This window comes from Tabrizicola sp., assembly GCF_041913445.1.
Classification (GTDB): Bacteria; Pseudomonadota; Alphaproteobacteria; order Rhodobacterales; family Rhodobacteraceae; genus Tabrizicola.
The window spans coordinates 112,093-223,651 of the sequence record NZ_JAYSFG010000005.1 but is presented as its reverse complement, the minus strand read 5'-3'; the positions used below and the strand labels follow the sequence as shown (position 1 = coordinate 223,651).

The 111,559-nt window shown below is 66.9% G+C and carries 106 protein-coding genes, 1 tRNA gene and 1 riboswitch (1 of these 108 cut by a window edge); of the genes, 44 read left to right on the top strand and 63 right to left on the bottom strand.

Going from position 1 to position 111,559, the window contains the following annotated elements:
* The 3 genes from ACE3Q6_RS08755 to ACE3Q6_RS08745 all read left to right on the top strand — a co-directional run.
* Positions 1–401: the 3' portion of a DUF4037 domain-containing protein gene (locus ACE3Q6_RS08755; RefSeq protein ID WP_374431054.1), read on the top strand. Its footprint begins 655 nt before the window's first position; only the last 401 of its 1,056 coding nucleotides appear in the window; its start codon lies beyond the left edge, outside the window; the stop codon is at positions 399–401.
* Complete coding sequence (locus ACE3Q6_RS08750) at positions 398–1,384, top strand: uroporphyrinogen decarboxylase family protein (protein WP_374431052.1); 987 nt, start codon at positions 398–400, stop codon at positions 1,382–1,384. Before ACE3Q6_RS08755 ends, ACE3Q6_RS08750 begins: the two co-directional genes overlap by 4 nt.
* A gap of 245 nt (positions 1,385–1,629) precedes the next feature.
* Complete coding sequence (locus ACE3Q6_RS08745) at positions 1,630–3,408, top strand: hypothetical protein (protein ID WP_374431048.1); 1,779 nt, start codon at positions 1,630–1,632, stop codon at positions 3,406–3,408.
* Here the strand turns inward: ACE3Q6_RS08745 and gyrB are convergent.
* The 21 genes from gyrB to ACE3Q6_RS08640 form a co-directional block, all read right to left on the bottom strand.
* On the bottom strand, positions 3,405–5,855 hold the full coding sequence (gyrB, locus tag ACE3Q6_RS08740; RefSeq protein WP_374431046.1) for a DNA topoisomerase (ATP-hydrolyzing) subunit B: 2,451 nt from the start codon (positions 5,853–5,855) through the stop codon (positions 3,405–3,407). The genes ACE3Q6_RS08745 and gyrB overlap by 4 nt on opposite strands.
* Before the next feature lie 81 nt (positions 5,856–5,936).
* Entirely contained in the window at positions 5,937–6,557 is a 621-nt protein-coding gene (locus ACE3Q6_RS08735; protein WP_374431044.1) for a LysE family translocator, read from the bottom strand.
* 9 nt (positions 6,558–6,566) lie between these two features.
* A complete protein-coding gene (locus ACE3Q6_RS08730; RefSeq protein WP_374431041.1) occupies positions 6,567–7,097 on the bottom strand; it encodes a GNAT family N-acetyltransferase in 531 nt (176 codons plus the stop codon).
* On the bottom strand, positions 7,094–8,185 hold the full coding sequence (gene recF / locus ACE3Q6_RS08725; protein ID WP_374431038.1) for a DNA replication/repair protein RecF: 1,092 nt from the start codon (positions 8,183–8,185) through the stop codon (positions 7,094–7,096). Before recF ends, ACE3Q6_RS08730 begins: the two co-directional genes overlap by 4 nt.
* A gap of 28 nt (positions 8,186–8,213) precedes the next feature.
* A complete protein-coding gene (dnaN, locus tag ACE3Q6_RS08720; RefSeq protein WP_374431035.1) occupies positions 8,214–9,332 on the bottom strand; it encodes a DNA polymerase III subunit beta in 1,119 nt (372 codons plus the stop codon).
* A gap of 120 nt (positions 9,333–9,452) precedes the next feature.
* Positions 9,453–10,820 carry a chromosomal replication initiator protein DnaA gene (gene dnaA / locus ACE3Q6_RS08715; RefSeq protein ID WP_374431032.1) on the bottom strand — a complete coding sequence of 456 codons (1,368 nt, stop codon included), beginning with the start codon at positions 10,818–10,820 and terminating at the stop codon, positions 9,453–9,455.
* 517 nt (positions 10,821–11,337) lie between these two features.
* Positions 11,338–11,613: a 30S ribosomal protein S20 gene (gene rpsT, locus ACE3Q6_RS08710; protein ID WP_374431029.1), complete on the bottom strand. Its 276-nt coding sequence runs from the start codon at positions 11,611–11,613 to the stop codon at positions 11,338–11,340.
* A gap of 151 nt (positions 11,614–11,764) precedes the next feature.
* Positions 11,765–12,820 carry an alginate lyase family protein gene (locus tag ACE3Q6_RS08705; RefSeq protein ID WP_374431026.1) on the bottom strand — a complete coding sequence of 352 codons (1,056 nt, stop codon included), beginning with the start codon at positions 12,818–12,820 and terminating at the stop codon, positions 11,765–11,767.
* A complete protein-coding gene (locus tag ACE3Q6_RS08700) occupies positions 12,817–15,552 on the bottom strand; it encodes a tetratricopeptide repeat protein (RefSeq protein WP_374431024.1) in 2,736 nt (911 codons plus the stop codon). Before ACE3Q6_RS08700 ends, ACE3Q6_RS08705 begins: the two co-directional genes overlap by 4 nt.
* Positions 15,553–15,563: 11 nt before the next feature.
* Positions 15,564–16,193 carry a hypothetical protein gene (locus ACE3Q6_RS08695; RefSeq protein ID WP_374431021.1) on the bottom strand — a complete coding sequence of 210 codons (630 nt, stop codon included), beginning with the start codon at positions 16,191–16,193 and terminating at the stop codon, positions 15,564–15,566.
* The gene (locus ACE3Q6_RS08690; RefSeq protein WP_374431019.1) at positions 16,190–17,566 is read right to left on the bottom strand and encodes a hypothetical protein; all 1,377 of its coding nucleotides are present in this window, start codon (positions 17,564–17,566) and stop codon (positions 16,190–16,192) included. The genes ACE3Q6_RS08695 and ACE3Q6_RS08690 overlap by 4 nt, the downstream gene beginning before the upstream one ends.
* Positions 17,563–18,330: a hypothetical protein gene (locus tag ACE3Q6_RS08685; RefSeq protein ID WP_374431017.1), complete on the bottom strand. Its 768-nt coding sequence runs from the start codon at positions 18,328–18,330 to the stop codon at positions 17,563–17,565. Before ACE3Q6_RS08685 ends, ACE3Q6_RS08690 begins: the two co-directional genes overlap by 4 nt.
* The gene (locus ACE3Q6_RS08680) at positions 18,323–19,402 is read right to left on the bottom strand and encodes a hypothetical protein (protein ID WP_374431015.1); all 1,080 of its coding nucleotides are present in this window, start codon (positions 19,400–19,402) and stop codon (positions 18,323–18,325) included. The genes ACE3Q6_RS08685 and ACE3Q6_RS08680 overlap by 8 nt, the downstream gene beginning before the upstream one ends.
* Before the next feature lie 9 nt (positions 19,403–19,411).
* Positions 19,412–20,839, bottom strand: a complete 1,428-nt coding sequence (locus tag ACE3Q6_RS08675; protein ID WP_374431012.1) for an MBOAT family protein — start codon at positions 20,837–20,839, stop codon at positions 19,412–19,414.
* 4 nt (positions 20,840–20,843) lie between these two features.
* Positions 20,844–22,271, bottom strand: a complete 1,428-nt coding sequence (locus ACE3Q6_RS08670) for a right-handed parallel beta-helix repeat-containing protein (protein WP_374431010.1) — start codon at positions 22,269–22,271, stop codon at positions 20,844–20,846.
* On the bottom strand, positions 22,271–23,707 hold the full coding sequence (locus ACE3Q6_RS08665) for a mannose-1-phosphate guanylyltransferase/mannose-6-phosphate isomerase (RefSeq protein ID WP_374431008.1): 1,437 nt from the start codon (positions 23,705–23,707) through the stop codon (positions 22,271–22,273). The genes ACE3Q6_RS08670 and ACE3Q6_RS08665 overlap by 1 nt, the downstream gene beginning before the upstream one ends.
* The gene (locus ACE3Q6_RS08660; protein WP_374431006.1) at positions 23,704–24,792 is read right to left on the bottom strand and encodes a hypothetical protein; all 1,089 of its coding nucleotides are present in this window, start codon (positions 24,790–24,792) and stop codon (positions 23,704–23,706) included. Before ACE3Q6_RS08660 ends, ACE3Q6_RS08665 begins: the two co-directional genes overlap by 4 nt.
* A 24-nt stretch (positions 24,793–24,816) precedes the next feature.
* A complete protein-coding gene (locus tag ACE3Q6_RS08655) occupies positions 24,817–26,292 on the bottom strand; it encodes a glycosyltransferase (protein ID WP_374431082.1) in 1,476 nt (491 codons plus the stop codon).
* On the bottom strand, positions 26,292–27,611 hold the full coding sequence (locus ACE3Q6_RS08650) for a nucleotide sugar dehydrogenase (protein ID WP_374431004.1): 1,320 nt from the start codon (positions 27,609–27,611) through the stop codon (positions 26,292–26,294). The genes ACE3Q6_RS08655 and ACE3Q6_RS08650 overlap by 1 nt, the downstream gene beginning before the upstream one ends.
* A gap of 285 nt (positions 27,612–27,896) precedes the next feature.
* Positions 27,897–28,565, bottom strand: a complete 669-nt coding sequence (locus ACE3Q6_RS08645) for a response regulator transcription factor (protein WP_374431001.1) — start codon at positions 28,563–28,565, stop codon at positions 27,897–27,899.
* Positions 28,566–28,776: 211 nt separating this feature from the next.
* Positions 28,777–29,400, bottom strand: coding sequence for a glutathione S-transferase family protein (locus ACE3Q6_RS08640; RefSeq protein WP_374430999.1), 624 nt, complete (start codon positions 29,398–29,400; stop codon positions 28,777–28,779).
* 70 nt (positions 29,401–29,470) lie between these two features.
* Here ACE3Q6_RS08640 and ACE3Q6_RS08635 point away from each other — a divergent pair, with 70 nt between their 5' ends.
* The 10 genes from ACE3Q6_RS08635 (at position 29,471) to ACE3Q6_RS08590 (ending at position 39,052) form a co-directional block, all read left to right on the top strand.
* Entirely contained in the window at positions 29,471–30,175 is a 705-nt protein-coding gene (locus ACE3Q6_RS08635; protein ID WP_374430997.1) for a helix-turn-helix transcriptional regulator, read from the top strand.
* Positions 30,176–30,209: 34 nt separating this feature from the next.
* Entirely contained in the window at positions 30,210–31,139 is a 930-nt protein-coding gene (locus tag ACE3Q6_RS08630) for a glycosyltransferase family 2 protein (RefSeq protein ID WP_374430995.1), read from the top strand.
* An 18-nt stretch (positions 31,140–31,157) separates the two neighbouring features.
* On the top strand, positions 31,158–31,970 hold the full coding sequence (locus ACE3Q6_RS08625; protein WP_374430993.1) for a hypothetical protein: 813 nt from the start codon (positions 31,158–31,160) through the stop codon (positions 31,968–31,970).
* Positions 31,967–33,757, top strand: coding sequence for a glycosyltransferase family 2 protein (locus tag ACE3Q6_RS08620; protein WP_374430991.1), 1,791 nt, complete (start codon positions 31,967–31,969; stop codon positions 33,755–33,757). Before ACE3Q6_RS08625 ends, ACE3Q6_RS08620 begins: the two co-directional genes overlap by 4 nt.
* An 81-nt stretch (positions 33,758–33,838) precedes the next feature.
* A complete protein-coding gene (locus tag ACE3Q6_RS08615) occupies positions 33,839–34,177 on the top strand; it encodes a hypothetical protein (RefSeq protein WP_374430989.1) in 339 nt (112 codons plus the stop codon).
* Positions 34,178–34,227: 50 nt separating this feature from the next.
* Positions 34,228–34,944 carry a HupE/UreJ family protein gene (locus tag ACE3Q6_RS08610; protein WP_374430987.1) on the top strand — a complete coding sequence of 239 codons (717 nt, stop codon included), beginning with the start codon at positions 34,228–34,230 and terminating at the stop codon, positions 34,942–34,944.
* A gap of 15 nt (positions 34,945–34,959) precedes the next feature.
* Positions 34,960–35,670, top strand: coding sequence for a hypothetical protein (locus ACE3Q6_RS08605; protein WP_374430985.1), 711 nt, complete (start codon positions 34,960–34,962; stop codon positions 35,668–35,670).
* 57 nt (positions 35,671–35,727) lie between these two features.
* Positions 35,728–35,828: riboswitch (TPP riboswitch) on the top strand.
* Positions 35,829–35,863: 35 nt separating this feature from the next.
* Positions 35,864–36,847, top strand: coding sequence for a thiamine ABC transporter substrate binding subunit (gene thiB / locus ACE3Q6_RS08600; protein ID WP_374430984.1), 984 nt, complete (start codon positions 35,864–35,866; stop codon positions 36,845–36,847).
* On the top strand, positions 36,823–38,367 hold the full coding sequence (locus ACE3Q6_RS08595; protein WP_374430982.1) for a thiamine/thiamine pyrophosphate ABC transporter permease ThiP: 1,545 nt from the start codon (positions 36,823–36,825) through the stop codon (positions 38,365–38,367). The genes thiB and ACE3Q6_RS08595 overlap by 25 nt, the downstream gene beginning before the upstream one ends.
* Positions 38,354–39,052 carry an ATP-binding cassette domain-containing protein gene (locus tag ACE3Q6_RS08590; RefSeq protein WP_374430980.1) on the top strand — a complete coding sequence of 233 codons (699 nt, stop codon included), beginning with the start codon at positions 38,354–38,356 and terminating at the stop codon, positions 39,050–39,052. Before ACE3Q6_RS08595 ends, ACE3Q6_RS08590 begins: the two co-directional genes overlap by 14 nt.
* A gap of 48 nt (positions 39,053–39,100) precedes the next feature.
* Here ACE3Q6_RS08590 and ACE3Q6_RS08585 read toward each other — a convergent pair whose 3' ends face one another.
* The 11 genes from ACE3Q6_RS08585 to ACE3Q6_RS08535 all read right to left on the bottom strand — a co-directional run bounded on the left by ACE3Q6_RS08585 (position 39,101) and on the right by ACE3Q6_RS08535 (position 45,878).
* Entirely contained in the window at positions 39,101–39,892 is a 792-nt protein-coding gene (locus tag ACE3Q6_RS08585) for a cytochrome c1 (RefSeq protein WP_374430977.1), read from the bottom strand.
* 11 nt (positions 39,893–39,903) lie between these two features.
* Positions 39,904–41,241: a cytochrome b gene (petB, locus tag ACE3Q6_RS08580; RefSeq protein WP_374430974.1), complete on the bottom strand. Its 1,338-nt coding sequence runs from the start codon at positions 41,239–41,241 to the stop codon at positions 39,904–39,906.
* Between the two features lie 11 nt (positions 41,242–41,252).
* Entirely contained in the window at positions 41,253–41,825 is a 573-nt protein-coding gene (gene petA / locus ACE3Q6_RS08575; protein ID WP_374430971.1) for a ubiquinol-cytochrome c reductase iron-sulfur subunit, read from the bottom strand.
* Between the two features lie 181 nt (positions 41,826–42,006).
* Positions 42,007–42,615: a glutathione S-transferase gene (locus ACE3Q6_RS08570; RefSeq protein ID WP_374430969.1), complete on the bottom strand. Its 609-nt coding sequence runs from the start codon at positions 42,613–42,615 to the stop codon at positions 42,007–42,009.
* On the bottom strand, positions 42,612–42,917 hold the full coding sequence (locus tag ACE3Q6_RS08565) for a hypothetical protein (RefSeq protein WP_374430967.1): 306 nt from the start codon (positions 42,915–42,917) through the stop codon (positions 42,612–42,614). Before ACE3Q6_RS08565 ends, ACE3Q6_RS08570 begins: the two co-directional genes overlap by 4 nt.
* 222 nt (positions 42,918–43,139) lie before the next feature.
* Positions 43,140–43,616 carry a hypothetical protein gene (locus ACE3Q6_RS08560; RefSeq protein ID WP_374430965.1) on the bottom strand — a complete coding sequence of 159 codons (477 nt, stop codon included), beginning with the start codon at positions 43,614–43,616 and terminating at the stop codon, positions 43,140–43,142.
* Between the two features lie 90 nt (positions 43,617–43,706).
* On the bottom strand, positions 43,707–44,375 hold the full coding sequence (locus ACE3Q6_RS08555) for a hypothetical protein (protein WP_374430963.1): 669 nt from the start codon (positions 44,373–44,375) through the stop codon (positions 43,707–43,709).
* Complete coding sequence (locus ACE3Q6_RS08550; RefSeq protein ID WP_374430962.1) at positions 44,368–44,991, bottom strand: FMN-binding negative transcriptional regulator; 624 nt, start codon at positions 44,989–44,991, stop codon at positions 44,368–44,370. The genes ACE3Q6_RS08555 and ACE3Q6_RS08550 overlap by 8 nt, the downstream gene beginning before the upstream one ends.
* A gap of 90 nt (positions 44,992–45,081) precedes the next feature.
* The gene (locus tag ACE3Q6_RS08545) at positions 45,082–45,504 is read right to left on the bottom strand and encodes a GNAT family N-acetyltransferase (RefSeq protein WP_374430960.1); all 423 of its coding nucleotides are present in this window, start codon (positions 45,502–45,504) and stop codon (positions 45,082–45,084) included.
* A 108-nt stretch (positions 45,505–45,612) separates the two neighbouring features.
* Positions 45,613–45,738 (bottom strand): type B 50S ribosomal protein L36, encoded by a 126-nt coding sequence (ykgO, locus tag ACE3Q6_RS08540; protein ID WP_054302743.1) that lies wholly within the window; start codon positions 45,736–45,738, stop codon positions 45,613–45,615.
* Between the two features lie 65 nt (positions 45,739–45,803).
* Positions 45,804–45,878, bottom strand: a tRNA-Val gene (locus ACE3Q6_RS08535).
* A gap of 223 nt (positions 45,879–46,101) precedes the next feature.
* On the opposite strand from ACE3Q6_RS08535, the gene ACE3Q6_RS08530 reads away from it, so the two are divergent.
* Positions 46,102–46,911, top strand: coding sequence for an N-formylglutamate amidohydrolase (locus ACE3Q6_RS08530; protein WP_374431080.1), 810 nt, complete (start codon positions 46,102–46,104; stop codon positions 46,909–46,911).
* A 256-nt stretch (positions 46,912–47,167) separates the two neighbouring features.
* Here the strand turns inward: ACE3Q6_RS08530 and ACE3Q6_RS08525 are convergent, their stop codons facing one another.
* Positions 47,168–48,424 carry a DNA polymerase IV gene (locus tag ACE3Q6_RS08525; protein WP_374430957.1) on the bottom strand — a complete coding sequence of 419 codons (1,257 nt, stop codon included), beginning with the start codon at positions 48,422–48,424 and terminating at the stop codon, positions 47,168–47,170.
* 130 nt (positions 48,425–48,554) lie between these two features.
* On the opposite strand from ACE3Q6_RS08525, the gene ACE3Q6_RS08520 reads away from it, so the two are divergent.
* The 5 genes from ACE3Q6_RS08520 (at position 48,555) to ACE3Q6_RS08500 (ending at position 54,934) form a co-directional block, all read left to right on the top strand.
* Positions 48,555–49,304 carry a hypothetical protein gene (locus tag ACE3Q6_RS08520; protein WP_374430955.1) on the top strand — a complete coding sequence of 250 codons (750 nt, stop codon included), beginning with the start codon at positions 48,555–48,557 and terminating at the stop codon, positions 49,302–49,304.
* Positions 49,305–50,240: a hypothetical protein gene (locus ACE3Q6_RS08515; RefSeq protein ID WP_374430953.1), complete on the top strand. Its 936-nt coding sequence runs from the start codon at positions 49,305–49,307 to the stop codon at positions 50,238–50,240.
* A 74-nt stretch (positions 50,241–50,314) separates the two neighbouring features.
* The gene (locus ACE3Q6_RS08510) at positions 50,315–51,208 is read left to right on the top strand and encodes a glycosyltransferase family 2 protein (RefSeq protein ID WP_374430951.1); all 894 of its coding nucleotides are present in this window, start codon (positions 50,315–50,317) and stop codon (positions 51,206–51,208) included.
* Positions 51,208–52,620 carry a hypothetical protein gene (locus tag ACE3Q6_RS08505; RefSeq protein WP_374430949.1) on the top strand — a complete coding sequence of 471 codons (1,413 nt, stop codon included), beginning with the start codon at positions 51,208–51,210 and terminating at the stop codon, positions 52,618–52,620. Before ACE3Q6_RS08510 ends, ACE3Q6_RS08505 begins: the two co-directional genes overlap by 1 nt.
* Before the next feature lies 1 nt (position 52,621).
* The gene (locus tag ACE3Q6_RS08500) at positions 52,622–54,934 is read left to right on the top strand and encodes a sulfatase-like hydrolase/transferase (RefSeq protein ID WP_374430947.1); all 2,313 of its coding nucleotides are present in this window, start codon (positions 52,622–52,624) and stop codon (positions 54,932–54,934) included.
* A gap of 63 nt (positions 54,935–54,997) precedes the next feature.
* Here ACE3Q6_RS08500 and ACE3Q6_RS08495 read toward each other — a convergent pair whose 3' ends face one another.
* Positions 54,998–56,020 (bottom strand): TerC family protein, encoded by a 1,023-nt coding sequence (locus ACE3Q6_RS08495; RefSeq protein WP_374430945.1) that lies wholly within the window; start codon positions 56,018–56,020, stop codon positions 54,998–55,000.
* A gap of 298 nt (positions 56,021–56,318) precedes the next feature.
* On the opposite strand from ACE3Q6_RS08495, the gene aroC reads away from it, so the two are divergent.
* Positions 56,319–57,419: a chorismate synthase gene (gene aroC / locus ACE3Q6_RS08490; protein ID WP_374430943.1), complete on the top strand. Its 1,101-nt coding sequence runs from the start codon at positions 56,319–56,321 to the stop codon at positions 57,417–57,419.
* 54 nt (positions 57,420–57,473) lie between these two features.
* Positions 57,474–57,869, top strand: a complete 396-nt coding sequence (locus ACE3Q6_RS08485; RefSeq protein WP_374430941.1) for a DUF1761 domain-containing protein — start codon at positions 57,474–57,476, stop codon at positions 57,867–57,869.
* A gap of 282 nt (positions 57,870–58,151) precedes the next feature.
* Here the strand turns inward: ACE3Q6_RS08485 and ACE3Q6_RS08480 are convergent, their stop codons facing one another.
* The 3 genes from ACE3Q6_RS08480 to ACE3Q6_RS08470 form a co-directional block, all read right to left on the bottom strand.
* On the bottom strand, positions 58,152–58,493 hold the full coding sequence (locus ACE3Q6_RS08480) for a DUF2853 family protein (RefSeq protein ID WP_374430939.1): 342 nt from the start codon (positions 58,491–58,493) through the stop codon (positions 58,152–58,154).
* A 135-nt stretch (positions 58,494–58,628) separates the two neighbouring features.
* Positions 58,629–59,009, bottom strand: coding sequence for a GtrA family protein (locus ACE3Q6_RS08475; protein WP_374430937.1), 381 nt, complete (start codon positions 59,007–59,009; stop codon positions 58,629–58,631).
* Positions 59,006–60,766, bottom strand: coding sequence for a hypothetical protein (locus ACE3Q6_RS08470; protein ID WP_374430935.1), 1,761 nt, complete (start codon positions 60,764–60,766; stop codon positions 59,006–59,008). The genes ACE3Q6_RS08475 and ACE3Q6_RS08470 overlap by 4 nt, the downstream gene beginning before the upstream one ends.
* A 267-nt stretch (positions 60,767–61,033) precedes the next feature.
* Between ACE3Q6_RS08470 and ACE3Q6_RS08465 the strand changes: the two genes are divergently transcribed.
* Positions 61,034–62,227 carry a glycosyltransferase family 2 protein gene (locus tag ACE3Q6_RS08465; protein WP_374430933.1) on the top strand — a complete coding sequence of 398 codons (1,194 nt, stop codon included), beginning with the start codon at positions 61,034–61,036 and terminating at the stop codon, positions 62,225–62,227.
* A gap of 35 nt (positions 62,228–62,262) precedes the next feature.
* Here ACE3Q6_RS08465 and ahcY read toward each other — a convergent pair whose 3' ends face one another.
* Positions 62,263–63,705: an adenosylhomocysteinase gene (ahcY, locus tag ACE3Q6_RS08460; protein ID WP_374430931.1), complete on the bottom strand. Its 1,443-nt coding sequence runs from the start codon at positions 63,703–63,705 to the stop codon at positions 62,263–62,265.
* Positions 63,706–63,737: 32 nt separating this feature from the next.
* Between ahcY and ACE3Q6_RS08455 the strand changes: the two genes are divergently transcribed.
* Complete coding sequence (locus tag ACE3Q6_RS08455) at positions 63,738–64,328, top strand: HD domain-containing protein (protein ID WP_374430929.1); 591 nt, start codon at positions 63,738–63,740, stop codon at positions 64,326–64,328.
* 13 nt (positions 64,329–64,341) lie between these two features.
* Here ACE3Q6_RS08455 and ACE3Q6_RS08450 read toward each other — a convergent pair whose 3' ends face one another.
* Positions 64,342–64,488, bottom strand: coding sequence for a hypothetical protein (locus ACE3Q6_RS08450; protein ID WP_374430926.1), 147 nt, complete (start codon positions 64,486–64,488; stop codon positions 64,342–64,344).
* A gap of 97 nt (positions 64,489–64,585) precedes the next feature.
* Between ACE3Q6_RS08450 and ACE3Q6_RS08445 the strand changes: the two genes are divergently transcribed.
* Positions 64,586–65,455, top strand: coding sequence for a LysR family transcriptional regulator (locus tag ACE3Q6_RS08445; protein WP_374430924.1), 870 nt, complete (start codon positions 64,586–64,588; stop codon positions 65,453–65,455).
* Positions 65,456–65,458: 3 nt separating this feature from the next.
* Here ACE3Q6_RS08445 and ACE3Q6_RS08440 read toward each other — a convergent pair whose 3' ends face one another.
* From ACE3Q6_RS08440 to ACE3Q6_RS08430, 3 genes are all read right to left on the bottom strand, one after another.
* Positions 65,459–65,773 carry an H-NS family nucleoid-associated regulatory protein gene (locus ACE3Q6_RS08440; RefSeq protein ID WP_374430922.1) on the bottom strand — a complete coding sequence of 105 codons (315 nt, stop codon included), beginning with the start codon at positions 65,771–65,773 and terminating at the stop codon, positions 65,459–65,461.
* A 68-nt stretch (positions 65,774–65,841) separates the two neighbouring features.
* A complete protein-coding gene (locus ACE3Q6_RS08435) occupies positions 65,842–66,393 on the bottom strand; it encodes an ActR/PrrA/RegA family redox response regulator transcription factor (RefSeq protein ID WP_374430920.1) in 552 nt (183 codons plus the stop codon).
* 19 nt (positions 66,394–66,412) lie between these two features.
* Complete coding sequence (locus tag ACE3Q6_RS08430) at positions 66,413–67,036, bottom strand: SCO family protein (protein ID WP_374430918.1); 624 nt, start codon at positions 67,034–67,036, stop codon at positions 66,413–66,415.
* A gap of 91 nt (positions 67,037–67,127) precedes the next feature.
* Here ACE3Q6_RS08430 and regB point away from each other — a divergent pair, with 91 nt between their 5' ends.
* From regB to trxA, 8 genes are all read left to right on the top strand, one after another.
* Positions 67,128–68,519: a sensor histidine kinase RegB gene (gene regB, locus ACE3Q6_RS08425; RefSeq protein ID WP_374430915.1), complete on the top strand. Its 1,392-nt coding sequence runs from the start codon at positions 67,128–67,130 to the stop codon at positions 68,517–68,519.
* 70 nt (positions 68,520–68,589) lie between these two features.
* Entirely contained in the window at positions 68,590–70,155 is a 1,566-nt protein-coding gene (locus ACE3Q6_RS08420; protein ID WP_374430913.1) for a diguanylate cyclase, read from the top strand.
* 37 nt (positions 70,156–70,192) lie between these two features.
* Positions 70,193–70,651 (top strand): tRNA (adenosine(37)-N6)-threonylcarbamoyltransferase complex ATPase subunit type 1 TsaE, encoded by a 459-nt coding sequence (gene tsaE, locus ACE3Q6_RS08415; protein ID WP_374430911.1) that lies wholly within the window; start codon positions 70,193–70,195, stop codon positions 70,649–70,651.
* Positions 70,644–71,660, top strand: coding sequence for an aminoglycoside phosphotransferase family protein (locus ACE3Q6_RS08410; protein ID WP_374430908.1), 1,017 nt, complete (start codon positions 70,644–70,646; stop codon positions 71,658–71,660). Before tsaE ends, ACE3Q6_RS08410 begins: the two co-directional genes overlap by 8 nt.
* Positions 71,636–72,340, top strand: a complete 705-nt coding sequence (locus tag ACE3Q6_RS08405) for a nucleotidyltransferase family protein (protein WP_374430906.1) — start codon at positions 71,636–71,638, stop codon at positions 72,338–72,340. The genes ACE3Q6_RS08410 and ACE3Q6_RS08405 overlap by 25 nt, the downstream gene beginning before the upstream one ends.
* Positions 72,333–75,230, top strand: coding sequence for a double-strand break repair protein AddB (gene addB, locus ACE3Q6_RS08400; RefSeq protein WP_374430903.1), 2,898 nt, complete (start codon positions 72,333–72,335; stop codon positions 75,228–75,230). The genes ACE3Q6_RS08405 and addB overlap by 8 nt, the downstream gene beginning before the upstream one ends.
* Positions 75,227–78,529 carry a double-strand break repair helicase AddA gene (gene addA, locus ACE3Q6_RS08395; protein ID WP_374430900.1) on the top strand — a complete coding sequence of 1,101 codons (3,303 nt, stop codon included), beginning with the start codon at positions 75,227–75,229 and terminating at the stop codon, positions 78,527–78,529. The genes addB and addA overlap by 4 nt, the downstream gene beginning before the upstream one ends.
* A 57-nt stretch (positions 78,530–78,586) precedes the next feature.
* Complete coding sequence (gene trxA / locus ACE3Q6_RS08390; protein ID WP_374430898.1) at positions 78,587–78,913, top strand: thioredoxin; 327 nt, start codon at positions 78,587–78,589, stop codon at positions 78,911–78,913.
* Positions 78,914–78,967: 54 nt separating this feature from the next.
* On the opposite strand, the gene ACE3Q6_RS08385 is transcribed toward trxA, so the two are convergent.
* Positions 78,968–79,216: a DUF1127 domain-containing protein gene (locus ACE3Q6_RS08385; RefSeq protein WP_374430896.1), complete on the bottom strand. Its 249-nt coding sequence runs from the start codon at positions 79,214–79,216 to the stop codon at positions 78,968–78,970.
* A 151-nt stretch (positions 79,217–79,367) separates the two neighbouring features.
* Here ACE3Q6_RS08385 and ACE3Q6_RS08380 point away from each other — a divergent pair, with 151 nt between their 5' ends.
* The 3 genes from ACE3Q6_RS08380 to ACE3Q6_RS08370 all read left to right on the top strand — a co-directional run bounded on the left by ACE3Q6_RS08380 (position 79,368) and on the right by ACE3Q6_RS08370 (position 82,035).
* On the top strand, positions 79,368–80,078 hold the full coding sequence (locus ACE3Q6_RS08380; RefSeq protein WP_374430890.1) for a winged helix-turn-helix transcriptional regulator: 711 nt from the start codon (positions 79,368–79,370) through the stop codon (positions 80,076–80,078).
* 78 nt (positions 80,079–80,156) lie between these two features.
* On the top strand, positions 80,157–81,056 hold the full coding sequence (locus tag ACE3Q6_RS08375) for a DMT family transporter (protein ID WP_374430888.1): 900 nt from the start codon (positions 80,157–80,159) through the stop codon (positions 81,054–81,056).
* 34 nt (positions 81,057–81,090) lie between these two features.
* Positions 81,091–82,035: an NAD(P)H-binding protein gene (locus tag ACE3Q6_RS08370; protein ID WP_374430885.1), complete on the top strand. Its 945-nt coding sequence runs from the start codon at positions 81,091–81,093 to the stop codon at positions 82,033–82,035.
* A gap of 17 nt (positions 82,036–82,052) precedes the next feature.
* Here ACE3Q6_RS08370 and ACE3Q6_RS08365 read toward each other — a convergent pair whose 3' ends face one another.
* From ACE3Q6_RS08365 to paaN, 7 genes are all read right to left on the bottom strand, one after another.
* Positions 82,053–83,984, bottom strand: coding sequence for a 3-hydroxyacyl-CoA dehydrogenase NAD-binding domain-containing protein (locus ACE3Q6_RS08365; RefSeq protein WP_374430883.1), 1,932 nt, complete (start codon positions 83,982–83,984; stop codon positions 82,053–82,055).
* Between the two features lies 1 nt (position 83,985).
* Entirely contained in the window at positions 83,986–84,687 is a 702-nt protein-coding gene (locus tag ACE3Q6_RS08360; protein WP_197642488.1) for an ABC transporter ATP-binding protein, read from the bottom strand.
* Positions 84,674–85,444 carry an ABC transporter ATP-binding protein gene (locus ACE3Q6_RS08355; protein WP_374430880.1) on the bottom strand — a complete coding sequence of 257 codons (771 nt, stop codon included), beginning with the start codon at positions 85,442–85,444 and terminating at the stop codon, positions 84,674–84,676. Before ACE3Q6_RS08355 ends, ACE3Q6_RS08360 begins: the two co-directional genes overlap by 14 nt.
* The gene (locus ACE3Q6_RS08350) at positions 85,441–86,397 is read right to left on the bottom strand and encodes a branched-chain amino acid ABC transporter permease (protein ID WP_374430878.1); all 957 of its coding nucleotides are present in this window, start codon (positions 86,395–86,397) and stop codon (positions 85,441–85,443) included. The genes ACE3Q6_RS08355 and ACE3Q6_RS08350 overlap by 4 nt, the downstream gene beginning before the upstream one ends.
* A 2-nt stretch (positions 86,398–86,399) precedes the next feature.
* Positions 86,400–87,272, bottom strand: a complete 873-nt coding sequence (locus ACE3Q6_RS08345; protein WP_374430876.1) for a branched-chain amino acid ABC transporter permease — start codon at positions 87,270–87,272, stop codon at positions 86,400–86,402.
* 66 nt (positions 87,273–87,338) lie between these two features.
* The gene (locus ACE3Q6_RS08340; RefSeq protein ID WP_374430874.1) at positions 87,339–88,469 is read right to left on the bottom strand and encodes an ABC transporter substrate-binding protein; all 1,131 of its coding nucleotides are present in this window, start codon (positions 88,467–88,469) and stop codon (positions 87,339–87,341) included.
* A 32-nt stretch (positions 88,470–88,501) separates the two neighbouring features.
* A complete protein-coding gene (gene paaN / locus ACE3Q6_RS08335; protein ID WP_374430872.1) occupies positions 88,502–90,139 on the bottom strand; it encodes a phenylacetic acid degradation protein PaaN in 1,638 nt (545 codons plus the stop codon).
* 117 nt (positions 90,140–90,256) lie between these two features.
* On the opposite strand from paaN, the gene paaG reads away from it, so the two are divergent.
* From paaG to ACE3Q6_RS08315, 4 genes are all read left to right on the top strand, one after another.
* Positions 90,257–91,051, top strand: a complete 795-nt coding sequence (gene paaG, locus ACE3Q6_RS08330) for a 2-(1,2-epoxy-1,2-dihydrophenyl)acetyl-CoA isomerase PaaG (RefSeq protein ID WP_374430868.1) — start codon at positions 90,257–90,259, stop codon at positions 91,049–91,051.
* Between the two features lie 14 nt (positions 91,052–91,065).
* Positions 91,066–91,497 carry a hydroxyphenylacetyl-CoA thioesterase PaaI gene (gene paaI, locus ACE3Q6_RS08325; RefSeq protein ID WP_374431078.1) on the top strand — a complete coding sequence of 144 codons (432 nt, stop codon included), beginning with the start codon at positions 91,066–91,068 and terminating at the stop codon, positions 91,495–91,497.
* 30 nt (positions 91,498–91,527) lie between these two features.
* The gene (paaK, locus tag ACE3Q6_RS08320) at positions 91,528–92,838 is read left to right on the top strand and encodes a phenylacetate--CoA ligase PaaK (RefSeq protein WP_374430866.1); all 1,311 of its coding nucleotides are present in this window, start codon (positions 91,528–91,530) and stop codon (positions 92,836–92,838) included.
* Between the two features lie 85 nt (positions 92,839–92,923).
* The gene (locus ACE3Q6_RS08315) at positions 92,924–93,523 is read left to right on the top strand and encodes a TetR/AcrR family transcriptional regulator (protein ID WP_374430863.1); all 600 of its coding nucleotides are present in this window, start codon (positions 92,924–92,926) and stop codon (positions 93,521–93,523) included.
* On the opposite strand, the gene ACE3Q6_RS08310 is transcribed toward ACE3Q6_RS08315, so the two are convergent.
* From ACE3Q6_RS08310 to ACE3Q6_RS08265, 10 genes are all read right to left on the bottom strand, one after another.
* A complete protein-coding gene (locus ACE3Q6_RS08310; RefSeq protein WP_374430861.1) occupies positions 93,507–94,124 on the bottom strand; it encodes a transferase hexapeptide repeat family protein in 618 nt (205 codons plus the stop codon). The two genes, ACE3Q6_RS08315 and ACE3Q6_RS08310, sit on opposite strands and share 17 nt — an antisense overlap.
* On the bottom strand, positions 94,121–96,196 hold the full coding sequence (paaZ, locus tag ACE3Q6_RS08305; protein ID WP_374430859.1) for a phenylacetic acid degradation bifunctional protein PaaZ: 2,076 nt from the start codon (positions 96,194–96,196) through the stop codon (positions 94,121–94,123). Before paaZ ends, ACE3Q6_RS08310 begins: the two co-directional genes overlap by 4 nt.
* 42 nt (positions 96,197–96,238) lie before the next feature.
* Positions 96,239–96,994 (bottom strand): Phenylacetic acid catabolic protein, encoded by a 756-nt coding sequence (locus tag ACE3Q6_RS08300; protein WP_374430856.1) that lies wholly within the window; start codon positions 96,992–96,994, stop codon positions 96,239–96,241.
* 7 nt (positions 96,995–97,001) lie between these two features.
* Positions 97,002–98,078, bottom strand: coding sequence for a 1,2-phenylacetyl-CoA epoxidase subunit PaaE (gene paaE / locus ACE3Q6_RS08295; RefSeq protein ID WP_374430854.1), 1,077 nt, complete (start codon positions 98,076–98,078; stop codon positions 97,002–97,004).
* A 25-nt stretch (positions 98,079–98,103) separates the two neighbouring features.
* Entirely contained in the window at positions 98,104–98,628 is a 525-nt protein-coding gene (gene paaD, locus ACE3Q6_RS08290; RefSeq protein ID WP_374430851.1) for a 1,2-phenylacetyl-CoA epoxidase subunit PaaD, read from the bottom strand.
* 4 nt (positions 98,629–98,632) lie between these two features.
* On the bottom strand, positions 98,633–99,472 hold the full coding sequence (paaC, locus tag ACE3Q6_RS08285; protein WP_374430849.1) for a 1,2-phenylacetyl-CoA epoxidase subunit PaaC: 840 nt from the start codon (positions 99,470–99,472) through the stop codon (positions 98,633–98,635).
* Entirely contained in the window at positions 99,472–99,756 is a 285-nt protein-coding gene (gene paaB, locus ACE3Q6_RS08280; protein WP_101922879.1) for a 1,2-phenylacetyl-CoA epoxidase subunit PaaB, read from the bottom strand. Before paaB ends, paaC begins: the two co-directional genes overlap by 1 nt.
* Positions 99,757–99,816: 60 nt before the next feature.
* The gene (gene paaA / locus ACE3Q6_RS08275; protein ID WP_374430845.1) at positions 99,817–100,818 is read right to left on the bottom strand and encodes a 1,2-phenylacetyl-CoA epoxidase subunit PaaA; all 1,002 of its coding nucleotides are present in this window, start codon (positions 100,816–100,818) and stop codon (positions 99,817–99,819) included.
* 15 nt (positions 100,819–100,833) lie between these two features.
* Complete coding sequence (gene pcaF / locus ACE3Q6_RS08270; RefSeq protein ID WP_374430843.1) at positions 100,834–102,039, bottom strand: 3-oxoadipyl-CoA thiolase; 1,206 nt, start codon at positions 102,037–102,039, stop codon at positions 100,834–100,836.
* A 159-nt stretch (positions 102,040–102,198) separates the two neighbouring features.
* Positions 102,199–103,092 (bottom strand): PaaX family transcriptional regulator C-terminal domain-containing protein, encoded by an 894-nt coding sequence (locus ACE3Q6_RS08265; protein ID WP_374430841.1) that lies wholly within the window; start codon positions 103,090–103,092, stop codon positions 102,199–102,201.
* Positions 103,093–103,366: 274 nt separating this feature from the next.
* On the opposite strand from ACE3Q6_RS08265, the gene pnp reads away from it, so the two are divergent.
* The 4 genes from pnp to ACE3Q6_RS08245 all read left to right on the top strand — a co-directional run bounded on the left by pnp (position 103,367) and on the right by ACE3Q6_RS08245 (position 107,765).
* Complete coding sequence (pnp, locus tag ACE3Q6_RS08260) at positions 103,367–105,508, top strand: polyribonucleotide nucleotidyltransferase (RefSeq protein ID WP_374430839.1); 2,142 nt, start codon at positions 103,367–103,369, stop codon at positions 105,506–105,508.
* Positions 105,509–105,635: 127 nt separating this feature from the next.
* Positions 105,636–106,223, top strand: a complete 588-nt coding sequence (locus ACE3Q6_RS08255) for a L,D-transpeptidase (RefSeq protein WP_374430837.1) — start codon at positions 105,636–105,638, stop codon at positions 106,221–106,223.
* A gap of 55 nt (positions 106,224–106,278) precedes the next feature.
* On the top strand, positions 106,279–107,481 hold the full coding sequence (locus tag ACE3Q6_RS08250; RefSeq protein ID WP_374430835.1) for a GTP-binding protein: 1,203 nt from the start codon (positions 106,279–106,281) through the stop codon (positions 107,479–107,481).
* Entirely contained in the window at positions 107,478–107,765 is a 288-nt protein-coding gene (locus ACE3Q6_RS08245) for a DUF6525 family protein (RefSeq protein WP_374430833.1), read from the top strand. Before ACE3Q6_RS08250 ends, ACE3Q6_RS08245 begins: the two co-directional genes overlap by 4 nt.
* On the opposite strand, the gene ACE3Q6_RS08240 is transcribed toward ACE3Q6_RS08245, so the two are convergent.
* The 3 genes from ACE3Q6_RS08240 to greA all read right to left on the bottom strand — a co-directional run bounded on the left by ACE3Q6_RS08240 (position 107,741) and on the right by greA (position 110,059).
* Positions 107,741–108,391, bottom strand: a complete 651-nt coding sequence (locus ACE3Q6_RS08240) for a peroxiredoxin (RefSeq protein ID WP_374430831.1) — start codon at positions 108,389–108,391, stop codon at positions 107,741–107,743. The genes ACE3Q6_RS08245 and ACE3Q6_RS08240 overlap by 25 nt on opposite strands.
* Positions 108,392–108,540: 149 nt before the next feature.
* Complete coding sequence (locus ACE3Q6_RS08235) at positions 108,541–109,575, bottom strand: hypothetical protein (protein ID WP_374430828.1); 1,035 nt, start codon at positions 109,573–109,575, stop codon at positions 108,541–108,543.
* 13 nt (positions 109,576–109,588) lie between these two features.
* Positions 109,589–110,059 (bottom strand): transcription elongation factor GreA, encoded by a 471-nt coding sequence (gene greA, locus ACE3Q6_RS08230; RefSeq protein WP_374431076.1) that lies wholly within the window; start codon positions 110,057–110,059, stop codon positions 109,589–109,591.
* A gap of 274 nt (positions 110,060–110,333) precedes the next feature.
* Here greA and ACE3Q6_RS08225 point away from each other — a divergent pair.
* Positions 110,334–111,559 (top strand): FAD-binding protein (locus ACE3Q6_RS08225; RefSeq protein WP_374431074.1); only part of this gene is annotated, 1,226 nt, incomplete at its 3' end.

The window sequence follows — 111,559 nt, the reverse complement described above, 5'->3', positions numbered from 1 at the left end:
ACCGGCAATACTATCCCTATGACAAATGGCTGACGGTCATGTTCCACCGCCTGCCCCGGATGGGGGCTCGGCTGGCGGCAATCGTCGAGGAAGCGCCCAAGCTTTCGACGCCTTGGGAGCGGAAGCTGGAGCTTCTGCACCAGATGTCCGATCTGCTGGACCAGGCGATGGTCGAGGACGGGCTGATCGCGCCGCATCCGCGTTACAAGGTTTCGGCAACCTCGGGCTACCGGTTGCTTGAATCGGCCTATGCCGAGCTGATCCGCAAGTGCCCGGCCGAGATCCGGGGCATCGTCCCGCAGTGGGAGCAGGTGCATTGGGAGGGGTTCCACTCTGAATTCGTCGCGGGCGTGGGGCTGGAGGACTGGCGGCGGATGCTGCTTCTGGAGGAATGCGAATGAACGGTTATGAACGTGTCATGGCGACGATCAACCACAAGCCGGTGGACCGCACGCCCATCGACTGCTGGCTCTACCAGAAGCAGTTCCTGGAGCGACTGGAGGCCGATTACGGCCCGCGCGAGAAGTTCATCGAGGAGTTCGGGATCGACGTCTTCGTGGGCCTGATGCCCTTTCCGAACCAGCACGGCCGCAAGTTCGATATCCACGAACTGGCCGATGTCCCGCTGGAGGACCCGAAGCACCCCAAGTGGCTGAACTTCACCGACTGGAACTATGATTTCGGCGGCACGAACATCGCCACCGCGATCCGCGACCACAAGGGCAAGCGCTGCGTCCTGGCGCATTGCTGGGGGATGGTGGAGGGGACGTCGTCGTTCCTGGGGATCGAAAATTGCTGGATGAACCTGGGCGGCAACCCGCAACTGATGGCCAATTTCTTCGACCGCTATGCCGACTGGATGTGCGTCCAGGTCGACCAGATGATCGAGGCCGGGGTGGACATGATGACCCTCTCGGACGACTGGGGGTCGAACGGCACGATGCTGTTTTCCCCGAAGTCCTGGCGGCAGCTGATCAAGCCCTATGCGATGCGGGTGGTTCAGCACGCAAGATCCAGGGGGATGCCGGTCAACCTGCACTCGGACGGCTACATCCTGCAGGTCGTCGATGACATCATCGAGATGGGTTACACCTCGTGGCACCCGGTACAGGAAAGCGCGGGGATCGACCCGCGTGAGGTCAAGGCGAAGTGGGGCGACAAGATCGTCATCTACGGCTCGCTGGACGTGATCGACGGGTTGCTGAAGTACGACGGGGATGAGCTGGACGAATATATCACCGAACGCTTCGGCATCTATGCGCCGGGCGGCGGGTTCATCTTCAACGGCGGGCACTTCATCCAGCCGGACATCCCGCCGATGCGTCTGGTCCGGGCGTACCGGCTGGTGAACAAGCTCGCGGCGCAGTACGGGACGCTGCAGTGAAGGCACCGGAGGGCACGCTCTGGATCGGCCCGGCGCATCCGTTCGACTTGCGCGACGCGTATGTGAACTTTCGCTCGGATTTCTCGCTTCCGGCTGTGCCGGGCGAGGCTGTCTTCCGGCTGAGCGCGGACTCCCGCTATCGGCTTTGGGTCAATGGTGTATTCGTCGGGCGGGGACCAGAGCGGTCATGGCCTTCCTTGATGGCCGTAGATGAACGTTCGGTCACGAATCTTCTCCGGGTGGGGATGAACCGGGTTGCCGTGCAAGTCTATTCCCCCGGTCATTCCCATTTCGCCTACGTCCATCGCGGGGCCTGCGGGCTGATCGGGTGGCTGGAGGTGGACGGGAAGGTGGCCTTGATGACCGGCCCGCAGTGGAAGACGCGGCGGGACCGGTCGTGGTCGGATCGGGTGGAGCGGGTCTCGATCTACGGCACGGGGGTCGAGGACCGGGACCTGCGGCTGGAGGAGGATTGGCTGGAGGCAGATGCCTCTGCCTGGGACGCGGCGCGGGTGGTGCAGGGGGCACAGGGGCCGATCTGGCAGAGCCTCCGACCCAGGGCGACAGTTTTGCCGCTGGAGGAAGTGCGCGTCCTGGAAGAGCCTTGGCAGGTGCGGGTCGGAGGGTCGGTCGCGGCTACGGGTGATCCGCACACGGATCTGCGAAAAGCTTTTTCAGTGTCGAAGGCAGGTGCGGCCCCTGCCCTTCTACCAAAGGGCACCTCGTCCATCTGGGTCTTCGACCTTGGCGAAAGCCGGGCCTGTCTGGGCGGGGTCGAACTGACGGCGGCTGGGGGAGAGCGGCTGTTGGTTTCCTATGCCGAGAAGCTGCGGGAGGGGGAGCTTCTGCTGCCCGACCCGGAGACCTATTGCCGGATGCGGCCCACCGACCGCTTCACGCTGCGGCCCGGGCGGCAGGTGGTGGAGGGCTTCACGCCGCGGGGCGCGCGGTATCTGGTGTTTGCGCTGGAGGGGGGCGGGGTGTCTCCGGCTCCGAAGTTCCACACGCGGCTGCCGGTGACGCCGGTGGTGGAGCGGCCTCTGCCTCCGCTGGACCCGGTGCTGCAGCGTGTGGCGGAGATGTGTCGCCGGACGACGCTGGCCTGTCTGCAGGACGGCTTCGTCGATGGCGTCTGGCGCGAGAGCAGTCTGTGGCTGGGCGATGCCGTGGCGCAGGACTGGGCGCTGCGGGGGATTTCGGATGATGCGCGGCCGCTTCTATTCGCCATCGACATGGCGGCGGAGGGGGCGGATGCGGAAGGGTTGTTGCCGAGCGTCTTGCCGGGGGAGGTCCCGGCCTATGCAGTGACGGACTACAACTTCTCTTGGGTTGAGTTGTTGGCGGGCTGCGCGACGCATCCCGGCGTGGCCGAGCCGGAGGTGGTGTGGCAGCGGCATTGGGGTATTCTGGTCCGGATGCTGGAGAGGATGGCGTCGTTCCGGGCGGCGGACGGGCTATTACGCAATCCGCCGGGGCGGCGGCTGTTCCTGGACTGGTCCCCGATGAGCCGGGTGGAGCCGAATCTTACGCTGAACCTTCGCTATCTGCATGCGCTGCGGCTGGCGGCAGGAATGGCGGAGAAGGTCGGGCGGACGGCGGATTGGGCGGAGCAGGCGGGGGAGTTGGCGCGCGCCTTGCAGGGGCACCGGGGGCCGGACGGGTGGACGGAAAGCCCGGGGGGAGAGGCGGCCAGTCAGCTTGGGCTGGCGCTGCTGGTCCTCACTGGGGTGGTCGACGGGGCGGAGACCGAAGGCCTGGCGGACCGGATCGTGGCGCGGTCACTCGACCTGCGCGACGGGCCGGTGGAGGGCCAACCGGCGCTGGCCAGCCCCTTCATGCATCACTACCTTTTCCTTGCCCTGCAACGGCTTGGCCGCCGGACGGACATCCACGCGATCATCGCCGCCCGTTGGGGCCGGTGGGTGAGCGAAGGCCGCGTGACCACGCCGGAGAACTGGTCGATCGACTTCCCGGACGGGTCCGCCTGCCACGGCTTCTCGGCCCACCCGCTGGGGTGGCTCTAGAAGTCCAGGTTCTCGACCGAGAGCGCGTTCTGCTGGATGAAGTCGCGTCGGGGTTCCACGACGTCGCCCATCAGCTTGGAGAAGATGTCGTCCGCTTCGGCCAGGTCGTCGACCTTGACCTGCAACAGTGTCCGCGCCTCGGGGTCGAGGGTCGTCTCCCACAGCTGGTCGGGGTTCATCTCGCCCAGGCCCTTGTAGCGCTGGAGGGTCAGGCCCTTTTCGCCCTCGGCCAGGATGGATTTGAGGAGGTCGATGGGGCCATGGATCGCCTGCTCGCGGTCCTTGCGGACAAGGCGGGCGGGGTCGCGGTAGATGTCGCGGTACTGGCCGGCGATCTGGGAGAGCTTGCGCGCCTCGCCAGAGCGGAGGACGGCGCCGTCCAGGGTGCGGAGTTCCTCGACGCCGCGCAGGATGCGGGACAGGCGGATGCCGTGGTCCTGGGTGATGCGGCCGGACCAGCCGCGCTCGAACTCCGGCGCGATCAGGTTCAGGCGCTTGGCGACGGTGTCGGCGACGAGTTGCAGATCGGCGTCGGCGCGGCCCGGGTCGAAGGCCCCGGCGAGGGCGGCCTGTTCCAGGATCGGGCGGGGGTAGTGGGTCGGGAAGGCGTCGAGCACGCGGCGGAACTGGCGCGCGCCTTCGATGACGCGGGCGAGGTCGTTGCCGGCGATTTCCTGGCCGTCTTGCAGGCGGAGGACGGCGCCCTCCGTGCCCATCTCGATCAGGTAGTCCTCCAGCGCGGCCTGGTCCTTGAGGTAGACCTCGGACTTGCCGCGGGCGACTTTGTAGAGGGGGGGCTGGGCGATGTAGAGATAGCCGCCTTCGATGAGCTGGGGCATCTGGCGGAAGAAGAAGGTGAGGAGCAGCGTGCGGATGTGGGCGCCATCCACGTCGGCGTCAGTCATGATGACGACCTTGTGGTAGCGCAGCTTGCCGATGTCGAATTCGTCGCGGCCGATGCCGGTGCCGAGGGCGGTGATCAGGGTCCCGATCTCCTGGCTGGAGAGCATGCGGTCGAAGCGGGCGCGTTCTACGTTCAGGATCTTGCCGCGCAGGGGCAGGACGGCCTGGTTGGAGCGGCTACGCCCCTGCTTTGCGGAGCCACCGGCGGAGTCACCCTCGACCAGGAACAGTTCCGACTTGGCGGGATCGCGTTCCTGGCAGTCGGCCAGCTTTCCAGGCAGAGAGGCCACGTCCAGCGCGGTCTTGCGGCGGGTCAGTTCGCGGGCCTTGCGTGCAGCCTCACGGGCCAAGGCGGCCTCGATGATCTTGCCGACGATGACCTTTGCGGGGCCGGGGTTTTCTTCAAACCACTCGGCGAGCTTTTCGTTCACCAGGTTCTCCACCGCCGGGCGGACTTCGGAGGAGACGAGCTTGTCCTTGGTCTGGGAGGAGAACTTGGGATCCGGCACCTTGACTGACAGCACACAGGTCAGCCCCTCGCGCGCGTCGTCGCCGGTGAAATCCACCTTCTCGCGCTTGGCAATGCCGGAGGACTGGGCGTAGGCCGTGATCGTGCGGGTCAGCGCGCCGCGGAAACCGGCGAGGTGGGTGCCGCCGTCGCGCTGGGGAATGTTGTTTGTGAACGGCAGTACGGTTTCGTGGTAGCTGTCGTTCCACCACATCGCCACTTCGACGCCGATGCCGTTCTTTTCGCCCACCATGTAGATGGGCTCGGCCATCACGCTGGACTTGGAGCGATCGATGTACTTGACGAATTCCCGCACGCCGCCTTCGTAGAAAAGCTCGATCCGCTGGGGTTCGGCGTGGCGTTCGTCTTCCAGGATGATGCGGACGCCGGAGTTCAGGAAGGCCAGTTCGCGCAGGCGGGTTTCCAGCGTCTTGAAGCTGTAGTCGAGATTGCTGAAGGTCCCATCCGGCCGGTTGGTCTTGGCCGAGGCGAGGAAGCGTACCTCGGTCCCCTTGCGGCCGGGGGCCGGGCCGACCTCATGCACGTGGATGGTGCAATCGCCATCCTCGAACCGGGCGCGGTATTCGGTGTCGTTACGCCAGACCGTCAGCTCCAGCCATTCCGACAGGGCGTTGACGACGGAGACGCCGACGCCGTGGAGGCCGCCCGAGACCTTGTAGGCGTTCCCGCCCTCATCCGTGTTGTTGAATTTCCCGCCGGCGTGGAGCTGGGTCATGATGACCTCGGCCGCCGAGACGCCCTCCTCGGGGTGGATGTCGACCGGGATGCCACGGCCGTTGTCGCGGACGGAAACGCTGTCGTCGGCGTGGATTTTCACCACGACTTCGGTCGCGTGACCGGCCAGCGCCTCGTCGATACCGTTGTCCACGACCTCATAGACCATGTGGTGGAGGCCCGAGCCGTCGTCGGTGTCGCCGATATACATGCCGGGGCGCTTGCGAACCGCCTCCAACCCTTTGAGAACCTTGATGGAATCGGCACCGTATGAGGCGGTGTTCTTGGGCTGGTCAGCCATGCGCGGGAAACCCTTTACGTTGTGCGCGACTTATAGCGGTTTGACGGGGGAATGTCACCCCTGGGCCACAAGATTTGGGGGTCAGAGGAAGGGGATCGCCAGCCCGACGGCGATGAGGAGAATGCCTGAGCCGACGTTGAGCCGACGCACGCTTTCGGGGCTGGAGAGGAGCTGCCGCGCACGGTCGAGGAAGAGGGCGAGGCCCAGGTTTCCGGCCATCGGGATCAGGGCGGAAATCGCGATGATCAGGGCGATGTCGGGGGCGGTCAGGCGCTCCAGCGTGAAGAAGCCAGGCAGCGCGCCCATGTAGAAGAGGATCGCCTTGGGGTTGCCGATCACCGCAGCGACGCCGACGGTAAAGCCCGCCCACATCCCAGGGCGGGTGAGGCGGCTGTCGGCGTTCAGCGTGGCGGCAGGTTTGCGGATGAGAAGGACACCCATGACCAGGAAGATCGCTGCGGCGGCCCAGCGGAGGAGTTGCAGGAAGTCGCCGTAGGCGCTTTCGATCCAGCTGAGACCCAGGATGGCGGCGAGGGGCCAGATCAGGTCTCCAAGCGCCACGCCCACTGCAAGCGGCCAGGCGGCGGCGAAGCCTCCGGACAAGGCGCGGGCGGTGAGGGCGACCCAGACCGGGCCGGGCACGGCCCAGAGGCCCGCCATGCCAAGCGCGTAGAGGAGGAGTTCGTGGAGAGAGACGCTCATGGCAGGGGTTTAGAACAGGCCGCCGAGGAGGTCGAGGGGTTTGGTCTCGTCCCAGGTGGTGTCTGAAAGATCAAGCACTTGCAGGTGGTCCTCGGGCCGGTCGCGGTGGAGTTGGCCGCTGCGGGCGTCGGTCAGGTCGATGTAGGTGAGCGGGTTCTGGATCGGCCGGAAGCCCGTGGCGGGGTAGAGCTTGGCCGTGCCGAAGAGGAGGACGTGGCTGGCCGGAGACTGGCGCGCGGTAGAGATTGCGGCCTGGAGAAGGGTCGCGGCGTGGCCCTTTCCTCGGTGGCCGGGGTCGGTGGCGACGTCGGCGATTCCGGCGATGGTGGCAAGGTCCTCGCCCAGGCGGACGGCACGCAGCTGGACGGCGAGGTGGGCGATGACCCGGCCCTCGTGGCGCAGGATGTGGCGCCAGCTGTGACGGGTCTGGAAGAAGCTGCGGCCGCCGAAATCGGTGGTGAAGCAGCGGGCGAGAAGGTCTGCGATCTGCGTTTCGTCGGTGTTCGTGAGCAGATGTTCGGGAATGGTTTCCGGGGTCATGGCTCTACCTGCGAAATGCTGTTCTGGTCGGTGATCTTCAGCGTGCGGCCCCGGTCGCCGAGGGCGGTGAAGAGGTCGGGCTCGGTCCCCGTCATCAGGGCCTGGGCGTCGAGCGCGCAGATCTCGTCATACAGCGCGGCGCGGCGGTGTTCGTCGAGATGGGCGGCGACCTCGTCGAGGAGGAGGATCGGCGCGCGGCCGAGGTCTTGGGCCAGGGCGCGGGCGTTGGCGAGGATGAGGCTGATGAGAAGGGCCTTCTGTTCCCCGGTGGAGCACTGGTCGGCGGGGATGTCTTTGGCGGTGTAGCGGGCCAGCAGGTCGGCGCGGTGGGGGCCGACGAGGGTACGGCCGGCAGCGATGTCGCGGCGGCGGCCTTCGGCGAGGGCTTGGGCGAGGTTGGCAGGTTCCTCGCTGCCCTCGGGGCCGGTGAGGGTGAGGTCTGCCGAAGGGAAAGCGCTGGCGGGATCGGCGGCGGTGGCGATGCGGGCGATGGCGGCGCGGCGGTGGGCGGTGATGGCCTCTCCAGCCTCGGCCATCTGGGTTTCGAGGGCGGTGTACCAGTGGGCATCGGTCACGCCGTCCTTGATCAGACGGTTCCGGTCGCGCATCGCCTTTTCGTATGTGAGCGTTTGTTCGGCATGTTCCGGAAAGAAGCTGAGCGTCATCCGGTCGAGGAAACGTCGGCGGCCCTCGGCAGCTTCGATCCAGAGGCGGTCCATCGCGGGGACAAGCCAGAGGACGCGAAGGATGCGACCAAGGCTGGCTTGTGTGGCGGCCTTGCCGTCGATGCGGACCTGCCGCGTCTCGCCGGGTTCGGCCCAGGTTTCCAGATCATGCGCGGCGGAAAGGCCCTGGACGGTGGCGGTGATCTTCCAGCCGAGCCCCTCGGGCTTGCGGGCGAGGTCCTCGGCGGCGGCGCGTCTTAGGCCCCGGCCTGGCGACAGAAGCGACACGGCTTCCAGGATGTTGGTCTTGCCCGCACCGTTCGGGCCGGTGATGGCGACGGGGCGGCCGTCGAAGGCCAGCCGCGTGGCCCGGTGGCTGCGGAAATGCGACAGGGCGAGGGTTTCGATCGCCAGACCGCCCACCGGATTTCCCTTTCAGTGCAGAGGGTTGTCAGACCCGCATCGGCATGACGACGTAGACCGCCGAGGTGTCGTTGCCTTCGCGCATCAAGGTCGGGTCGGCGGCGGAGTTGAACAGGAAGACGGCATTCTCGCGATCGACCTGGCTCGCGATTTCCAGCAGGTACTTGGCGTTGAAGCCGATCTCCAGCCGGTCGTCGCCATAGGCCACGGCCAGTTCTTCCTCGGCGGCGCCGGAGTCAGGCGAGTTCACGGACAGGACCAGCCGGTCTTCCTCCAGCGACAACTTCACCGCGCGAGAGCGTTCGGAGGAGACGGTGGCCACGCGGTCCACGGCCTTGGCGAATTCGGAGGCGTCGACTTCCAGCTTGCGGGTGTTCCCGGTCGGGATCACGCGGGTGTAGTCCGGGAAGGTCCCGTCGATGACTTTCGACGTCAGAGTGATGGCTGGGGTGGCGAAGCGGACCTTCGTCTCAGAGACCGAGACGGCGATGGTGGCGTCGTCGTCATCCAGCAGTTTCCGCAGCTCACCCACTGTCTTGCGAGGGACGATGACGCCGGGCATCCCGTCGGCCCCTTCGGGCAGGGGCGCGTCGATTCGGGCCAGGCGGTGGCCGTCGGTCGCGACGCAGCGGAGGACCTTGCCGCCCTCACCCTGCGAGACGTGCATGTAGACGCCGTTCAGGTAATAGCGGGTTTCCTCGGTGGAAATCGCGAACTTCGCCTTGTCGAAGAGCCGCCGCAGTTCTGGCGCCTTGGCGGAGAAGTTCGAGGAATATTCGGACGTTGCCATGACCGGGAAGTCTTCCTTCGGCAGCGTCGCGAGGCTGAAGGTCGACCGGCCGGCAGCGATGGTCAGGCGGCCCGAGGCGGCGTCTTCGGTCAGGTTCACCAGCGACCCGTCGGGCAGCTTGCGGGTGATTTCGTGCAGCATCACGGCAGAGACGGTGGTGGCGCCGGCGCGTTCGACCATCGCGGGGGCGCGGTCCACGACCTCGATATCCAGGTCGGTGGCGCGGAAGGAGACCTGGTTGCCCTCGGCCTCGATCAGGACGTTGGCGAGGATCGGGATCGTGTTGCGGCGTTCAACGACCGACTGCGCCTGGGCAAGCGCCTTCAAGAGCGTGGCGCGTTCGATGCTGAGCTTCATCTGGCTTCCCCCTGCCGAACCCCTTAAGGGACGACGAATTTATCCGGTTTCCACCGGCTTACAAGCGTTGGAATGGACTGTGAAAGGCTTTGCGGGGGCCGTCAAGTGCGGCCCCTGCCCTTAGCCTTGCAGAAGCCGCCGCAGAAGCTGCAGATCGTCGGCAAGCTGGCTGTCGGTGGTCATCAGTTCCTCGATCTTGCGGACGCCGTGCATGATCGTGGTGTGGTCGCGGCCTCCGAAGCGGCGACCGATTTCCGGCAAGGACCGCGGGGTCAGCTGCTTGGCGAGGTACATCGCCACCTGGCGCGGGCGTGCGATGGTGCGCAGGCGCTTGGGGCCGATCAGGTCCGACAGGCGGACGTTGTAGTGCTCGGCCACCTTGCGCTGGATTTCCTCGATCGACAGCTTGCGGTCGGAAGAGCGCAGGATGTCGGCCAGGCAGTCCTGGGCGAGGTCCAGCGTGATCTCGCGGCCGACGAGGCTGGCGAAGGCGAAGAGGCGGGTCAGCGCGCCTTCCAGAACGCGGACGTTGGTGGTGATGCGGTGCGCCAGGAACTCCAGCACGCCGTCGGCAATGGCCAGGCCCTTGTACTGGTTGCGGTAGAAGTCGACCTTCTGCTGCAGGATGCCAAGGCGCAGCTCGTAGTCCGTCGGGTGCAGGTCCACCACCAACCCGCATTGCAGGCGCGACTTGATGCGTTCCTCGAGATCCTTGATCTCGCCCGGCGCGCGGTCGGCAGAGATGACGATCTGCTTGTTGGCATCCACGAGCGCGTTGAAGGTGTGGAAGAATTCCTCTTGCGTGGAGTCCTTCCCGGCGATGAACTGGACATCGTCCACCATGAGGACGTCGACGGACCGGAACAGTTCCTTGAAGTCCATGACCTGCCGGTCGCGCAGGGCCTGCACGAAGCGGTACATGAACTGCTCGGCCGAAAGGTAGAGCACGCGCAGCTCGGGGCGGCGGGCCTGAAGTTCATGCGCGATGGCGTGCATCAGGTGGGTCTTGCCGAGGCCGACGCCACCATAGAGGAAAAGCGGGTTGAAGGTGACCGGCCCGCCCTCGGCCACCCGGCGGGCGGCGGCGTGGGCGAGTTCATTGGGCTTGCCGACGACGAAGCTGTCGAAGGTGAAGCGCGCATCGAGGGGCGCGCCGGGCAATTCCTCATCCGAGGCGCGGGCCCGGGCGGGTTTGGCGGCGGTCTTCGGCGCGGCGGCGGGCTTTGCGGGCCGGGCCTCGCCCGAGACGGAGCCCACGGCAAACTCCACCCGGTCGACCAGAGCACCGGCCGAGGCCAGTTGGGTGCGGATGTGGTCGGCATAGTTTCGCTGGACCCAGTCACCGAAAAAGATGGTCGGCACTTCGAAACGCGCGACACCGTTGTTCAGGTGGGAGAGCTTGAGAGGTTCGATCCAGGTTACGTAGTTGTTCTTGCCGACCCGCTTGATCAACTCTTCCCGAACCTGCCCCCAGGTTTCATTTGTCATTCTTAACCTGCCCATATCCCCGGACCGGCACAGGCTGCCGATCCTTTCCTGTCACGTCTTCAGCGGGCCGCTTCGTCCAAGTCCTGCGCTGGCCAGAAAGGCCTGCCAGGCGGAACCTGTCAGTGGGACGGAACAAAACACAACCAGAGACGCCGGCGGGCCGGTGGCTCTGGTCACATAGATGGAGTAGCTTGGCTGCTACTTCCAACCCTATGATCGCAAAAGAAAAACTCAGGTCCCGGAGCCTATTGGCGCCTTCCCAGTGCAGCAGCTTTTCCGTTGCGACCCGTTCATGTCCCCCAAGACGAAGTGAATCGCAGGGTCACGCTAGCAACCCCGCCGCAGGCTCTGCAACCGAACAACGCGCTTGACAGAGATTCCCGAAAACCGAATCCGAGGGCTCTGGCAAATCGGCAACGGAGGGTCGAAATGACGCATCCGGAAGGCACGAAAACGCCGAAGGGCGCAACCCTTGCGGGTGCGCCCTTGCTGTTCCGGATTCGGTCCAGACGACGGATCAGGCCTTGGTGACGGCGACAGCCTTCACGCGCGAGGCGAGGCGCGACATCTTCCGCGCGACGGTGTTCTTGTGCAGAACGCCCTTGGTCACGCCACGAGCCAGTTCCGGCTGTGCGGCCTTCAGCGCGGCGACGGCAGCTTCGCCGTTGCCCGAGGCGATGGCTTCCTCGACCTTGCGCAGGAAGGTGCGGATGCGCGAGCGGCGCGCCTTGTTGATGGCGTAACGGGCTTCCGACTGGCGGGCGCGTTTCTTGGACTGTTCAGTGTTGGCCATGGGTGGCTTCCTTGCGGTCTATCGGTTTCATTCCTGTCGCACGAAAGACCAGAAGGCCCCATCCCGAAGGACGGATCTGATTCTTGCCTAAGCGGGCCCACGCGCATGTGAGGCGGCGTATAGAGGATGCCTTTGGGAAAGGAAAGCCCCCTCAGCCGTCCGCCGGATCCGCCTTTGGAGAGCCGGGCCAGAGCAGACGCTGGTCGCCCCCAAGCTTGGAATTGCCCAGCTCTTTCACGGCGGCCCCCAGTTCCGCGATCCTGGGGTCGGGGTCAAGCGTCAGGTAGGCCGGGATCCAGGCCAGTTCGAAGTCGCGCGCCTTTTTCGTGCCGCCGACCGACTGTTTCTTGCCCGTGATCTTCTCGACGATGGCGGGATCCTCCAATCCGGCCAGCGTGAACTTTACGATCCGGGGGATGGCGCGGTCGCAGCCGGTGAAAAGCTCGGGCCGTTCGTCCTGCAAGAGGGCCGCGGTGGTGACCAGCGGGGCCACGGCGTGGATCTGGTAGTGGAGCGCCAGCTTGCCGCGCCACATCTCGTTCGGGAGGCTGCCATCCGCATCGGCCGTGCAGGAAACGAGGCTGGCCGTGTCGGCCCCCCAGTCGATCAGCGCCGCATCGTCGAGAACCAGGCCCACGCGGGTAACGGCAAGGCCGGCCCAGGCCCGCAGGTTGTTCTGCGAGGCGCGGGGCGGGGCCTCGGTGTCGAAGTAGGCCATCGTCTGCCTGGCCCGGTCCATAAGCCAGGCCTCGATCTGGTCCTTGCCCTGAGGCTGCGGCACGACCTTCAGGGCCGCCGCATAGGCGAAGGCGATGCCCCCCACCCGAGACGGGGCCGAAAGGTTGGCACCTTGCGTCTCAAGCTCGCTCAGCGCGTCGGCCTTGGCCCAGGACAGGATCGACTGCATCACGCAGTCCGCTGCAGCCTGGGCGTCCTCTGGCTTGGTGTCAGGGTCGTTCAGGATGTTCGTCTGCTTGGCAAGGTCGGTAATGAAGTCGTCGATCGGCTTCAGCGCTGCCGTGACGGCCTTGTCGGCTTCCTCGTCAAAGTCGCTGCGGTTCTCGCTGTCGTCGGTGTAGCGGCTGCCGAAGCCAAGGGTGACGACGGGCTTGGCGTCCACGGGGCATTCCGCAGCCTCCTTGGCGGCTTCCTGGGCCGCGACGGGGCTGGAGAGAAGCAGGAGAAGGGCGAGGGGGCGTGTGGTCACTGGTTGACCTCCGTCGATAGTTGCAGGGAGCGCAGGCGCTGCGCAGCGTCCTCACTGCCGAGCTCGGCGGCCTTTTGCAGCCAGGCCAGAGCCTCGTCGCGCGAGGGATTGACGCCGATGCCGAAAACCAGCGCGTCGGCGTAGTCGACCATCGCGGCGGGCTCTCCGGCCTCGGCCGCGCGGCGGAGCCAGTCGGTCGATTCCAGGACCCCCGCTGGGGTCGAGGCGGTTTCGCGCAGGATCAGCGCGTATTCCCGCATCGCCACCGCGCTGCCCGATTCCGCTGCGGCCAGGAAAAGGGCGGTCTCGTCGATGCTGCGGTCGGCGATGGCGCGGATCTCGGGGGTCGCCGCGCGGAGACGGGTCAAGGTGCCGGGCAGATCTTCGGGAGAGCTGACTTCGACAAGGTCGATGAAGAGATCGGCGGCGACCTGGGGGTCATACTGCGGCGAGGACCGGCGCGAGTAGATGTTCAGCAGCCGATGGATCGCGATGCGGCTGCCCTGCTCGCGCGCGGCTTCGTAATAGGCCAGGATCTCCGGCTGGTCGGCGTCGGTCCCGTAGCGGCTGTAGACGTCTGCCAGCTCGGTCAGTGCATAGCCTTCCCCGCCCGCGAGGTAATCCGCAATGCGCATCCAGCGCTTGAAAAGCGTCCGGTCGCCGGCACGGCCCACTGCCTCGGTCAGGCGCAGTGCCTCGTTGAAGGTGCAGGCGGTGATGGCGGTCGCCCGGGTCACGTAGTCGGCATAGACCGTCCGGTCGGTGATCAGCGGCATGGCCAGCAGAAGCGCATCGAAATCGCCCCTCGCATCCACGACGTCACCATAGCGTTCCATCACGGCGGTCATCGTCGGGAAGCTTTCGGGATCGGCCAGCGGCAGCATCTCGAGCGCATCGCCGATGCCCCGTTCGGCCAGCGGAAGGAGGATCTCCAGTGCCTCGGCCTGCGCTTCGGGTGTGACGAAGCCTTCTTCCAGAAGCGCCTCGGCAAACTGGGTCCCGGCCGAGGGTTCGCCGCGTGCGATGGCTTCGCGGTAAAGATCCAGCGCAGCTGCCCGTTCGGTCGGCGTGCGCGCCGCCTTCATCGCCAGCCCGGCGCGGGCGGTGGTGACCCCGGGGAAACGGGTGGCGTAGTCCTCCCAGAAGGCCAGCATGTCTGCCGGAGCCTGCCGCGCTTCCAGCAGGTAGATATACTGCGCGATTGCCGTGACGCGGCCGGTCAGGGCCTGGGTCTGGATTTCAGCCTCGGCGATGGGGTCGGGATTGACCGCCAGATCGGCAAGCTGCGCCGGCGTGAAGTCCACGGCTTCGGAGGCCGTGCTTTCGGCCACGGCCAGCCAGTAATCTGCCTCCTGGACCTGCGGCGCATCGGGCGCGCGGCAGATGAAGGCGCTGGACAGCTGGTGCATCGGATCGACCTCGCCCGAGGTGGCGACGGCCTGCATCAGGTGGTCCACCGCCGCGTAGAAATCCTGAGGCGTCCGGGCGGCGCGGAACTTCATCGGTGCGGTCTTTTCCATGGCGGCGTATTCGCCAAGCCCCACGGCCCGCTCCAAAAACTCCAGCGCCTGGTCCTGGCCGGCCCAGCGGCCCTTGTCGGCCAGCACCTGCTCGGCCATCGCGATGAGCGACCAGGCCGGAGCGTCCGGGCTTTCCACCAGCCGCGAGAGGGCATCGACATAGGCCGGCGTCCAGTCGGCGTCCCGGCGGGACTGGGCCTGCAGGAACAGGACATGGCTTGCCTCGCCCGAGGGCCAGACTTCGCCCGCGGCGCTGTAGCGGGCCTCGGCCACCTCGAGGTCCTGCGGGACCAACGCGCCATCGGCGTAAAGCCGGGCCAGTGCGACCTGGGCATAGGGCAGGCCCGCATCCGCCGCGGCCGTCAGGTAGCTGACGAGGATTTCATTGTCCTTCGGCAGGTCCTCGGACCGAAGGTGAATCTCAGCCACCCGCCAGGCGGACAGCGCGTCGCCAAGGTCGGCCGAGAAGCGGTACCAGCGTTCCGACAGCGCCGGATCGCGGGTCACGATGTCGCCGTTCATGTATTCGCGCGCGATCCGGTTGACGCGGTCGCAGATCAGCGGGTCCAGCTTGCCGACAAGGGCGCCGAAGGCCATCGTCACGCCCAGTTCCGGCGGCACGTCCCAGCCTTCGACGGGATTGCCCTGGATCTCGCGTTCGACCAGTTGCAGGATGGCATCCGCATTGCCGCCGAACCCGGCCTGCAAGAGAAGCGCTTCGCCGCGCTCACGGTCGCGTTCGATCCCGACGCCACGGATCAGGTAGCCAGCCAGAAGGTGCTGCGCCCGGGGTGTCTGGCGCAGGTCCAGCGAGGCCAGTTGCTCGACCAGGCGCTCGCGCTGAAGCTCCGAGACCCTGCCTGCAGCCAGCAGGAGTTCGATCCGGTCGATCAGCATGTTCGCTTCCGAATATTGCGGGTCGATGCTGCGGAAGTTCGACTGAACCATTTCGATCGTGTCGAACCATCGCTGCGGGTCCAGTTCGACCAGCCGACGGAAATCGCGCTTGATGAGCGCGGTGTCGCTTTCGGGAAGGGCGTCCAGCGAGACGCCCTCCCATTTCTTGATGAGCGCATCGTCCGAGGGCCGGGTTTCGCAGACCTTTCCGGTCTCGAGATCAGGCGGCTCGAAAACCAGGTCCACCGTCTGCGCCCCGGCCGCCACGGGCAGGGCCAGGATCAGGAGTGTGGCGAGGATGCGCTGCATGGTCATGGGTCTTCCGGTCAGGGCTGCTTGGCAAGGGCGTTCGGCGTGACAGTGGCCGTGTAGGTGCCTTCGGTGCCCGACAGCACGATGGCCACACCCTCGCGGCGCTTCAGGTCGACGGCGGGCACGGTGGCGACCACCGTTTCGCCGTCGCGGATTTCGAAGTCGAGCGTCAACGGGGCCTTCAGCGCCACTGCACCGCCGCTGCTGGGCGCGACGCCCTCGATGGCGACGGCCTTGGCCTGCGGCACGTAGAGATTGGCCGAGGCGATGTCCGACAGGTTGTAGAAGGTGACGTCCGCCTGCGCCGGGTTGCGGGTGATCTTGTCTACGACCAGGGCCGTGGTGCCGTCCGCGCCGACGACGAAGGAGTAGAAGGTGGCAGGCTGGATGGCTTCGGTGGCCGAGACCTCGCCCGAGGACAGCCGGACCTCGCGGTCGCCGTCGATGACGACATAGGGCGTGACACTGTTCTCGACCCGGTCGAAGCTTGCGGCCTGGATCACCGCGACCGAAGCCGTCGCGTCCACCACGCGCACGAAGCTGGCGTTGGGGTTCGCCACGTCCTCGTAGAGGCTGGCGTCCTGCGCGGTCACGGTCGTCGCGGCAAGGACAAGGAACGGAACTGTCAGATGGATGCGTTTCACGACGCGTCTCCTTTCTGGGTTGGACAAAGGGTCAGGGCGGATGTGTCGCCGAGCGCGCGGTCGAAGCTCACCTCCACTTTCACAAGATCGGGGTGCCAATACGGTTCCAGTTTCAGGAAGAATCGCCCCGTGGCGCGCAGACGGTCGGACCTTTCGATCCGGATCGTGCGGCGGATACCCGCGCCGGTTTCGAAGGTCACATCGGCGATCCGCGCGCCCTCGCCGCCCTGGTCGAACAGGAACGCGTCCTCGGGCTTCAGCTTGCCGGGCTGGAAGCTGGCTACCAGAGCGTTTTCGGCCACCGTGGTCTCGACCGCGATGTCGCAGGTCGGGCCGGCGGCCACGATCAGCTCGTCCATCGGGAGGGGGCCGAACTGGGCGAGGCCGTTGTAGATCGGATTCTCCCAGACCAGGAAGGTCGGCCGGTCCTCGGCAAAGTCGCGCGAGGTGAGGTAGGAAGTCATCGAGCCGAACTGGTTGCCGCCGGTGATGGCGTAGTTGACCACCTCGATCCCGGAGTATTCCGACAGGAAACCGGCGAAGTTGTTGATGCTGCTGTCAGAGAACGAGGTGCCGACCAGGACGAGGCTTGCCTCTTCCGATCCGGTGCCGAAGATGTCCAGCGCCTCGCCCTCTGTTGCGGCATCGCCTTCGGGGGCCGCGGGCTCGGGCGCTGCGTCCGCGAAGATGTCGGCGGCAGAAAGCTCGGCCCCGGTCGCGCGGGTGGTAACCCAGGTCGTGGCTTCGACCTCGGGGAGCGCTTCCTTGCAGTAGGTCTGCAATTCGCGCCGCAGGCCCGAGAAGGCGATCTCGGGGTCGGCGGGCTGCGAGGTGAACTCGACGGGAGTGACATCTGCGTAGGCGGGCAGGTTGCGGATCATTTCGCCGATGGCCTGCGCAGCCAGGCGCGCGCCGTCGGGGGTCCAGTGGAAGTCGGCCTGGAAGAAGACCTTTTCGTCCGGTCCGGCTTTCAGCATCGCGCTCATCAGGTCGGGAGAGGGCACCCCCGCGGCGTTGAGGCGGTTGGTCACGTCCTGGTAGTTGGCCTGCATCAGCGCCGGGTCATAGCCGTAGGCGGCTGCTTCGGGCGGCAGGTATTGCGGCATGGCCTGCCCCTTGGTGGGCACGTTCACGTAGATGAGCGTCGTGCCCTGTTCGGCCAGCACGCGGGTCAGCTCCGCCAGTTGGGCGACGACGGCATCGTCCATCGGGTGCTGCAGCCGAAGGTCGGACTGGACCCGGTAGAACACGCCGTCCTTCCCCTCGATCGACGCAGAGGCGGCGAACTGGGTGTTGGCGCAGCCGAATTGCGACGGCCCGGCATAGGCGGCGGGGGCTGCGAGAACGCACAAGGCGAAAACGGGGCGCATCATGGCGCATCTCCTTCCAGGGCGGGCCGCACGGGCGGGCGCTTGCTACGGTCAAGGTCGGGCGAAGCTGGCAAGGCAGCGGGTTGCAGCGCCTCGCCGCCGGGGATCTGACGGGCCATTGCCAGGGCCATGGCCTGAACGCCGGGATCGGGACTGGCCAGCGCATATTCCAGCGCCGGCAGCGCCGAGGCCGGGTCGGGTGGCAAGCCCGGCTCGCCCTGGATATGGCTGAGCGCCAGCTTCATCGCGGCCTTGGTATCCCCGCCCGCCGCTGCCAGAAGCAGAAGCTCGCGGGCGCGGGGGATGTCCATCTCGTAGGGGTCGCCCTTCATCAGCATCTCGGCCAGGCCGGCCGCCGCCTTGGCATCCCCGCGACGCGCGGCCCGGTCGAGCACGCCGCGGATGTTGCGCAGGCGGCCCTCGGTGAACTCGGCCTCCTTGTCGGTCAGCGTGGCCAGAAGACGCGGCAGGGCGAAGTCGCGGCCCTGGTAGACGGCGATGGAATAGTAATGCGCCGCATCGTCGATGAAGGCGGGATCGTCCCTTTGCTCAAGCCGCTTGCCATAGCGCGCGGCCGCCAGCCCCTCGCCCGCGTCGGCAAGTCGCTGCAGCTGCACGTCCGACAGCTCGCGTCCCGCCAGCATCGACTTGCGCAGTGCCTTGAGCGTCGGGCTGCCCGCGATGGCTGGCGGCAGCACCACGTCGGCCCGCGCGGGGGCGCTGGAGGCCAGGGCAAGGACCAGGCCGATATTGACCAGCTTAAGCACCGCTCTTCACCGGGCCTTGCGCGGACCACAGCGCGGGGTCGGTCAGGTAGCGGACCGGGAATTCCCAGATCACCAGCTCGGGCGGCGCGTCGCGGAAGTCCGGCGAGGCGAGGTAGTCGAGCATCGGGTGGGCGGGTCCCCTGCCCTCTTCCGCGAGGTTCAGGACGTCGCGGCGCAGCGCAAGTTTCAGCGCCTCGGAGAAGCTGAAGGTCGGGTTTGCAGAATAAGAGGTGCCGATCAGGATCGTGGCCCCCGCCTCGGTCCCGCCGAAGATGTCCAGGCTTTCGCCATCCGCCAACGGCGACACGGTGTAGGGCGTCGCCGTTTCGGGCGTGAAGCCGATCATCGGGGCAAGGTCGTCGGTGGTCACGAAGGACACGAGGTCGCCGATGAACTGAATCCTCTCGCCCGCCGAGATGGTGAAGTCCGTATCCCCCAGCGGCACCAAGCCCGAGGCAGCAAGCGCCTGGGCGACGTCCTCGGCACCGCCCGGCGTCCAGTGCGTGTCGCTTGGGAAGAAGGCAAGCTCGGCCTCGGCCCCACCCCGGAGGGCAGAACGCGCATCAAGGACCGGCACGTCCCGAAGGCGCAGCCCGGCCAGGAACGCGTCGTAAAGCGTGGCGATGCCTTGGGCGGTCTCGGGGTCGGCCTTGGACCTGTGCACATCAAGCTTGCCCGGAACGGGAACGATCACAAGCCGTGCGCCCGCCACCTCCAGCCGCTCGCGGATGCGGGCGATCCGGTCAAGCGACTGGTCCAGATCATCGGTGGGAGGACGCACCTCTTCGGTCGTGAAGAGCCAGCCGTCCTGACCCGCCAGCACGCCCTTCCGTCCTTCGCCCACCGTCAGGTAGCGCAAGGCGCCGATCATGCCGATGGCAGGTTCGCGGTGGGGCAGCGACTTTCGGTAGATGGAGTCCAGCGTCGCGGTCAGGCCGCCGCGCAGGAAATCGGCGTCGCGGGGCAGGTCGCCGCGACCGGGAAACTGCGCGAAGCCAAGGTTCACCACGGCCGCGTAGGCGAAGAATGCGACGGGAAGCAGGAAGCGCGAGGCCCTCAGGACAGGTTGCATGGGCAGCTCCTAGAACTGGAAATACAGGAAGGGAGAGAAGCTCTGCTCGGCCAGCCGCATGACGGCCAGAGAGAAGATCAGCGTGGTGGCAAGTGCCGGAAGGACGGTCCCGGACAGCGCCAGCCGCCCGTCCGGCTTGGCGGCGTGGTAGCGCTGGCCGAACCAGTCGTTGAGGAAGGGCTCCGACGCGGCGAGGAAGATCGCCAGCATCAGCACCGCAAGGCTTTCCCGGGTGATCTGCACCGCGATGTCGAAGGGCAGCGCCCAGCCGTTCAGCCCCAGCATTCCGGCATAGAAGTCCATCGCGGACCCGATCCCCGTGGCGCGGAAGGCCACCCAGCCGATCAGCACGACCAGAAGCGTGCGCAGCACCGCCACGATCGTCTTCGGCGCGCGGGCCATGCCGGTCCACCGTTCCAGCGCCAGCCAGCCGCCATGCCAGAACCCCCAGAGGACGAAGGTCCAGTTGGCCCCGTGCCACAGACCGCCCAGCACCATCACGGTCATCAGGTTGACGTAGGTCCTCCCATCGCTGATCCGGTTTCCGCCCAGCGGGATGTACAGGTAGTCGCGCAGCCAGACCGACAGGCTGATGTGCCAGCGCCGCCAGAACTCGGTGATCGAGCCCGAGATGTAGGGCGTGTCGAAGTTCTCCATGAAGCGGAAGCCCATCATCAAGCCAAGGCCGATGGCCATGTCGCTGTAGCCGGAGAAGTCGAAGTAAAGCTGCATCATGTAGGCAAGCGCCCCGACCCAGGCCAGCGGTGCAGTCGGGTCAGGCGTGGTGAAGGCAAGGTCGGCCAGCGGCGCAAGGCTGTCGGCGATCAGGACCTTCTTGCCCAAGCCCACCGTGAAGCGCGCCATGCCGTCGGCGAACTTGTCGGGCGTGTGGGTGCGGTCGCGGAACTGGTCCTCCAGGTCCTTGAAGCGCAGGATCGGCCCGGCGACGAGCTGCGGGAAAAGCGAGATGAAGGCCGCGAAATCGAAGAAATTGGCCGTGGGACTTGCATCGCGGCGGTAGACGTCCACCAGATAGCTGATCGACTGGAAGACGTAGAAGGATACGCCGATCGGCAGGATCAGGTGCCAGTGGATGCCAAGCCCCGCCGCATCGGTCCCAAGCAGCGCCGCGAAACTGTCGATGAAGAAGTTCAGGTACTTGAACACTCCCAGAACGGCCAGGCAGCCTGCGGTACCGATGGCGCAGGCCCAGGTCGCCCGCCGTGTGCCAAGGTTTGCGCCGATGATCCGCCCGAAGACGTAGGTCCACAGCGTCGTCAGGATCAGCAGGCCGAGGAAATCGACCCGCCACCAGCCGTAAAAGGTCCAGGACCCCGCCAGGATCAGCGCCGAGCGGTAGCGGAACGGCGTAAGGTAGTAGAGCGCCAGGAACAGCGGCAGGAACAGGAACAGAAAGACTTCCGAGGAAAAGACCATCGGCTTACTCCGGCTGACAGGGGTCGGAAGCTGCGGGGGCGGCGCTTGTGGCCGCCGGAATGACGAAGGCATCCCCGGCGCTGAGGTAGAAGCCAAGCCAGGGCGAGAAGTCGCCTGCGAACTGGCGCGGGGTCTGCCGGGCAAGATCGTTGCCGTCCAGGCGCACTTCACCCAGGCCCGCCGCGCGCAGGCCCTCGCGATTGCCGCTGAGCACGTTGTCCGACAGAAGGACCGGGCCAAGGCCCGACTGCGCCTCGACCTCGATGCCGGCCGAGCCGTTGTCCAGGACAGCGTTCTGGGCCACCCGCGCCGCGCCGGTCCGGGACAGCCGGAGGCCTGCGGTGCCGTTGCGCGCGATGACGTTGCCCTGAACGGCGACGCAGGTCGCGGGGCCAAGCGAGATGCCGGTCCCGGCATTGTCCAGGATGACATTGGCCCGCAGGCCAAGGCGGAGCGTCTTGCCGTCGATCTGAAGGCCGTTGCGTCCCCCGCCGACAATCACGTTCGCGGCGATCACCACGTCCTCAAGCGCGCCGGACAAGCGGATGCCGGCCCCGCTGGCCGTCCGGGTGATCCGGTTGCCAGCCAGCACGATGTCGCGACCGTCCTTCACCGACACCGCCGCCGCCCCTGCGCCCGAAAACCGGTTGCGGGCCAGGACCATGCCGTCGGCGCCCTCGAAGGACAGGCTGTAGACGTCCTGAAAACGGCTTCGCGCCACGACGGGCGGGCTTTCAGGTTTCATGAGACCGCCGGTCAGGACCGACACGCCCCGGAAGGCCACGGGACCGTCAAACCCCAGGGCGGCGAAGGTGGACCCTTCCGCGTGGAAGCTGCCCTGGCCGGTCACCAGAAGGAAGGGCCGGAAGGAGGGAACGCGGGCGTTGTTCCCGGCATCGCCGCGAAGGGTGGCACCGGCCACGCGCACATCCCCGAAGCTTAGGATGAAGGCCCCGGCTGCGGTGTCCAGTTCCAGAAGCTCGCCTTCGGACAGGACCAGGGCCGAGCCTGGCCACAACACGAAGGGTCGCGAAAGCCGCCAGCCGTTGGCGGCACGGTGCAGGTATCCGGCCGCTTCCAGATCGGGCAGGGTGGCCGTGCCAGAGAGAAGGTAGAGCACGTCCTTCGAGCTTGCCTGCGCCAGTTGCAGCGACAGGTGACCGTTGCCCCCTGCCAGGATGGACAGCTGGGTCAGAGCGGCCTGGACATCTCCCTCGATCACCTTCATCGGCCCCGCCGTCACCGGCGTGGCTTTCGGCACTTCCGGCATCTGGACGTCCCCGGCCAGACGGGCGGCCAGAACGGACAGCACTTCGCCATCCGCATCCGCCTGCAACTCGCGCCCGATGGCGCCGTGCAGGATCGTGTCCGGCTGGCCCAGGACAGGACCAGCCAGCGCGGTTGCAAGGATCAGGGACGGCCAGAGCCGCATCAGATCGCCTCCGGAAGCCGGTCCGGCGACAGAAGCATCGACTGCCCGAGGTTGCGGAGGTCCGCACCGCCCCGGAACACCAGGTGGACAAGCTTCAGCTCGCCATCGGTCGCGTTCGACAGCGGCAGCGCCTCGTCCGGGTCGATCGAGACAGTCTGCCCGCGCCGCACCGTGACCTCGCGCCCGTCGATCATGCAGCGCCCCTCGCCCGAGAGGACCGTCAGAAGGCTGGGACCCACCCCCGTCCCGTTGACCTGCAGCGAGGCCCGCTTCTGCACGGTCATGATCGCCATGTCGTTGCCCATGTCGGTCGCCACAGTCTCGATCCGACCCCACGGCATCTCGCGCATCGTGTGGGTGCGCACCTCGCGGCGCTTGTTGGCCTTGAGCTTGTCGACCAGCTGCTTCACGTCCTGCGAATGGGCCCGCTTGGTCACTAGGACGGCGTCGGGCGTGTCGATGACGACCGTGTCCTGCATCCCGATGACCGCCACCAGGCGCGTTTCGCTTTGGACCAGCGAGTTCTTCGTGTTCATCGCGATCACGTCGCCGTGGAGGACGTTGCCGTCGTCGTCGCGATCGGCGATCTGGTAGACGGCATTCCAGGCCCCCACGTCGTCCCACTGGACCCCGTGCAGCGGTGCCAGTGAAATCACGGGAGTGCGTTCAAAGACCTGCCGCTCGGTCGGCTCGTTCGCCGCCATGCGGAAGCTTTCCTCTTCAAGGACGATCCCCAGCGTTCGGAACTCGGCCCGGTTCAACGCCGCGGTGACGGCTGCATGGGTGACCGGGTCCAGGCGGTGGAACTCCTCGATCAGCGTCGCAGCGCGCATCATGCTGATGCCCGAGGCCCAGAAGGCCCCGCCCGCCTCGATCAGCCGCTGCGCATGGTCATGGCCAGGCTTTTCGACGAACTGGGCCACGCGGTGCAGACCGGCATAGTCGTCCATCGCCCCGCCATCGGTGATGTAGCCATAGCCCGTCTCGGGATAGGTCGGCACCACGCCGAAGCTGACGATCCGCCCATCCTGGGCCGCCGGCAGCATCGAGCGGATGATCCGGTTGATGTTGCCCTTGATCATGTGGTCCGAGGGCAGGACCAGGATGACCGCATCGGGGTCCTGCCGATGGGCCGAAAGCGCTGCGGCCAGGACCGCAGGTCCGGTGTTGCGTCCGACCGGCTCGCCAATCACCTGGCCTTGCAGCTGCAGGTCGTCCAGCTGCCGGTGCACCAGCGCCGCCTGGTTGGCGTTGGTCACCACGATGGGCGCCGCGAAATCCGGTCCGCGATGGCGCTGCAGCGTCGCCTGGAAATAGGTCAGGCTGCCCTTGCCCTGCGTCGGCTGGAACTGCTTGGGCTGGTCGATCCGGCTCATCGGCCAAAGGCGCGAGCCCATGCCACCGCATAGAACCACGGGAATGATGGGTTGGGTCATGGCGCGTCTGCCTTTTCTGCGGTGTTGGTAAGGGGTTGGGCAAAGCCGGTGACGGGCCGGAGAAGGTCCGGAACCGGGCGGCGCAGGGTCACTTGGGCCAACTGCCCGGCCAGATCTTCGGCCAGCGGCTGGTCGGGAACGATACGGAACGGCACAGGTTCGCCCGGGGCAGCCGAGCCAAGCCCGGCAAGCTGCGCCGACACCTCGCGGCCATCGGCAAAACGCAGGTCCACGGACCCCGCCTGGGCAAGCTCCAACGTCTCTTCCGGCAGCGCGGTTCCCGTCAGGACCAGCGCCGCGTCAGGGTCCGAGATGCGCAGAACCGGGTCGCCCGCGAAGACGGTGGAACCCGCTTCGACGCCCAGCACCTCGACCCGGCAATCGCAGGGCATCACGACCGACAGGGCCTGCCCGGTGTTGGACCTGATCGCGAAGGCGACGTCTCCCGCCTTGGCCTCGGGATCGAGGAAATCGATCTGCCCGGTGGCCGTCGCTGCCAGCGTCCGGCCGTCGAGGCCCACGACGGCGGGGGTCATCAGGCGGTAGGTGAAGACGCGCTGGAAGACCTTGCTGGCGACCAGGCCCAGAAGCAGGGCCGTCAGCGCCAGAAGCAGAAGCGTCCCGCCGAACTTGCGGATCCGCCGTGCCGGGGCCGCGCCGCCCTTTGGCTTCGCACCGGCCGCCGGTCGCACGGTCAGCACATTGCCCAGCGTGACCAGATCGCCCGAGATATGAGAGTTCAGCAGGTGCCGCAGCTGCGGCAGGTGATCACCCGTCGGCTCCAGGAAGGCCAGAGCGGCCATCCCCTTCGCCGGGTCGACGTCTTCCAGCCGCACCTCGATCGACAGGCCGACGGTATAGCCCTGGAAGCGGAAGACCACCCAGGCGAGGCGCTCGATGCCCTGCATGTGCGGGTCCATCAGGCCGCTGATCTCGGCCCGAACGAGCGAGATTGACCGGCCCTTGTATTGCCTGCCGTCGATCTCGACGTGGAAGGGGATATCCAGCATGGGATGGTCGGCAGGCCCGCCCCAGGTGAGGGCTGCCGGACTTTGGCGGGTCGTGGAGGTGATCGCTTGGTCCAAGGGTCGGTCCTTTCCAGACAATGTTCAGACAAGCCCGGACAGCAGCATGATCCCGAAGGTCAGCCAGCCGAGGGCAAGGATGTGGACGTAGGTGGAGCCGATGGCGCGCAGCCGTTCGCCAATGGCGGGGCTGGCGGCAAGGGCGGTGGATTGGCGGGTCCAGCGCTGCCGGTCGAGGCGGAACAGCACGTAGCTTTTCACCGCCGCGCCGACGATCTGTCCGAAGTAGAGAAGCATCGGATAGGTGATCGGGAAGCCGCGCCCCCTGACCGTCGCCAGCACCCAGCAGAAGACATAGCGGGTGGCCATGACCCAGGCGATATAGGCCGGCAGGACCAGCGGCTCGACGAACAGCACGGCCAGCGCGACCGAGATGGGGCCGGCGAGCGTGGTCCAGATGCCCAACTTCTGGTCGAGGATGGACCACCAGGTGAAGAGCCCGATCCGCCGGGGGCCCAGCGCAAGCGCGCGTCCGTTGGTCCGCAGCATGTTGCCGAACCAGCGGATCATCAGCGTGACGGCGCTATCGACAAAACCGGGCTTCGGCTGCGTCTCCATCGACAGCGAGGTGACGTCCGGCAGGTAGAGCATCCGGTAGCCACGCTGCAGGAGCCAGAACCAGGTCGACTTGTCGTCCCCGGTCAGGAAGTCGACGCGGCCAAGCCGCCAGTGGTCGATGTGGTCATGCTGGACCAGCCGGATGAACTCGGGCTGGGTGGCCAGACTGGCGCGGAAGACCGACATGCGGCCGGTCAGAGTCAGGACGCGTCCCGACAGGCCCATCGAGCACATCATCATCTGCCGCTGGGTGAAGCGCAGGGCGAACCAGTCGGCAAAGAGGCTGGGCTTGATCTCGACCGCCTCGTCCGTCGTCAGCGCGCCGACGCTCGGGTCGGTGAAGAACGGTGCCGAGGCCGCAACGATGTCCTCGGGCACGCAGCTGTCGCCGTCGACCAGAAGCAGGATGTCCCGCTGCGACGGGGCCCGGCGGCCGATCAGCCGCAGGGACCGTGCCAGAGCGTCGCGCTTTCCCGTGCCGGGGATCTGGTCCACGACCAGTTCCACCCCGTCCATCGGCACATCCATCTGGGCGCGGATGCCCTGGATCAGCCGAAGGTCAGAGGTGTCGACGACCGAGGCGACGATCGTCGCCCCGCCCTTTGCCGCCGCCGCCGCCCGGAACAGCGCATGGTAGACGCGCCGGGTGGTATCGGTGTCGATCTTGTAACTCGTGACCAGGAAATAGGCGTGGCCATAGACCGGGCTGGCCGCATGGGCCGCAAGGGCCCGCGCCTTCAGCCGGGGATAGGCCAAGCGCTGGTAGAAGACCGCGCGCAGGTAGTTGACCAGCGCCCAGCCATAGCGCCAGGTCCCGACGACGCCGACGACGATCAGCCCGTCAGAGACATGGCCCAGCGCACCCGGCGGAATGCTCAGCACCAGAAGTGCCACCACCGCCAGGTAAAGCAGGTGACCAAGGATCAGCGCCGGGCGGGTCATCACCAGCAGATCCCCTCGTAGCTGCCCTCGGACCGCTGGCCCGGTTTGATCCGGGTCAGGTCCACCATTGGGCGGTTGCCCAGCGCGGCCTGCAGGCGAGGGATCGCCTCGTCATAGCGGTTGCCGACCAGGACGATGTCCGATCCGTCGATCAGCTCGTCGATCGAGCCGACCAGGCGGCTGCCCAGGGCGATGTCCTGCTCCAGCCCCCGGCCCACGGCCGTCGCATCGCTGGCGAAGGCCTCATGCACGAAAGGATCGTAGACCGACAGTTCCATGCCCCGTCCGATCAGCCGGCTTGCCAGCTCGGCCAGCGGGCTTTCGCGCAGGTCGTCGGTGCCCGGCTTGAAGCTGATGCCGACCATCCCGACCCGCGTCTTGCCCGAGGCGTGGATCATCTCCTCGGCCCGGGCGATCTGCGCGGCGTTGGCCACCAGGACGGCGTCCAGAAGCGGCGAGGCGACCTGACGTTCGGCCGCGAAGGCCCGCAGCGCGCGGACGTCCTTGGGCAGGCAGGAACCGCCGAAGGCAAAGCCAGGGCGCAGGAAATAGGGGCTCATGGAAACCTTGTGATCCGAACACAGGATCGACATGACCCGCTGGCCATCCAACCCAGCCGCCTTGGCAATGTTCCCGATCTCGTTGGCGAAGCTGACCTTGACCGCCCGCCAGGCGTTCGAGGTGTACTTGACCATCTCGGCCGTCGGCAGGTCGACCAGGTTGATGTCGCAGGGCAGATCGCGGTTCAGCTGGGTCAGCAGCGCGCCGGTCTTTTCGTCCAGCGCCCCGAAGACGATCAGGCCCGGATCGCCGTAATCCTGGATCGCCGTGCTTTCCCGCAGGAACTCGGGGTAGTAGCCCACCCCGAAGTCGATCCCGGCCCGCTTTCCCGAAACCTCCTCCAGCAGCGGGATGCACACGCGCTCCATTGTCCCGGGGACGATGGTCGAGCGCATGATGACCGAGTGATACCCCGGATGGTCCGCCAGGGCGCGACCGATCTCGCGGCAGACGGACTTCACGTAATCAAGCCCGATCGAATGGTCCGAAGCACTGGGCGTGCCCACGCAGACGAACGAGGCGTCCGACCCGTGCACTGCCGCGCGGGCGTCGGTCGTGGCGGTCAGGCGCCCCTCGGCGACCACATGGGCGATAAGGTCGGGCAGGCCCTTTTCAACGATCGGAGAGCGCCCCTCGTTGATCGCCGCCACCTTGGCCGGGTCGACGTCGACCGCGACCACCTGATGGCCGTCCCGGGCCAGGCAGGCAGCCGAGACAACCCCGACATAGCCGATTCCAAACACTGCAAGTCGTGTCATTCCGTCATTCCTTTTCCCCGGCCCAAGGCCGTATTCCCCCGCACCGCATTCCTGCAGTGCAGCATCCCGACAACAGGGTAGGCGCGGGTTCAGGGATGGGAAAAGTCAGGCAAATGACCCATTTCAGAGGGGATTTTGTCGGGGAAATCCCTTACAGGGCCGGGTTATCTGACAGGCTTAAACCGCGGGTGTAAGGTTTTTCCTGTCAGGAGTTTCTGCAGGTGCGAAAGAGCTTGCCCGCCCCGTCCGGCGGTTTGAAAAGCGCGATGAAGTCCGGCAGATATCTCAGCCGGCGGTGAGACGGGTCCCCTCGACCCAACCCTGGGAGATCGCGAATTCCACGATCTGCCGACGCCCTGAAAGGTTCAGCTTGCTGCTGCCCCGGGCCTTGTAGGTCTCCACGGTCTTAGACGAGAGATCCAGCTCGCGGCCGATCTCCTTCATCGACTTGCCATGGGCGACCGATTTCAACACGAAGAGCTCGCGCTCGGAGAGGCGAACCTCTTGGGTCGAGGCTTGTTTGGGCGGGTCTTCGGTGCCCAGTCCGGGCACGATCGCCGCCGCAAAGGCTGCATCGATGAAAATTCCGCCCTTCGCCGTCGAGGCGAGAGCGACCTTCAGCACATCAAAGGACACGGTCTTGGGCAGGACACCCCGGAAGCCGGCCTGGATGCAGGTCTGCGCCATGCGGTCTGACAGCGAGCTGCAATAGGCCACCAGCGCCCGGCCACGGCCACGAAGGATCTGCACAAGCTGGGCTGGGGTTTCCTGCATCTGGGCAGGGTCGATGATGAGCACATCGAACTCGTCCTGCGCGGATGAGTCTGCGAGGGAATTCAGGAACACGGTACGCGCGTAGAAACTCGCATCCCTTGTCAAAAGGGCCGCGATCCCATCCGCCAGCAGCGGATTGGCGTCGATGATCGCAATGCTCAGACGGTCAGGCGCGCTCATCGCTGCCATCCCGCGCAAGAGCCTGTTACAGCCAAGCGTCCCACGTCCCGGTTCCCTAGTCCCACTTCCGGCAAGTCAACGCCGCGCGGTCGGGATTGTTCCCTTTCAGGTTGCACAGCCTTGCTGCGTGGGACGCGCCGAAGGCGGATTTCCGCCGCCGTCGGAGCGGGGCAGATCGGCAGTCCGGAGGACCGCCGATCTGCCCTTCGGATCAGGCCGCCTGACGCAGCGCCTCCATGCGCCGCGCGTCCTCGGCGCGGACCTTCACGCTGGCGGGTCGGGCCTTGCAACGGTCGACCCAGTCGCGGATCAGCGGGTCATCCGGCGTCCCCTCCGGGAACCAGGCGTAGGGCCCGTGCAGCAGGATGTCCGCCGCGCTGAAGTCGTTGCCCATGATCCACGGACCCTCTTTCAGCGCCGCGCGCAGCCGGTCGGCGGCGGTCTTGTGATCCCGCATCGCGGCGGTGAGCCAGGGATGCGAGACGCCCGCGCCCTCCATGATGAAGGTCGGCTCCAGTACGCCCTGATACCAGGCCATCCACATGGCGAAGGTGCCCCAGTCCGGTGTGCCCACCCGGGGCGCAAGACCGGCGTCGGGGAAGAGGCTCGTCAGGTGCAGGATGATCGCGGCCCGTTCGGTGATGACCTGCCCGTCATGCACCAGCGCGGGGACCTTTCCTTCGGGGTGCGGGTTCGACGGATCGCGCCCGCCCGAGCCGTCCATGCGCGGGATCGTCACCGTGCGGATGTCGATCCAGTCCTGGATGCCCATCTCCTCGATCAGCGACAGAATCGCGACCGAGCGGCTTTCGGGGGAATGGAACAGGGTCAGCATGTCTTTCTCCTTTGCTTCTCTGATGGGATCAGAATAGCCTTGGCCTCCTGCCAGAACCTGTCAGGATGACATGCCCAAGTCCGACCGCCTGTTCCGCCTGCTCACCGCCTTCCGGATGCTGCCGCAGCCGGTCACCGCCGCCCGATTGGCGCAAGAGACGGGCGTGTCCGAACGCACGCTCTACCGCGACATCCAGGCCCTTAGGGCAGCCGGCGCCTTGATCGACGGCGAGGCCGGGACGGGCTACACCCTGACCGAGGACCCCGCCCTGCCGCCGCAGATGTTCACCCGGCTCGAGGTCGAGGCGCTGGTCCTGGGTCTTGCCGAGGTGACGATGGCGGGTGACCCGGCGCTGGCGAAGGCCGCGGCCCAGGCACAGGCCAAGATCATCGCCACCCTGCCCGACCGCGTGCAGCGCCAGGCGATCCACGCCGTCACCCAGACCTACCGCTTCGACCGCCGCGCGCCCCTGCCGCCCCACATGCAGACCCTGCGCGAAGCCGCCTGGGAGGAACGGGCGCTCGACATTGCTTACCGCGACATCTCGGGCCAGGTGACCGAGCGGAGGATCTGGCCCCTGGGAACCGTCTTCCTCGACCGCGAGGTTCAGTGCCTTGCCTTCTGCTGCCTGCGCCAGGATTTCCGCCGTTTCAAGGTGCACCAGATGGACCGGGTGACCCCGACGCCGGAAAGCTTTCGCCCGCGTCGCGTGCCCCTGTTGCGGGCCTTCATCGACCAGTTGCGCCGCGAGGGCAGCCGTCCCACCCGCGCTTGAATGCCCGCAAAGCCGCGTGATAGCGTCCCCGCGCATGTTCCAGGTATCCGTGATGTCCGACGCCCCCGCCACGCTTGATCCGACCAAGAAGCCGGCTGGGGCCATGACGATGGTCTACAAGGACTATTACTTCCTGCGGCGCTGGGTCGACTATTACGGCCGGCAGTTCGGACGCGAGCACCTGTACATCCTGTCCCACGGCGGCGACCCCGAACACGACCGGATCTGCGAAGGCGCCAACGTCATCCGCCTGCCGCGTGATCCCACGATGTGGCGGATGGAGCGGCGGCGGTGGAGCGTGAATTCGCAGTTCTCGGCGGGAATGCTGCGCTATTACAACTGGTTCATCGTCAGCGACGTGGACGAGGTGGTGATCGTCGACCCTGCCGTCGCGCCCGACCTGGTGACATACCTGGGGCGCTATACGGGCAAGCGGGTTCCGGCCTCGCTTTGCCCCTTCGGGATCGAGCTTGTCCACAATCCCGAGGAGGAGCCCGAACCCCTGGAGGACGACAAGCCGATCCTGTCGCGGCGTCGGGTGTTCCGGGCCAATGCGAATTACGCGAAACCCTGCGTCCTGCGGAAGGAGACCGGGTTCACCGTGGGCGGCCACGCGAACGGCCACCAGCCCCGCGTGCTCGACCCGCATCTCTACCTGGTCCACCTGCGCTTCTTCGACTTCGACATGGTCACGGAACGCCTTGCCGGCCGCAAGGACATGCGGGCGATCATGGCCGGCGACCGCAACCCCGATGAGGTGGGCAAGGCCTGGGGCAAGGATCTGGAAACCTTCCTTGCGCTATCGAAGGGCGTGGCCGTTCGCGAGGACGCCGAGCTGCCCGAATTCCGCAAGCGCATGATCGACGAACAGCAGCACCTGCATGACGGCAAGATCACCTTCTTCGGCGGCGGGCGCACGAAGTCGCTTTTCCGCCTTCCCGACCGCTTCGCTTCGGTCTTCTGACCGCAACAAGGACGCCCAATGGACCTGAACCGCCGCCCCGTCGCCTCGCTCTGGATTGGCGAAAGCCTGCACTACATCAACCAGCTGTGCCTGAAGTCGCACCTGGTCATGGGCCACCCCGTCACGCTCTACTGCACCGACCAGGTCCGCAACGTGCCGAAGGGGGTCGAGGTCCGCCCCGCGTCCGAGATCATGGACATCGACCGCGCCATCGTGGCCGAGACTTCGGCCTCGTTCCTGTCGAACGTCTTCCGCTACAAGATGATCGCCAAGACCGGGGCAATCTGGATCGACTGCGACGCCTACTGCTACCGCCCCTTCCCCGAAGGCCAGGAACACATCTATGCCGGCCACGGTATGCGGGGGGCGCTGAACTGCGGCGTCGTCGCCATGCCCCGCACGGGCCGGCTGATCGAAAGCCTGCTCGACTATTACGACAACCTGCCGGACTACCCGGCCTGGTGGGGCAACAAGCAGAAGCGCAAGATGGACAAGCTTGACCGCACGCTGCCCAAGGCCGTCCGCATCTACCAGACCGAACGCACCGCCTTCGGCCCGCAGGCCTTCACCCACTTTGCCGGGGTGACCGGCGACATCGACAAGGCGATGACCGCCGACACGCTGTACCCCGTGCCCTTCCAGCTGAACGACGTCTTCTACGACCCGCATTCCAACGTCGAGGGCCATTTCACCGACGCGACCCTCTCAGTCCACATCTACACCAACGCCGCCCGCCCCTGGTGGCGCAAGAACCCGCCGCTGAAAGGCAGCTATATCGCCCGCATGTGCGAGAAGCTGGAGATCGACCCCACCGCCGCCCTGGAAGAATGACTCTTTCCCGCCGGACCAGCCCGCATGGCTCGCTGGTGGCGCTGTCCACCATGAAGGACGAAGGACCCTTCGTGGTCGAATGGGTCGCCCATCACCTGGCCTTGGGCTTCACCGACCTGATGGTCTACACCAACGACTGCGCCGACGGCACTGACGCGCTTCTCAAGCGGCTCGAGGCAATGGACATCGGCGTCCACCACCGCGACAACCTGATCCCCGAGGGGATGAAGCCCCACCCCTCGATGCTGAAAAGCGCGGGCGATGAGCCCCTGATCATCGAGTCCGACTGGCTGCTCGTCCTCGACGCCGATGAATTCCTCTGCATCAATCACCCTTCGGGCACCTTGGACGGGCTGGTCGCCGACCTGAACGCGATGGATGCCCAGGCGATCGTCTTCACCTGGCGGATCTTCGGCTCTGCGGGCATCCGTGACTGGTCTCGCCAACCGATCACCGACCAGTTCACCCGCGCCGCACCCGAGTTCTGGAACAAGGGCTGGGGCACCAAGACCATGCTACGCTACGACCCGAAATACCTGCGGCTGGGGATGCACCGGCCGATCATCAAGTCGCAGCACAAGGACACCGACTATCCCGAAAGCGTGCTCTGGGTGAACGGCTCGGGCCGCCCGCTGGAGGAATGGTTCAAGTTCCGCGGCTGGCGGTCGATCCGCCGCACGGTCGGCTATGACTGGGGCCAGATCAACCACTACGCCATCAAGTCGATGGACGCCTACAGCCTGCGCAAGTTCCGCGGCAACGCGAACCTGAAGAAGGACAAGTACAACGCCGACTACTGGTCGCTGCAGGACCGGAACGAGGTCGAGGACACCCGCATCCTGCGCCACCGCGACCGCCGCGCCGAGATCATGGCCCAGCTTCTGCAGGACGACGAAGTCCGCCACCTGCACGAAGCCGCCCATGCAAGGGCCGAGGCGCGGCTGGCCGAATACCAGCAGTCGCCCGACTATCAGGCCTATGTGGCGAACCTCGTGGCGGCCTCGAACGTGCCGATCAGCCAGGTCGTCGCCAAGCCGCCCAAGGCCCGCGACCCCGAAGCGGTCAAGGCCGTCCAGACCAAGCTGGAACAGCGCCGCAACGCCCAGCCCAAGGAGGAACGCCGCACCCCGCCCCCGCCCGGATGGGGCTCGCCCTTTGCCTCTCCTTACGTCTCCGGCTCGGCCGACCTGAGCGCCGACATCCCGCTGGAACTGGTGGAGAACCAGGGCATCAAGGTCCCTCTGGACCCCCGAGTCTTCACCGCCGCGACTCTGGAAGTGCTGAAGTCCGGCAAATTCGACCGGCGGCACGCGCGGAACATCACGGGCTTCCTTGGCGATTGCACCCGGCTTCTCGACCTCGACTGCGGCATCGGCTTCGTGGCCCTCCGCGCCAAGGTCGCGAACCCCGACCTGCAGGTGACGATCCATGAGGAACGGCCCTCGCTCTTGACCTTCTCCCGCCGCGTCGTCGCGCTGAACTTCCCCGACCCCACAGGGATTGCCTGGTCGCAGGCCACCCTCAACCCCGAGGGCATCTGGTCCGGACTCCATACGCTCCTCGCCGCCGCCCGGCCTGACGTCCTGCGCATCTCCGGCCCGCTCCTTCCCCCCGACGCCTTGCCCGAAGGAGCCCTGGCGGGGGTCCGCCGCGTGCTGGTGCCCTTCCTCGACCCCTCCGAGGTGACCGCCGCCCGCAACAGGCTCGCCCCCGCGCTCGCGGCCCTTGGTTTCAGCGAGGACACGAACGGCGAACCGAACGGCACGGTCTATTTCCGCCGGGAATAGGCGGGGGCGCTTGTCCTGCCGGGCCGTCGTCCCTACCTCTGCGGCCAAAGGAACAGGGGAAACCGTCCCCGAGGGGCAGGGATGCAGCGGATCGTGGCCAAGGTCGGACTGGTGCGGGCGTTTTGCCTGGCCTTGGTGCTTGCGCTGGCCATCGCCCCTGCCGTCGAGGCCGCCCACCACGGACCGGGCGCGCTGGCCGCAGAAGCGGACCACCACAGCCACGGGCCGGGCCACGACCATGACCACGGCGGACAACCGCATGACTCGGGCGACCATGACCATGTCAGCGTCGCGCTTCTGACCGGCGACGGGGCCACCACCTATCCCCAACCGGGCCGATTGGTTCAACCCAGTCCAGGATTGCGGAACGGCACACCCCCCGACGGCCCAAGACGACCGCCCCGCCCGATGATGATCTGAGCCGCCGCCCCAAAAGGGCGATCCACGGACCATCAATCGGGACATCCAGAATGACACCAAGATACCGGACGCGACTGCGTCCACCCTTGCCCTGGCAGGCCGCGTTTGCCGCCCTGGCCAGCCTCCTTTTCGCCGGGGCGGCCCTGGCCCACAACGTCACCGAAGGCGATGCGGGCTATGTGCAGGAAGTGACCGGCTTCCGCCCTTTCGCCTTCCTCTACCTCGGCGCCAAGCACATGGTGACGGGCTACGACCACCTGCTGTTCCTCGCCGGAGTGATCTTCTTCCTGTATCGGGGTCGCGACATCGCCACCTATGTCAGCCTCTTCGCCGTCGGCCATTCGGTCACGATGATCGCGGGCGTCTGGTGGCAGGTTTCGGTCAACGCCTACATCATCGACGCGATCATCGCCTTTTCGGTGGTCTACAAGGCCTTGGACAACCTCGGCGCGTTCCGCCTGTGGTTCGGCGTCCAGCCCGACACCAAGGCCGCGACGCTGATCTTCGGCCTTCTGCACGGCTTCGGCCTTGCCACCAAGATCCAGGACTATGAGATCTCTCCGGACGGCCTTCTCGGCAACCTGATCGCCTTCAACCTGGGCGTCGAGATCGGCCAGCTGATGGCTCTGGCGCTGATCCTTCTGGCGATGCGGCAGTGGCGCGCGCGCCCGGCCTTCGCGCGGCAGGCCTATGCCGCGAATGTCCTGATGATGGTGGCCGGCTTTGCCCTGATGGGCCTGCAGATCACCGGCTATTTCGTCGCCTGAAAGGAGGGCTGACCGATGACCAACCAGTTCCAACCCCTGCGGGCCGAACCTCGCGCCCTGCAGTCCGTCCCGGCCACTCCCGGTGGCCTGATCCGGTCCACCCTGCTTGCGGCGGCCTCGGCGGGGGCGATCCTTGTCCTCTTCTGGCTGCCCGCCGAATACGGGATCGATCCGACGGGGATGGGTCGCCTGACCGGCCTGACCGAGATGGGCGAGATCAAAGCGCAGCTTGCCGCCGAGGCCGAGGCGGATGCCCAGGCGGCGGCTGCCCTCCCACCGCCGGTCGCGCCAGAGCTGATTGCCCGGCTGGACCGGATCGAGGCCCAACTGGCCCTTCTGACTTCGGCGGCCCAGACCCCGGCGGTCGCGCCCGTGCCAGCGACCGAAGCCCCTGCCCCTGAGACCGCCTCGGCAGAGTGGCGCGATGAGGTGAGCTACACCTTGGCCCCGGGAGAGGGGATTGAGGTGAAGCTGGCGATGGAGGCTGGCCAGACCGCCCGCTTTGCCTGGACGGCGAACGGCGGGGTGGTGAACTTTGACCTGCACGGCGACGGGGGCGGGCAGAAGATCAGCTATGAACAGGGCCGCGCCGTGCCCGAAATGGCCGGAGAACTGACCGCCGCCTTCACGGGCAACCACGGCTGGTTCTGGCGCAACCGCAGCGAAGGAGAGGTCACCGTCACCCTTCGCACCGGGGGTGCCTATCAGGAGCTTCGCGCACCCTGAGGGACCGGCGCGGGGGGCAGATCGCCCCTTGCGCCTTGGGCGCATTTGCCTATGTTCAGCCCTACCTCGGGGTGCCTGGCGACAGGCTGAGATGCGAAAGCGAACCCGTCGAACCTGAACCGGATCATACCGGCGGAGGGAAGGTGCATGGGTTCTCCATCCCCGACCGTTCCGTCGCAACATGGAGAAAGACATGCAAAGACACCTCCTTGCTGCGGGCCTTCTTGCCATCGCCACCCCGGCGCTGGCCGAAACCCCTGTGCTGCAAGTGCTGACCTACGACAGCTTCACCTCGGAATGGGGTCCCGGCCCGGCGGTGGAAAAGGCTTTCGAGGCCACCTGCGCCTGCGACCTGCAATTCGTCCCGGCGGGCGACGGCGCGGCCCTTCTGGCGCGTGTCCAGCTGGAGGGTGCTGCGTCTGAAGCGGATGTGGTCCTCGGCCTCGACACCAGCCTCACCGCGGCGGCGACGGCCACGGGGCTGTTCGCGCCGCACGGCAAGACTCCCACGCTGAACCTGCCGGTGGAGTTCGCGGATCCCAACTTCCTGCCCTTCGATTGGGGCTGGTTCGCCTTCGTCCATGACAAGGCCAAGGTCCCTGACGCGCCCAAAAGCTTCGAGGCGCTGGCGGCGTCGGACCTGAAGATCGTGATCCAGGACCCCCGTTCCTCGACCCCCGGCCTGGGACTTCTGATGTGGGTGAAAGCCGCCCATGGCGACAAGGCCGCCGAGCTCTGGAAGGGGCTGGCCGACAACATCGTCACCGTCACCCCCGGCTGGTCCGAGGCCTATGGCCTGTTCCTGGAGGGCGAGGCGGACATGGTCCTGTCCTACACCACCAGCCCGGCCTATCACCTTCTGGCGGAAAGCGATGACAGCAAGGCGGCGGCGCTGTTCGACGAAGGCCACTACATGCAGATCGAGGTGGCGGGGAAGCTGGCGGCAACGGACCAGCCGGAGCTTGCGGACAAGTTCCTCGACTTCATGCTGACGGACGCCTTCCAGTCGGTGATTCCGCAGACGAACTGGATGTATCCGGCGGTCACTCCGGCAGCGGGCCTGCCCGAGGGCTTCGACACGTTCCGCCCGGCGAAGTCGCTGCTCCTCTCGCCCGAAGAGGCGCAGGCCGCCCGTGACGCGGCCCTGGCCGAATGGCAAGCGGCGCTCGCCCGCTGAACCTGGCCGCACCGGCGCTGGCGGTTCTGCTGCTGGCGCTGGTGCTTGCCCCTTTGCTGGCCGTCGGCTGGCGGGGGGCGGGGGTCTCGCTTGGGCCGGCGGACTGGGCGGCGGTCCGCTTTTCCGTCACGCAAGCCCTTCTGTCTGCGCTCTTTTCCACGCTCCTTGGCATCCCCGTCGCCCGCGCGCTGGCCCGACGCCAGTTCCCGGGGCGTGGCCTTCTCATCACCCTGATGGGCGCGCCCTTCCTGTTGCCAGCCGTCGTCGCCGTGCTTGGCCTGCTGGCCGTCTTCGGCCGGTCCGGCCTTCTCAACACCGGCTTAACGGCAATCGGTCTGCCATCCGTGTCGATCTACGGCCTGCACGGCGTCGTCCTGGCGCATGTCTTCCTGAACCTGCCGCTGGCCACCCGGATGATCCTGCAGGGCTGGCTCGCCCTTCCCGCCGAGCGGATCCGGCTGGCGCAATCCCTGGGCTTTGGGCCATGGGAGACCTTCCGCCACCTGGAATGGCCCATGCTGCGCGACCTCTTGCCAGGGATCGCGCTGGTGATCCTGGTGATCTGCCTGACCAGCTTTGCCGTGGTCCTGACCCTGGGCGGGGGGCCGTCGGCCACCACGATCGAACTCGCGATCTACCAGGCCGTCCGTTTCGAGTTCGACCTGTCGCGCGCGGCCGGCCTTGCCGGGGTGCAACTGGCGGTCGGGGCTGTCGCGGCGCTGGCGGCCTGGGGGCTGGCCCGGCCCGCAGGCTTTGGTGCAGGACTGGACCGGCGCCTTGAGCTGGACGCACCGGACGGCTGGCGGCGCGGGAGTGATGTTCTGGCGCTGACACTTGCCACCCTGTTCCTGGCGCTGCCCCTCTGCGCGGTGGTCCTGCGCGGGGTGCCCGGACTTGCGGATCTGCCCGCCTCGGTCCTGCCAGCCGCGGGGCGGTCGGTGCTGGTCGCGCTCTGCTCGTCGCTGATTGCCGTGACGGCGGCGCTGACGCTGGCGCTTCACGCCGCGCGACGCCCGGGGCCGCTGGTCGAGACCGCCGCCACCCTTCCGCTCGCCACCTCGGGCCTTGTCCTGGGGACCGGGCACTTCCTTCTGATCCAGCCCATTGCCCCGCCGATGACGCTGGCCCTGCCGGTCACGGTCCTGGTCAATGTGGCCCTGTCGTTGCCCTACCTTTACCGCATCCTCCTGCCCGAAGCCCGAGCGCTTCAGGCCGATTACGGTCGCCTGGCCGACAGCCTGGGCCTGCAGGGCTGGGCGTGGCTGCGCTGGCTGGCCCTGCCGCGGCTGGCACGGCCCCTGGGGTTCGGAGCCGGGATCGCGGCGGCGCTGTCGATGGGCGACCTTGGCGCCATCGCGCTTTTCGCCGGGGAACGGCAGGCGACCCTGCCCCTTGTCGTCAGCCAGCTGACCGGTGCCTACCGAATGGAGGCCGCCGCCGCGGCGGCGTTGATCCTGATCGCCCTCTCTTTCGCCCTGTTCTGGGCCCTCGACGCCGGAGGCCGCCGTGCTGCAGCTTGACCGCCTGACCTATGTGCAACCGGGCTTTCGCCTGTTCGCCGACTGGTCCGCCGCCCCAGGCAGCCGGATCGCCATCATGGGGCCGTCGGGCGCGGGCAAGTCGACTCTGCTGTCGATAGTCGCGGGCTTCCTGCCTCCGACCCAAGGGCGCGTGCTGTGGGACGGCAAGGAACTGTCCGGCATCCCTCCGGGCGATCGGCCGATAACCATCCTGTTCCAGGACCAGAACCTGTTCCCGCACCTGTCGATCACGCAGAACCTTGGCCTTGGCCTGCGGCCGGACCTGCGCCTGTCCGGGGCCCAGGCTGCGCAGGTAGAGGACGCCCTGCGCAAGGTCGGGCTGGAGGGGCTTGGCCCGCGCCGCCCGGCCCAGTTGTCGGGGGGTCAGGCCAGCCGCGCGGCGCTGGCGCGGGCGCTGCTGCGGGCCCGGCCCATCCTGCTTCTGGACGAACCCTTTGCCGCCCTCGGCCCGGCCCTGCGCCAGGACATGCTGGACCTGGTGCGCAGCGTCGCGGGCGAGACCGGGGCGCTTGTGCTCATGGTCACCCATGACCCCCAGGATGCGCTGGCGCTTGGCGGGCAGCTTGCCTTCGTGGCGGACGGCATCGTCAAACCACCCGCGGACGCACAGGCGTTGCTGGCCGATCCGCCTGCGGAAGTGCGGGACTACCTTGGCCGAAAATGAAAAGCCCCGCACGAGGGCGGGGCTTTCCATATGGTCTTGTCGGACGGATCAGGCGTGCGCCTTCTTGCCCTTGACCCCGGCCCAGAGCCGCTTGTTGGTCAGGTAGAGCAGCGTCGCCAGAAGCGCCAGGAACAGCACGCTGACGAAGCCCGCGTTCTTGCGGTCCATCAGCTTCGGCTCGGCGGCCCAGTAGAGGAACGAGGCCACGTCCATCGACATCTGGTCCACCGTCGCGGCCGTACCGTCGGCATAGGTCACCAGGTCGTCCGACAGCGGAGGCGGCATGGCAATCCAGCCGGTCGAGAAAGCGGTGTTTTCGTAGAACACAGTCCCGAACTCTTCCTTCTCCTCGCCGGTGTAGCCGACCAGGATGGCGTGGATGTATTCCGGCCCGCCCATCCCGCGGAAGAGCTGGTTCATGCCGGTGCCGTAGGGGCCGTGGAAGCCCGCGCGGGCCTTGGCCATCAAGGACAGGTCCGGCGCGCCGGTGCCGACCACGGCCGGGAAGTTGTCCGTGGGCAGGCCCTCGCGGTCCTCACCGGTGTCCTTGTCGGTCACGGTGAACTGCGAGGCATAGGCGCGGACTTGGTCCTCGGGGATACCAGGGCCGCCCTCGTCGGACAGGGTGCGCAGGGGCACGTATTTCAGCCCGTGGCAGCCGGCGCAGACCTCGGTGTAGACCTGCAGGCCGCGCTGAAGCTGGAACTGGTCGAACTTCCCGAACGGGCCTTCATGGGCGAAGGTCACGTCCTCGACATGCCCGCCTTCCCCGGCGGCAAGCGCGCCGCCGGTGGACAGGCACAGAGCCGAAGCGGCGATGAGTGCGATTTTGCGGATCATTTCAGTTCCTCTCACTCGGCCGGGACGGTCTTGGTGCCGCCGACGTTCGGGGCATAATGGGCGTTGAAGTCTTCCTCGATGGTCGCGGGCTGGGCCAGCGGCTTCTCGATCACGCCCAGAAGCGGCAGGATCACCAGAAAGTAGGCGAACCAGTAGGCCGAAGCGATCAGCGAGATCGTGGCATAGGGTTCCTCGGCCGGCATGGCGCCTGCCCACATCAGGACGACGAAGTCGATGACGAGAAGCGCGAACCACCACTTGAACATCGGACGATAGCGGCCCGAGCGCACCGAGGAGGTGTCCAGCCACGGCGCCAGCGCCATGACCGCGATCGCACCGAACATCGCCAGCACGCCGAAGAACTTGGCGTCGACGATGCCGAAGGTCAGCCATTCGGCCGCGATCACGACCCAGACGTCAGCGGTGAAGGCGCGCAGGATCGCGTAGAACGGCAGGAAGTACCATTCCGGCACGATATGCGCGGGCGTCGCCAGCGGGTTCGCCTCGATGTAGTTGTCCGGGTGGCCCAGGTAGTTCGGCATGAAGCCGACCACGGCGAAGAACACCAGCAGGACGACGGCCAGGGCGAACAGGTCCTTGATCACGAAGTAGGGCCAGAAGGGCAGCGTGTCACGCTCGGCCTCTTCCTTCGACCCGCGGCGCACCTCGACCCCGGTGGGGTTGTTGTTGCCGGTGGTGTGGAAGGCCCAGATGTGCACGGCGACCAGCCCGGCGATCACGAACGGGAGGAGGTAGTGCAGCGAGAAGAAGCGGTTCAGCGTGGCGTTGTCGACGGCCGGGCCGCCGAGCAGCCAGGTCTGGATCGATTCGCCGATGCCCGGGATCGCGCCGAAGAGGCCGGTGATGACCGTGGCGCCCCAGAAGGACATCTGGCCCCAGGGCAGGACGTAGCCCATGAAGGCGGTGCCCATCATCAGTAGGAAGATGATCATCCCGATGATCCAGGTCACCTCGCGCGGGGCCTTGTAGCTGCCGTAGTAGAGGCCGCGGAAGATGTGCAGGTAGACGGCGAAGAAGAACAGCGAGGCGCCGTTCTGGTGCAGGTAGCGGATGAAGTAGCCGCCATTCACGTTGCGCATGATATGCTCGACCGAGGCGAAGGCCTTGTCGACATGCGGCGTGTAATGCATCGCAAGGATGATCCCGGTGACGATCTGCAGCGCAAGGCAGAAGGTCAGGACGATGCCCCAGATCCACATCCAGTTCAGGTTCTTGGGCGTGGGGATCATGATGGTGTCGTAAAGGAGCCCCGCGATGGGCAGGCGCTTGTGCAGCCAGCGCTCACCGGCGGTCTTGGGCTCGTAATGGTCGTGGGGAATTCCGGCCATGTGTCTGGTCCTTACCCAAGCTTGATCGTGGTTTCGTCGAAGAAGGCCGCCACCGGCACCGGCAGGTTGCGCGGCGCGGGCCCTTTGCGGATGCGGCCGGCGGTGTCGTAGTGCGAGCCGTGGCAGGGGCAGAACCAGCCGCCGAACTCACCCGCGCCGTCGCCCAGCGGGACGCAGCCGAGGTGGGTGCAGACGCCCATCATCACCAGCCATTCGCCGGCTTCGTCCAGGGTACGGTTCGCGTCCGAGGCGTCGGTGTCCGGCTTGTTCGCGTTTTCGGAGTTCGCGTCGACCAGGTCGGTCAGCGCGGTCGCGCGGGCGGCCTCGATCTCCTCGGGGCTGCGGCGACGGATGAACACCGGCTTGCCGCGCCACTTCACCGTGAGCTGCGTGCCGACCTCGACCGCCGAGACATCGACCAGGATCGAGGCGAGCGCCCGGGTGTCGGCGGACGGGTTCATCTGGTTGACCAGCGGCCAGACTGCGGCGCCGGTGGCAACCACCCCGGCACCCGCCGTTGCGTAGTACAGGAAATCCCGCCGAGTGCCTTCGCCGGTGCCTGCGTGATCGTCTGCGTGGGACACGAGATCTTCTCCCCTTTCAGATCGGTGGATGCCGACCCATATGACTTGAGGGGCAATGGAATTCCCATGCCCCGCCGGGCGCGTGTTTAGCCAAGGCTTGACCCCTCGTCCAGCGCACATAGGGCGGGATCGTCGCATTTCTCTGCGGCAGACTGTCCCGTGTGGCGCCTTTGACGGCGGATCAGGCCGCCGGCGCCGTTGCCTGCATCGCCGGACGGGCATCGAAGGTGGCGAACCAGGCGGCCAGCGCGGGATGGGCGGCGCGCCAGTCCCGTTCGGCGTGGCGGAAATCGATGTAGCCCAGCGCACAGCCAACCGCGATGTGGCCCATGTCTACCGGACCGGCGAGATGGCTCATCCACCGGTCCTCGAGTGCGGAGAGCGCGCGGTCGATCTTGGCCCACTGCGCCTCGACCCAGGCGGCCGACCGCGACGGTTCGGGCCGGACCGAGACCTCGTACCGCATCAGGACGGCGGATTCGGCCATGCCGTCGCCCGTCGCCTCGATGGTCAGGGTGTCCCAAAGGCGCGGGGCGGCCGGGTAGAGCCGGGCCGCGAGCAGGTCATCGAGGTAGCGGGTGATGACCCTGCTGTCATAGAGCGTCGGCCCACCGGGCCGCTCCAGCGCCGGGATCTTGCCCAGCGGGTTGCGGTCGACGGGCATGGTGCCGGGGTCGAGCGGATGGCCGGCGGCGGGCACCAGGGTCACGCGGTCGGTGGCGTTGGCCTCGTGGAGGAGGACCATGACCTTGCGGACGAAGGGCGAGGCTGGGGCGTGGTAGAGCTTCACTCCGACCGCTCCCGCAGGCGGAGGCGGGCCATCAGGCCGGCATCCACTTCCCAGGTCCGGCCCCGGAAGCGGATGACCCGGCGGACCCGGGCGGTCGCGTTGGTCTGACGGTCCTCGGCACGGTCGGCGGGCTTATGGACTGACAGGCCCTCGCCCAACTCGTCCAGGGCATCCTCGGCCCGCTGGTCGGTCCGACCCGGATGGCTGGCCGAGCGGACCCAGCGGGTGACGGCCCAGGTCGTCGAGGCGACCAGGCCGAGGCGGACGGCGAGCGGGATCAGGGGCGCGAGGGGCAGGGGCATGTCAACCTCCGGTCTGGAAGCAAACTGTAGGGCGGGAGGGGGCAGCCTGTAAACCGGTCCGGGAAGTGTCCACGGTGGACAATCCGTGTATCCCTAATGAAATCAGATAGTTGGTCGCGGACGGTAACGGAAACTTAAGGTTTGCAGGACGGCCGGGATCGGGGTGCGCTAGGGCGGATTGCCGCCGAACCGGACGCTGCCGCATCCCGGCCATGCGCCCCGTCAGCCTTGGTGCCAGCGTCCCAGCCAATCGCTGACCTCGGCGCAGAGCCGTTCGGCACGGCGGCCTCCCGAGTAGTAGATGGTGAAAGGCAGGACTTCGGCCGGGCCGTCCAACACCAGCTCCAGCCGGTAAGCGGTGCCGTCGCCATCGGACTTGGCACCCACGCGCGCCGCGGTCAGGCGGTCCAGCGCATGAACGGTCTGATGCAGGCCACGGACCGACCGGACGGTGCGGGTCAGCCTGCCGCTGGTCCGGTCGAAGGTCACGCGCACCCGCTGGACCATCAGCGCGGCCATCAGCAGCGGCACCCCCGCTCCGATCAGGATCATCGCAAGGCCGCCGATGAGCTGGCCCTGCCCGGTCAGGGCCATGCCGCCGAACAGAAACAGGAGGGCCGCAAGGATCATCATCGCGCCGATCAACCACGGACGATCCTCGATCATCAGAAGCGCGTCGGAACGATGTATGACTTTCATGGCCGCCAGCTGTCCTGTGGCGGAACCTATCATGCCAGCTTCGGTCTGGAAACGTTGCGCTTTGGCCTGGCCGAACCTGGACCTGTCCCGTCAGAAATGCAGAACGAACCCGGCGTGAGTGACATCAATGCCGGCCGAACTGTCGGTCAGCTTCATGTTTGACATGTGATACCACCCCAGAGTGATCGCGGAGCTTTCGCCGACGGGCCAGGAAAAATCCACGCCTGTCCGAAACTGAATGAGCTCTTTTGCGTCGAAACCGTCAGCCAGGTCGCGTTGATAAAGGGCAGGCCCGGTAAAGGGCGTCAGGGTACCGCCGAGCACCTGGATATGCTTGCCGAGGCCAAAGGACGCATAGAGTGCTCCGTCCACGGATGCGCCGAACCCATAAACCGGCGCGAACCTTTCCCAGATACGTTCAACGCCATAGGCCGTGACTGTCAGGAATCCCTCATGCCCCGGACCATCCTTGTCTTTGGCATTGGCGCCGAAGGTCACCGAGGTGCCCGTCTGATCGTAAGTCGCGGGCATGGGTTCGCCGAACCAGATCAGGCCGATCACCCCGACCACGAATTCAGCATATGTCAGTCCGATAGGCATGGATTCCACTCCGGTTGCCACCGGAGCAAAGCCTTCGGGCTCATTGTGCTTCAATCTGTCTTCAGATGGCGCAGCGCTATCTTGAGGCGGTGGCAGCAGGCCCATCCGCGGCGGCAGCAGACTGCCCACCCGCCATCCGACGGGATATCCGTCAGCCAAGGTCGCGACGGATCAGCGCGGCGATGTCTTGTGCAGCGGAATTGCCGCGGGACAGCGCATCTGCCGCCCGAGCGCGGATTTCAGGCGTCTTGTTCTGGTTCAGCTTCCAGGTGCCCTCGACCGAAGTGACATGGAACCGGAAGGGCAGGATCATCCGCATCATCCGGGGCATCGCGCCTTCCGACATCTTGGCGCTGGTCCAGGGGCGCTTGCCCGCGATTCGCTCTTCGTGCTCGGCCGAGAGCGCATCGACATGCGGACGCATCGCGTCCTCGGGCAAAAGCTCCAGCGTGCCGCGCAGGTGGACGGCGACATAGTTCCAGGTGGGAACCTGGTCGGGCACCTGGTCGTGGGGACCGTAGAAATCGGGGGAGACATAGGCGTCGGGGCCCGAGACCGCGATCAGGGCGGGCGCGGGCAGGGCCGCGCGCGCGATCGGGTTCGAGCGGGCAAGGTGCAGTTCGGCGAAGCTGGCATCGCCGGTCAGAAGGAAGGGGACATGCGCGGCAAGCGGGCCATCGGAGCCATTGATGGACAAGATGCCGAAGCCGCGGGCGCGGGCGAAGGCGAGGTTCTTGTCGCGCGGGTCCTGGCGGAAGGCGGGGTTCGGGTGCATCTGGACCTCTGCGGAGCTTCGTTCGGGACAGACAAAATCCTTGGAAGGATTTTGCAAATCTTTTCGAAAAGATTTGCTCTGTCGCCGGGTTCAGCGGGATGTGGTGGACAGCGAGAAGAGGTTCAGCTCTGTGCGGCGGGTGGCACCGATCGCGCTCCAGAAGGCAGCGCCTTCGGCGTTGTCAGCAAAGACCATCAGGTGGCACTTGTCGATGTGCTGGCGGCGCAGGGCGGAAAGGCCCGCCTCGACCAGCGCGCGGCCGATACCCGTGCGCCGCTGATCCACGGCCACGGCAAGGTGGTGGATGAGGCCACGGCGCCCGTCATGGCCGACGAGGATGGTGCCGACGAGACGTCCCTCTGATTCGGCGACGAAGCTGGTGCCGGGGTTCCGGGCCAGGAAGGCTGCCAGGGCCTGGGGCTCGTCAGCAGCGGAAAGGCCGACGCCGGGGGTGGCCTGCCAGAGAGCGCGGGCAGCGGCGATGTCTTCGGGACGGAGGGGACGAAGGGACATGGCGGCTCTGTGCGGTGCGGCCCGTCGCGCGCGTCTGCGAAGGGCGAGACAAGGAAAAGGCCGCCAAGGTTTCCCAGGGCGGCCCGAAAATCCGGTCTGCTGAAGAGTTCAGCCCTGGCGGGCCTTGTAACGCTTCTGCGTCTTGTTGATCACGTAGACGCGGCCCTTGCGGCGCACGACCTGGCAATCGCGATGACGCGTTTTCAGCGAGCGCAGCGAGTTCTTGACCTTCATGGTCGCTCTCCTTGTCGCGGCGCGCACGCGCCTTGAAACTCGGTGCCCCTTGCGGGGCAGGTGAATGGTGGGCGGTACTGGGATCGAACCAGTGGCCACTACGATGTCAACGTAGTGCTCTACCGCTGAGCTAACCGCCCACTTTGCCGTTTCAGTCGCCCCTGCCCTTCCCGGTGAAACGAAAAGGACGCGGGGCAAACCGCGTCGGTCGGGGGGTCTATACTGACAAGCGCGGGGGCCTGCAAGGGGTTTTGGCTTTCAGGAATATGGGGCTATATCAACGACAGGAAACGGAGGCGCATCTTGGGGCGGACGGAGACCGAGGCCTATGTCCTGACCCGTCCGCTGGCGCGGTCCGGGCCGATGATCTTCGCGTCGCCGCATTCGGGGCGGGACTATCCGGCGGACTTCCTGCTGCAGGCCGTGCTGGACCGGCGTGCGATCCGGTCTTCGGAAGACGCCTTCGTGGACGAGCTTTTCGGGATGGCGCCGGAACTGGGCGCGCCCTTGCTGGCCGCTCGGGCGCCGCGGGCCTACATCGACCTGAACCGGGCCGCGGATGAATTGGACCCGGCCGTGATCGAGGGGTTGGTCCGGGTGCCCCACAACCCGCGCATCTCGTCGGGCCTGGGGGTGATTCCCCGGGTCGTCGCGGGGGGGCGGGCGATCTATCGCGGCAAGCTGCCGCTGGCCGAGGCCGAAGCGCGGCTGAAGCGGTTCTGGCATCCCTATCACCAGGCCTTGGCCGGGCTGATCGAGGAGGTGCGGGCGGACTGCGGCCAGGCGGTGCTGATCGACTGCCATTCCATGCCGCACGAGGCGATCGAGGCGCATACCCGGCCGGGGCACCCGCGGCCCGAGGTGGTCCTGGGCGACCGCTACGGCGCGACGGCCAGCCGCGAGGTGATGGAGCGGGTCGAGGCGGCGTTTGCAGGCGCGGGGCTGCGGGTCGGGCGAAACGCGCCCTTCGCAGGGGCCTATGTGGCGCAGGCCTACGGGAGGCCGTCGCGGGGGGTCCATGTCGTGCAGGTCGAGATCGACCGGGCCTTGTACATGGACGAGGTCCGGGTCGAGCGGCTGGCAGGGTTCGCCGGGTTCCGCGACCTGATCGCGGGGGTGGTGGCGGAGCTGGTCTCGGGGGCCGGCGCGGCGGGTCGGCTGGCGGCTGAGTAGGGCCGCCGCGCGAGGCGCGGTGTCTTGGGCAATGCGGGCAATCAACTGGCGTCAGGGGTTGGCGCTGCGGGGTTTGGCGGCGTCGCGAGACTGGGGGCGGTTTTCAAATTGAGCGCTGACGCGCGAAGACTTTTTGTCTCGCCTCTTGCGCGTGAAGGACGCGCAAAAGGCTCGGGCGTGCCTCCGGCGGGGATATTTGGTGCCAGGTGAAAGGGGTGCGGTGCGCGCGCGATGCGGCGGGCGCGGACTTTGCTGCCTAGCGCAGCGCACGGCCCTTGATGATGGCTTCGGCCCCGAACTTGGCGCGGATGGCGTCGGTGGCGCGTTCGGCGGCGGCTCGCTTTTGAGCGTTGGGGTCGAGGAGGTCTCCGCTGAGGTCGGCCTGGTCCTCGGGGGCGAGGTCGGAGATGCCGACGCCGATCAGGCGGAAGGGACCTTTCGTGCCCGCGTGGTCGAAAAGGTCGCGGGCGGCGCGGTAGATGCGGTCGGTGAGTTGGGTGGGGTCCGACAGGGCGTGGCGGCGGGTCACGAGCTGGAAGTCGCCCTTCTTCAGCTTCAGCGTCACGGTGCGGCCCGACAGGCCCTTCGCCTTGGCGCGGTCGGCGACCTGTTCGGACAGGCGCCAGATGTGGCCGTCGAGGAGGTCGGGGTCGGAGGTGTCCTCGAAGAAGGTCGTCTCCTTCGAGATCGACTTCAGACGTTCGTCCCGGTTCACGCGGCGGGTGTCGAGGCCCCTCGCCAGATGCCAGAGCCGGTCGCCCATGCTGCCGAAGCGGGCGACAAGATCGGTGCGGTCCCAGCGCAGGAGGTCGGCGATGGTGCGGATGCCGGCCTGTTCCAGCGCAGTCTGCGTGGCCTGGCCCACGCCCCAGATGATGCGGACGGGTCTGGGTCTGAGGAAAGCCTCGGTCTCGGCCTTGCCGATGACGGAGAAGCCGCGCGGTTTGTCGAGGTCGCTGGCGATCTTGGCCAGGAACTTGTTGTGGCTGAGGCCGATGGAGCCGGTGAGGCCCAGCTCATCCTCCATCCGTTTCGTGAGACGTGCCAGGAGGACGGCGGGCGGGGCACCGTGCAGGCGGGCGGTGCCGGTGAGGTCGAGGAACGCCTCGTCGAGTGAGAGCGGTTCGATGGCGGGGGTCAGCTCTTCCATCATCGCGCGGATGGCGCGGGAGGCTTCGGAGTAGGCCGCGAAGCGGGGTTTGACGACCACCGCCTCGGGGCAGAGCTTCAGCGCCTGAAACATCGGCATGGCCGAGCGGACGCCCTTGATGCGGGCGATGTAGCAGCAGGTCGAGACGACGCCGCGCTGCCCGCCGCCGACGATGACGGGCTGGTCCCGCAAGGCCGGGTTGTCGCGCTTTTCGACGGAGGCGTAGAAGGCGTCGCAGTCCATGTGGGCGATGGAGAGCTGCGCAAGCTCGTCATGCGCGACCATGCGGGGAGAGCGGCAAGCCGGGCAGCGTGCCGCCGGGGTGTCGGTCAGGGTCAGGCAGTCGCGGCATAGGCTGGGCATGGTGCCGCGAAGCTAGCACGCGGCCCGCGGGCTGTGGAGAGCGGTGGATGGCGCTCCGCGGCGCGCCCGGGTCCAAGGCTTGCAGCCGGACGGCGCGCCCGGCAAGATGCGGGCCAAGGTTGGAGGCTTTATGCTGACGATTGCCGCGAAGCTGCCCCCGGGGGCATTGGTCGGGGGCGAGGATGCGCTTCTGGCCGCAGCCGTGCTGGACAGCGGCGGGGCCCGCTTCATCGCGCGGGAGACGGACATCGTCCGGACCGGGGGCCAGATCACCGGCTGGCGGGATTCGGTCACGTCGCTCGAGGCCAAGGCTTCCGCCCCGAACACCGGGCACAGCCGGTTCGAGGCCGGTCCACCCGGCGCGCTCATCTGTACGGAAGGGCAGAACTGCGGCTTCACCCTGCCCGGTTTCGCGCCGGAGGTGGAGGCGTTCACAGTGGCGGTCATCTACCGCTCGCAGGGGGAGGCGCGAACGCTGGCCTCGGTCTCGACCGGACAGAGCAACAACATGATCTTCCTGGCCGAGGCCGAGGGCCGCGTGCTGGCCAAGGACCGGGCAGGATCGGTCGAGGTGGCGCTGCCGATTGGCCCCGGTCGGGGGGCGAAGCTGGTGGTGCTGGACTTCGACGGGCGAAGCCTGCGGCTGGAGATGGACGGACGCAGCGCCGAGGTTGCCGCCGACAAGGTGCCGGGGCTGGCGCACCAGGCAGATTTCTTCATCGGTTGCCGGTCGAACCGGGCGGGGCTGGCCAAGACGCTGGGGCAGTCGCGGTTGCACGAGGTGCTGTTCTGGCCGGACCGGGCCTTGCTGGGCGCGGCCGAGCCCGAGGATCGGGCGGCGCTGGAAGCTTTGCGCCGACATTTCCGATGGGACTACTAGGTGGACGCGCCTGCACCTGCGCTGGACGTGCCGCCCGAGATGGGGCTGGACGCGGCCGTGTCGGCGGGCCGCTTCCTTGTCCGCGGCGACCACGCCAACCTGTGGTTCGAGGGGGCGGGCGATGCGCTGGTGGTGGCTTTCGACAACCTGGCCACCATCGACGAAGGCTGGCCGCGCGCGCCTTGGGCCTGGGGGCGGCTGGCCCCCCTTGGCCATTCTGTTCTGGGGGTGCAGAGCCACGCGAAGGACTGGTTCCGGCAACCGACGGCCCCTGCCCTGTTGCGCGGGCTGGAGGAGCGGGGCTTCTTCCGCCGCTTCCGCCGGGTGGTGCTGACGGGCGCCTCGATGGGCGGTTTCGCGGCGCTGAACTTTGCTCCCCTGATCCCCGAGGCGCGGGTGCTGGCTTTCAGCCCGCAGTCGACGATGAACAGGGCGATCGCTCCGTTCGAGCAGCGGTTCCCCTTTGCGGTCCGGAAGTCGAACTGGGAGGGGATGCCCTTCCTCGATGCGGCAGCGGCGGTGCCCTACATCCGCCGCGCGGTGGTCCTGTACGACCCATTCGTCCCCGAGGACCGCGCCCATGCCGCGCGGCTTGCGGGGCCGAACGTGCAGTTCCTGAGAGCCGCCTTCACCACGCATGAAGCGATCCGGGTGGTGCTGAAATCGGCGACCTTTCCGATCCTGGTCGACGGGCTGGTCGAGGGCGACGAGGTGGGCCGCGCGTTCTGGGCCGCCTGGCGGGCGCGGCGGGGGGTGACGAAGTGGCAGCGGGCGCTTCTGGCAGCGGCGGCAAACCGGGGGCGTCACGCGCTGGTGGTCCGGGCGGCGGAGGCGATGCTGCGGCTGGGCGCTGACCTGCCGGACGAGGACAAGGTCTTCATCCGACGCGCGCGGCGGGCGGCGACCCATGCGCTGAAGGCCGGGGCGCCAGGCTAAAGGATCGCGCGACGAGGCTCTAGGCCCCGGCTTTCCGGCCGTGCTATGCGGGGGCGTCAGGCAGGGACGAGTGCATGGACCAGACGCGTGGTCGGATGATGGCGATGACGATGGTGGGGGGGGATCACTTCTTCCTGCAACGCTGGGTCGATTATTACGGCCGGCAACTGGGGCGCGAGAACTGCTTCGTCCTGTCCCACGGCGGCGACCCCGAGCACAAGCGCATCGCGGAAGGCTGCAACGTCATCTACCTGCCCTTCGACGAGACCCGCAACTGCTTCAACCAGCGGCGCTGGCAGATGCTGTCGCGGGTGACGAGCGGGTTCACCAACTTCTACAACTGGGTGCTTGTGGGCGATGTGGACGAGATCGTCTGCGTCGATCCGGCGGTGTCGGACAGCCTGCCGGACTATCTGGCGCAGTACTCGGCGCAGAAGAAGGGGCCGCGGGTGATCACTCCCTTCGCGATCGAGATGGTGCACAATCCCGCGCTGGAACCGGAGCCGATCACGCCCGGGCGCAACATCCTGGACGTGCGGCGGATCTTCCGGCTGAACGCGAACTATGCCAAGCCCTGCATCACCTGCGACCGGATCGACCTGGCCCCCGGCGGGCACTTTGCCAATCACCCGAAGCTGCACCTCGACCCGCATCTTTACCTCTTCCACCTGCGCTTCATCGACCATGACATGACCGAGGCGCGCCTTGCCACGCGCCGCGCGCAGCGGGTGATCCAGTCCGGCGCGCTGGAGGAGGTGGAGCGCGAGAAGACGGGTTGGGATACCGCCTGGGACACCTACAAGGCGCTGTCCAAGGAAAAGCCGCGGGCGGAGACGGTGGATTTCCCTGAATTCCGCAAGGAAATGGTGGACGGCTGGCGCGAGAAGAAGGTGGTCTACTTCGCTCCCGGCGGCGCGCGCCCCAAGGGGGTTTACCGCCTGCCCGAACGATTCAAGGTGCTGTTCTGATGGCGGACGACCCGACCGAAGGCGTGATCATCCGGGCCGAGAACGGTGACGTGATCCGCTATGACGAGACCGGGCTGGTCCTGCGCCTGTCGGACCGGGTGATCCGCGACATCGCCGAACGGCTGGAACTGAAGCCTGCGGCCTTGGCGCCAGAGGCCGCGCCCCTGCCCGATCTGCCCGAGGACATCGACCTCTGGGCGCCCCGGCGCGAGGGGGACTGGGTGTTCTTCCAGGCGAACCTGCCCGGCGCGGACGGGCCGCGGGGGTATCGCCGGCACGTCTCGGGCGGGGCGATCCTGGCCGAGGCCCGGGGGCCGCTCTTGGCGATCCTCGGGATCGGGGGGGCGCGGGCGGGGCTTGGCTCACCCGGTCCGGCGCGGTTCCGCTGGCATGTGCTGGGACCGGCCGACGATATCGGCGCGGTGGGACAGGGCGGACTGGGCGAGGCGGTGGCGACCGACGCACTGGAACCGCTGCGCGAACTGACGGTCGAGGCGCTGGTCGCGGATGCGCTTCTGGCCCGCAGGCGTGCCGCCAGCCAGGCGCTGCCCCTTGTGGTGGTTCGGACCGAGACGGACAGTTCGGCCAACGCGCATGACCTGGGCGCGGGACTGGCGGTGGCGAACCTCGACCGGGCTTTCGCGAACCTGAAGGCGGCGGCAGCCCGGCTTGGCACATCTGCGCGGGTGCTGGCGGTTGTCCTTGACTACACGCTTGAGGACCTCAGCGGCGATCCCCTGGCCTATCGCGACGGGATGATCGCGCTGATGGAGCGGATCACGCGCGGGATGGCGAAGCAGGGCCTTGCCCGGCCCATCTTCTTGTCCGCCTTCGACTGCGGGACGCAGACGGTCACGCAGGGCCCGGGCCTCGAAGGCCAGTGGGAACTGTCCTGGAACCACGGCGACCACCGGCTCGTCTTTGCCGCGCCCTCCTATGCCTTCCGGATCGACGACACGGGGCGGCTGACCGACGAGGGGCGGGCGGAGAAGGCGCTCCTCTTGACCGAGGCGTTGCTGGCCGCGCAGGGCGGGCGCAGATGGCATTGCCCGGTAATCCAACTGGCGGAATGGTCGGGGACGGAAATCCGCCTGATCTGCGAGGCGCAGGACGCGCTGGAGATCGACGCCGAGGACCCCTTCGGCGCGGGGCCGCTTGCAGGCTTTGCGCTGGAGGGCGTGACGAACGGCGCAAGGATCACCGGGGTCGACATCGACAAGGCCGATCCGAAGGTGGTCGTCCTGACCTGCTCGCAGAAGCCCGAGGGCGAGGTCCATGTGACCTATGCCCATGCGGCGGCTCCGGGGGTTGGCCCCTATCCGGCCAACCGCGGCGCGCTGCGCGGGGCTTTCGGGGAGGGCGCGGTCCGCCGCTGGGCGCTGCCGGCGCGGCTGAAGCTGACGGGCCTCTAACATGGCCTTCGACGCGGAAAGCATCCGGGGCGACAGCATCTGCGTCATCTGGGTGGACGACATGATCGACGTCTTCACCTGGCGCGACACCTTCGGACTGCGCATCCAGACGCCGAACCTGGACCGGCTGTTGAACGGGGGCGTGCGGTTCGGGAACGCCTATGCGACGATCCCCCTCTGTGCCCCCTGCCGGGCAGAGCTGGCAACGGGGTTGTCGCCGTTCCGGACGGGGCTGGTGGACCTGAATCGCTTCTGGCGGCAGGTCTTGCCGCCCGAGAAGGCCTGGGCCTACGACCTGCGACGGGCGGGGTTCTACACCTTTACCACCGGAAAGGTGGACGCGACCTACAAGCCGATGCCGGAACGCTATCGCCGGGTCCTGTTCCACGAGGACGTTCCGGCGCAGGACTCGGGCGGGCGGACGAAGGTGCATCAGTACCTGGACCGGGGTCCGGGGATCGCCGGGATCAACCACCCCGACGACGACGGATCGCAGGATCATCTGTTCTACGATTTCACCGTGGCACAGAATGCCATCGACCATCTGGGCCGGGCCGACCCGAACCGGCGGCACCTCATCCAGCTGGGGTTCAAGCACCCGCACTACAACCTGGAATGTCCCGACCGGTTCTACCAGCTTTACGACCCCGCCGACATCCGCTGGCCCGACATCGCCGCCCCCGAGGATTACTACGGCCCTCCGCCCGGCTTTGCGGTCTATGAGGCGGCCTATATCGCCAACGGCAATTGGACGCCCGAGAAGGGCGGCGATGACGGCTGGCGGCAAGTGGTGCGGGCCTATTTCGCGGCGATCAGCCATGTGGACCATGAGATCGGGCGGTTCCTGGATGCGTTGCGGGACTCGGCCCTCGGCGACCGGACGACGGTGATCTTCCTGTCGGACAACGGGTTCAACCTTGGGAACCACGACAGTTTCCACAAGATGAGCCAGTGGGATTCGGCGGCGCATGTGCCCTTGGGGATCTGGTCGCCACGGATGGAGAAGGGGCGGGTCATCGACCTGCCCGTGTCCTTGCACAACTTCCCCAAGACGGTGATGCAGCTTGCCGGGTTGCCGCCGCGCCCGGATTGGGTGTCGGGGCAGAGCCTTCTGCCGCTGATCGACCCGAGTTTCGGGACGTTCGACACGACGAAATCGCCCGTCACCTCGGTCTTCGGGACGCTGTCGGTGCGGCCCTCCATCGAGGGCTACCGCCAGTTCCGCTACTTCCGTTATCCGAACGGCGAGGAGCATGTCTACGACGTGGTTTCCGACCCTGGCGAGACGGAGAACCTGGTCGCCTCGGCGCCGATGGATGTGCTGCGGGGCGAGCTGGTGAAGGGCGCGCTGGAGCTGGGGCTGGACCTGCGGAGGTTCGAGAACCCGGCGGACGGGGTCAATGCGATGATGGCGGTCGATGGCTCGGTCGTGCTGGAGGGGCATCGGGGCAACGACAACTACTGGGCCTACGGGGCCGAGGCCGAGAAGATCAGGGAATCGAAGGACGGCGGCAACGATACGCTGTGGTACCTCGGCGGCCCGGACGGCTATGTCCTGCACTGCCCGATGAACGTCGAGAACATCCGCATCGCCACGGTGCTGGCACGGCACGAGGATGCGGAGGCGGCGAAGGCCTCGGCCCGTGTCATGCGGATCGTGGCGCACCCGGATAGCCCGATCCATTTCGAGACCACGGAGCGGGTGATGGTCGATGTCCGCGGCTCACGCGGGAATGACGTGATGATCGGCCCGAAATACGGTGGTGCGACTTTCCATGGCGGCGCGGGCGACGACGAGTTGCGGGCGATCTCCGTGTCCGAAAGCTCTCGGCATTTCTTTTACGGCGGTGCGGGGAACGACCGGCTGATCGGCGGCGGCGGGCGGGATGTGCTGGACGGCGGCACGGGCGATGACACGATCATCGGCACGGCGGCGCGGAACCGGATCTACGGCGGGCACGGCAATGACGACATCCTGGACGGCGACGGGTCCTCGGTGGTCGAGACCGGCCCGGGCCGCAACCGAGTGCGGCTGGGGGGCGGAAACGACACGGTTCACGCAGGAACCGGGGTCAACCTGATCGACCCCGGGCCAGGAGCGGTGGTCTTTGTCCTGGCCTATGGCGGGGTGACGCATGTGAGCCGGTGGAGCCCGGAGCAGGTTTACGACTTGTCCGCCTGGCCGAAGCCACCGGAAGTTTCCCGGCGGGCCGATGGCAGCCTGGACGTGACGCTTGGCCTGTCGGTCCTGCGACTTGCGGGGGTGCCCGCAGGGCACGACATCCGCGCCCAGATCCGCCGGGGCGAAGAATAGGAACGCCCGCCCCCGAGGACACGGGGGCGGGCGCCACTGCTCTGCCTGCCTCTGACGGCGGCCTTATTCGGCCGCCTTGACCTCGGTCCCGTGGTCACCGTCATCGCCGCGGGTCTTCCACAGCGAGTAGACGATGCCCGCCACGATGATGCCGATGGTGATGGCCAGCGACAGGTAGGGGTCGAACTTGCCGAAGAAGTAGCTGTAGAAGCCCTTCAGGCCGATGAAGATCAGCACCACGGCCAGCGCATACTTCAGGTAGTGGAAGCGGTGCACCAGCGCGGCCAGCGCGAAGTAGAGCGCGCGCAGGCCGAGGATCGCCATGATGTTCGCGGTGTAGACGATGAAGGTGTCGGTGGTGATCAGGAAGATCGCGGGCACCGAGTCCACGGCGAAGATCAGGTCGGCGAAGTTGATGACGATCAGCGCGACGAAGAGCGGCGTCGCGAAGAGGACCAGCTTGCCCGTCGTCGGGTGCGGCTGGCGGACGAAGAACTTCTGCCCGTGCAGGTCCTTCGTTACGTTCATGTACTTCGCGGTCAGCTTCACCACGGGGTTCTTCGACACGTCGGTGTCGCCTTCCGGCACGACCAGCATCTTGATGCCGGTGAAGGCCAGGAAGGCCGCGAAGACCAGCGTGACCCAGTTGTAGTTGGAAATCAGCTCGGCGCCGATGGCGATCATGATGCCGCGCAGGATGATGACGCCGATGATGCCCCAGACGAGCGCCCGGTACTGGTATTTCCGCGGGATCGCGAAGTAGCCGAAGATCAGGCTGATGACGAAGACGTTGTCGATCGAGAGCACCTTCTCGATGATGTAGCCCTGGAAGTAACTCGCCACCGGGTTGGTGCCGTCGCTGGTAACCAGCGTGCCGTTCTGCCAGGCCCACCAGATGTAGCCGCCAAACAGGATCGCGATGAAAATGTAGAAAGCGGAAAGCTTCAGGCTTTCGGCCACACCAAGCTCGTGGTCGTCCTTGTGGAGCACACCCAGGTCGAACACCATCAGCGCGATGACGATGGTCAGGAACATCATCCACAGCCACAAGGGCTTGTTGACGAATTCGTAGAAGAGGAAATCCATCCCCGTGAACCTCTCATTTGTGCGTCGAGGGGTCAGCCTTCTCAGGGGCATGGCGCCGGGCATGACATCGAGCACGTTTCTCGATTGCGGTCCGACATCACGACAGGCGTCGTCAGAGGGGCCCGGCCCGCAAGGGCTTAAAGTGGGGCCGGGGTGCGACAATTCAACCCCATGAGCGGCGTAATTTTCACGGAAGCGTGAGTCCCGCGCGAGCGTTGGCGGATTTCCCCGGGGCAAGGGGCTTGTGGCAGGGGCCGCGCGGCCTGTATGCCCATGCGCGAAGCAAGGACCACGCGCCATGAGCCTGAACACCTTCGGACATCTCTTCCGCGTCACCACCTGGGGTGAGAGCCACGGGCCGGCCATCGGCTGCACGGTGGATGGCTGCCCGCCCGGCGTGGCGCTGTCCGAGGCGGACATCCAGCCCTGGCTGGACCGGCGGAGGCCCGGCCAGAACAAGTTCACCACCCAGCGGAAAGAACCGGACGAGGTCCGCATCCTGTCCGGCGTGTTCGAAGGCAGGACGACGGGCACGCCGATCCAGCTGATGATCGAGAACACCGACCAGCGGTCGAAGGACTATGGCGAGATTGCCCAGTCCTTCCGGCCGGGACATGCGGACATCACCTATCACCAGAAATACGGCATCCGGGATTACCGCGGCGGCGGCCGGTCCTCGGCGCGCGAGACGGCAAGCCGGGTGGCGGCAGGTGGGGTGGCACGGGCCGCGCTGGCGGCGCTGGTGCCGGGGCTGAAGATCACAGGCTACATGGTGCAGATGGGGGTCAAGGAGATCGACCGGGCGCGCTTTGACGCCGAGGAGATCGAGCGGAACCCGTTCTGGGTGCCCGATGCCGTGGCCGCGGTAGAATGGGCAGAGTATCTGGAAGCGCTGCGGCTGTCGCACAACTCGGTCGGCGCGGTGATCGAAGTGGTGGCGGAAGGCGTCCCGGCGGGGCTGGGCGCGCCGCTTTACGGGAAGCTCGACAGCGACCTCGCCTCCGCGATGATGTCGATCAACGCGGTGAAGGGCGTGGAGATTGGCGAGGGGATGGCCTCGGCGCGCCTGACCGGAGTCGAGAATGCCGACGAGATCCGGATGGGACCGAACGGGCCGGAGTTCCTGTCGAACCATGCGGGCGGCATCCTGGGGGGGATTTCCACGGGTCAGCCGGTGGTGTGCCGGTTCGCGGTGAAGCCCACGTCGTCGATCCTGACGCCGCGGCAGACGGTGACCCAGGGCGGGGCCGAGGTCGACCTGATCACCAAGGGCCGCCACGATCCCTGCGTCGGCATCCGCGCGGTGCCGGTGGGCGAGGCGATGATGGCCTGCGTCCTGCTGGACCATCTGCTGATGGACCGGGGCCAGACCGGCGGCGTGCGCGGCCGCATCGGCTGACTTTCCCGACGGCGGCTTTTGCGGCATCCTTCGGAAAAACCGGAGGGGACAGCCATGGAATTCCTGAACGTCATCGCGGCGGCGCTGGCCGCCTTCGCCTTCGGGGCGGTCTGGTACATGTCGATGTCGAAGCCCTGGATCGCCGCGGCCGGCATCCCGGTGGACGAGAACGGGCGGCCGCAGGGGAACGGAAGTGCGGCGCCCTTCGTAGTGGGGCTGCTGGCAATGGTGGTCGTCGCGGGGATGATGCGACACCTGCTGGGAAGCGCGGGCGTGACGACGGTCGGGGGCGGGGCCATTGCAGGGTTCGGCGTGGGCGCCTTCCTGATCACGCCCTGGGTGGCGATGAACTATGCCTTTTCGATGCGGAAGCCCGCGCTGACGGTTATCGACGGAGTGAACTCGGTGATTGGCTGCACGATCATGGGAGCTGTGCTGAACGCGTTCTGAAGGACGGTGGGCGCATCGCCCCCCACGTCTTCGGGATGCAGGAAATGAATGAAGGGCCCCGCACCCCTACGGAACCCTTCATCCAACCCACGCGCACACCCCATCGCACCGCGTGATCTGTAAAGGGTCCCGGGCGTCCTGCCCTGACAGGAAGAGTGATGCCCCGAATCCCCCCGCCTGGGCAAGCGCGGTTTGTCGCGCCTTTTCTTCAAATCCGCTGCGCCCAAAACATCAGGACCCGCGCTGGGGACGCGGGTCCTGCGGGTCAGGCGCGACGGAAGGTCACTTGTAGACCGAGGCTTTCTTGAAGTGGGTGACGAGCAGGTAATAGAATACCGCCCGGAACTTGTTGCGCTCGGACTTGCCATAGGTCTCGATCGCGGCGTTGATGCCGGCCATCAATTCCGGCCCGTCCTTCAGGCCCAACTTCTTGACGAGGAAGTTGTTCTTGATCCGCTCCAGCTCGTCCTTGTCCGAGGCGGCGACGGTCTGCGCGTCGTTGTCGTAAATCGACGGGCCGCAGCCGATGGTGACTTTCGTCAGCAGAGCCATGTCGGGTGTCACTTTGCACTTGTTCTTCAGGTCATCGGCATACTTGGCGATGAGTTCGTCCCTCTTGCCCATATCCTTAGGTTCTCCCTTGACTGGAACGTGATCGTCAACATCGGAACCGTAAGGCCAGCCAAAGCGTTAAGAAAGGGGAAATTCACGCGATGCTTGGCAGTCGCGCGCACGCGCTGATGGGCTGGGGCCTGATCCTCAGCGTTGAGCATCCGCCGGGAAGGTAAGGTTGCGGTTGATCAGGTAGCTGACGACGGCAGCGATGCCGGACGCGCCGAGATGAACGAAGATGTCGGTCCCGAAGCGCCCGGTGGCGAAAAGGTAACTGGTGCCCGACCCGATGCCGATCCCCAGGACCTGAGTCAGGGCATAGATCCCAAGGGCGAAGGGCCGGGGCGTGCTTGTGGTGAAGGTGAAATGGCGCTGGCACCAGTAGCCGACCGGAATGAAGGCGGTCCAGATCACGCCGGCCGAAACGGCCTTGGGCCAGGGCAGATGCGTCGTCGCCAGGGCCGCGAGCACGGCATAGAGAACGGCGATGGTCACCCCGACCACGAGGAAGCGCAGAAAGGTGGTCACGGCGCGCCCGCCCCGGCCAGTCTGGCCTGGTCGACCCGGTAAATCCGCATCAGGCTTTGCGCGCCGCTGACCTGGGTCAGCCAGGGGGGCAGGTCCCCCGCCAGGAGCTGTGCGGCATAGGGCTTTGCGGGCTCTCCAGCGCAGAGCACCAGGTAGTCGGCGCGCGACCGGGCCAGCGCGATGCGCATGTTCGCCTCGCTTTCCGGGGCGGCGATGCCGTTCCAGAACGCCTCGGGGCTGCGGTGATAGGGCGCGGATGTCACCGAATGCGGCGTGAAGGCCAGGATCGTGGTGCCCAGGTTGAGAGTGGAATAAAGCGTCGACGGCGGCAGCTTGGCAAGTTCGGCCATCGCCTCGGGGGTGCGACAGGATCCGGCGGCCAGCGGGATCCCCGGTGCGGGGCTGACGGCGGCCGGTTGGGACACGGCCCGCGAAACGACGTAAGGAATCGCCTCCTCGACCGCGGTGGGCGTTGCCGCGGCCAGCACGAGAAGCGCCGGGAGACGCCAGAAACTGGCGCGGGGCAGCTGCCCGAAGCCATGGGCCAGGACCCCGCCCAGAAGCGGCAGCGCGGGCGCCATCAGGGTGGTGGCACGGATCTGAAACAGCGAAACCGCAAGCCCGGCCAGGGCGACGAGGAAGGCCAGCGTCAGGGCAGAGCGCTGGACAGCTGTCAGGCGCGACCAGAGCGCAGCGGTGACGGCGGCGGACAAAACGAGGATCACAAGCGGCGGCAGCAGCGACCGCGCAAGGAGGTCCGGCAGGACGCCGATCAGCTCGGACGCGGACAGGGCCTCGATGATCCGGCTTTCGATCAGGGCGCGGACGTCGGGCGGGACGTCGGCAAAGGGACCGGCGAGACAGGGCGACAGGACCGGGCGCGACAGCCAGAGCCCAAGCCCGACCAGGATCACCATTGCCCCGATGCGGAGGAGCGGCCCCCTGAGCTGGCGCGCAGCAAGGACCGGGACCAGCGTTGCCACGATCCCGGTCGCGGCAAGCGCCAGCACCGGCGGCGCAAGCACGTCGCAGTGCATCGCCTCCCAGGACGGCGCTTGTCCGACCATGAGAAGCGGGGCTGCCAGGGCCAGCGCCGGTCCGTAGCCCAAAAGCCAGCGCGCCGCGCCGGGCTGGTCGAAGGCGTGCCGCAGCGCGATGTAGCCGGGGATCAGGGCCAGAACCGGCAGCATCTCCAGTCCGACGGCCAGTGACAGGGCGGTCGCCACCGCGGCAAGCGCGCCGTAAAGCCGTTCGCGCCCGGGGAGCACAGCCAGGAACAGCGCGGCCGTGGCGCAAAGCATCTGGACGTTGTGATGGTCGATCCGGGGGGGCGTGAACTCACCCCGAAGCTTGCCCCAGGTCAGGAACACGACCAGCGCGCCCAGCGCGGCCAAGGGTCCGAGGAGACGGTTGGTGCCCAGCCCGATCACCAGGACCATGAAGCAGGCCAGCAGGCTGGGCCAGATCACGACCGTCAGCAGCTCGGCCTCGGGCATCGGCACCAGCCAGGAGAGCGGCACCAGGACCGAGGCGATCCCGGCATCGACATAGCGCGACCAGTGCATCGAGATCCCCACGGGCGGGAGGACCCGGTACTGGCGGGTGTCGAACCAGTCCTGACCTCCCAGCCAGTCGCGGACCTGAACCAGCCGCATGAGGTCGTCGTTGTCGGTGAGATAGAGGAGACTTCCGGCCTCGGGCCAGGTGCGCACGGCGTTGGAAAGGATCAGCGCGATGGCACCCAGGCAGATCCACAAGATCAGAAACGGGCGCGAGTCGGTTGAAGGCGTCACGGGAGAATCACTGTTGGCTGTTTCGCAGAGCCTGTCGAAACCGGACCAGGCCCAAGGATAGCTTTGCCGCCGGAAACAGTCACGACTATGGCGAAAATCCTCCTCTTCAAAGAAAACCGGCCCGCAAAACCCCGTTTCCACACCGATCCCGCCGCATTTCCGGCACAGTTCAGGGGTCAATTGTGCGTAAATGACGCCCAACGATCCGGATTGTGCGACGGGGATTCGACGATGCTGGAACTGACCATCCTGATGCCCTGCCTGAACGAGGCCGAGACGCTTGGAACCTGCATCGACAAGGCCAAGGGATTCCTGGCGCGGACGGGGATCAAGGGCGAGGTCCTGATTTCCGACAACGGCTCTACCGATGGCAGCCGTGAGATCGCCGAGGCGCATGGCGCGCGGGTGGTGCTGGCGCCGCGCAAGGGCAACGGGATCGCGCTGTCCACCGGGATCGCGGCGGCGCGGGGCCGGTTCGTGATCATGGGCGACAGCGACGACAGCTATGACTTCTCGCGGCTGGACGGTTTCGTCGAGGCCTTGCGCGGCGGGGCCGACCTGGTGATGGGCAACCGCTTCCGCGGCGGGATCGAACCGGGCGCGATGCCCTTCCTGCACCGCTACCTGGGCAACCCGGTCCTGTCCTTCATCGGGCGCGTGCTCTACGGCGCGCCGGTGGGGGACTTCCAGTGCGGGCTGCGCGGCTTCGTGCGTGACAAGATCCTGGCCCTGAACCTGATCACCGAGCAGCTTGAATTTTGCCCCGAGATGGTGATGCGCGCCGCGATGGCGGGGCTAAAGATCGTCGAGGTTCCGACGACGCTGAAGCCCGACGGCCGGTCGCGGAAGCCGCATCTGCGCACCTGGCACGACGGCTGGCGGCATCTGAAGCTGCTCCTCACCTTCGCGCCGTTCAGCCTGTTTCTGTATCCGGGCGCGATGCTGTTCGCGTTGGGGTCCGTCCTGTTTTTGCCGCTGCTCTTCGGTCCGCTGGACCTTGGCGCGCTGACGCTGGACACCGGCGCGATGATCTTTGCCGCGACCTTCATCATCATCGGCTTCCAGCTGATGTGGTTCCACGTTCTGGCCCGGCTTTTCGCAGTGCGGATGAACCTGCTGCCGACCTCGCCCCGGTTTGAACGACTGCGCGCCCGGCTGTCGGTGGAAAGCGCCTGCAAGGGCGGGGCGGCGTTCCTGGCATTTGCGCTGGTGGCCACCATCGCCTCGGTCGGGCATTGGGCGGCGAACGGCTTCGGTCCTGTCGATCCCGGAACCATCACCCGGGCGGCCTCGCTGGTTGCAGTCCTGTCGGGACTGGGGCTGCAAAGCCTGACGGGGGGCTTTCTCTGGGGCCTGATGAACCAGAAAGCACCCAGCCTGGCCGCGGATGAGATCAAGGCCGTCGAGGCCGCGCAGCAGGCGTAAAGGGACGGCCCGGCGTGAACCGGGCCGATCCTTGATCAGTAGCGGTAGTGGTCCGACTTGAACGGGCCTTCGACCTTGACGCCGATGTAGTCGGCCTGGTCCTTGCGCAGTTCGGTCAGCTTCACGCCGATCTTCTTCAGGTGCAGGCGGGCGACCTTTTCGTCCAGCGCCTTCGGCAGGATGTAGACGCCTGGCGCGTAGTCCTTGCCCTTCGTCCACAGTTCGATCTGGGCCAGCACCTGGTTGGTGAAGCTTGCCGACATCACGAAGGACGGGTGGCCAGTGGCGTTGCCCAGGTTCAAGAGGCGGCCTTCGGACAGCAGGATGATCCGGTTGCCCGAGGGCATCTCGATCATGTCCACCTGGTCCTTGATGTTGGTCCACTTGTGGTTCCGCAGGCTTGCCACCTGGATCTCGTTGTCGAAGTGGCCGATGTTGCCGACGATGGCCATGTCCTTCATCTCGCGCATATGCTCGATGCGGATCACGTCCTTGTTGCCGGTGGTGGTGATGAAGATGTCGGCGGTGGCGACTTCGTCTTCCAGGAGCGTGACTTCGTAGCCGTCCATCGCGGCCTGCAGCGCGCAGATCGGGTCGACCTCCGTCACCTTCACGCGCGCGCCCGCGCCCCGGAGGGACGCCGCCGAGCCCTTGCCCACGTCGCCATAGCCGCAGACGACGGCGACCTTGCCGGCCATCATCGTGTCGGTCGCGCGGCGGATGCCGTCGACGAGGCTTTCCTTGCAGCCGTACTTGTTGTCGAACTTCGACTTGGTGACGCTGTCGTTGACGTTGATCGCCGGGAAGGGAAGCTGGCCCTTCTTGTGCAGCTCATACAGGCGGTGCACGCCCGTGGTCGTCTCTTCCGACACGCCCTGGATCGCGGCGCGCTGCTTGGTGAACCAGCCGGGGCTGGCGGCCAGGCGCTTCTTGATCTGGTTGAAGAGGCAGACTTCCTCATCCGAGGTCGGGACGGCGATCAGGTCGGTCTCACCGGCTTCGACGCGGGCACCCAGCAGGATGTACAGCGTCGCATCCCCGCCGTCGTCGAGGATCATGTTGCAGGTCCCGCCTTCCCCGCCGAACTGGAAGATCTTGTCGGTGTAGTCCCAGTACTGCTCCAGCGTTTCGCCCTTGATGGCGAAGACCGGGGTGCCCGAGGCCGCGATTGCGGCGGCGGCGTGGTCCTGGGTCGAGAAGATGTTGCACGAGGCCCAGCGGACATCGGCGCCAAGGGCCTTCAGCGTCTCGATCAGGACGCCGGTCTGGATCGTCATGTGGAGCGAGCCGGCAATGCGCGCGCCCTTCAGCGGCTGCGAGGCACCGAACTCCTCGCGGCAGGCCATCAGTCCCGGCATTTCGGTTTCGGCGATGGTGAGTTCCTTGCGGCCGAAGTCGGCCAGGGCAATGTCCTTGACGATGTAATCGGCAGCCACTCTGCGCTCTCCTTGATCCTTGGTTGGGCGGGCAGATAGCATTGAAAGCGTGATCAGACAACAAAGGCCCGACGATGAAACAACCCCGCGCCTGGCAGAGGATGCTTTCCGGCAGACGGCTGGACCTTCTGGACCCGACGCCGGTGGACATCGAGATCGAGGATATCGCGCATGGCCTGGCCTTCGTCGCGCGCTGGAACGGGCAGACCCGGGGCGACTGGCCCTATTCGGTGGCGGAACACTCGCTGCTGGTCGAGGAGATCTTTACGCGCATGAGCCCCGGCATCGCGGCCAAGTGGCGGCTGGCGGCCTTGCTGCATGACGCGCCCGAGTATGTGATCGGCGACATGATCAGCCCGGTGAAGGCTGCCGTGGGGCCGGGCTATGGCGAGTTGGACGCAAGGCTGACGGCGGCGGTGCATCTGCGCTTCGGGCTGCCGGCGGTGCTGCCCCAGCCGATCAAGAAGGCGATCAAGGCGGCGGACAAGGTTTCGGCCTGGCTGGAGGCGGTGCGGATCGCGGGGTTCCGGGAGGCGGAGGCCGACAAGCTGTTCGGACGGCCCGTGCCGGAGCTGATCCATCGGCTGGAAATACGGCTTCGTCCGCCCGCAGAGGTGCGGGCGGACTATGTCTCGACAGTGGCGAGACTGCTTGCAGACTGCTGACAGCGACAGGGCATCAGCGGCCGATCTGGCGCAGGTGGTCGATGGTGTTCAGGCGTTCGATCTCCATGAACTCATGGGGGCTGCGGCGCGACCGGCTGCGGTCTGTGGGCCGACCCAGGCGGGTCGCGATCAGCAGGGCTTCGGCGAAGATATTCAACATGACGTTTCTCCTTTTCATCTTCCGATGTGCCCTTTTGCCAGTAATGCTGGCGTGATACGACTCAGGAAGTCTTTCTACCTGTAAGATGATCTAACAGATGACCGATTGGCGCAGTTTTCCCTCGCTGACCGCGCTGCGGGCCTTTGCGGCCACGGCGGAACTGCGGAACTTCAGCCAGGCGGCACGGGTGCTGAACGTCACTCATGCCGCCGTGGCCCAGCAAGTCCGCGCGCTGGAGGAACAGCTTGGCCGCCCGCTGGTGCAGCGCGAGGGGCGCGGGGTGAGCCTGACCGCGGATGGCGAACAGCTGGCGCAGGCGCTGGGAGAAGGCTTCGGCGCAATCCAGCGCGGGCTCGAGGCGCTGCGCGCGGGCGAGGCTGACCGTCCGGTGCGCGTGACGCTTACAGCAAGCTTCGCGGCGCAATGGCTGATGCCGCGGCTCAAGGATTTCTGGCGGAAACATCCCGACATCGGCCTGTCGCTGCATCCCGACAGCAAGGTCGTTGACCTGCACCGCGAGCGGATGGACCTGGGGATCCGCTATGGCAACGGCGACTGGCCGGGGGTCGAGGCGACCTACCTCACCTCGGCCCGGCTGGTGATCGCCGGCGCGCCGTCGCTGATCGGGGACCACCCGCCGACGGTTGCGGAGATGGCGGAGATGGACTGGATCCTGTCGCGCAACTGGGCGGAACAGGACGCCTATCTTCGGCAATTGGGATTGGAGCCTGCAACTTTAAGCAGCACGGACATCAGCAACGAGGAACTGGCGCTGGCGGCGGCGCGTCAGGGATTGGGGCTGGTTGTGGAAAGCGTCGCGCTGATCGAATCCGACGTGGCCGAGGGCCGATTGCGCATCGTTCACGAAAGCCGGGAAAAATTGCCGGCCTATTTCGTCGTCACCTTGCCCGGGCCAAAGCGCGCTGCGGCCCGGGCGTTTCTCAGATGGCTGAACGCCCAGGCGTGACGGTCAAACCGCCAGATCCTCAGGCTTCTTGCCCTTTGCCAGAGCTTCCGAGAACCAGCGCGGCTTGCGTCCGCGACCAGACCAGGTGTCCGATTTGTCGGCCGGATTGGCATATTTCGCGACCGACGGCGAACGCTTGCGGCCGGCCGTGACCCCCGTCAGTTCGGCCAGCGAAAAGCCCAGCGCTTTCGCCTTTTCCTCAAGCTCGGCCAAGGCATCACGCTTGCGGCGATCCTCGTATCCCGAAATCGCTTTTGCTACCTGCGATTGCAGATCCTTCAGCTCTTTCAAGGAAAGACTATTCAGGTCGATGTTCAATGTCTGATCCCCTCAGATAAAGACGGGGTATCAATAGGCCCGAAAGTCCAATTGTGCAACAATCGAGATTACTTCGGGCTTCTTTTTGCGAGGATCCGCTGCAATGTCCTGCGGTGCATCGAAAGACGGCGCGCCGTTTCAGAAACATTCCGATCGCACATTTCATAGACGCGCTGGATATGCTCCCAACGCACCCGGTCGGCCGACATCGGATTTTCGGGCGGTTCCGGCAGATTGCCGCCCCGCGCCAGAAGCGCATTGGTGACGTCATTGGCATCGGCGGGCTTCGACAGGTAATCGATTGCCCCGATCTTTACCGCCGCCACCGCCGTCGCGATTGCGCCATATCCGGTCAGCACCACAATCCGGCACGAGGGCCGCTTTTCGCGGAGCGTCTCGATCACCTCGAGCCCGTTGCCATCCTCAAGCCGCAGGTCGACCACGGCATAGGCCGGCGGCCGCGCGACCGCCTTTGCGCGCCCTTCGGCCACGCTTTGCGCAGTTTCGGTCAGAAAACCCCGCTTCTCCATCGCCTTGGCCAGCCGCTTCACGAAGGGCTCGTCATCGTCGACCAAAAGCAGCGTCGGATCGGGTCCTAGGTCGATGGGGTCTTCCGTCATGCTATGTCCTGCTTCAGCCTTACGAGGCAGCTTTGCTTGCCTGAACGAAACAAGCAACGCTTTCCGCCAACTTCTCAGAGGTAATGTCGCGGCGGAAGAAATCCACAAAGCCTTCGCCCGGAAGCATCAGGTAGGTGAAGGTCATGTGGTCCATCAGATAATATTCGTCGCCAGTCTCACGCTTGGTGTAGACGGTCTTGTAGGCCTGTGCGGCCGCCTTCACCTGGTCGGCCGAGCCGGTCAGCGCGACCACCTTGGGATGCATGTTCGAGGCGTAGTCGGCCAAGGCGTCGGGCGTGTCACGCTCGGGGTCGATCGAGATGAACACCGGGGTCACGTCCATGCCGCGTTCGTCCAGAAGATCCACCGCCTCGACGTTGCGCAGCATGTCCAGCGGGCAGACATCGGGACAAAAGGTATAGCCGAAATAGACGAGGCTGGGCTTCTGCAGCACCTCCTTGTCGGTGACGGTCTGGCCGGCGGTATTGACCAGAGTGAAGGGCCCGCCGATGTCACCCCCCGCGACACCCTGGCGGCATTCGGCAAACTGATCCCCGCCGCGCTGCATCTGGATGTAGAGGAAGGACCCGCCCAAAAGGCCAACAACCGCGGCGGCGGCGACTCCGGCGTAGAACTTGGACATGGCTGTGCTCCTTCGGCTGACGGGTCGCATTGATCTACCAAGTGCGCGCCCTTAACAATGGCAAACCCCAGGACAGGACAACCGGTCACAGATGGCCACGGCTCTTCCCGGCTTCCCGCTCGCCGACGACGGCGCCAACATGGTCCGCCAGCGGACGCTGATCCTGTTGCGCTGGATGGCGATTGCCGGGCAGATCGCGGCGATCCTGGTTGCCAGCCAGGTCTACGGGCTGCAGCTGCCGCTTGGGCTTTGCGCGCTGGCCGTGGGCCTGTCGGTGATCGCCAACCTGGCGCTGGTGATGCTTTTCCCCGAGACGCGCCGCCTGACCGAGACCGAGGCCTTCTTCACGCTTCTGTTCGACCTGGGCCAGCTGGCTTTCCTGATTTTCCTGACCGGTGGCTTGACCAATCCTTTCGCGATCCTGGTGCTGGCGCCGGTCACCATCTCGGCCAGCGTGCTCCGGCTGCGCTCGACCCTGGCCCTGGGGGCGCTGGCGATCCTCATCGTCTCCGCGGCGCTGGTCTGGTACCTGCCCTTGCGCTTTGCGGACGGCAGCGCGCTGGTCATTCCGGGGATCTTCGCCTTCGGCTTCTGGCTGTCGATCGTCATCGGCATCCTGTTCCTCGGCCTTTATTCGCGCCGGGTCGCGACCGAGATGCGGTCGATGTCCGAGGCGCTTCTGGCCACGCAGATGGCCCTTGCGCGGGAACAGAAGCTGACCGACCTGGCCGGGGTCGTCGCCGCCGCGGCGCATGAGCTGGGCACGCCGCTGGCGACGATCAAGCTGGTCAGCGCCGAGCTGATCGAAGAGCTGGACGACCAGCCCGACCTGCAGGAGGACGCCCGTCTGATCCGCGACCAGGCCGACCGCTGCCGCGACATCCTGCGCGACATGGGCCGGGCAGGTAAAGACGACCTGCACCTGCGGCAGGCCCCCTTGTCCGCCGTCCTGCGCGAGGCGGCAGAGCCGCATCTCGCCCGCGGGAAGCAGGTCGAGTTCGCGGTCACCCCGTCCCAGGACGGCGATACCGAACAGCCCACCATCCTGCGGCGGCCCGAGGTGATCCACGGGCTGCGGAACCTGGTGCAGAATGCCGTGGACTTCGCCCGGTCGCATGTATGGATCGAGGGCGAATGGACGGCGCGACGGATCATCGTGCGGATCACCGACGACGGCGACGGTTTTCCACCCGGCCTGATCGGCCGCATCGGCGACCCCTTCGTCCGCGCCCGCCGCAGCGATCCAGACCTTGAGAAGCGACCGGGATACGAGGGGATGGGGCTGGGTCTCTTCATCGCGAAGACGCTTCTGGAGCGGTCGGGCGCGGAACTGTCCTTCGCCAATGCGACCGACCCCTTCCTTGCGCCGAAGGAACGTCCCGACCGCTCGGGCGCGGTGGTCGAGGCGGTCTGGGATCTGGCCGACCTTGCTGCCCTGCCAAGCCAGGGCGGGCTGGGCAAGAACGAGCGCATCGAAGGCTGAGGCGAAGTTAACGGGCAATTAACCGATTGCCACGAAGCTCTCCCCGACGGGTGAAACTCCGGGGGTCAGTATGGCAGTCGAATGGTCGTTTGCGTTGGGGCTGGTGCTAAGCGCCTTTCTGGCCGCGATGGCAGGGCTTCTGTTTCTGGCCGCATGGCACTCCCGCCGCCCGGCCGAGACCCCCAGCATCTTCGAGCAGTCCCCGTCGCGCGTGGCCTTCCTGTTCGACAAGGAGCGGCTGGTGGATGCCTCGCCGGCTGCCCGCGCCCTGCTTCCCGAGGGCGAGGACACCCGTGCCTGGTCCCGGTTCGTCACCCGGTTCAACCCGGATTTTCCCAATCTTTCCGAACAGTTGAGCGCGCTGCCCCGCATCGGGCTGCTGCGCCTGTCGTCGCGGCCGGGCGTATCCCCCGCGCTGATCCTGACGGCCGAGAGCGTGTCGGGACTGACCCGGGTGACGGTGGTCAGCGGGCAGGAGGAAAGTGCCGACCGCGGCGACGTGGCGACGGCCGCGGCGCTTCAGCAAGAGGTGATGTCGCAGCGCGCCGTCCTGTCCCGGGCTCCGGTCCTGATGTGGAAGGAGGACACGGAGGGCGCGGTCATCTGGGCGAATCATGCCTACCTGATCCGCGCGGTCGAACTTCTGCCCGAGGGCGAGGATCTGTCCTGGCCCCTGCCCAAGCTGTTCGAGCCGGACTCCGGCAAGGGCCGGTCGCCGCGCCTGAAGCTGCAGATGCCGAGCGGCGCCGAATGGTACGACCTCGTGCGGATGCCATCGGGCCAGGAGACGCTGTGCTACGCGCTGGCGGCGGACAAGGCGGTGCAGGCCGAGACCGCGCTGCGCGAGTTCATGCAGACGCTGACAAAGACCTTTGCCGACCTGCCTATTGGCCTGGCGATCTTCGACCGGTCGCGTTGCCTGCAGATGTTCAACCCCGCGCTGATCGACCTGAAGACGCTGGCGCCCGAGCAGCTGATCTCGCGGCCGACCCTGAACGCCTTCCTGGATGCGATGCGCGCCAAGGCGATGATTCCCGAACCGCGCGACTACCGCAGCTGGCGCAAGCAGCTTGCCCGGCTGGAGGAGGAGGCGACCATGGGGATATTCGAAGAAACCTGGAGCCTGCCGGGCGGCCAGACCTACCGGGTGATCGGCCGCCCGCATCCGAACGGCGCGCTCGCCTTCATGTTCGAGGACATCTCGAACGAAATGTCCCGCACCCGTCGCTACCGGGCCGATGTGGAGCTGGGCCAGGCGGTGATCGACGCGGTCGAGGATGCCGTGGCGGTCTTCTCGCAGGGCGGACAGCTCGTCATGTCGAACCACGCCTATGCTCAGCTTTGGCAGCATGACCCCCAGGTCCTTCTGTCCGAAGCGAGCGTTTCGACCCTTTGCGCCTGGTGGCGTGAGCATGCGGCTCCGACGCTGCTTTGGGATGACGCGGTCGATTACGTCACCAGTTCCGGCGACCGCACCCCGTGGGAGGGCGAGGTGCGGCTGCTGGACGGCCGGCTCGTGACCTGCCGGTTCCGTCCACTGACGGGCGGCGCGACGCTGATCACGTTCCGCCTCCAGGCCTCGGTCTCGTTCACCTCCGTCCGCGACACCGCCGCGCCCGCGCTCCTGTCGGCCTGAGACTTGCGGCGGCAGGACGCGCCGCTACAGTCGCGCCATGACAGCGACCGCAACCCTGCATCTTCCCGACGCCGAAGCGACCGAGGCGCTTGGCCGCCGCCTTGCCGCTCTGGCCCGGCCCGGCGACGTCATCCTGCTGGACGGCCCCATCGGCGCGGGGAAAAGCTGCCTTGCCCGTGCCTTCATCCGCGCCCGCCTGGGCCGCGAGGAGGAGGTCCCCTCGCCTACCTTCACGCTTGTCCAAGTCTACGAGCACAAGGCGGGCGAGATCTGGCACGCCGACCTTTACCGCCTGACCCATCCCGACGAGGTCTGGGAACTGGGTCTCGACGATGCCTTCACCTCGGCGATCTGCCTGGTGGAATGGCCCGACCGGCTGGGCCCGCATGTGCCCCCCGACGCGCTGCGCGTCGCGCTTCAGGCCGATGGTGAGGGTCGGCGCGCCCAGCTGTCCGGCGGCCGGACGGGACTTGTCGACGCGGTGCGGAATGGCTGACCGCGCGGTCGAGATCCTGTCCTTCCTCACCGCCGCCGGCTGGGGCACGGCCGAGCGCCGCCACCTCGCGGGCGACGCCTCGGACCGGCGCTACGAACGCTTGCGGCTCGGGGCGGCGACTGCCGTCCTGATGGACAACCCGCCGGGCGGCGCCGACGATCCGGCGGCCTTTTCGGCGATTGCCCGTCATCTGCGCGGTCTGGACCTGTCTCCGCCAGCCATCCTGGCCGAGGACCTGTCGCGCGGGCTCCTTCTGCTCGAGGACCTGGGCGACGACCTCTTCGCCGGCCTGCTGGCCGCCGATCCCGCGCGGGAAGCGGAACTTTACGCCCCCGCCGTCGATGTCCTTCTGCACCTGCAACAAGCGGCCCCGCCCCCAGGGCTGCCGAACCTTTCGGCCCGGGACTGGGCCGAGGCGGCAGGTTTCGCGCTGGACTGGTACGCCTTTGCAGCCACCGGCCTGAAACCCGATCCCACCCGTTTCCTCGACACCGTGACCGCTGCGATGAGGGCCCATGCCGACGGCCCGCGCGTGCTGATCCTGCGCGACTTTCATGCCGAGAATCTGCTCTGGCTGCCGGGGCGCGCGGGGCTGAAGCGCGTGGGCCTCCTCGATTTCCAGCTTGGGCAGTTGGGCCAGCCGGGCTATGACCTCGTTTCGCTGCTGCAGGACGCGCGCCGGGACGTGTCGCTGGACACCGAAGCCACGATGGTCGCCCGCTTTGCCACGGCAGCAGGGGCCGACCCCGCGCGCTTCGCCACCCATTACGCCACGCTCGGCGCTCAGCGGGCCCTGCGCATCCTGGGCATCTTCGCCCGGCTCTGCCTTGTCTCTGGCAAACCGCAATACCTGCGCCTGATCCCCCGCGTCTGGAGCCAGCTGCAGCGCAATCTCGCCCACCCGGCGCTTGCCGAACTGCGGGCGATCTGCGAATCCCTGCTTCCTCCGCCCACCCCCGAGATCCTGCAGGCGATCGAACAGAAATGCCCGGCTTCCCCTTCCCGCTGATGATCTTCGCCGCCGGGTTCGGCACCCGGATGCGCGAGCTGACCAAGGACCGGCCGAAGCCGCTGATCCCAGTCGCGGGCCGGCCGCTGATCGACCACGCGCTTGAGGTCGGCATACAGGCAGGCGTGCAGCGGACGGTGGTCAACACCCATTACAAGGCCGAGCAGATCGAGGCCCACCTGGCGCCGCTCGGCGTGACGATCAGCCATGAGCGGGAACAGATCCTGGACACCGGCGGGGGCCTCAAGGCCGCCTTGCCGCTCTTGGGTGACGGCCCCGTGGCGATCCTGAACAGCGATGGCATCTGGACCGGAGCGAATCCGCTGACCCAGCTTTCAGCAGCCTGGGACCCGGACCGGATGGAGGCGCTGCTCCTCCTCCTGCCGCTTGCCAGAACCCGTGCCCACGGACCGAAGGGCGACTTCCGCCTTGGCGCGGACGGGCGGATAAGCCGGGGCGAAGGCGGTGAGGACCACGTCTACATCGGCGCGCAGATCCTGACGACCGGGCGGATCGCCGCCACGCCCGAGGCCGTCTTCGGCCTGAACCGGACCTGGACCGAGATGATCGCCGCAGGCACGGCGTTCGGGCTGGTGCATGACGGAGAGTGGTGCGACGTCGGCCACCCGGAGGGGATTGCCGAGGCCGAGCGGCTCATCCAATCTGCCCGGCATGGCTGACACCCCGCACCTGTTCGCGCTGCCTCCCGGCGTGGATTTCCCCGCCGAACTGGTGGCGGGCCTGATGGACCGGATGGCGGGCGAGCCGCCAGAGGCGCTGGCCCGGGTCACGCTGATCCTCAACACCCAGCGGATGCGGCGGAGGGTGGTGGAGTGCCTTCAGGCCCGGCGGGCGCTTCTCCTGCCTCGCATCCTTCTGGTCACCGAGGTCGCGGCCTTGGCCGACCTGACCCTGCCGCGCCCGATCTCGCCCTTGCGCCGCCGTCTGCAATTGTCCGTGCTGCTGGACAAGCTCTTGACGACGGGCACCACCCATTTCCCGCGCACCGCGCTTTATGATCTGTCGGACAGCCTTGCCGCGTTGATGGAGGAGATGCAGGGCGAAGGCGTCTCTCCAGAGCGGATCGCCGGGCTGGACGTCGCCAATCACTCGGCCCACTGGGCGCGGATGCAGGCGTTCCTGGGGATCGTCTCCGAGGTCATGGCGGGCGAGGCCGAGGATGCCGAGGCGGTCCTGCGCCGGGCCGTGGCCGCCCTGGCAGAGGGCTGGTCGGCCAGGCCGCTCCGGCATCCGGTGATCCTTGCGGGCTCGACCGGGTCGCGCGGGACGACGGCGCTGCTCATGCAGACGCTGGTGCGACAGCCGCAGGGGGCGGTGGTGCTGCCCGGATTTGACTTCGACCTGCCGGCCGCGGTCTGGGACAGCATGGACGACGCCCTGACCGCCGAAGATCATCCGCAGTTCCGCTACCGCAAGCTGATGGACCATCTCGGCTGTGACCGGGATGCAGTTCGCCCCTGGACCACGGCGCAACCCTCGGCACCCGACCGCCAACGGCTGATTTCGCTGTCCCTGCGCCCTGCCCCGATCACCGATCAATGGCTGGCCGAGGGGCCGAAGCTGCCCGACCTGATCCCGGCGACCCATGGCCTGACCTTGCTGGAAGCGCCCAGCGAGCGGCTCGAGGCCCTGGCCATCGCCCTGATCCTGCGGGAGGCGGCCGAGACGGGAACCCGGGCCGCGCTGGTCACCCCGGACCGGAACCTGACCCGCCGGGTCACGGCCGCGCTGGACCGCTGGGGCATCCGTCCCGACGACTCCGCCGGTCGTCCGCTGGCACTTTCCGCGCCCGGACGCCTGATGCGGCAGGTCGCGGCGCTGTTCGGCCAGAAGCTGACCGGGGATGCGCTGCTGGCGCTTCTGAAACATCCCCTGGCCTTCTCCGGTCCCGGTCGCGGCCTGCACCTGATCCTGACCCGCGAATTCGAGTTGCACCTGCGCCGCAATGGTCCGGCTTTCCCGACGGCAGAGAGCCTGCGCGACTGGGCCGATGGCCAGAAGCTTGACCGTGCGGCAGAGTGGGCCGGGATCGTTGCCGAAACGCTCTGCGGGCACGAGACGATGGGCAGGATGCCCCTGACCGACTTCGTCGCCCGGCATCTTTCGCTGACCGAAAGGCTGGCGCGGGGCTTTGCCGAAACCGGCGCGGGCGGGCTTTGGGACAAGGCTGCGGGGGAAGAGGCCGCGAAGGCCGTCGCCGAACTGCAAGCCGAAGCCGATGCAGCGGGCGAGATGTCGCCTCTGGATTATGTGGGCGTCTTCCAGGGCGTGCTCCAGCGCCACGAGGTGCGCGAGACGGAAAGCGTACATCCCGGCATCATGATCTGGGGGACGCTGGAAGCGCGGGTGCAGGGGGCCGACCTGGTGATCCTGGACGGGCTTAACGACGGCACCTGGCCGGCCCAGCCCGCCCCCGACCCCTGGCTCAACCGCGCGATGCGGAAGGAGGCGGGGCTTTTGCTGCCCGAGCGCCAGATCGGCCTGTCGGCGCATGACTACCAGCAGGCGGTGGCGGCAGAAAGGGTCGTCCTGTCGCGCTCGAAGCGCGGGGCCGAGGCCGAGACCGTGCCCTCGCGCTGGCTGAACCGGCTGGTGAACCTGATGGCCGGCTTGCCCGACAGGAACGGGCCCAAGGCGCTGGACCTGATGCGCGGACGCGGCGACCACTGGCTGGGACTGGCCACGGCCTTCGACCAGGCCCCGGAGGTTCCTGCCGCGAAACGCCCCTCTCCCCGCCCGCCGGTCGAGGCCCGCCCGAAGCGCCTGTCGGTCACCGAGATCAAGACGCTGATCCGCGATCCTTACGCAATCTATGCGCGCCACGTCCTGAAGCTCAAGCCGCTGGACCCGCTGCGGCCGGAACCCGATCCCCGCCTGCGGGGCGTGGTCCTGCACGAGATCCTGGAGGTCTATCTGCGCCGCGGTGGCGGGGGACGCGAGGTCCTCATGTCCATTGCCGAGGCGGTCATCGCCGAAAGGGTTGCCTGGCCCCTGGCCCGGACCATCTGGCTTTCGCGCATCGCGAAGGCGGCGGATGCCTTCCTGGCCTTCACCGGGACGACCGGCGGTGCCCCGGTCCTGCTGGAAGAGAAGGGCGCCGTCCAACTTCCGGGACTGGACTTCACGCTGACCGGAAAGCCCGACCGGATCGACCGACTTCAGGACGGCCGGCTGCTGCTGATTGACTACAAGACCGGGGATCCGCCGACGCCGAAGCAGCAACAGCACTTCGACAAGCAGCTTCTTCTTCTGGCTGCAATGGCCGAGCAAGGCGCCTTCAAAGGATTGGACGCAGAGGAGGTGGCGCGGGTGGTCTATGTCGGCCTAAAGGCGCAGCTCAAGACCCAGGAGGTGGGGCTGGAGCCGGGGCAGGTCGCAACCATCTGGGACGAGTTCACCCGCCTGATCGCATCCTACGCGCGCCCCGGCCAAGGCTACACCGCCCGCCGCGCGCTGGAAAAAGCCGGCGACCCCGGAGACTACGACCACCTGGCCCGCTTCGGTGAATGGGACATGACCGACGACGCCGCGCCCGAGGTGCTGGCATGACCGAAGCCTCCCGCCGCCAGATCGAGGCCGCAGATCCTGCCCGGAACACCTGGCTCTCGGCCAATGCCGGGTCAGGCAAGACGCGCGTCCTGACCGACCGGGTGGCGCGGCTTCTGCTGTCCGGGGTCGAGCCGCAGCATATCCTGTGCCTGACCTACACCAAGGCCGCAGCCTCCGAGATGCAGAACCGGCTGTTCCGGCGGCTGGGAGAATGGGCGATGAAGCCCGATGCCGATCTGCGCCTGGCCCTGGCCGACCTGGGCGAGACGGACCTGTCCGCGAACCGCCTCCGACGCGCCCGCCAGCTTTTCGCGCGCGCCATCGAGACACCCGGCGGCCTTCGCATCCAGACGATCCACAGCTTCTGCGGCAGCCTTTTGCGCCGCTTCCCGCTGGAGGCCGGGGTGCCCCCTGGTTTCGCCGAGATGGACGACCGGGCAGCCCGCCACATGCGCGCCGAGATCGTCGAGGAACTGGCCGACGGCCCTCATGCGGCGGTTGTCCGCCGTCTGACCGAAGTCCAGAACGGCGAGGATTTCGGCGGCCTCGTCGAACAGATCGCCAGCCACCGCGCGGGGTTCGAGAAGGCCCTGACCGCCGAGGAGATCTGGCCGCTGTTCGGCCTGCCCCCCGGCTTCACGCTGGGCGATGTGCTTGCCGACGTCTTCTTCGGGGACGAGGCGGTCTGGATGTCCGGTGTCCTCGACATCATCGCCAACGGCTCGAAGACGGACGCCAAGGCGGCCGAGACCTTGCGGTCACTGGACCTGCGCGCGCCGACCTCGCAGACGCTGATCGCGCTGGAGGACTGCCTGCTGAACAAGGGCGGCAGCAGCGACCCGTCGAAGCATTACGCGGCGAAAATCGGCAGCTTTCCCACGAAGCCCATGCAGCCTCTGCTGGGCGACCTGATCGACCCGCTGAACAACCTCATGGCCCGGGTCGAGGCCGCGCGGGCCAAGCGTGTGGCCCTTGCCGCCGCCGAAAAGACCCTCGCGCTGCACGACTTCGCCGCCCGCTTCCTTCCGGACTACGCCGCCCGCAAGGCTGCGCGCGGGCTGCTGGATTTCGACGACCTGATCTCTCGCGCGAAGGCGCTGCTCAAGGACCCGGCGCTGGCGGCCTGGGTGCTGTATCGCCTGGACGGAGGGCTGGATCACATCCTGGTAGACGAGGCGCAGGATACCAGTCCCGAACAGTGGGAGCTGATCGAAGCTCTGGCCGAAGAGCTGATCGCCGGGGAAGGCGCCAGCGCTCGGCCGCGCAGCCTGTTCGTGGTGGGTGACAAGAAGCAGTCGATCTATTCCTTCCAGGGTGCGGATGTCGCCGCCTTTGACCGGATGCGCAATCACTTCGCGACGCGGCTGGCGGGCGGGCCTGGGCTTCAGGACAGCGCTCTGGAACATTCCTTCCGCTCTTCGCCTGCGATCCTGTCGGTCGTGGACCACACCTTCACCCCGGCCCAGCATCAGGCACTTGGCGGCGGATCGCATCACCTGGCCTTCAACGACCGGCTTCCGGGCCGGGTCGACATCTGGCCGGTGATCGCGAAGGAAGAGAAACCCGAGCCTGGCCCCTGGTTCGAACCGCTGGACATTCCCCACCCCGAGGACCCGGACGTCGTCCTTGCCGGGGACATCGCCGACTGGATCAAGGCGCGCGTGACCGGCGGCGAGCAGATCCCGACACCCAAGGGTCCGCGCCCGATCCAGTTCGGGGACTTCCTGATCCTGGTGCAGCGCCGGTCGAACCTGTTCCACGAGATCATCCGGGCCTGCAAGGCGCGCGAGCTGCCGATCGCGGGGGCCGACCGGCTGAAGCTGGGCGGCGAGCTGGCGGTGAAGGACCTGACCGCCCTCCTGGCCTTCCTTGACACGCCAGAGGATGACCTGTCGCTGGCGGCTGTCCTGCGCTCGCCCCTGTGTGGCTGGTCGGAGGCCGAGCTTTTCCGCCTGGCCCATCCCCGCAAGGGCTATCTCTGGGAGGCGCTGCGCGATCATCCGGGGCACCAGGCGACACGAGACTTCCTTGACGACATGCGCGGGCAGGCGGATTTCCTGCGGCCATACGACCTCATCGAACGCGTCCTCCACCGTCACGACGGCCGCCGCAAGCTGATCGGTCGGCTGGGACCCGAGGCCGAGGACGGGATCGACGAGCTTCTGGGCCAGGCCCTGTCCTATGAAAGCTCCGAAGTTCCCAGCCTGACAGGCTTCCTCACCTGGATGGAGACGGACGAGGTCGAGGTGAAGCGCCAGCTGGACGGCGAGGGCCATCGCATCCGCGTGATGACGGTCCATGGCGCCAAGGGGCTGGAGGCCGAGATCGTGATCCTGCCCGACACCTGCGACCGCAACCCGCAGGAGCGGGATCAGATCTACCGCATCCCCGAAGGGCCTCCGGTCTGGAAGGTCGCCAAGGAGGAAAGCCCGCCCATGATCGCCGGGGAACGCGCTGCCCGGCAGGCTCGGGACGCGGCGGAACGGTTGCGGCTTCTGTACGTCGCGATGACCCGGGCGCGGTCCTGGCTGGTGGTGGCTGGCGCCGGCAAGACCGAGAAGGAGGAGTGCTGGCACAACCTGATCCGCGCGGGGGTCGAGGCCGCCGGGGCGGAAACCATCGACGGAGGCATCCTGCGCCACCAGTTCGGCGACTGGCCTTCGCGCGTCCCCCGCCTGGTGACGGACGTGACGAGCGTCGCCCTGCCGGACTGGTCCGCCCAACCCGCGCCCGAGGTCATCCGCCCGCCGCAGGTGCTGTCGCCTTCGGACCTGGGCGGGGCCAAGACGCTGCCAGGCGAGGTCGACGTGGACGCGCTGGCGCGCGGGACGGCCCTGCATCTGCTGCTGGAACGCCTGCCCGGCCGCGCCCCGGCTGACTGGCCCGCCCTCGCCGCGTCGCTTCTGGACGAAGGCCTGCGCGATCCGGTCCTGGCCGAGGCGCAAAGGGTGCTGGGTCACCCCGACCTTGCATGGCTCTTCGGACCGGACAGCCTGTCCGAGGTCGCCGTCACCGCGCCCTTGGGCAGCCGGATCCTCGCGGGCAGCATCGACCGGCTGGTGATCGCCCCCGACCGCATCCTGATCATCGACTACAAGTCGAACGTCCTGGTTCCGGACCGGGCCGAGCAGATCCCCGAGGGCATCCTGCGCCAGCTGGGTGCCTATGCGCACATGCTGGCCGCAATCTACCCGGACCGCCGGATCGAGACGGCCATCCTCTGGACGCGCGTCCCCAGCCTCATGCCCGTCGATCCCGACATCGTGAGGGCCGCCCTGTCCCGTGCCACGATAGCTTGACGTTCCCGGTCCGGCTTCTTACGTTCCTAACCCGACAAATCCCGTAGGAGAACGATCATGGGCGCTGCCACTGTCGCAGTCACCGATGCCACCTTCGATGCCGAAGTCCGCAAGTCGCCGATTCCGGTCGTCGTGGACTTTTGGGCCGAATGGTGCGGCCCCTGCCGCCAGATCGGACCGGCTCTGGAAGAGCTGGCCTCGCAATACGCCGGCCAGGTCAAGATCGTGAAGGTCAACGTGGACGAGAACCCCGACAGCCCCGCCACGCTTGGCGTGCGCGGAATCCCGGCTCTGTTCATGTTCAAAGACGGCCAGGTCGTGTCGAACAAGGTCGGCGCCGCCCCCAAGGCCGCGCTGGAGAACTGGATCAAGTCGGCGATCTGATCCGACCAAACGGCATTCATTGCGCCCGGCCCCGCAAGGGACCGGGCGTTTTCATTACCAGTTGCCCGCCCGGGCCACCGCCTCGTGCAACATTGCATCCGAGGCGTCCTGGTCGAGGGGCGCACCCAGTGCGGCCTCGACATCCTCCGGCGTCAGACCGATGTCGCGCAGCATGGCTTCCGAAAGTCCACCGACCGAGATCTTCATCTGCCGCCGCCGGGTGAACACCCCCAACAGAAGCGTAGCGTTGATCACCGGCGCCATGATCCAGGTCGGGATCTGGTTCGTTCCTGCCCTTTGCATCCCGTGTCTCCTTGCAGGTGCTTCGATGTGGACAGTGTCCCCGCAGAAGCCCGGTGGCGGCCAGTGCAGGGTCCGAAGACATGCGCTACGGTTTTCGAACTAGGCCGACCAGCCTTCGTGCCTTTATGCTCGCGCACGAGGAGGAGATGCCATGCCATCGAAGCCCTATGGAATGATCTGCGCCCTGTCGAAGGCCTGCGAGATCATCGAGCCGCGCTGGACGCTGCTGATCCTGAACGAGATCTGGTCCGGTTATACCCGCTTCAACGACATCCGCCGCACGGTGGGCAACATCTCTCCCGGCATCTTGTCCAAGCGGCTGGCCGACCTCGAGAAAGCCGGTCTCATCGAGCGGATCGAAGACCGCGCAAAGGGCACGGTCGACTATGTCCGGACGCCGGCGGGAGCAGCGCTTGAGCCCGCGATGGATGCCCTTGCAATCTGGGCGCAGCGGCACATCGATGCCGAGGTGGCCCTTTCGGACGGCGATGTGTCCAGCATGATGGATTACTTCTGCCGGACGGTGCAGACCGCCGGGTTCCCAAGCCGCCGCGTGGTGATCCGCCTGAATTTTGCGGACGAGACCGGACCCTACCCGACTTGGTGGCTTGTTGCCGAACCCGGGGCAAGGCCCGAAGTCTGCGTGGAAATTCCGGCGGTCGACGTCGATCTTTACATCGAGACGACCAAGCTCTCCTGGAACGCGATCTACTACGGGCGCTCCAGCATTGCGCGGGAAACCGAGGCGGGCCGGCTATATCTGTCCGGAGACGCAGTGCTGATCCGGACGATGGAACGTTGGCTGCCCCGGTCCACCTATGCCGCCGTGGACGGCGTCCGTCAGCTTCCGGCAGCGGAGTAACCAAGGTCGCGTCCTTCCCCGCGAAGGTCGGACGCAGAGCGGCGGCGCGGCCCCGGATGGGCAGACTGCGCCCGAAACATGACCATCCGGCGCTCCCCGCTTCTCTTTGTAACACTCGCCGCCGCTCTGGTCATCTGCTGGAGCTCGGGCTTCGTCGGCATCCGCTTCAGCACCGAAACCGCCTCGGTCCCCCAGATCCTGTTCGGCCGCAGCATCCTGTCGGGCCTGATCCTTCTGCCGGTCGCACTCCTCACCGGGCCGCGGATCACCGGCCGCGCCGTCCTGGAGCAGGGGATCTACGCCTTCCTTGGCATGTTCTGCTATCTTGGCGGCTTCGCCCTTGCGATCGGAGAGGGCGTGCCCACGGGCCTGGTCGCGCTGATGGCGGACCTCGTGCCGCTGGGAATTGCCGTCCTGTCCGCACCGATCCTGCGCCAGCCGCTGACGCCGCGGCAATGGCTGGGCACCGCCGTGGCGCTGGCGGGGGTGCTTCTCGTTTCGACCAATGCGCTTGCCCTTGGCGCGGCACCGGCGCTGGCCTATGCGCTGCCGATCCTGGGGATGCTGGCCTTCGCGCTGTCGACCGTCGCGCAGGAACGCCGTGCCGTCCTGCCGCTGTCGATCCCCCAGCGTCTCTGCCTGCAATGCCTTTGGGCCGCCCTGATGTTCATGCCCTTTGCCCATGCCGGCGGCGGGCTGTTCCCGGCGCTGACCTCCGGTTACGTGCTGGGAATGGCCTGGCTCGTGGTCCTTGCCACCTATGGCGGCTGGCTGATCTACTATCTGTTCCTCCGGCTCTACCCGCCCGCGATGGTGTCGGCCACGGTCTACCTGTCCCCGCCGGTGACCCTGCTTTGGGCCTGGGTGCTGTTCGATGAGCCGCTGACCTGGGTCATGGGCCTTGGTCTTGGGGTCACGCTGGCCGGTGTTGCGCTGGTCTCTACGGGACGCACCGAACCAACCTCACCGGCCGAGTGATTGTCACGCGGCCCTGTCATGCTAGACTGACAGCATGGCTTCGCTTTCGATCCTGCTTCTCGGCGGCACCGGCACCATCGGCCGGGCGACCGCGCAGGCGCTGCGGGCCCAAGGTCACCAGGTCACCGCGCTGATCCGGCCCGCGGCCGAGGAGCCACCCGGTTGTACCATCCTGCGCGGGCAGATGGACCCCGCAACATTGACCGCGGCCATGCGCGGGATCGACGCCGTGGTCTCCTGCCTCGCCAGCCGGACGGGCGAGCCTGCAGACGCCTGGGCCGTCGATCATGCCGCCAATTCGGCCGCCCTGCGGGGCGCTGTGGCCGCCAGAGTGCGCCATTTCACCCTTCTGTCGGCGATCTGCGTCCAGAAACCGCTGCTGGAGTTCCAGCGCGCCAAGCTGGCCTTCGAGGCGGAATTGCAGGCCGCGCCCCTGGATTGGAGCATCGTTCGTCCCACGGCCTTCTTCAAGTCGCTCTCCGGCCAGGTGCCCCGCGTCGCCAAAGGCCGTCCCTTCCTTGTCTTCGCTGACGGGAAACTCACGGCCTGCAAGCCGATCTCGGACGCCGACCTGGGCCGCTTCCTGGCCCTGACCCTGACCGACCCGGACAAGCGCAACCGCATCCTGCCCATCGGCGGGCCTGGTCCGGCGCTCACGCCCCTGGACCAGGCCGCGATGCTGGAGCGGCTCACCGGCCAGCCCGTCCGCATCAAGCGCGTGCCGGTCGCGCTGATGCATGGGATCGTCGGGCTGCTGACGGCGCTTGGCACCCTCTCGCCGCGCCTGAAGGCCAAGGCGCAGCTGGCAAGGATCGGGCGCTACTATGCGACCCAGTCGATGCTGCTGTGGAACAGCTCGACGCAACGCTACGACGCCGAGGCCACGCCCGAGTTCGGCACGGACCGGCTGGAAGACCACTATGCGGCCATGCTGCGCGGCGAGGTGGCCGACGACCGTGGCGCGCACGCGATCTTCTGACGTCCCGACCGGCCGCCTCAGCCAGCTGCGAACATCGGTCCGCCGCGCCAGCGCGGGTAGCCGTAGCCGTGCACTTCGACGAGGTCGATGTCCGACGGCTTCAGCGCGATGCCTTCGGCAAGGATCGCGCGGCCTTCGTCGGCCATCGCTTTGGTCAGGCGGGTGGCGATGTCCTCGGGCGTCAGGGCCGGGCCCGTGCTGATCTGCTCGGCAAGGAGGTTCGCAGTGCTTTCAGAAGGTTTCGGGCTGCGGTCGCCGGGCGCGTAGTCATACCAGCCGCCGCCGGTCTTCTGACCCTTGCGGCCCGCGCGGACCAGGATGTCGCCCAATGTCTCCGCCACGTCCTGCCCCGACGCCCGCGCGCCTTCGCGTTGCAGGAAGGCGATGTCGAGGCCGCCCAGGTCCTGCGCCTCGAAAGGACCCATCGCGAAGCCATAGGCGCGCATGGCGGCGTCGATGGCGGCGATGGGGGAACCCCGGCGAACCAGCGTTTCCGCCTCGGCCCGGTAGCGTTTCAGGATGCGGTTGCCGATGAAACCGTCGCAGATGCCGGCCTGGACGGGGATCTTGCCCAGGGTGCGGGCAAGGGCGAAGCCGGTCGCCAGCGTCTCGGGTGAGGTGGCGGGGGTCGGCACGATCTCCAGCAGTTTCATCACATTGGCCGGGCTGAAGAAGTGCAATCCGATGAAACGGTCGGGGCGGGGCAGGCCCTCGGCGATCAGGCGGGGGTCGAGGTAGGAGGTGTTGGTGGCAAGGATCGCGTCCGCGCGGCAGGTCTGGCCGAGCTGGGCAAAGACGGCGCGCTTGACGGTCAGGTCCTCGAACACGGCTTCGATCACCAGGTCGGTGTCGGAGAGAAGGGCATAGTCGCTGCCGGCGGTGACGCCGTCCATGCGGGCCCCAGCCTGCGCCTCGGTCAGCTTGCCGCGTTTCACTGCGCCGTCGAAGATGGAGCGGAGGTTGGCGAGGCCGCGCTGGACGGCCTCGTCGTCGCGTTCGATCAGGATGACGGGCAGGCCCGCGTCGCGCAAGGCGGCAGCGATGCCTGCGCCCATCGTGCCGCCGCCGATCACCGCGGCAGAGCGGATGTTGCGGGGTTTCGCATCGCCCAAATGCGCGGGCTTGGGTGCGCCGCGTTCGGCGAAGAAGATGTAGCGCAGCGCGGCGGCCTGGTTCGAGGCGCGCAGCTCCAGGAAGGTCGCGCGCTCATGGGCCATCGCGTCAGAGAAGGGCTTCTCGGCGGCCATGCGCAGGCAGTCCAGCGCGCGGAGGGGCGCGATCTCGCCCTTGGCGCGCTTGGCGATGGCCTTGCGCTGCTCCTCCCACCAACCCGCGTCGGGCGAGGTGACAGGGCGGGCCGAGATGGGCTGCGGCAGGGGTTGGGTCAGGGCGGTGCGGGCGAAGGCCACGGCTTCGGCGCGCAGGTCGCCGGTGACGACGGCATCGACAAGGCCCAGCGACAGGGCCTTCGCGGCCTTGAACGGGCGGCCGGTGGTGACCAGTTCGACCGCCGCTTCCACCCCGGCAAGGCGCGGAGTGCGGACGGTGCCGGACGCGCCGGGGACGATGCCGAGCGTCACTTCCGGCAGGCCGACCGAGGCGCTGTCCAAGGCCACGCGGAAGCGGCAGCCCATCGCGACCTCGAACCCCCCACCCAGGGCCGAGCCGTGGATGGCGGCGACCCAGGGCTTCACAGCCTGTTCCAGCCGGTCCACCAGATCGGGCAGATGCGGCGGGACCGGGGGCTTGCCGAACTCGGTCACGTCGGCCCCGGCGATGAAAGTCCGGCCCGCGCAGATCAGCACCACGGCGCGGACGGAAGCGTCTGCATCCAGCGTGCCGACGGCATCCCAAAGCCCCTGACGCAAGGTCTGGCCAAGCGCGTTCACGGGCGGGTTGTCGACGGTGACGACGGCAATCTCGCCTTCGTGCTGGATGCTGACGGTCATCTCAAATCCCCAGGTAAGCTTCGCGGATGCGCGGGTCGGCGATCAGCGCCTCGGCTGGGCCGTCCATCGTGATCCGTCCCGTCTCCATCACATAGCCCCGGTCCGCGATCTTCAGCGCGCCATAGGCGTTCTGTTCCACCAGAAGAACGGTGACGTCCAGAGCCTTCAGCCCCTTCACCACGTCGAAGATCTGCGCGACGATGATCGGGGCAAGGCCCATCGAAGGTTCGTCCAGCAAAAGGCAGGACGGCCGCCCCATCAGGGCCCGCGCCATCGCCAGCATCTGCTGCTGGCCACCCGACAGGCCACCCGCCGCAAGGTTGCGCTTTTCCTTCAGGATCGGGAACATCTGGAAGGCGTCGGCCATGTCCTTCTCGACCCGGTCGTCGGCGTAGAGATAGGCACCAAGGCGCAGGTTTTCCTCAACCGTGAGGTTGGTGAAGATCTGCCGACCTTCGGGCGATTGCGACAGGCCCCTGCCGACGCGGCGCCAGGCAGGGACGCCCGACATCGGCTCACCCCGGAAGGTGACGGAGCCGCCGGCCAGCGGATGCACCCCCGAAAGGCAGCGGAGAAGCGTGGTCTTGCCCGCCCCGTTCGCCCCGATGACGGTGACGATCTCGCCCGAATTCACGGCCAGGTCGATCCCGTGCAGCACTTCGATCCGCCCGTAGCGGGCGCGCAGACCTTCAACCAGCAGCATTTTCGGCCCCCAGATAGGCAGCGATGACGGCAGGGTTTCGGCTGACCGAGGCCGGGTCGCCCTCGGCGATCTTCTCGCCGTGGTCCAGCACGACGATGTGGTTGGAAATCCGCATGACCATCTTCATGTCGTGTTCCACCAGCAGGATCGCGACGCCCGAACCGGCGATTTCCGCGATGAGGTGGTCGATCTCCTCGGTCTCGACCGCGTTGCAGCCGGCGGCGGGTTCGTCCAGCAGCAGGACCTTGGGCTTCAGCGCCATCGCGCGGGCGATCTCCAGCCGCTTGAGCGAGCCGTAGGAGAGGCTGCCTGCCTCACGCTCCGCCGCGCGTTCCAGGCCCACGCGTTTCAGCAACTCGCGCGCCCCGGCCTCGGCCTGCCTGGCGCGGCGGCGCGAGGCGGGGAGGTTGAAAAGGTCGGACAGCACATGGCCGCTTTCCTGCAGATGGTAGCCCGAGACCACGTTCTCCAGCACGGTCATCGACTGGAACACCTGAAGGTTCTGGAAGGTCCGGCACATGCCGCGCCGGGCCAGCAGGTGCGGGGACATGGCGGTCACGTCCTCGCCGTTCAGCATCACCTTGCCGGAGCCGGGCTGGTAGACGCCCGAGATCATGTTGAAAAGCGTGGTCTTCCCCGCCCCGTTCGGCCCGATGACCGAGACGATCTCGCCGGGTTTCACGGTGAAGGAGACGTCGTTCACGGCCTTGAGGCCACCGAAGCTGATCCCCAGCCCCTCGATCGACAGTAAGGTCATTCGCCACTCCCCCGGATCTTGCGCAGGATCGACGGGACGACGCCTTCGCGCAGGAAGATCATCACCAGCACCATCACGGCGCCGAGGACCAGTTGTTCGTATTCGGCAAAGACGGTCAGCACCTGCGGCAGCAGCGTCAGGACGGCCGCGCCGAAGATCGCCCCCGCGACGGAACTGACGCCGCCAAGGACGGCCATCGTCACCATCTCGACCGAGTGCATGAAGCCCGCCACGTCCGGCGTGATGAACTTGTTCTGCAGCGCGAGGAGGGAGCCGGAGATGGAGGCATAGACGGCCGAGATCACGAAGGCCTGCAGCTTCAGCCGGGCCACGTCCATGCCGACGGTCTTGGCGGCGACCTCGGAGCCGTGCAGCGCCCGCAGCGCCCGGCCCGTGGCGCTGTCGCGCAGGTTCAGCGCCAGCCAGGCACCCATAATCAGGACGAGGCCGCAGAAGAAGTACCAGAACTGGCCATTCGACAGGTCGATACTGGCGTCCTTCAGAAGGCCGCGCAGGCCAAGCTCGGCCACCTCGATCCCGTCGGGGCCGCGCGTCAGCTCGCGTTCGTTGTTCAGGACCATCGAGATCAGGATGCCCATCCCCAGCGACGCGACCGCAAGGTAGTAGCCCTTCAGCCGCAGGATCGGACGGCCGACGAGCCAGGCGAGGATGGCCGAGATCACCGCGCCCAGCAGGACGGCCAGCGCGGGGTGGATGCCCCAGTGGACCGGGGCCAGCGCGCAGGCATAGGCGCCGATCCCGGCGAAACCGGCGTGGCCAAGGCTGATCTGCCCGGCCCAGCCGGTCAGGATCACGATCCCGGTGACGGCCAGCGCGTTGACGAAGATCAGCGCCCCCACGCGGTAGTAGAAGCCCGAGGGGAAGAAGACCGGCGCAAGCGCGATCAGGACGACAAGGGCCAGCAGGGTGGCGTTTTTCGGGGTCAGTCGCATGGTCACACCCGGTCGGTCGATTTGCGGCCGAAAAGGCCCTGCGGCAGGAAGAACAGGACGGCCAGGATCACGATGAAGGCGGCGGCGTCCTTGTATTGCGAGCTGATGTAACCCGCCGTAAGGCCCTCCAGCACTCCGAGAACGAACCCGCCGACCAGAGCGCCCTTGGGGTTGCCCATCCCGCCCAGCATGGCGGCGGCAAACCCCTTCAGCGCGAAGGCCAGGCCCACGTCGTAAGAGGTCATGGTGATAGGAGTGACCAGCACCCCGGCCAGTGCGCCGATGCCGGCGGACATGGCGAAGGACAGGGTCATCACGAAGGGCGTGTTGATCCCCACCAACTGCGCGGCCAGCCGGTTGTTCGAGGTGGCCAGCACGGCCCGGCCCAGCAACGTGCGGGTGAAGAAGAGCCACAGCCCGATGAAAACCGCGACAGACCCTGCAATCACCCACAGGCTCTGCGGCAGGATCGTCGCGCCCAGGATGTGCAGCGGGTCATCGCCGGAAAAGGCCGGGAAGGTGTGGATCTGCTTGCCGAACACCAGCTGCGACGCGCCCCGGATGAAGATTGAGACACCGATGGTGATGATGACCAGCGACACGACCGGCGCACCCCGGGCGGGCTCGATCGCAAGCTTGTTCATGGCGACACCCAGCGCGGCGGTGACCACTACGGCTAGCAGCACCGCCAGCGGCAAGGGTGCCCCGGCAGTATAGGCCATGACGGTGATCATGCCCCCCAGCATGACGAATTCGCCTTGCGCGAAGTTCACCACGTCCGAGGCGTTGTAGATGATGGTGAAGCCCAGGGCGACCAGCGCATAGACCGCGCCGACCGTGACCCCGGACAGAAGGAATTGCAGAAGTTCCGACATGCGCCCCGCCCCCCGATGGCCCGAAATGGGTCGCCGCGCCCCAAGATCAGGGGCGCGGCGGATGGATCACTCGGCCAGCGCCCAGGTGCCGCCCTTGATCTCGAGCATCCGGAAGGCCGAGAGGTCGAGGCCCAGGTGGTCTTCGGGCGTGAAGGTGTAGACGCCGGTGGTCCCGGCAAGGCCCGAGGTCGCCTCGATGGCGTCGCGGATCGCGGCGGGCTCGGCGGAACCGGCGCGGGCGATGGCATCGGCCATGATCAGGAAGGCGTCATGGGCGTAGCCGCCGAAGGTGCTGACCGGAGTGCCGGTCTTTTCCTCGAACATGGCCTTGTACGCGTCGACCACGGGTTTCTGCGGATCGTCCGCCGCCAGAAGGCCCGCCACCAGAAGCGCGGTGCCCGGCAGGCGCACGCCTTCGGCCGCGTCGGCGCCCGCCAGTTCGATGAACCCGTCCGAGGCCACGCCGTGCGACTGGTAGAACGGCAGGTCGATGGCGAGTTGCTTGTAGTTCCGGGTCACGATCGACGGGCCCTGGCCGAAGCCGGGGTTCAGGATCGCCTGCACGCCCTCGGTGCCCTTGATCTTGGTCAGCTGCGCGGTCATGTCCGCGTCCTTCGGATCATAGGTCTCGTCCGCGAGGATCTCGATCGCGTAGTCCGGGGCCACGGCCTTGCACTGGGCCTGCATCGACGCGCCGAAGCCGTCAGTGCCGGAGATCATGCCGATCTTGGTGATCCCGGCCTTCTGCATGTCCTCGAAGATCTTCTGGCAGGCCATGCGGTCGGTGTGCGGGGTCTTGAAGGTGTAGGGCTTGACCGGGTCGATGATGTCGATGGCACCGGCCAAGGAGATGAACGGGATTTCCGCATCTTCGGCCACGGCCAGGATCGACATGGTGGTGCCGGTGGTGGTGCCGCCGATGATGGCGACGACTTCGTCATCCTCGACCAAGCGGGTCGCGAAGGTGCGGGCCTTGTTCGGGTCGCCATTGTCGTCATAGGCGACAAGGGTCACTTCCTCGCCGTTGATGCCGCCCTTGGCGTTCAGATCCTCGACCAGCATTTCCAGGGTCTTGAGCTCCGGGTCGCCCAGGAAGGCCGCCGGGCCGGTGGCCGAGATCGACGCGCCGATCTTGATTTCGGCCATGGCCGGAAGGGCGAGGGCGATCAGGGCAGTGGTGGTCAGAAAGGTCTTCATGTGGGTCTCCTCCCAGAGCGTTAGGGGTTGGTTCAGGCCGCCAGTCGGCGCGACATCACCCGGCGGAAGCGGGTGGCGACGAAGGCTGTGTCGGTGAGGCTGGCATTGCCGGCCGGGTTGGCCCCGGTGACGTGAAAGTCGCTGAAGGCCGCGGACTGGTTGACGAAGATGTTGCCGGTCAGGTTGATCGACAGGTTGACGCCCGCCTGCGCGAAGGCCGCCTCGGCCCGGGCGATGCGGGCCTCGTCGGTGTCATAGAGGGCGGCGGTGATCGCGCCTTTCGCTTCCGCCAGCGCGGCGGCTTGGTGAATGGCGGCGTCCGCGTTGCGGGTGGCGATCAGGAAGGCGACGGGGCCGAAACATTCTTCGGCCGCGGTGGCGTCGGACGGACCGACGGCCAGGAGAAGCGGCCCCGGTTCGCCCTTCGCGGCCCCGGCGCGCAGGATCCGGCCCTTGGCGGCGGTGGCCTCGGCGCGGGCTTGCGTGGCGGGGTTGGCGATGGCCCCGCAGATGCCGGCGGCACGGGCGGGGTCGGACAGAAGCGCGTCGATGGCGGCGACAAGGGCGGTGGTGACCTCGTCAAAGGACTTGTGGCCCTGGTCGGTCTCGATCCCGCCTTCGGGGATGTAGATGTTCTGCGGCGAGGTGCACATCTGGCCGGAGTAAAGCGACAGCGCGAAGGCAAGGTTCGCGCACATGCCATCCAGGTCACTCGTCGCGGCGATGACGACACTGTTGACGCCGGTTTCCTCGGTGAACAGCTGCGCCTGGCGTGCGTTGTCGCGCAGCCAGCTGCCGAAGGCGGACGATCCGGTGTAGTCGATCAGCCTGACCTCGGACCGGGTGGCCAGCGTCTTGGTGATCTCGGCCCCCGTTTCGTCCACGGCGAGGAGGACGGCATCGGCGGGCAGGCCGGCTTCCACCAGAACCTCACGCAGCACGCGGACGGTCAGGGCCAGCGGCAGGATGGCACGGGGGTGCGGCTTCACGATCACCGGGTTGCCGGTCGCAAGGCTGGCGAAGAGGCCGGGGTAGGAATTCCAGGTCGGGAAGGTGTTGCAACCGATGGTCAGCGCGATCCCGGCGGGGCGGAGCGTCCAGGACTTCTCCATCACGATCGGCGCGGCCTTGCCCTGGGGCTTCTCCCAACGCGCATGGGCGGCGAAGCGGGTCATCTCGGCGTAGGCGGCGGCGACGGCCTCCAGCCCGCGGTCCTGGGCATGCGGGCCGCCCGCCTGGAAGGCCATGGCGAAGGCCTGGCCCGTGGTGTGCATGGTGGCGTTGCCGATCAGGAAGCTTTGCCGGTTCAGCCGGGCCAGCGCCTCGATCAACGCTCCGACGCGGGTTTCCACCGAGGCAGCAGCCAGCGCAGGGGCGGCGGCCGAGGCTGCGGCGACCAGCTCATCCGGCGTGGCGGCAGGGTAGCGGATGGAGAGGGTCGGGCCGAAGGGCGAGACCTCGGCCCCGGCGCGGGCCGCGCCCGGATGGCCGGGCAGGTCGAAGCCCTGGCCGATCAGCGCGGTGAAGGCGGCTTCCCCGTCAGCCTTGGCGGTCTCGCCATAGATCTTGCCGCTGGGAACCTCGGGGTAAGGGGTCCAGTATTCGCGGCATGCAAGGGCCGAGACGGCCGCCTCAAGGGTCGGCCGGTGAAGGTCGAAGAAGTCCGACATGATGTCCTCCTGCCGGGGGCTCTCCTCCCCGACAGGTTTTATCATTGACCGGCCGGTCGGTTTATGCAAGACCTTTTTCACGGCGTCCGGCAGATGGTGCGGACGGGGGAGACGACCATGACCACATCCGAAACCGTCCTTGCCAGCCTTGAGGCAGGCGTCCTGCGCCTGACCCTGAACCGGCCGGACAAGCTGAATTCCTTCAATGAAGAGATGCACCTGGCCCTGCGGGCGCAGATCCAGCGGGCGCATGACGCAGCCGAGGTGCGCGCCGTCCTGCTGACCGGCGCGGGGCGCGGCTTCTGCGCGGGACAGGACCTAGGCGACCGCGATCCGCGCAAGGGCGGCCCAGCCCCGGATTTGGGCAAGACGCTGGAGACCTTCTACAACCCGACGCTGCGCCTGATTCGCCAGCTGGAAAAGCCGGTGATCTGCGCGGTGAACGGTGTGGCGGCGGGCGCGGGGGCGAACATCGCCTTTGCCTGCGACATCGTGCTGGCAGCAAAATCCGCCAAGTTCATCCAGGCCTTCGCCAAGATCGGCCTTGTCCCCGACGCCGGCGGTACCTGGTCCCTGTCCCGCATCCTGGGCGAGCCGCGCGCCAAGGCGCTGGCCCTGACGGCGGAACCGCTGATGGCCGAAAAGGCCGCCGACTGGGGCCTGATCTGGAAGGCGGTCGAGGACGCCGACCTGATGGCCGAGGCATCGAAGCTGGCCGAATCGCTCGCCGCTGGGCCGACGCTGGGCCTTGGGCTGACCAAGCGGCTGATCCAGGCTGCGGCCACGAACAGCCTGGATGACCAACTGGACATGGAGCGCGACCTGCAACAGCAGGCCGGCCGCAGCGCCGATTATGCCGAGGGCGTCACCGCCTTTCTGGAAAAACGTCCCGCAAGGTTCACCGGCAAATGAAACCCGTCGCAGAGATGACCCCGCAGGAACTTGCCGAAGCCTCGGCCCAGGCGCTGTGGAACGACGATTCGGCCAGCCAGCGGCTGGGGATGGTGATGGACCACCTGGCCCCCGGCGAGGCCACACTGTCGATGCAGGTGACCGAGGCGATGTCGAACGGCCACGGCACCTGCCACGGTGGCTATATCTTCACGCTGGCCGACAGCGCCTTTGCCTTCGCCTGCAACGCCTACAACCAGCGGACGGTCGGTCAGCACGCCTCGATCACCTATCTGGCACCCGGCCGGTTGGGAGACCGGCTGACAGCCGCGTGCCGCGAGGTCTCACGGCAGGGGCGGTCCGGCGTCTATGACGTCCGCGTCACCAATCAGGACGGGGTGCATGTCGCAGAATTCCGCGGCCTGTCGCGCACCGTCAAGGGCACCCATCTTCCGGTCGACGGCTGACCGGGCTACGCAGTTCCAAGGGAGGACACCATGGAAGACCTTACCCCCCGCAAGCAGGACCTGGACCCGATCGAGATCGCCTCGCGTGACGAGATCGAGGCGCTGCAGTTCCACCGCATGAAGCGGTCGCTGAAGCACGCCTATGAAAACTCGCCCTTCTACCGGAACCGCTTCATCGAAAACGATGTCCACCCCGAAGAGCTGAAGACCCTGAAGGACATCGCCAAGTTCCCCTTCACCTACAAGCAGGACCTGCGCGACACCTATCCCTTCGGGATGTTCGCCGTGCCGCGCAACAAGCTGGTGCGGGTGCATGGCTCCTCGGGCACCACGGGGAAGCCGACGGTGGTGGGCTATACGGCGAATGACATCGACGTCTGGGCGAACCTGATCGCGCGGTCGATCCGCGCCGCCGGGGGCCGTCCGGGCGACATGCTGCACAACGCCTATGGCTATGGCCTCTTCACCGGCGGGCTTGGCGCGCATTACGGGGCGGAACGCCTGGGCTGCACGGTCGTCCCGATCTCGGGCGGGCAGACGGAACGCCAGGTGTCGCTGATCACCGACTTCCAGCCGCAGATCATCATGGTGACGCCCAGCTACATGCTGTCGATCCTGGACGAGTTCCGCCGCCAGGGCCTGGACCCGCGCCAGTCGTCGCTGAAGGTCGGCATCTTCGGGGCCGAGCCCTGGACCAACGCGATGCGGCAAGAGATCGAAGAGGCGTTCGACATGCACGCCGTCGACATCTACGGGCTGTCGGAAATCATGGGTCCCGGCGTCGCGCAGGAATGCGTGGAAACCAAGGACGGCCTCCACATCTGGGAAGACCACTTCTATCCGGAAATCATCGATCCGGTGACGGGCGAGGTCCTGCCCGACGGCCAGATGGGCGAGCTGGTCTTCACCACGCTGACCAAGGAGGGCCTGCCGATGGTGCGCTATCGCACCCGCGACCTGACCCGCCTTCTGCCGGGGACGGCGCGGTCGATGCGCCGGATCGAGAAGATCACCGGCCGCAGCGACGACATGATCATCCTGCGCGGCGTGAACGTCTTCCCGACCCAGATCGAAGAGCAGATCCTGAAGTGCAAGGGCCTGGCGCCGCATTTCCAGATCGAACTTGCCCGCGAAGGCCGGATGGACAACATGACCGTCCACGTCGAATGCGCCCCCGACCAGGTGGACGGCGACGCCCGCGCCAAGTCGGCCAAGGAACTGGCGCATCACATCAAGGCCATCGTCGGCGTATCGACCCGCATCAACGTGACCGATCCGAATGCAATTGCCCGTTCCGAAGGCAAGGCCAAGCGCGTCGTGGACAACCGGCCCAAAGGCTGACCGTACGGTCAGTGACACAAACACATGCTTGCTTTAGAAGGGGCAGCGATGCCCCTTTCTCATCGGCAGCGTCAGGAAGCACATCATGGCTCGGACACGGGCAGCGGACTTCGAGGAAAAGCAGCGCGTCATCCTGGACCACGCGGCACAGGTCTTTGCGGACCAGGGGATGGAGAAAGCCTCCATGTCCCAGATCGCCACGGTGGCGCAGGTGTCGAAGGCGCTCCTCTACCACTACTACCCCAGCAAGGACGCGCTGATCTTCGCGATCATTACCACGCATCTGGAGGGGCTGGACGCGGCCATCGAAGCCGCGGACGACCCCGCGCTTCCGCCCCAGCAGCGCCTGCGGAAACTGGTGGGCGCGGTGCTGGAGAACTACCGGGGAGCGGACAACCAGCACAAAGTCCAGCTGAACGCGACCTCGGCCCTGTCGGACGAGCAGAAGGCCGAAATCACCGCCATCGAACGCCGCATCGTCCGGCGTTTCTCGGTGGTGCTGGACCAGGTGAACCCGGGACTGAACACCAAGGAGCGTCCGCTTCTGATGCCCGTTACCATGTCGCTCTTCGGCATGATGAACTGGGTCTACATGTGGTTCCGCGACGGCGGCCGCATCAGCCGCGAGGATTACGCGGATGTGGCGACGACCCTGATCCTGGAAGGGATCAAGGCCGTTCGTTGAGGCCCGCCAGCACCTTCGGGTCATAGGCCGGGGCTTCGGCGCGGCGGCGGTTTGGCTCTGGCGCGGTCAGCGGCGTTGCGGGTTGCAGTTTCTGCGGGGCCTCCAGGGCGAGGCGCTGGTAGATCGCGGTGCCTTGCGATTTCCAGGCGATCTCATCGTCGGACAGTTCCCGCAGGACCTTGGCCGGGCTGCCCACGGCCAGGCTGCGTGGGGGGATCTGCGCGCCCGCCTTCACGAAGGCCAGCGCCGCGACGATACTGTCCGCGCCCACCACCGCCTCGTCCATCACCACGGCGTTCATGCCGACCATCGCGTTCCGCCCGATCCGGCAGCCGTGCAGCACCGCGCCATGGCCGATGTGGCCGGCTTCCTCGATCACTACGTCCTTGCCGGGAAAGGCATGGACCACACAGGTTTCCTGCAGGTTGCTGCCCATCTCCATCACGATCCGCCCGAAGTCGCCGCGCAGCACCGCGCCCGGCCCGACATAGCAGGCCGGGCCGATGATGACGTCACCGATCACCACGGCCTCGGGGTGGACGAAGGCCGTTGGGTCGATCACCGGGACGATGCCGTCCCAGGAGTAGATGCGCCCGGTCACTCGGCCGCCTGGGCCACGGACGGCCAGACCTTGGCCACCATGGTCAGCACGTCATACTGGGCCACGACTTGCCCGGTCTGCTTCGTCACCTGGCAATCCCAGCGTACCTCGCCGTGTTCGGCATTGGCGCGAGGGTTGATTTCCTTGCAGGTCAGCCGGACTTGCAGCGTGTCGCCGAAGTAGACCGGCGTCAGGAATCGTAAGGAGTCGACGCCATAGTTCGCCAGGACCGGACCGGGAGCAGGGTCCACGAAGAGGCCCGCCGCGAAGGACGCGATCAGGTAGCCATGCGCCACGCGGTCGTCGAAGAACGGGTTCGCCTTGGCGGCGGCGCTGTCCATGTGGGCATAGAAGGTGTCGCCGGTGAAATGGGCGAAATGCTCCACATCCTCCAGCGTCACCTGCCGGGCCGCCGTGACCAACTGGTCACCGATGCGCAGTTCCGCCAAAGACTTGCGGAAGGGGTGGACGCCGTGCTGCACGTCCGCGCCTTCGATCCAGCGACCCGTCACGGCAGAGAGCAACCGAGGGCTGCCCTGCACGGCAGTGCGCTGCATGTAGTGCTTCACGCCGCGCATGCCGCCCATCTCCTCGCCGCCGCCCGCGCGACCGGGGCCGCCGTGGACCAGCGGGGCCAGGGGCGAGCCGTGGCCCGTCGAGGACTTCGCCGTCGCCCGGTTGCCGATCAGCACCCGCCCGTGATGCGGGGCGAGGCCCAGCACGGCGGCCTCTGCCACCTTGGTGTCGTCGGTGAAGACCGAGGACACCAGCGAGCCCTTGCCCTTGGCGGCCAGCGCCACGGCTTCCTCGATGTCGTCATAGGGCATGACGGTCGACACCGGCCCGAAGGCCTCGACATCATGGACCGCGCCGGCCGCGAAGGGCTTGTCGCAATACATCAGGACCGGGTTCAGGAAGGCCCCTGCCCCGGCATCGCCCGACACCACGCGCACGGTGTCGGGGTTGCCGGCCACGATTTCGGCATCTGCCTGCAACTCGCGGATCCGCGCCCGCACCTCGTCGCGCTGGTCGAGGCTGGCGAGCGGACCCATCCGCGTCGCTTCGTCCCCCGGCAGGCCGAGCGCGGTCTTGTCCAGCCGGTCGCCAAGCGCGGCGATGACCGCCTGCACATGGGCGCGCGGCACGAAGACCCGGCGGATCGCTGTGCATTTCTGGCCCGCCTTGGCCGTCATCTCGCGGGCGACTTCCTTGACGAAGAGGTCGAATTCCGCCGTTCCCGGCCCGGCATCGGGGCCAAGGATCGACGCGTTCAGGCTGTCCGCCTCCATCGTGAAGCGAGTGGAATTCTCGATGACCGCCTTGTGCGATTTCAGCTTCCGCCCCGTCCAGGCCGAGCCGGTGAAGGTCACCGCATCTTGCCCCGTCACATGGTCCAGAAGGTCGCCCACAGACCCCGAGATCAGTTGCAACGCGCCATCCGGCAGAAGCCCCGTCTCGACGATCCGCCGCACGACCAACTCGGTCAGATAGGCGGTCTGGCTGGCCGGTTTCACGATGCAGGGAACGCCCGCGATCAGGGTCGGGGCGATCTTTTCCAGCATTCCCCAGACGGGGAAGTTGAAGGCGTTGATGTGGACCGCGACGCCTTGCAGCGGTTGCAGGATGTGCTGGGCGACGAAGCTGCCGTCCTTCGACAGGACCTCGACCTCGCCATCGGTCAACACGCGGGTGTTTGGCAGCTCGCGCCGGGCTTTCGAGGCGAAGGTCAGCATGGTGCCGATCCCGCCCTCGATGTCGATCCAGCCGTCGGACCGGGTGGCACCGGTGTGCAGGCTTTCGGCGTAGAATTCTTCCTTCAGCTCCATCAGCCGCAGGCCCAAAGCCTTGAGCATCCCGGCCCGGTCATGGAAGGACATGGCGCGCAGTTTCGGCCCCGCCACCTCGCGCCCGTAGGCAAGGGCGGCGGCGAAGTCGATGCCGGTGGAATCGATGGTGGCCACGACCTCTCCGGTCGCGGCGTCGAGCAGGGGTTGGCCGTCGCGGGCGCCGGGGGTCCAGCGGCCCGAAACAAAGCTTTCCAACCGGCGCGGGGGGCGGGCCGATGAGGTCATGGGCATATCCTTGGTCTAGGCGGGGGCCAGGCCCCCGGCAGGTCAGTTCAGGCCGATCGGCCCAAGAGTTTCCGCGACCAGCGCATCCCAGCGGGCGTGCAGAGTCTCGTTGGTGGCGTGGCGCAGGCCGAAGCGGGCCTGGGTCTCGTAGCGGGCCGAGTTCGCGATGCCGAAGGTCACGGCCACGCGCGGACGCCAGTAGGCGACGGCGGCTTTCGCTTGGGCCTTGCCCTCGTCCGTGGCGACAAGCTGGTCCAGCCCCTCGATCCCCAGCGCGGCATGACGCGCCTCTCGCGGGGCGATCTCGCGGAAGACCTCGGCCAGCGGGGCATAGGAGACTCGGGTGAGTTCGGTCATCTGGACGCCGGTCGCCAGACCCATCAGCACGTTCATCACCACCGCATCGGCCCAGCCGGTGATCGGGTAGTGGAACACCGACAGGCGCATGTCGCCGCCCGTGCGGGTCGAGCCGAAATCGGCATCCCGTCCCAGGCGCGCGGCCCAGTCGTGCTGGCGCTGATAGCGCGCGGTGTCGGTGCCGAAATCAGCCATCACGTTCAGCACGCGTTCGGCATGGTCGGCCTTTTCCAGCGTGATCCGGCTTGCGGCGATCCGCTCCTTGATGCCGGGCGCAAAGTTGATCGACCCGGCGAACCCGGCAGAGGCCGCCAGTTCGCTGTCGACGAAGGACGACATCAGCCGCAGAAGCTCACCCCGATAGCGCGCGGGCACGTTGCCGGGAGAGGTCAGGACGCCGCCCTGGGCCAGGTAGTCCTCGATGTTCATCGTCTCGGTCATCTGATCCTCACTCGTCAAAGGTGACGACGACCTTGTCGGTCACCGGGAAGCTCTGGCAGGACAGGACGTAACCGGCCCGGACCTCGTAATCCTCAAGCGCGTGGTTGGTGTGCATCTCGACCTCGCCCTCGACGACCTTGCAGCGGCAGGTGGAGCAGACCCCGGCCTTGCAGGAATAGGGCGCGTCGATCGCGTTCTCGATCGCGGCGTCCAGGATGCTTTGCCCCTGGCGCGGCATGGCGAAGCTGCGGGTGGTGCCGTCCAGCGTCACCGTGGCAGAGGTGGAGTTGCCCGCATTCAGCTCGGCTTTCGAGACGGGCTTGGCCTTGGCGCGGCCGGGCTGGCCAGAGGCGAAAAGCTCGAACTTGATCTGCGCGTCGGTCAGGCCGTGGTCGCGCAAGCTGGCGGCGATGGCCAGCATCATCGGCTCCGGCCCGCAGATGAAGGCGGTGTCGACGGACTTCGGGTCGATCCAGCCGGTAAACAGCGCCTTCATCTTGTCCGCGTCCACCCGGCCGGTGAACAGGTCGATCTCCTGCGCCTCAGTCTCAAGCACGTGGATCACCGAGAAGCGGCCGAGGTAGGTGTTCTTCAGATCCTCAAGATCCTCGCGGAACATGATCGTGTTGATCGCGCGGTTTGCATAGACCAGCGTGAAGCGCGAGTTCGGCTCGTCCGCCAGCACGGTCTTGATGATCGACAGCACCGGGGTGATGCCCGACCCGCCCGCGAAGCCCAGGTAGTGCTTCTCGGCCGCCGGATCGACGGGGGTGAAGAACTTGCCCATCGGGGGCATGGCCTCGATCTCGTCGCCGGGGGCGAGGTTCTCGTTCGCCCAGGTGCTGAATGCACCGCCATCGACGCGCTTGATCCCCACCTGCAGCACGCCCTCGTGTCGGCCTGCGCAGATCGAATAGGACCGGCGCAGTTCCTCGCCGTCGAAGCTGCGGCGGAAGGTCAGGTACTGGCCCTGGGTGAAGTCGAAGAGCGCGCGGTCCTCATCGCGCGGGGCGAGCGTCACAACCACGGCGTCGCGGGTTTCGCGGCGAACCTCGGTGACCTTCAGCGGATGAAAGCGAGACATCATGTCCTCCCGTACGGGTGCATCCTCAGATGCATTTGAAATAGTCGAAGGGTTCCAGGCAGTCGGTGCAGCGGTAACTGGCCTTGCAGGGGGTCGAGCCGAACTGGCTGACCTTCTCGGTCCTGGTCGATCCGCAGCGCGGGCAGGCGATCACCAGGTTCGAGGTGCCCGCCAGCCGGGCGATCCGCCCCGCAAGGCGGCCGTCGGCGGCGGTGCCGTCCACCGGCGGCGCGATGCCATAGGCGCGCAGCTTCTCGCGGCCTTCGGGCGTGATCCAGTCGGTGGTCCAGGGGGGCGACAGCTGGCGTTCCAGCCGCAGCTTCCCGATCCCCTTGGCGCGCAGCGCGGCCTCGATGTCCAGGTTGATGACGCTGGTCGCGGGGCAGCCCGAATAGGTGGGCGTGACCGTGACGACCAGCGTGTCGTCCTGCCATTCCACGCCCCGGATGATGCCCAGATCGGTCAGGCTGATCACCGGGATTTCCGGGTCCGGCACCTGGGCCAGCCAGTGCCGCACCATCTGGATATCGGGAAGCACCGCGCTGCCCATGGCGTTACCAGGTGCCGCCCGGATAGGCGCGCTGCAGGAACTGCATGTCCGCCAGGATGAAGCCAAGCGCCTCGGTGTGACGCCCCTGCTTGCCGCCCTTGTGCTGGAAGCTGCCTTCCGGCTTGACCAGCGTCGCCTCGGCCAGAACCTCGGCCACCGTGCGGTCCCAGGCGGATTTCAGGCTTTCCGGCGCAGGCGCGATCCCGGCCTCAACCATCGCCTGATCCACCGCATCGCCCAGGAACAGCTCGCCCGTATAGGGCCACAGCACGTTCAGCGCCTTCTGCATCCGGGCGCGGCTTTCCTCGGTCCCGTCGCCCAAGCGGATCACCAGATCGGCCGAGCGTTCCAGGTGGTAGGCCACTTCCTTCGCCGCCTTGGCCGCGATCTCGGCCACGCGCTTGTCCGAGGATGCCTGCAGCGCCCGCAGCATCTCCATAGCCCAGGCGTCGAACAGGAACTGGCGCATCAGCGTCTGGCCGAAGTCGCCGTTGGGGCGCTCCACCAAGAGCACGTTGCGGAACTGCGCTGCGTCGCGCAGATAGGCGAGGTTGTCGGCCGTCCGCCCCTTGCCCTCGACCTCGCCAGCCAGGCCCAGCCACAGCTGTGTCTGGCCGATCAGGTCCAGCGCGGTGTTGGCCAGAGCGATGTCTTCCTCCAGCACGGGGGAATGCCCGCACCATTCGGACACGCGATGCCCCAGCACCAGGCAGTTGTCGCCCATCCGGCACAGCCAGTCGACGAAGGCATCCTCGGGGGCCGCGCCCTTGGCGGCCATCGTGCGGATGCCGGGCGCGCGCGCCAGGTCCGCATCGGCGGTCATCACATCGGTCAGCGAGGGCATCACATATGCCCCACTTCAGCCGGGATGTCGAAGAAGGTCGGGTGACGATAGACCTTGGAGTTTGACGGCTCGAACAGCGGGCCTTTGTCCGACGGGGCCGAGGCGGTGATCTCGTTCGATTTCACGACCCAGATCGACACGCCTTCATTGCGGCGGGTGTAGACGTCGCGGGCGTTGCAGATCGCCATTTCGGCGTCGGGCGCGTGCAGGCTGCCGACATGGCGGTGGTTCAGGCCATGCTGGCCGCGGATAAAGACTTCCCACAGGGGCCATTCGCTGGACATGGGTCATTCCTCCCGGTTCGGGTCAAGGGGTGGGGCGGGCCTGCGCAGCCCGCCGGCAAATCACTCGGCCGCGATGCGCGCGGCGGCGCGGCGGGCGTCCTGCTTCTTCGCATGGGCCATCAGGCCTTCGCGGAACCAGGCGCCGTCTTCCCAGGCGGTGACGCGGGCTTCCATCCGCTCGGCGTTGCAGGGGCCATTCCCGGCGATCACGTCGAAGAACTCGTCCCAATCGGGCTCGCTGAAATCGTAGCCGCCCTTCTCTTCGTTCCACTTCAGGTTCGGGTCGGGGATCGTCAGGCCCAGGTATTCGGCCTGCGGCACGGTCTGGTCGACGAACTTCTGGCGCAGCTCGTCGTTGGTGTTGATCTTGATCTTCCACTGCATCGACTGCGCGGAGTGGACGGAGTCCTTGTCCGACGGGCCGAACATCATCAGCGCCGGGTACCAGAAGCGGTTCATCGCATCCTGGGCCATCGCCTTCTGCTCGGGCGTGCCCTGCAGGCACATCTTCAGCAGGATGTCGTAGCCCTGGCGCTGGTGGAACGACTCTTCCTTGCAGATCCGGATCATCGCGCGGCTGTAGGGACCGTACGAGGTCTTCTGCAGCTGCACCTGGTTCATGATCGCCGCGCCATCGACCAGCCAGCCGACGGTGCCGATATCGGCCCAGTTCAGCGTCGGATAGTTGAAGATCGAGGAATACTTCATCTTGCCGTTATGGAGGAGCTCCAGCAGCTCATCCCGGCTGACGCCCAGCGTCTCGGCGGCGGAATAGAGATAAAGACCATGTCCCGCCTCGTCCTGCACCTTGGCGAGAAGGATCGCCTTCCGCTCCAGCGTCGGCGCGCGAGTGATCCAGTTGCCCTCGGGCAGCTGCCCCACGATTTCGCTGTGCGCGTGCTGGCCGATCTGGCGGATCAGGGTCTTGCGATAGCCTTCCGGCATCCATTCCTTGGGTTCGATCTTCTCGCCCCGATCGATGCGGTCCTGGAAGGCGCGTTCCTGTTCGGACATCTCCTCACGGGACTTGGCGCCTTCGGCCTTGACCATCTGTGCATACATGGGTCGTGTCCTCCCTCAGACTTTCTCGATGATGATGGCGATGCCCTGCCCCACGCCGATGCACATGGTGCAAAGCGCGTAGCGGCCGCCGGTGCGGTGCAGCTGGTACATCGCGGTGGTGATCAGCCGAGCGCCCGACATGCCCAGCGGGTGGCCCATCGCGATGGCCCCGCCGTTCGCATTCACATGCGCCGCGTCGTCGGGCAGGCCAAGGTCGCGCAGCACGGCCAGCGCCTGCGCAGCGAAAGCCTCGTTCAGCTCGATCACGTCCATCTGGTCCAGCGTCATGCCGGCGCGGGCCAGCACCTTGCGGACCGCGGGTGCCGGGCCGACGCCCATGACCCGGGGCTCCACCCCCGCCGCCGCCATGGCGACGATCCGCGCCTTGGGCGTCAGGCCCTGCGCCTTCGCCGCTTCCGCCGACAGCACCGCCAGCGCCGCCGCGCCGTCGTTCACGCCCGAGGCGTTCCCGGCCGTCACCGAAAGCTCCGGCCCATTGACGCCGCGCAGCTTGGCGAGCTGTTCCAGCGTGGTTCCGGGGCGCGGGTGTTCGTCGGTGTCGATGACCAGCGGATCACCCTTCTTCTGCGGGATCACCAGCGGCACGATCTCGTCCTTGAAGACGCCAGCCGCTTGCGCCGCGGCCCAACGCTGCTGGCTGCGCAGCGCGAAGGCGTCCTGGTCGGCGCGGCTGATGTTGTAGTCTGCCGCCACGTTGTCGGCGGTTTCCGGCATCGAGTGGGTGCCGTAGATCTTCTTCATCGCCGGGTTGGGGAAGCGCCAGCCGATGGTGGTGTCATAGACCGCGTTCGACCGCGAGAACGCCGTCTCGGCCTTGGGCATCACGAAGGGCGCGCGGCTCATGCTTTCGACGCCGCCCGCGATGACGAAGTCGCAGTCCCCGGCCTTGATCGCCCGCGCAGCCATGCCGACCGCATCCATGCCCGACCCGCAGAGGCGATTCACCGTGGTCCCCGGCACGCCGATGGGCATGCCCGCCAACAGCACGGCCATCCGGCCCACGTTGCGGTTGTCCTCGCCCGCCTGGTTGGCGCAGCCGTAGATCAGGTCATCGACCTGGGACCAGTCCACGCCCGGATTCCGCGCCATCAGCGCTTTCAGGGGTTCCGCCGCCAGATCGTCAGCGCGCACCTGCGCCAAGGCCCCGCCATAACGCCCCACCGGGGTCCTGACCGCATCGCAAATGAAGGCGTCGCGCATCCTTGCTCCTGTTGTCTGCTGAGGCCGGCGATTCCTCATTCACCGACCGATCGGTCAACGTATACATCGCCAAACATCACAGGAAAAGCAAAATTTGCTCCTGCAGTGTAATGTTTTGCACCACCCCATGATCTGGCTTGCCAATCAATCGGTTACGTCTCAGATGGAGCCAAGCAGCCCGGCCTTGCGACGCTCAGTGGCGTCGGTTTCCGCTGGCAGCAGACCATCCGCCCCCTCGCAGGCGGCGCCGATATGCCGGTGTGCGGCTGGCGTCAGGGCAAGGTAAAGGTGGCGAAACAGGGCGCGTGCCTCGGACCCGTTCCAGTCGGCTGGCAGATGCTCGGCCGGCAGCCGCGGGTCGCGCAAGAGCACGATCCGGTAGGCATGGACCAACAGCAACCGGGTCATCAAGGCCTGGGCATCAGACAGGGCGGCAGGATTGACCAAGCCGAACAGCGCCATGAAGCGGTCATAGCCGTCCCGCAAGGCGCTAAGGTCCCAGAACCCCGCCAAAGGCTCGGCAGTCGTCACCGTCTCGGCATGAAAGACCATGGCGCCAGCGGGCGGGGCCTGGCCCCGGTCCGGGCGGATGAACACCGGGCCGCCCATATGGCCCAGTCGCTGGCGACGCGCATCCTCGGGCCTCAGATCCGGATCGTGCAGGATCTGCCAGCCCTTCGCCGGACGGTCGGGGCCGTAAAGCAGATCGGCAGCCTGCATGAACTCGTCAGCGGCCGAACTGCGCAACCGATAAAAGCTGCGCCGACCTAGGCGCTCACCCTGCAACCGCGAGGCCGCCACCAGCCGCGAGACGGCGGTCCGCACAAGCGATTCACTTATGCCCACGCGCGAGCACAGGTTGATCAGCGTTCCCGTCCACAGCGTCCCGCCCCGCGGCACGACGATGTCGCCGTAGACCGTGACGATGAACGCGGCCGCGTTCAGTCGCAGTTCCAGTGCGATCTCGTCGATTGGCACGGTGGGTCCTTGTGACACATAGCGCGCGCGGAAGGTGCGGGGCAGACACATCCGCGCCCGGACTGCCCAGGTCAAGACCTTTCGACGGTGCGGGGCCGTGGCCTTCAAGCACTTCCATGCGCAACACGCCGCGCAAGGCCCTTCGCTCAGCGGCCGTCGCACCGGCCCGCAGGGACAGCCCGCCGGGACTGCGCCCTTTCCAACAGGGCACTTTTCCTGTATGGCCCCCGCCATCTGAGACGTGAGGCCCGCCCCCGGGGCCCGTGCGAAGGATCGGGGGGACGGCGGCAATGGGGCCGCCAGATATCGGGGGCACCGGCAGGGGCCGGGTCCTCAGAGGAAACGATACATGTTCAATGTGACCAAGAAATCGATCCAGTGGGGCAGCGAGACGCTCACTCTGGAAACGGGGAAAGTTGCGCGCCAGGCGGATGGGTCTGTGATCGCGACGCTTGGCGAAACCCAGGTGATGGCCAACGTGACCTTCGCGAAGACCGCGAAGCCGGGCCAGGACTTCTTCCCCCTGACCGTTCACTACCAGGAAAAGTACTACGCAGCCGGCAAGATCCCCGGCGGCTTCTTCAAGCGCGAAGCGCGTCCGTCCGAAAAGGAAACGCTGGTTTCCCGCCTGATCGACCGTCCGATCCGCCCGCTCTTCGTCGATGGCTTCCGCAACGAAGTGCTGGTCATGGCGACCGTGCTGTCCTGCGACCTGGTGAATGACCCCGACATCGTGGCGATGATCGCGGCCTCGGCGGCGCTGACCGTCTCGGGCGTCCCGTTCATGGGCCCCATCGGTGCGGCCCGCGTCGGCTTTGTCGACGGCCAGTACGTGCTGAACCCGGCGATGGACGACATGACGCAGCTGCGCATGAAGCCCGAACAGCGCCTGGACCTCGTCGTCGCCGGCACCAAGGACGCCGTTATGATGGTGGAATCCGAGGCTTACGAGCTGACCGAAGAGGAAATGCTCGGCGCCGTGGTCTTCGGTCACGAGCAGATGCAGCCGGTGATCGACCTGATCATCGACTTCGCCGAGACCTCGGCGAAAGAGCCGTTCGACTTCACCCCGCCCGATTTCTCGGAGCTTTACGGCAAGGTGAAGAAGGCCGGCGAAAGCCTGATGCGCGCCGCCTTCGCTCTGCGTGACAAGCAGGAGCGCACCTCGGCCATCGAAGCCGCCGTCGCCGCGATCACCGCGAAGATGAGCGAGGAAGACCAGGCCGACCCGAACCTCTACCCGGCGATCAAGCAGCTGGAATCGGCAGTTCTGCGCGGCGACGTCGTCAAGAACGGCAAGCGCATCGACGGCCGCGACACCAAGACCGTCCGCCCGATCGTCTGCGAAACCGGCGTCCTGCCGCGTGCGCACGGCTCGGCGCTGTTCACCCGGGGTGAAACCCAGGGCCTCGTCGTCACCACGCTGGGGACGGGCGAGGATGAGCAGATCATCGACGCGCTGAACGGCAACTACCGCTCGAACTTCCTCCTGCACTACAACTTCCCGCCCTACTCGGTCGGCGAAGTTGGCCGCGTGGGTTCGCCCGGCCGTCGTGAGATCGGCCACGGCAAGCTCGCCTGGCGCGCGTTGCAGGCGGTGCTCCCGGCTCCGACCGACTTCCCGTACACGATCCGCGTCGTGTCCGAGATCACCGAATCGAACGGCTCCTCCTCCATGGCTTCGGTCTGCGGTGGCTCGCTGTCGATGATGGACGCGGGCGTTCCGCTGAAGGCCCCCGTGGCTGGCGTCGCGATGGGTCTGGTGCTGGAAGAGGACGGTGACTGGGCGGTCCTGACCGACATCCTGGGCGACGAGGATCACCTCGGCGACATGGACTTCAAGGTCGCCGGTACCGCGGCTGGCATCACCAGCCTGCAGATGGACATCAAGGTTGCCGGTATCACCCCGGAAATCATGAAGCAGGCTCTCGCACAGGCGAAAGACGGCCGTCTGCACATCCTGGGCGAAATGGCCAAGGCCATCAGCGCGCCACAGGGCTTCAGCGAATACGCCCCGAAGATCGAGACGATGCAGATCCCGACCGACAAGATCCGCGAAGTGATCGGCTCGGGCGGCAAGGTCATCCGCGAGATCGTCGAGGTCTCGGGTGCCAAGGTCGACATCAACGACGACGGCCAGATCAAGATCGCCTCGAACGACCAGAAGGCCATCAAGAAGGCCTACGACATGATCTGGTCGATTGTGGCGGAACCGGAAGAGGGCCAGATCTACACCGGCAAGGTGGTGAAGCTGGTCGACTTCGGTGCCTTCGTGAACTTCTTCGGCAAGCGCGACGGTCTGGTGCACGTTTCCCAGATCGCCAACAAGCGCCTGAACCATCCGAACGAGATCCTGAAGGAAGGCCAGGAAGTGAAGGTCAAGCTTCTGGGCTTCGACGACCGTGGCAAGGTGCGCCTTGGCATGAAGATGGTCGACCAGGAGACCGGCGAGGAAATCGTCGAGAAGAAGGAAGAAGCCGCCGAGGGCTAAGTCCTTCGTCTGGCGTGAATGTGAAGGCCCTGCGGGAAACCGCGGGGCCTTTTTCGTCTTGTCTCACGGCTTCTTGTGGTGCGCGTGACCTGCGCCTCCGCAAGGATCGCAAGCAGAGGACGAAAGCATGATCTTTACCCGCCGCACCTTCATCATTTCGGGCATGGCCACCGCCTTGCCGCTCCGCGCGCTGGCGCACGAACAGTCCGCAGAGGACTGGATCATGCCCGAAGAGTTCCTTCCCCGGCCGGTCCGCTTTTCCGAACCCCAGGCACCGGGCGCGGTCATCGTCGACCCGGACTACTTCGCGCTTTACCTGGCGATCACTCCGGACGAGGGCATGCAGTATTCCGTCGGCGTCGGGCGCGGAAACCTCTATGAGTCCGGCGTCTTCTCCGTTGGCGCCAAGAAGGAATGGCCCTCCTGGACCCCGACCGACGACATGATCGAGCGTGATCCCGACCAGTATGCCAAATGGGCAGACGGGATGCCCGGCGGTCCGGACAACCCCCTGGGCGCCCGGGCGCTCTACCTCTTCGACGATGCCGGCAACGACACCTTCCTACGCATCCACGGCACGCCCGAACCCTGGACCATCGGCTCAGCCGTCTCGAACGGCTGCGTGCGGCTGGCCAATGAGCACATCATCGAGCTTTACGACGCCGTGGAACTCGGCGCGCCGGTGTTGCTGCTGCCGAAGGTGGAAAGCGTCTGACCTCTAGAACGTTATATTATAACATACTAGAACCTCCGCCAATCCGGAGGTTCCCATGCCCGACACCCGCCTGCCCGTCACCGTGCTTTCCGGCTTCCTTGGCGCCGGGAAGACCACGCTGCTGAACCATGTCCTGAACAACCGCGACGGCCGCCGCGTGGCGGTGATCGTCAACGACATGTCCGAGGTGAACATCGACGCCGACCTGATCCGCGAGGGGACTGAACTGTCCCGCGCCGAGGAAAAGCTGGTCGAGATGTCGAACGGCTGCATCTGTTGCACGCTGCGCGACGACCTTCTGACCGAGGTCCGCCGCCTCGCCGCCGAGGGGCGCTTCGACTACCTCCTGATCGAAAGCACCGGCATCGCCGAACCCATGCCGGTGGCCGCGACCTTCGATTTCCGGGACGAGAACGGCAACAGCCTGTCCGACGTGGCGCGCTTGGACACGATGGTCACCGTGGTCGACGCGATCAACCTTCTGCGCGACTTCTCCAGTCACGATTTCCTCGCCGACCGGGGGGAAAGCCTGGGGGAGGAGGACAACCGCACCCTCGTCAACCTCCTGACCGACCAGATCGAATTCGCCAATGTGGTGATCCTGAACAAGGTCCGCGACGCAGGCCCCGACCGCGCCGATGCCGCCCGCAAGATCATCAAGGCGCTCAACCCCGACGCCCGCCTGATCGAGACCGACCACTCCCGCGTCGACCCGGAAGCCATCTTCGACACCGACCTCTTCGACTTCGACCGCGCCGCCGAACACCCGCTTTGGGCCAAGGAGCTCTACGGTTTCGCGCACCACACGCCCGAAACCGAGGAATACGGCATCACCTCCTTCGTCTATCGCGCCCGCGCGCCCTTCCACCCCGGCCACATCCATGCCGTCCTGAACGGCGACCTTCCCGGCGTGATCCGCGCCAAGGGGCATTTCTGGCTGGCGACGCGGCCCAACTGGGTCGCCGAGTTCTCGCTGGCCGGGGCCGTGTCTTCGGTCACCCCGCTGGGCGGCTGGTGGGCGAGCGTCCCGAAAGAACGCTGGCCGACCCATCCCGACGCGTTGCAGGAAGTGGCTTCCAAATGGCAGGAACCCTGGGGCGATCGGCGGCAAGAGATCGTCTTCATCGGACACGGCATGGACGAGGCCGCGCTCCGTGCCCGGCTCGACACGGCCTTGGTCCCGGCGACGAAGTTCACCCCCGAAGCCTGGACCGGATTTTCCGACCCCTTCCCCGACTGGCGGCGCAAGGCGGCATGAGCAGTAACCTCACCTCTCCCCGCGCCCGCTGGCGCGCGACCAATCCCATGTCCGCCTACGACCGGCTCCCCCCAGACCTGCGGACATGGCTGGCCGGGGCTGCGCTTCCCTGGAGCGCGGCCTCGGTTCTTCGCATCTGGCAGAAGGCGCTCAAGGAAACCGGCTGCACCAAGGCCGCGTGCGAAAGGCTGGCCCGCGCCGAACAAAAGACCCTCGCGCGCGAGGCGGCGAGGGTCTGGGGATCATGCTATCCGGACGTTCAGGCCTTGGCGAAGCGCAGGTAGGGCAGCTTGATGTCCAGCTCGCCGAAGCGCTCCTTGGCCTGGTCGTTGTTCAGCGCCAGGGCCACGATCACGTCCTGTCCCGGCACCCAGTTGGCGGGGGTGGCCAGCGGCACGCCGTCGGTCTTCTGCACCGCGTCCAGAGCGCGCAGGATTTCCGCGAAGTTGCGGCCGATCGACATCGGGTAGGTCATCGACAGGCGGATCTTCTTGTCCGGCCCGACGATATAGACCGTCCGCACGGTTGCCGAGTTCGCGGGGGTCCGCCCCTCGGTCGGCAGGTAATAGTCGGCCGGCAGCATGTCATAGGCCTTGGCGACCGTCAGGCTGGTGTCGTCGATGATCGGGAAATCCGCGGGCGCGCCACCGAAGGCCTCGATGTCGCGCTTCCACTTGCCGTGGTCTTCCACGCTGTCCACGGACACGCCGATCACCTTGGTGTTCCGCTTCTTCCATTCCGCCGCCAGCTGGGCAACGGCGGCGAATTCCGTGGTGCAGACCGGGGTGAAGTCGCGGGGGTGGCTGAAGATGATGCCATAGCTGTCGCCCAGCCAGTCGTGGAACTTGATGGTCCCGGCGGTGGATTCGGCGGTGAAATCGGGGGCGACGTCATTGATGCGGATGGCCATGCTTAACCTCATGCGGTTGGGAATCCTGACTGCGGGAAACATATGCCCATCGGAACAGGGTTTCATCCCCCCGCGTGATTGCCGGGGGAAATAGGAACGACGTTCTGTGGAAAGGCAGGCGGACAGCAGCTTCGTCCCACTGGAAGCCGTCAGTCGAAGGTCCCTGTCACCCGCCCGAACAGCATGAAGGCCCGCGCCGTCCGCGTGTCGGCCAGGTCCGCAAGCTCGGCGTCAGTGGCATTCGGCTCGAAGGCCGCGACGGTCTTGTCGAAGGTGCGCAAGAAATGGTGCGCGGCGTCACGGAAGACGGGGTCCGACTTCATCCGCGCGGCCGTCAAGGCCAGAGAGGCCCGGTCACGGATCCCGCCCAGCGCGGCGATCGACCGACCCCGCTCCCCCGCCGCAAATCGCCTCCAAAGCTCGGGGTGGCAAAGGTCGGGCTGCAGGTCATCCATGTAGATGCCGTCCTGACTGAGAAGCGTCAGCACATCCTGCGCCGCGCGGATCAGCTTGGACGAGGTCCGATCCTCCAACGCCAGCCGCAGGGCGCGGAAGCCCTCCTTGTCCTCGGGCGTTTCGGGAAACTGCAGGGCCCGGATGAAGTCGGCAACCGACAGCGGCGGGCGAAAATCCTCGGGCGGGGTTCCCAGCGCCAGGGTCGGCTCTTCCACCGTCGGCTCGGCCCGTGGCTGAACCAGCGCTGCCTTGCGGTCGGCGGAAGGCACCGTCAGAGAAGCATCCCGGCGCGAAGTGAAGGTTGCCAGCACCGTCTGCGCCTCGCGGGTCGAGGCGGCGATCTCGTCCAGCTTCTTCTCGACCGAGGGTTTCAGCCCCTGCGCCTGCGACTGGGCCTGCACATAGCTGGACCGCATCGCGTCCACGGTCGCTTGCAGGCGCTTCGCCTCTGCCCGCAACTCGCGGATCGACCGCAGGGTGACCACGACGGCCCAGATCAGCGCAATGGGCAGGAAGACCATGAGCAGCGTCATAACCAGGCCCAGGGTCCGCGACTCGCTGCCCGGAGGGGTGACCAGCACGTAGACCAGGATCAGCATGACCCAGACGAAGCTGAGAGCGACGCCCGCGATCTCCAACCCGCGGCGCGGCGGATCGTTCAACTGCGCCAGAGGACCGTCCATCAGGCCGGCGTTCCCTTTGGGCAGGTCCTTCACGGGCGGTTTCACCACGGCGCCCCCGTCAGAGGTAGCGGATCGACAGGACTTCGTAGGACCGGGTCCCGCCGGGTGTCTTGACCTCGACGCTGTCGCCTTCCTCCTTGCCGATCAGGGCACGGGCCAAAGGAGAGCGCATGTTCAGAAGCCCGTTCTCGATGTCGGCCTCGACCTCGCCGACGATCTGGTAGGTCTTCTCTTCGTCCGTGTCCCCGTCAACCAGCGTCACGGTCGCACCGAACTTGATCGGGCCGCTGAGTTTCGATGGGTCGATCACCTCGGCGAGCGAAAGCGTGCCCTCAAGCTCCTTGATCCGACCCTCGATGAAGCCCTGCTTCTCGCGCGCGGCGTGGTATTCGGCGTTTTCCGACAGGTCGCCATGCTCGCGCGCCTCGGCAATATCCCGGATGATGGCCGGACGGTCGACCGTCTTCAGCTGCTTCAGTTCGGCATCCAGCGCTTCGAAACCGCGCCGGGTCATCGGGATCTTTTCCATCGGCATTCCACAGTAAAAGAAGAAGCCACGGGTCGGGATACGACCCATGACTTCGGACAACGCCCCTTCACCACACCCGATGGAGTGCATAAATGCAAGGGGTCATGCCGCGCCCGCGCGACAGGCGGTCGCGGGGAAGACAGAAAGTTTCACTCGGTAATGCGCCTGTGGCGTGATGTTGCGTCACGGTTGACCTTGTGTCGCCGCTGGGGCAACAGGGACGCCGCAAGAAGCCAAGGTTCAGGGTGGGTGGGACCGCCCGGGAAGGACAGCTATGACCGTTCAGCGCGAGAAGATGGACTATGACGTCGTGATCGTCGGCGCGGGCCCTGCCGGCCTGTCGGCGGCGATCCGACTCAAGCAGCTGGACCCGGAACGGTCGGTCGTGGTGCTGGAGAAGGGCTCGGAAGTCGGCGCGCATATCCTGTCGGGTGCGGTGCTGGACCCCTGCGGCCTGGACGCGCTTCTCCCCGACTGGCGCAACATGGGCGCACCGATCAAGACCGCGGTGAAAGAGGACAACTTCTACCTCCTCGGCCCCGCCGGTCAGGTCCGCATCCCGAACTGGCCGATGCCGCCCCTGATGACGAACCACGGCAACTACATCGTCTCGATGGCCAACGTCTGCCGCTGGATGGCGCAGGTCGCCGAGGGGCTCGGCGTGGAAATCTTCCCGGGCATGGCCTGCTCCGAACTGGTGTTCGAGGATGACAAGGTCGTCGGCGTCGTCGCCGGCGAATTCGGCCGCGACCCCGAAACCCGCGAGCCGGGCCCGTCCTACGAACCCGGCATGGAGCTTCGCGGCAAGTACGTCTTCCTCTCCGAAGGCGTCCGCGGCAGCCTCGCGAAGCAGGTCATCGCCAAGTACGAGCTGTCCAAGGGCCACTGCCCGCAGAAGTTCGGCCTTGGCATGAAGGAAATCTGGGAGATCGACCCCGCCAAGCACCGCGAGGGCACCGTCACCCACACGATGGGTTGGCCCCTGGGCAAGAACGCGGGCGGCGGGTCCTTCATCTATCACTTGGAGAACAACCAGGTCTACGTGGGCTTCGTCGTCCACCTGAACTACGAGAACCCCCACCTCTACCCCTACATGGAGTTCCAGCGCTTCAAGCACCACCCGATGGTCGCGGACCTCCTCAAGGGCGGCAAACGCGTGGCCTATGGCGCCCGCGCGATTTCGGAAGGCGGCTGGCAGTCGATCCCGAAGATGGTCGCCCCTGGGGTCGCCCTCCTCGGCTGCAGCGCCGGTCTTGTGAACGTCCCCCGCATCAAGGGCAACCACAACGCCATGCTGTCCGGCAAGGCCGCGGCCGAGGCAGCGCACGCCGCGATCTCTGCCGGCCGCGCCCAGGACGAACTGACCGCCTATGAAACCGAAGTCCGCACCGGCGCCATCGGCCGCGACCTGAAGAAGGTCCGCAACGTCAAGCCCTTGTGGTCCAAGTACGGCCTCGTCGCCAGCCTGATGGGCGGCGGTCTCGACATGTGGCTCAACAC

What these genes read in the sequence shown, in the direction of transcription:
- ACE3Q6_RS08300 (WP_374430856.1), bottom strand. Translation starts at nt 96,994, where the DNA reads ATGACCGAGACGATGAACATCGAGGACTACCTGGCCCAGGGCGGCGTC.
- ACE3Q6_RS08365 (WP_374430883.1), bottom strand. Translation starts at nt 83,984, where the DNA reads ATGACCGTCAGCATCCAGCACGAAGGCGAGATTGCCGTCGTCACCGTC.
- paaK (WP_374430866.1), top strand. Translation starts at nt 91,528, where the DNA reads ATGGAAGACCTTACCCCCCGCAAGCAGGACCTGGACCCGATCGAGATC.
- ykgO (WP_054302743.1), bottom strand. Translation starts at nt 45,738, where the DNA reads ATGAAGGTCAAGAACTCGCTGCGCTCGCTGAAAACGCGTCATCGCGAT.
- ACE3Q6_RS08465 (WP_374430933.1), top strand. Translation starts at nt 61,034, where the DNA reads ATGCTGGAACTGACCATCCTGATGCCCTGCCTGAACGAGGCCGAGACG.
- ACE3Q6_RS08645 (WP_374431001.1), bottom strand. Translation starts at nt 28,565, where the DNA reads ATGAGCGCGCCTGACCGTCTGAGCATTGCGATCATCGACGCCAATCCG.
- ACE3Q6_RS08675 (WP_374431012.1), bottom strand. Translation starts at nt 20,839, where the DNA reads ATGGTCTTTTCCTCGGAAGTCTTTCTGTTCCTGTTCCTGCCGCTGTTC.
- paaC (WP_374430849.1), bottom strand. Translation starts at nt 99,472, where the DNA reads ATGCCCTCGCTGACCGATGTGATGACCGCCGATGCGGACCTGGCGCGC.
- ACE3Q6_RS08650 (WP_374431004.1), bottom strand. Translation starts at nt 27,611, where the DNA reads ATGACACGACTTGCAGTGTTTGGAATCGGCTATGTCGGGGTTGTCTCG.
- ACE3Q6_RS08700 (WP_374431024.1), bottom strand. Translation starts at nt 15,552, where the DNA reads ATGACCATGCAGCGCATCCTCGCCACACTCCTGATCCTGGCCCTGCCC.
- ACE3Q6_RS08410 (WP_374430908.1), top strand. Translation starts at nt 70,644, where the DNA reads ATGGCTGACCGCGCGGTCGAGATCCTGTCCTTCCTCACCGCCGCCGGC.
- ACE3Q6_RS08420 (WP_374430913.1), top strand. Translation starts at nt 68,590, where the DNA reads ATGGCAGTCGAATGGTCGTTTGCGTTGGGGCTGGTGCTAAGCGCCTTT.
- ACE3Q6_RS08455 (WP_374430929.1), top strand. Translation starts at nt 63,738, where the DNA reads ATGAAACAACCCCGCGCCTGGCAGAGGATGCTTTCCGGCAGACGGCTG.
- paaN (WP_374430872.1), bottom strand. Translation starts at nt 90,139, where the DNA reads ATGTCGGACTTCTTCGACCTTCACCGGCCGACCCTTGAGGCGGCCGTC.
- ACE3Q6_RS08380 (WP_374430890.1), top strand. Translation starts at nt 79,368, where the DNA reads ATGCCATCGAAGCCCTATGGAATGATCTGCGCCCTGTCGAAGGCCTGC.
- ACE3Q6_RS08670 (WP_374431010.1), bottom strand. Translation starts at nt 22,271, where the DNA reads ATGCGGCTCTGGCCGTCCCTGATCCTTGCAACCGCGCTGGCTGGTCCT.
- ACE3Q6_RS08640 (WP_374430999.1), bottom strand. Translation starts at nt 29,400, where the DNA reads ATGCTGACCCTGTTCCATTCCCCCGAAAGCCGCTCGGTCGCGATTCTG.
- ACE3Q6_RS08585 (WP_374430977.1), bottom strand. Translation starts at nt 39,892, where the DNA reads ATGATCCGCAAAATCGCACTCATCGCCGCTTCGGCTCTGTGCCTGTCC.
- paaA (WP_374430845.1), bottom strand. Translation starts at nt 100,818, where the DNA reads ATGTATGCACAGATGGTCAAGGCCGAAGGCGCCAAGTCCCGTGAGGAG.
- ACE3Q6_RS08435 (WP_374430920.1), bottom strand. Translation starts at nt 66,393, where the DNA reads ATGACGGAAGACCCCATCGACCTAGGACCCGATCCGACGCTGCTTTTG.
- rpsT (WP_374431029.1), bottom strand. Translation starts at nt 11,613, where the DNA reads ATGGCCAACACTGAACAGTCCAAGAAACGCGCCCGCCAGTCGGAAGCC.
- addA (WP_374430900.1), top strand. Translation starts at nt 75,227, where the DNA reads ATGACCGAAGCCTCCCGCCGCCAGATCGAGGCCGCAGATCCTGCCCGG.
- ACE3Q6_RS08635 (WP_374430997.1), top strand. Translation starts at nt 29,471, where the DNA reads ATGCCCAAGTCCGACCGCCTGTTCCGCCTGCTCACCGCCTTCCGGATG.
- ACE3Q6_RS08450 (WP_374430926.1), bottom strand. Translation starts at nt 64,488, where the DNA reads ATGTTGAATATCTTCGCCGAAGCCCTGCTGATCGCGACCCGCCTGGGT.
- ACE3Q6_RS08545 (WP_374430960.1), bottom strand. Translation starts at nt 45,504, where the DNA reads ATGTCCCTTCGTCCCCTCCGTCCCGAAGACATCGCCGCTGCCCGCGCT.
- ACE3Q6_RS08530 (WP_374431080.1), top strand. Translation starts at nt 46,102, where the DNA reads ATGATCTTCGCGTCGCCGCATTCGGGGCGGGACTATCCGGCGGACTTC.
- ACE3Q6_RS08610 (WP_374430987.1), top strand. Translation starts at nt 34,228, where the DNA reads ATGACACCAAGATACCGGACGCGACTGCGTCCACCCTTGCCCTGGCAG.
- aroC (WP_374430943.1), top strand. Translation starts at nt 56,319, where the DNA reads ATGAGCCTGAACACCTTCGGACATCTCTTCCGCGTCACCACCTGGGGT.
- petB (WP_374430974.1), bottom strand. Translation starts at nt 41,241, where the DNA reads ATGGCCGGAATTCCCCACGACCATTACGAGCCCAAGACCGCCGGTGAG.
- ACE3Q6_RS08690 (WP_374431019.1), bottom strand. Translation starts at nt 17,566, where the DNA reads ATGATGCGCCCCGTTTTCGCCTTGTGCGTTCTCGCAGCCCCCGCCGCC.
- ACE3Q6_RS08505 (WP_374430949.1), top strand. Translation starts at nt 51,208, where the DNA reads ATGGCGGACGACCCGACCGAAGGCGTGATCATCCGGGCCGAGAACGGT.
- ACE3Q6_RS08370 (WP_374430885.1), top strand. Translation starts at nt 81,091, where the DNA reads ATGGCTTCGCTTTCGATCCTGCTTCTCGGCGGCACCGGCACCATCGGC.
- ACE3Q6_RS08500 (WP_374430947.1), top strand. Translation starts at nt 52,622, where the DNA reads ATGGCCTTCGACGCGGAAAGCATCCGGGGCGACAGCATCTGCGTCATC.
- dnaA (WP_374431032.1), bottom strand. Translation starts at nt 10,820, where the DNA reads ATGACAAATGAAACCTGGGGGCAGGTTCGGGAAGAGTTGATCAAGCGG.
- ACE3Q6_RS08345 (WP_374430876.1), bottom strand. Translation starts at nt 87,272, where the DNA reads ATGTCGGAACTTCTGCAATTCCTTCTGTCCGGGGTCACGGTCGGCGCG.
- ACE3Q6_RS08625 (WP_374430993.1), top strand. Translation starts at nt 31,158, where the DNA reads ATGGACCTGAACCGCCGCCCCGTCGCCTCGCTCTGGATTGGCGAAAGC.
- dnaN (WP_374431035.1), bottom strand. Translation starts at nt 9,332, where the DNA reads ATGAAGCTCAGCATCGAACGCGCCACGCTCTTGAAGGCGCTTGCCCAG.
- ACE3Q6_RS08550 (WP_374430962.1), bottom strand. Translation starts at nt 44,991, where the DNA reads ATGCACCCGAACCCCGCCTTCCGCCAGGACCCGCGCGACAAGAACCTC.
- ACE3Q6_RS08495 (WP_374430945.1), bottom strand. Translation starts at nt 56,020, where the DNA reads ATGGATTTCCTCTTCTACGAATTCGTCAACAAGCCCTTGTGGCTGTGG.
- ACE3Q6_RS08730 (WP_374431041.1), bottom strand. Translation starts at nt 7,097, where the DNA reads ATGACCCCGGAAACCATTCCCGAACATCTGCTCACGAACACCGACGAA.
- pnp (WP_374430839.1), top strand. Translation starts at nt 103,367, where the DNA reads ATGTTCAATGTGACCAAGAAATCGATCCAGTGGGGCAGCGAGACGCTC.
- ACE3Q6_RS08355 (WP_374430880.1), bottom strand. Translation starts at nt 85,444, where the DNA reads ATGACCTTACTGTCGATCGAGGGGCTGGGGATCAGCTTCGGTGGCCTC.
- ACE3Q6_RS08565 (WP_374430967.1), bottom strand. Translation starts at nt 42,917, where the DNA reads ATGCCCCTGCCCCTCGCGCCCCTGATCCCGCTCGCCGTCCGCCTCGGC.
- tsaE (WP_374430911.1), top strand. Translation starts at nt 70,193, where the DNA reads ATGACAGCGACCGCAACCCTGCATCTTCCCGACGCCGAAGCGACCGAG.
- paaI (WP_374431078.1), top strand. Translation starts at nt 91,066, where the DNA reads ATGACCCCGCAGGAACTTGCCGAAGCCTCGGCCCAGGCGCTGTGGAAC.
- ACE3Q6_RS08360 (WP_197642488.1), bottom strand. Translation starts at nt 84,687, where the DNA reads ATGCTGCTGGTTGAAGGTCTGCGCGCCCGCTACGGGCGGATCGAAGTG.
- paaD (WP_374430851.1), bottom strand. Translation starts at nt 98,628, where the DNA reads ATGGGCAGCGCGGTGCTTCCCGATATCCAGATGGTGCGGCACTGGCTG.
- ACE3Q6_RS08520 (WP_374430955.1), top strand. Translation starts at nt 48,555, where the DNA reads ATGCTGACGATTGCCGCGAAGCTGCCCCCGGGGGCATTGGTCGGGGGC.
- ACE3Q6_RS08680 (WP_374431015.1), bottom strand. Translation starts at nt 19,402, where the DNA reads ATGCAACCTGTCCTGAGGGCCTCGCGCTTCCTGCTTCCCGTCGCATTC.
- ACE3Q6_RS08615 (WP_374430989.1), top strand. Translation starts at nt 33,839, where the DNA reads ATGCAGCGGATCGTGGCCAAGGTCGGACTGGTGCGGGCGTTTTGCCTG.
- paaG (WP_374430868.1), top strand. Translation starts at nt 90,257, where the DNA reads ATGACCACATCCGAAACCGTCCTTGCCAGCCTTGAGGCAGGCGTCCTG.
- ACE3Q6_RS08525 (WP_374430957.1), bottom strand. Translation starts at nt 48,424, where the DNA reads ATGCCCAGCCTATGCCGCGACTGCCTGACCCTGACCGACACCCCGGCG.
- addB (WP_374430903.1), top strand. Translation starts at nt 72,333, where the DNA reads ATGGCTGACACCCCGCACCTGTTCGCGCTGCCTCCCGGCGTGGATTTC.
- trxA (WP_374430898.1), top strand. Translation starts at nt 78,587, where the DNA reads ATGGGCGCTGCCACTGTCGCAGTCACCGATGCCACCTTCGATGCCGAA.
- paaE (WP_374430854.1), bottom strand. Translation starts at nt 98,078, where the DNA reads ATGTCTCGCTTTCATCCGCTGAAGGTCACCGAGGTTCGCCGCGAAACC.
- paaZ (WP_374430859.1), bottom strand. Translation starts at nt 96,196, where the DNA reads ATGACCTCATCGGCCCGCCCCCCGCGCCGGTTGGAAAGCTTTGTTTCG.
- ACE3Q6_RS08630 (WP_374430995.1), top strand. Translation starts at nt 30,210, where the DNA reads ATGTTCCAGGTATCCGTGATGTCCGACGCCCCCGCCACGCTTGATCCG.
- ACE3Q6_RS08430 (WP_374430918.1), bottom strand. Translation starts at nt 67,036, where the DNA reads ATGTCCAAGTTCTACGCCGGAGTCGCCGCCGCCGCGGTTGTTGGCCTT.
- ACE3Q6_RS08375 (WP_374430888.1), top strand. Translation starts at nt 80,157, where the DNA reads ATGACCATCCGGCGCTCCCCGCTTCTCTTTGTAACACTCGCCGCCGCT.
- ACE3Q6_RS08245 (WP_374430833.1), top strand. Translation starts at nt 107,478, where the DNA reads ATGAGCAGTAACCTCACCTCTCCCCGCGCCCGCTGGCGCGCGACCAAT.
- ACE3Q6_RS08385 (WP_374430896.1), bottom strand. Translation starts at nt 79,216, where the DNA reads ATGCAAAGGGCAGGAACGAACCAGATCCCGACCTGGATCATGGCGCCG.
- ACE3Q6_RS08445 (WP_374430924.1), top strand. Translation starts at nt 64,586, where the DNA reads ATGACCGATTGGCGCAGTTTTCCCTCGCTGACCGCGCTGCGGGCCTTT.
- regB (WP_374430915.1), top strand. Translation starts at nt 67,128, where the DNA reads ATGGCCACGGCTCTTCCCGGCTTCCCGCTCGCCGACGACGGCGCCAAC.
- ACE3Q6_RS08560 (WP_374430965.1), bottom strand. Translation starts at nt 43,616, where the DNA reads ATGAAAGTCATACATCGTTCCGACGCGCTTCTGATGATCGAGGATCGT.
- gyrB (WP_374431046.1), bottom strand. Translation starts at nt 5,855, where the DNA reads ATGGCTGACCAGCCCAAGAACACCGCCTCATACGGTGCCGATTCCATC.
- pcaF (WP_374430843.1), bottom strand. Translation starts at nt 102,039, where the DNA reads ATGCGCGACGCCTTCATTTGCGATGCGGTCAGGACCCCGGTGGGGCGT.
- ACE3Q6_RS08605 (WP_374430985.1), top strand. Translation starts at nt 34,960, where the DNA reads ATGACCAACCAGTTCCAACCCCTGCGGGCCGAACCTCGCGCCCTGCAG.
- ACE3Q6_RS08485 (WP_374430941.1), top strand. Translation starts at nt 57,474, where the DNA reads ATGGAATTCCTGAACGTCATCGCGGCGGCGCTGGCCGCCTTCGCCTTC.
- thiB (WP_374430984.1), top strand. Translation starts at nt 35,864, where the DNA reads ATGCAAAGACACCTCCTTGCTGCGGGCCTTCTTGCCATCGCCACCCCG.
- ACE3Q6_RS08315 (WP_374430863.1), top strand. Translation starts at nt 92,924, where the DNA reads ATGGCTCGGACACGGGCAGCGGACTTCGAGGAAAAGCAGCGCGTCATC.
- ACE3Q6_RS08735 (WP_374431044.1), bottom strand. Translation starts at nt 6,557, where the DNA reads ATGAGCGTCTCTCTCCACGAACTCCTCCTCTACGCGCTTGGCATGGCG.
- paaB (WP_101922879.1), bottom strand. Translation starts at nt 99,756, where the DNA reads ATGTCCAGCGAATGGCCCCTGTGGGAAGTCTTTATCCGCGGCCAGCAT.
- ACE3Q6_RS08480 (WP_374430939.1), bottom strand. Translation starts at nt 58,493, where the DNA reads ATGGGCAAGAGGGACGAACTCATCGCCAAGTATGCCGATGACCTGAAG.
- ACE3Q6_RS08510 (WP_374430951.1), top strand. Translation starts at nt 50,315, where the DNA reads ATGGACCAGACGCGTGGTCGGATGATGGCGATGACGATGGTGGGGGGG.
- ACE3Q6_RS08405 (WP_374430906.1), top strand. Translation starts at nt 71,636, where the DNA reads ATGCCCGGCTTCCCCTTCCCGCTGATGATCTTCGCCGCCGGGTTCGGC.
- ACE3Q6_RS08665 (WP_374431008.1), bottom strand. Translation starts at nt 23,707, where the DNA reads ATGACCCAACCCATCATTCCCGTGGTTCTATGCGGTGGCATGGGCTCG.
- ACE3Q6_RS08250 (WP_374430835.1), top strand. Translation starts at nt 106,279, where the DNA reads ATGCCCGACACCCGCCTGCCCGTCACCGTGCTTTCCGGCTTCCTTGGC.
- greA (WP_374431076.1), bottom strand. Translation starts at nt 110,059, where the DNA reads ATGGAAAAGATCCCGATGACCCGGCGCGGTTTCGAAGCGCTGGATGCC.
- ACE3Q6_RS08655 (WP_374431082.1), bottom strand. Translation starts at nt 26,292, where the DNA reads ATGACCCGCCCGGCGCTGATCCTTGGTCACCTGCTTTACCTGGCGGTG.
- ACE3Q6_RS08620 (WP_374430991.1), top strand. Translation starts at nt 31,967, where the DNA reads ATGACTCTTTCCCGCCGGACCAGCCCGCATGGCTCGCTGGTGGCGCTG.
- ahcY (WP_374430931.1), bottom strand. Translation starts at nt 63,705, where the DNA reads ATGCTATCTGCCCGCCCAACCAAGGATCAAGGAGAGCGCAGAGTGGCT.
- ACE3Q6_RS08255 (WP_374430837.1), top strand. Translation starts at nt 105,636, where the DNA reads ATGATCTTTACCCGCCGCACCTTCATCATTTCGGGCATGGCCACCGCC.
- ACE3Q6_RS08350 (WP_374430878.1), bottom strand. Translation starts at nt 86,397, where the DNA reads ATGCGACTGACCCCGAAAAACGCCACCCTGCTGGCCCTTGTCGTCCTG.
- ACE3Q6_RS08595 (WP_374430982.1), top strand. Translation starts at nt 36,823, where the DNA reads ATGGCAAGCGGCGCTCGCCCGCTGAACCTGGCCGCACCGGCGCTGGCG.
- ACE3Q6_RS08240 (WP_374430831.1), bottom strand. Translation starts at nt 108,391, where the DNA reads ATGGCCATCCGCATCAATGACGTCGCCCCCGATTTCACCGCCGAATCC.
- ACE3Q6_RS08750 (WP_374431052.1), top strand. Translation starts at nt 398, where the DNA reads ATGAACGGTTATGAACGTGTCATGGCGACGATCAACCACAAGCCGGTG.
- ACE3Q6_RS08340 (WP_374430874.1), bottom strand. Translation starts at nt 88,469, where the DNA reads ATGAAGACCTTTCTGACCACCACTGCCCTGATCGCCCTCGCCCTTCCG.
- ACE3Q6_RS08745 (WP_374431048.1), top strand. Translation starts at nt 1,630, where the DNA reads ATGAACCGGGTTGCCGTGCAAGTCTATTCCCCCGGTCATTCCCATTTC.